The 115,343-nt window shown below is 49.2% G+C and carries 102 protein-coding genes and 1 tRNA gene (1 of these 103 running past the window's edge); 60 read left to right on the top strand and 43 right to left on the bottom strand.

Translation table 11 applies throughout. The annotated features are described in order from the left end of the window. Positions 1-849, top strand: partial view of a beta-ketoacyl-ACP synthase gene (locus ACN0T0_RS07410; RefSeq protein ID WP_417224674.1) — the 3' portion only. The gene continues 378 nt to the left of window position 1, outside the view; the window shows 849 of its 1,227 coding nt (coding positions 379-1,227); its start codon lies beyond the left edge, outside the window; it ends in the stop codon at positions 847-849. Between the two features lie 150 nt (positions 850-999). On the opposite strand, the gene ACN0T0_RS07405 is transcribed toward ACN0T0_RS07410, so the two are convergent. The 3 genes from ACN0T0_RS07405 to ACN0T0_RS07395 form a co-directional block, all read right to left on the bottom strand. Continuing rightward, the gene (locus tag ACN0T0_RS07405) at positions 1,000-1,635 is read right to left on the bottom strand and encodes a hypothetical protein (RefSeq protein ID WP_417224672.1); all 636 of its coding nucleotides are present in this window, start codon (positions 1,633-1,635) and stop codon (positions 1,000-1,002) included. After that, positions 1,632-2,081 (bottom strand): hypothetical protein, encoded by a 450-nt coding sequence (locus ACN0T0_RS07400; RefSeq protein WP_417224670.1) that lies wholly within the window; start codon positions 2,079-2,081, stop codon positions 1,632-1,634. Before ACN0T0_RS07400 ends, ACN0T0_RS07405 begins: the two co-directional genes overlap by 4 nt. Positions 2,082-2,363: 282 nt before the next feature. Then, on the bottom strand, positions 2,364-3,125 hold the full coding sequence (locus tag ACN0T0_RS07395; RefSeq protein ID WP_417224668.1) for an SDR family oxidoreductase: 762 nt from the start codon (positions 3,123-3,125) through the stop codon (positions 2,364-2,366). 486 nt (positions 3,126-3,611) lie between these two features. Between ACN0T0_RS07395 and ACN0T0_RS07390 the strand changes: the two genes are divergently transcribed. From ACN0T0_RS07390 to ACN0T0_RS07345, 10 genes are all read left to right on the top strand, one after another. Next, positions 3,612-4,094, top strand: coding sequence for an FxsA family protein (locus ACN0T0_RS07390; RefSeq protein WP_417224666.1), 483 nt, complete (start codon positions 3,612-3,614; stop codon positions 4,092-4,094). Between the two features lie 142 nt (positions 4,095-4,236). Continuing rightward, positions 4,237-4,530 (top strand): co-chaperone GroES, encoded by a 294-nt coding sequence (locus ACN0T0_RS07385; protein WP_126158479.1) that lies wholly within the window; start codon positions 4,237-4,239, stop codon positions 4,528-4,530. Between the two features lie 58 nt (positions 4,531-4,588). Beyond that, positions 4,589-6,235, top strand: coding sequence for a chaperonin GroEL (gene groL / locus ACN0T0_RS07380; RefSeq protein WP_417224664.1), 1,647 nt, complete (start codon positions 4,589-4,591; stop codon positions 6,233-6,235). 134 nt (positions 6,236-6,369) lie between these two features. After that, entirely contained in the window at positions 6,370-7,245 is an 876-nt protein-coding gene (locus tag ACN0T0_RS07375) for a hypothetical protein (RefSeq protein ID WP_417224662.1), read from the top strand. Between the two features lie 30 nt (positions 7,246-7,275). Next, the gene (locus tag ACN0T0_RS07370) at positions 7,276-7,884 is read left to right on the top strand and encodes a glutathione S-transferase family protein (RefSeq protein WP_417224660.1); all 609 of its coding nucleotides are present in this window, start codon (positions 7,276-7,278) and stop codon (positions 7,882-7,884) included. Positions 7,885-7,984: 100 nt separating this feature from the next. Continuing rightward, entirely contained in the window at positions 7,985-8,545 is a 561-nt protein-coding gene (gene thpR / locus ACN0T0_RS07365) for an RNA 2',3'-cyclic phosphodiesterase (RefSeq protein WP_417224658.1), read from the top strand. A gap of 37 nt (positions 8,546-8,582) precedes the next feature. Then, positions 8,583-9,947: a tRNA 5-hydroxyuridine modification protein YegQ gene (gene yegQ, locus ACN0T0_RS07360; protein WP_417224656.1), complete on the top strand. Its 1,365-nt coding sequence runs from the start codon at positions 8,583-8,585 to the stop codon at positions 9,945-9,947. Between the two features lie 99 nt (positions 9,948-10,046). Beyond that, the gene (locus ACN0T0_RS07355) at positions 10,047-10,874 is read left to right on the top strand and encodes a prenyltransferase (protein WP_417224655.1); all 828 of its coding nucleotides are present in this window, start codon (positions 10,047-10,049) and stop codon (positions 10,872-10,874) included. Between the two features lie 233 nt (positions 10,875-11,107). Then, a complete protein-coding gene (locus tag ACN0T0_RS07350) occupies positions 11,108-12,613 on the top strand; it encodes a fumarate hydratase (protein WP_417224653.1) in 1,506 nt (501 codons plus the stop codon). A 165-nt stretch (positions 12,614-12,778) separates the two neighbouring features. Continuing rightward, the gene (locus ACN0T0_RS07345; RefSeq protein ID WP_417224651.1) at positions 12,779-13,162 is read left to right on the top strand and encodes a c-type cytochrome; all 384 of its coding nucleotides are present in this window, start codon (positions 12,779-12,781) and stop codon (positions 13,160-13,162) included. A gap of 66 nt (positions 13,163-13,228) precedes the next feature. Here ACN0T0_RS07345 and ACN0T0_RS07340 read toward each other — a convergent pair whose 3' ends face one another. Continuing rightward, positions 13,229-13,558, bottom strand: a complete 330-nt coding sequence (locus ACN0T0_RS07340) for a hypothetical protein (protein WP_417224649.1) — start codon at positions 13,556-13,558, stop codon at positions 13,229-13,231. A 645-nt stretch (positions 13,559-14,203) separates the two neighbouring features. Between ACN0T0_RS07340 and ACN0T0_RS07335 the strand changes: the two genes are divergently transcribed. The 5 genes from ACN0T0_RS07335 to ACN0T0_RS07315 all read left to right on the top strand — a co-directional run bounded on the left by ACN0T0_RS07335 (position 14,204) and on the right by ACN0T0_RS07315 (position 22,628). After that, complete coding sequence (locus ACN0T0_RS07335) at positions 14,204-15,079, top strand: PhnD/SsuA/transferrin family substrate-binding protein (RefSeq protein ID WP_417224647.1); 876 nt, start codon at positions 14,204-14,206, stop codon at positions 15,077-15,079. A gap of 20 nt (positions 15,080-15,099) precedes the next feature. Next, on the top strand, positions 15,100-17,553 hold the full coding sequence (locus ACN0T0_RS07330) for an EAL domain-containing protein (protein WP_417224645.1): 2,454 nt from the start codon (positions 15,100-15,102) through the stop codon (positions 17,551-17,553). A 222-nt stretch (positions 17,554-17,775) separates the two neighbouring features. After that, positions 17,776-18,435, top strand: coding sequence for a TetR/AcrR family transcriptional regulator (locus ACN0T0_RS07325; RefSeq protein ID WP_417224644.1), 660 nt, complete (start codon positions 17,776-17,778; stop codon positions 18,433-18,435). Beyond that, positions 18,432-19,538, top strand: a complete 1,107-nt coding sequence (locus tag ACN0T0_RS07320) for an efflux RND transporter periplasmic adaptor subunit (protein WP_417224642.1) — start codon at positions 18,432-18,434, stop codon at positions 19,536-19,538. The genes ACN0T0_RS07325 and ACN0T0_RS07320 overlap by 4 nt, the downstream gene beginning before the upstream one ends. A 3-nt stretch (positions 19,539-19,541) precedes the next feature. Then, on the top strand, positions 19,542-22,628 hold the full coding sequence (locus ACN0T0_RS07315; RefSeq protein WP_417224641.1) for an efflux RND transporter permease subunit: 3,087 nt from the start codon (positions 19,542-19,544) through the stop codon (positions 22,626-22,628). Positions 22,629-22,704: 76 nt separating this feature from the next. Here the strand turns inward: ACN0T0_RS07315 and nfsA are convergent, their stop codons facing one another. From nfsA to ACN0T0_RS07295, 4 genes are read right to left on the bottom strand one after another with little or no spacing between them, the layout of a single operon-like run. Continuing rightward, on the bottom strand, positions 22,705-23,442 hold the full coding sequence (nfsA, locus tag ACN0T0_RS07310; protein ID WP_417224639.1) for an oxygen-insensitive NADPH nitroreductase: 738 nt from the start codon (positions 23,440-23,442) through the stop codon (positions 22,705-22,707). A 3-nt stretch (positions 23,443-23,445) separates the two neighbouring features. Then, positions 23,446-24,048 carry an alpha-ketoglutarate-dependent dioxygenase AlkB family protein gene (locus tag ACN0T0_RS07305; protein WP_417224637.1) on the bottom strand — a complete coding sequence of 201 codons (603 nt, stop codon included), beginning with the start codon at positions 24,046-24,048 and terminating at the stop codon, positions 23,446-23,448. After that, the gene (locus tag ACN0T0_RS07300) at positions 24,045-24,929 is read right to left on the bottom strand and encodes a ribose-phosphate pyrophosphokinase (protein WP_417224636.1); all 885 of its coding nucleotides are present in this window, start codon (positions 24,927-24,929) and stop codon (positions 24,045-24,047) included. Before ACN0T0_RS07300 ends, ACN0T0_RS07305 begins: the two co-directional genes overlap by 4 nt. Next, a complete protein-coding gene (locus ACN0T0_RS07295; RefSeq protein WP_417224634.1) occupies positions 24,910-26,454 on the bottom strand; it encodes a thymidine phosphorylase family protein in 1,545 nt (514 codons plus the stop codon). Before ACN0T0_RS07295 ends, ACN0T0_RS07300 begins: the two co-directional genes overlap by 20 nt. Positions 26,455-26,670: 216 nt before the next feature. Between ACN0T0_RS07295 and purU the strand changes: the two genes are divergently transcribed. The 5 genes from purU (at position 26,671) to ACN0T0_RS07270 (ending at position 30,497) form a co-directional block, all read left to right on the top strand. Continuing rightward, on the top strand, positions 26,671-27,525 hold the full coding sequence (gene purU / locus ACN0T0_RS07290; protein ID WP_417224632.1) for a formyltetrahydrofolate deformylase: 855 nt from the start codon (positions 26,671-26,673) through the stop codon (positions 27,523-27,525). 172 nt (positions 27,526-27,697) lie between these two features. After that, the gene (locus ACN0T0_RS07285) at positions 27,698-28,105 is read left to right on the top strand and encodes a CBS domain-containing protein (protein ID WP_417224631.1); all 408 of its coding nucleotides are present in this window, start codon (positions 27,698-27,700) and stop codon (positions 28,103-28,105) included. A 143-nt stretch (positions 28,106-28,248) separates the two neighbouring features. Further along, the gene (locus tag ACN0T0_RS07280) at positions 28,249-29,157 is read left to right on the top strand and encodes a DnaT-like ssDNA-binding domain-containing protein (RefSeq protein WP_417224629.1); all 909 of its coding nucleotides are present in this window, start codon (positions 28,249-28,251) and stop codon (positions 29,155-29,157) included. Next, positions 29,075-29,878, top strand: a complete 804-nt coding sequence (locus tag ACN0T0_RS07275) for a replication protein P (RefSeq protein ID WP_417224628.1) — start codon at positions 29,075-29,077, stop codon at positions 29,876-29,878. The genes ACN0T0_RS07280 and ACN0T0_RS07275 overlap by 83 nt, the downstream gene beginning before the upstream one ends. 232 nt (positions 29,879-30,110) lie before the next feature. Further along, entirely contained in the window at positions 30,111-30,497 is a 387-nt protein-coding gene (locus ACN0T0_RS07270; RefSeq protein WP_417224627.1) for a VOC family protein, read from the top strand. Between the two features lie 117 nt (positions 30,498-30,614). Here the strand turns inward: ACN0T0_RS07270 and ACN0T0_RS07265 are convergent, their stop codons facing one another. Then, positions 30,615-31,685: a DUF3549 family protein gene (locus ACN0T0_RS07265; protein ID WP_417224626.1), complete on the bottom strand. Its 1,071-nt coding sequence runs from the start codon at positions 31,683-31,685 to the stop codon at positions 30,615-30,617. A 235-nt stretch (positions 31,686-31,920) separates the two neighbouring features. Continuing rightward, on the bottom strand, positions 31,921-33,276 hold the full coding sequence (locus tag ACN0T0_RS07260) for a class II 3-deoxy-7-phosphoheptulonate synthase (RefSeq protein WP_417224624.1): 1,356 nt from the start codon (positions 33,274-33,276) through the stop codon (positions 31,921-31,923). Between the two features lie 388 nt (positions 33,277-33,664). Here ACN0T0_RS07260 and ACN0T0_RS07255 point away from each other — a divergent pair, with 388 nt between their 5' ends. Continuing rightward, positions 33,665-34,045, top strand: coding sequence for a carboxymuconolactone decarboxylase family protein (locus ACN0T0_RS07255; RefSeq protein WP_417224622.1), 381 nt, complete (start codon positions 33,665-33,667; stop codon positions 34,043-34,045). Here ACN0T0_RS07255 and ACN0T0_RS07250 read toward each other — a convergent pair. The 4 genes from ACN0T0_RS07250 to ACN0T0_RS07235 all read right to left on the bottom strand — a co-directional run bounded on the left by ACN0T0_RS07250 (position 34,042) and on the right by ACN0T0_RS07235 (position 37,765). Then, positions 34,042-34,560, bottom strand: coding sequence for a DUF6942 family protein (locus ACN0T0_RS07250; RefSeq protein WP_417224621.1), 519 nt, complete (start codon positions 34,558-34,560; stop codon positions 34,042-34,044). The two genes, ACN0T0_RS07255 and ACN0T0_RS07250, sit on opposite strands and share 4 nt — an antisense overlap. After that, positions 34,560-35,474 (bottom strand): LysR family transcriptional regulator, encoded by a 915-nt coding sequence (locus ACN0T0_RS07245; protein WP_417224619.1) that lies wholly within the window; start codon positions 35,472-35,474, stop codon positions 34,560-34,562. The genes ACN0T0_RS07250 and ACN0T0_RS07245 overlap by 1 nt, the downstream gene beginning before the upstream one ends. Positions 35,475-35,623: 149 nt before the next feature. Continuing rightward, positions 35,624-36,538, bottom strand: coding sequence for an ornithine carbamoyltransferase (argF, locus tag ACN0T0_RS07240; RefSeq protein ID WP_417224617.1), 915 nt, complete (start codon positions 36,536-36,538; stop codon positions 35,624-35,626). A 42-nt stretch (positions 36,539-36,580) separates the two neighbouring features. Then, positions 36,581-37,765 carry an aspartate aminotransferase family protein gene (locus tag ACN0T0_RS07235; protein ID WP_417224616.1) on the bottom strand — a complete coding sequence of 395 codons (1,185 nt, stop codon included), beginning with the start codon at positions 37,763-37,765 and terminating at the stop codon, positions 36,581-36,583. Positions 37,766-38,093: 328 nt separating this feature from the next. Here ACN0T0_RS07235 and grxD point away from each other — a divergent pair, with 328 nt between their 5' ends. Together grxD and ACN0T0_RS07225 are read left to right on the top strand one after the other, a co-directional pair. Next, positions 38,094-38,429, top strand: coding sequence for a Grx4 family monothiol glutaredoxin (gene grxD, locus ACN0T0_RS07230; protein ID WP_417224614.1), 336 nt, complete (start codon positions 38,094-38,096; stop codon positions 38,427-38,429). Between the two features lie 206 nt (positions 38,430-38,635). Further along, the gene (locus ACN0T0_RS07225) at positions 38,636-39,238 is read left to right on the top strand and encodes a peroxiredoxin (RefSeq protein WP_417224612.1); all 603 of its coding nucleotides are present in this window, start codon (positions 38,636-38,638) and stop codon (positions 39,236-39,238) included. 107 nt (positions 39,239-39,345) lie between these two features. Here the strand turns inward: ACN0T0_RS07225 and rnt are convergent, their stop codons facing one another. Further along, positions 39,346-39,966, bottom strand: coding sequence for a ribonuclease T (rnt, locus tag ACN0T0_RS07220; protein ID WP_417224984.1), 621 nt, complete (start codon positions 39,964-39,966; stop codon positions 39,346-39,348). A gap of 232 nt (positions 39,967-40,198) precedes the next feature. Here rnt and ACN0T0_RS07215 point away from each other — a divergent pair, with 232 nt between their 5' ends. The 3 genes from ACN0T0_RS07215 (at position 40,199) to ACN0T0_RS07205 (ending at position 44,132) form a co-directional block, all read left to right on the top strand. Next, positions 40,199-41,047, top strand: coding sequence for a flagellar protein MotY (locus ACN0T0_RS07215; protein WP_417224610.1), 849 nt, complete (start codon positions 40,199-40,201; stop codon positions 41,045-41,047). 146 nt (positions 41,048-41,193) lie between these two features. Continuing rightward, a complete protein-coding gene (locus ACN0T0_RS07210) occupies positions 41,194-42,420 on the top strand; it encodes an argininosuccinate synthase (RefSeq protein WP_417224609.1) in 1,227 nt (408 codons plus the stop codon). A 122-nt stretch (positions 42,421-42,542) separates the two neighbouring features. Beyond that, a complete protein-coding gene (locus ACN0T0_RS07205; RefSeq protein ID WP_417224607.1) occupies positions 42,543-44,132 on the top strand; it encodes a tetratricopeptide repeat protein in 1,590 nt (529 codons plus the stop codon). 154 nt (positions 44,133-44,286) lie between these two features. Here ACN0T0_RS07205 and ACN0T0_RS07200 read toward each other — a convergent pair whose 3' ends face one another. Further along, complete coding sequence (locus tag ACN0T0_RS07200; protein WP_417224605.1) at positions 44,287-44,649, bottom strand: hypothetical protein; 363 nt, start codon at positions 44,647-44,649, stop codon at positions 44,287-44,289. 259 nt (positions 44,650-44,908) lie between these two features. Between ACN0T0_RS07200 and ACN0T0_RS07195 the strand changes: the two genes are divergently transcribed. Genes ACN0T0_RS07195 through ACN0T0_RS07165 form a run of 7 tightly spaced genes read left to right on the top strand, consistent with a single transcriptional unit; the run spans position 44,909 to position 53,541 of the window. Further along, positions 44,909-45,946, top strand: coding sequence for a hydroxymethylglutaryl-CoA reductase (locus ACN0T0_RS07195; RefSeq protein ID WP_417224603.1), 1,038 nt, complete (start codon positions 44,909-44,911; stop codon positions 45,944-45,946). Next, entirely contained in the window at positions 45,946-46,977 is a 1,032-nt protein-coding gene (gene fni / locus ACN0T0_RS07190) for a type 2 isopentenyl-diphosphate Delta-isomerase (protein WP_417224602.1), read from the top strand. The genes ACN0T0_RS07195 and fni overlap by 1 nt, the downstream gene beginning before the upstream one ends. A 15-nt stretch (positions 46,978-46,992) precedes the next feature. Next, positions 46,993-48,159, top strand: coding sequence for a hydroxymethylglutaryl-CoA synthase (locus tag ACN0T0_RS07185; RefSeq protein ID WP_417224600.1), 1,167 nt, complete (start codon positions 46,993-46,995; stop codon positions 48,157-48,159). 12 nt (positions 48,160-48,171) lie between these two features. Further along, positions 48,172-49,173, top strand: a complete 1,002-nt coding sequence (locus tag ACN0T0_RS07180) for a mevalonate kinase (protein ID WP_417224598.1) — start codon at positions 48,172-48,174, stop codon at positions 49,171-49,173. After that, complete coding sequence (locus tag ACN0T0_RS07175; protein ID WP_417224596.1) at positions 49,163-50,146, top strand: mevalonate kinase; 984 nt, start codon at positions 49,163-49,165, stop codon at positions 50,144-50,146. Before ACN0T0_RS07180 ends, ACN0T0_RS07175 begins: the two co-directional genes overlap by 11 nt. Then, positions 50,139-51,140, top strand: coding sequence for a diphosphomevalonate decarboxylase (gene mvaD / locus ACN0T0_RS07170; protein WP_417224594.1), 1,002 nt, complete (start codon positions 50,139-50,141; stop codon positions 51,138-51,140). Before ACN0T0_RS07175 ends, mvaD begins: the two co-directional genes overlap by 8 nt. Continuing rightward, a complete protein-coding gene (locus ACN0T0_RS07165; RefSeq protein ID WP_417224592.1) occupies positions 51,133-53,541 on the top strand; it encodes a DNA polymerase II in 2,409 nt (802 codons plus the stop codon). Before mvaD ends, ACN0T0_RS07165 begins: the two co-directional genes overlap by 8 nt. A 26-nt stretch (positions 53,542-53,567) precedes the next feature. On the opposite strand, the gene ACN0T0_RS07160 is transcribed toward ACN0T0_RS07165, so the two are convergent. The 8 genes from ACN0T0_RS07160 to ACN0T0_RS07125 form a co-directional block, all read right to left on the bottom strand. Next, complete coding sequence (locus ACN0T0_RS07160; RefSeq protein WP_417224591.1) at positions 53,568-54,569, bottom strand: extracellular solute-binding protein; 1,002 nt, start codon at positions 54,567-54,569, stop codon at positions 53,568-53,570. Positions 54,570-54,597: 28 nt separating this feature from the next. Further along, entirely contained in the window at positions 54,598-55,284 is a 687-nt protein-coding gene (locus ACN0T0_RS07155) for a Fe2+-dependent dioxygenase (RefSeq protein WP_417224589.1), read from the bottom strand. A gap of 1 nt (position 55,285) precedes the next feature. Further along, the gene (locus tag ACN0T0_RS07150; protein ID WP_417224587.1) at positions 55,286-56,413 is read right to left on the bottom strand and encodes an alpha-hydroxy acid oxidase; all 1,128 of its coding nucleotides are present in this window, start codon (positions 56,411-56,413) and stop codon (positions 55,286-55,288) included. A gap of 74 nt (positions 56,414-56,487) precedes the next feature. Next, positions 56,488-58,866: a TonB-dependent receptor gene (locus ACN0T0_RS07145; RefSeq protein WP_417224585.1), complete on the bottom strand. Its 2,379-nt coding sequence runs from the start codon at positions 58,864-58,866 to the stop codon at positions 56,488-56,490. 9 nt (positions 58,867-58,875) lie between these two features. Next, positions 58,876-59,718 (bottom strand): TonB family protein, encoded by an 843-nt coding sequence (locus ACN0T0_RS07140; RefSeq protein ID WP_417224583.1) that lies wholly within the window; start codon positions 59,716-59,718, stop codon positions 58,876-58,878. Further along, the gene (locus ACN0T0_RS07135; RefSeq protein WP_417224581.1) at positions 59,718-60,122 is read right to left on the bottom strand and encodes an ExbD/TolR family protein; all 405 of its coding nucleotides are present in this window, start codon (positions 60,120-60,122) and stop codon (positions 59,718-59,720) included. Before ACN0T0_RS07135 ends, ACN0T0_RS07140 begins: the two co-directional genes overlap by 1 nt. After that, positions 60,119-60,517 carry an ExbD/TolR family protein gene (locus ACN0T0_RS07130; RefSeq protein ID WP_417224580.1) on the bottom strand — a complete coding sequence of 133 codons (399 nt, stop codon included), beginning with the start codon at positions 60,515-60,517 and terminating at the stop codon, positions 60,119-60,121. The genes ACN0T0_RS07135 and ACN0T0_RS07130 overlap by 4 nt, the downstream gene beginning before the upstream one ends. After that, positions 60,507-61,412 carry a MotA/TolQ/ExbB proton channel family protein gene (locus tag ACN0T0_RS07125; protein WP_417224578.1) on the bottom strand — a complete coding sequence of 302 codons (906 nt, stop codon included), beginning with the start codon at positions 61,410-61,412 and terminating at the stop codon, positions 60,507-60,509. The genes ACN0T0_RS07130 and ACN0T0_RS07125 overlap by 11 nt, the downstream gene beginning before the upstream one ends. Before the next feature lie 352 nt (positions 61,413-61,764). Here ACN0T0_RS07125 and ACN0T0_RS07120 point away from each other — a divergent pair, with 352 nt between their 5' ends. The 3 genes from ACN0T0_RS07120 to phnX all read left to right on the top strand — a co-directional run bounded on the left by ACN0T0_RS07120 (position 61,765) and on the right by phnX (position 64,577). After that, on the top strand, positions 61,765-62,466 hold the full coding sequence (locus ACN0T0_RS07120; protein WP_417224576.1) for a UTRA domain-containing protein: 702 nt from the start codon (positions 61,765-61,767) through the stop codon (positions 62,464-62,466). A 118-nt stretch (positions 62,467-62,584) separates the two neighbouring features. Next, complete coding sequence (locus ACN0T0_RS07115) at positions 62,585-63,706, top strand: 2-aminoethylphosphonate--pyruvate transaminase (protein WP_417224574.1); 1,122 nt, start codon at positions 62,585-62,587, stop codon at positions 63,704-63,706. A gap of 43 nt (positions 63,707-63,749) precedes the next feature. Next, on the top strand, positions 63,750-64,577 hold the full coding sequence (gene phnX / locus ACN0T0_RS07110; RefSeq protein ID WP_417224572.1) for a phosphonoacetaldehyde hydrolase: 828 nt from the start codon (positions 63,750-63,752) through the stop codon (positions 64,575-64,577). A 79-nt stretch (positions 64,578-64,656) separates the two neighbouring features. On the opposite strand, the gene ACN0T0_RS07105 is transcribed toward phnX, so the two are convergent. After that, positions 64,657-64,827, bottom strand: coding sequence for a hypothetical protein (locus tag ACN0T0_RS07105; RefSeq protein WP_417224570.1), 171 nt, complete (start codon positions 64,825-64,827; stop codon positions 64,657-64,659). Between the two features lie 328 nt (positions 64,828-65,155). Beyond that, positions 65,156-67,312 (bottom strand): catalase/peroxidase HPI, encoded by a 2,157-nt coding sequence (gene katG, locus ACN0T0_RS07100; RefSeq protein WP_417224569.1) that lies wholly within the window; start codon positions 67,310-67,312, stop codon positions 65,156-65,158. A 636-nt stretch (positions 67,313-67,948) separates the two neighbouring features. On the opposite strand from katG, the gene ACN0T0_RS07095 reads away from it, so the two are divergent. Then, positions 67,949-68,320, top strand: a complete 372-nt coding sequence (locus ACN0T0_RS07095; protein WP_417224567.1) for a hypothetical protein — start codon at positions 67,949-67,951, stop codon at positions 68,318-68,320. A 185-nt stretch (positions 68,321-68,505) separates the two neighbouring features. Here ACN0T0_RS07095 and ACN0T0_RS07090 read toward each other — a convergent pair whose 3' ends face one another. The 7 genes from ACN0T0_RS07090 to chrA form a co-directional block, all read right to left on the bottom strand. Further along, entirely contained in the window at positions 68,506-69,252 is a 747-nt protein-coding gene (locus tag ACN0T0_RS07090; RefSeq protein ID WP_417224566.1) for a M15 family metallopeptidase, read from the bottom strand. Between the two features lie 4 nt (positions 69,253-69,256). After that, positions 69,257-70,534, bottom strand: a complete 1,278-nt coding sequence (locus tag ACN0T0_RS07085; RefSeq protein WP_417224564.1) for a TRAP transporter large permease — start codon at positions 70,532-70,534, stop codon at positions 69,257-69,259. Then, a complete protein-coding gene (locus ACN0T0_RS07080; RefSeq protein WP_417224563.1) occupies positions 70,525-71,019 on the bottom strand; it encodes a TRAP transporter small permease in 495 nt (164 codons plus the stop codon). Before ACN0T0_RS07080 ends, ACN0T0_RS07085 begins: the two co-directional genes overlap by 10 nt. Before the next feature lie 46 nt (positions 71,020-71,065). Beyond that, entirely contained in the window at positions 71,066-72,100 is a 1,035-nt protein-coding gene (gene dctP / locus ACN0T0_RS07075) for a TRAP transporter substrate-binding protein DctP (RefSeq protein ID WP_417224561.1), read from the bottom strand. Positions 72,101-72,188: 88 nt separating this feature from the next. Continuing rightward, the gene (locus ACN0T0_RS07070; protein WP_417224559.1) at positions 72,189-73,121 is read right to left on the bottom strand and encodes a LysR family transcriptional regulator; all 933 of its coding nucleotides are present in this window, start codon (positions 73,119-73,121) and stop codon (positions 72,189-72,191) included. Between the two features lie 317 nt (positions 73,122-73,438). Then, positions 73,439-74,656, bottom strand: a complete 1,218-nt coding sequence (locus ACN0T0_RS07065; protein ID WP_417224558.1) for an MFS transporter — start codon at positions 74,654-74,656, stop codon at positions 73,439-73,441. Between the two features lie 260 nt (positions 74,657-74,916). Beyond that, the gene (gene chrA, locus ACN0T0_RS07060) at positions 74,917-76,071 is read right to left on the bottom strand and encodes a chromate efflux transporter (protein ID WP_417224982.1); all 1,155 of its coding nucleotides are present in this window, start codon (positions 76,069-76,071) and stop codon (positions 74,917-74,919) included. A gap of 256 nt (positions 76,072-76,327) precedes the next feature. Here chrA and ACN0T0_RS07055 point away from each other — a divergent pair, with 256 nt between their 5' ends. From ACN0T0_RS07055 to ACN0T0_RS07025, 7 genes are all read left to right on the top strand, one after another. After that, a complete protein-coding gene (locus ACN0T0_RS07055; RefSeq protein WP_417224980.1) occupies positions 76,328-77,197 on the top strand; it encodes an alkaline phosphatase family protein in 870 nt (289 codons plus the stop codon). After that, positions 77,194-77,907, top strand: coding sequence for an HAD family hydrolase (locus ACN0T0_RS07050; RefSeq protein ID WP_417224556.1), 714 nt, complete (start codon positions 77,194-77,196; stop codon positions 77,905-77,907). The genes ACN0T0_RS07055 and ACN0T0_RS07050 overlap by 4 nt, the downstream gene beginning before the upstream one ends. After that, positions 77,900-79,942, top strand: coding sequence for an ABC transporter substrate-binding protein (locus ACN0T0_RS07045; protein ID WP_417224555.1), 2,043 nt, complete (start codon positions 77,900-77,902; stop codon positions 79,940-79,942). The genes ACN0T0_RS07050 and ACN0T0_RS07045 overlap by 8 nt, the downstream gene beginning before the upstream one ends. Before the next feature lie 139 nt (positions 79,943-80,081). Next, positions 80,082-81,263 (top strand): ABC transporter permease, encoded by a 1,182-nt coding sequence (locus ACN0T0_RS07040; protein WP_417224554.1) that lies wholly within the window; start codon positions 80,082-80,084, stop codon positions 81,261-81,263. Between the two features lie 2 nt (positions 81,264-81,265). After that, entirely contained in the window at positions 81,266-82,507 is a 1,242-nt protein-coding gene (locus ACN0T0_RS07035) for an ABC transporter permease (protein ID WP_417224552.1), read from the top strand. A gap of 1 nt (position 82,508) precedes the next feature. Continuing rightward, positions 82,509-84,239, top strand: a complete 1,731-nt coding sequence (locus ACN0T0_RS07030) for a dipeptide ABC transporter ATP-binding protein (protein ID WP_417224550.1) — start codon at positions 82,509-82,511, stop codon at positions 84,237-84,239. 1 nt (position 84,240) lies between these two features. Further along, positions 84,241-85,140: a LysR family transcriptional regulator gene (locus ACN0T0_RS07025; protein ID WP_417224548.1), complete on the top strand. Its 900-nt coding sequence runs from the start codon at positions 84,241-84,243 to the stop codon at positions 85,138-85,140. Between the two features lie 43 nt (positions 85,141-85,183). Here ACN0T0_RS07025 and ACN0T0_RS07020 read toward each other — a convergent pair whose 3' ends face one another. Next, on the bottom strand, positions 85,184-86,203 hold the full coding sequence (locus tag ACN0T0_RS07020) for a sodium:calcium antiporter (protein WP_417224547.1): 1,020 nt from the start codon (positions 86,201-86,203) through the stop codon (positions 85,184-85,186). Between the two features lie 351 nt (positions 86,204-86,554). On the opposite strand from ACN0T0_RS07020, the gene ACN0T0_RS07015 reads away from it, so the two are divergent. Beyond that, the gene (locus tag ACN0T0_RS07015) at positions 86,555-86,752 is read left to right on the top strand and encodes a putative motility protein (protein WP_417224545.1); all 198 of its coding nucleotides are present in this window, start codon (positions 86,555-86,557) and stop codon (positions 86,750-86,752) included. 52 nt (positions 86,753-86,804) lie between these two features. On the opposite strand, the gene ACN0T0_RS07010 is transcribed toward ACN0T0_RS07015, so the two are convergent. The 5 genes from ACN0T0_RS07010 to ACN0T0_RS06990 form a co-directional block, all read right to left on the bottom strand. Continuing rightward, the gene (locus ACN0T0_RS07010) at positions 86,805-90,011 is read right to left on the bottom strand and encodes an EAL domain-containing protein (RefSeq protein ID WP_417224543.1); all 3,207 of its coding nucleotides are present in this window, start codon (positions 90,009-90,011) and stop codon (positions 86,805-86,807) included. Continuing rightward, a complete protein-coding gene (locus tag ACN0T0_RS07005) occupies positions 90,008-91,015 on the bottom strand; it encodes a cytochrome-c peroxidase (protein ID WP_417224541.1) in 1,008 nt (335 codons plus the stop codon). Before ACN0T0_RS07005 ends, ACN0T0_RS07010 begins: the two co-directional genes overlap by 4 nt. 298 nt (positions 91,016-91,313) lie before the next feature. Next, positions 91,314-92,063: a LutC/YkgG family protein gene (locus tag ACN0T0_RS07000; protein WP_417224539.1), complete on the bottom strand. Its 750-nt coding sequence runs from the start codon at positions 92,061-92,063 to the stop codon at positions 91,314-91,316. Then, entirely contained in the window at positions 92,060-93,478 is a 1,419-nt protein-coding gene (locus ACN0T0_RS06995; protein WP_417224538.1) for a LutB/LldF family L-lactate oxidation iron-sulfur protein, read from the bottom strand. Before ACN0T0_RS06995 ends, ACN0T0_RS07000 begins: the two co-directional genes overlap by 4 nt. 11 nt (positions 93,479-93,489) lie before the next feature. After that, positions 93,490-94,293, bottom strand: coding sequence for a (Fe-S)-binding protein (locus ACN0T0_RS06990; protein WP_417224537.1), 804 nt, complete (start codon positions 94,291-94,293; stop codon positions 93,490-93,492). A gap of 164 nt (positions 94,294-94,457) precedes the next feature. Between ACN0T0_RS06990 and ACN0T0_RS06985 the strand changes: the two genes are divergently transcribed. The 10 genes from ACN0T0_RS06985 to ACN0T0_RS06940 all read left to right on the top strand — a co-directional run bounded on the left by ACN0T0_RS06985 (position 94,458) and on the right by ACN0T0_RS06940 (position 103,063). Further along, entirely contained in the window at positions 94,458-95,156 is a 699-nt protein-coding gene (locus ACN0T0_RS06985) for a FadR/GntR family transcriptional regulator (RefSeq protein WP_417224535.1), read from the top strand. Positions 95,157-95,523: 367 nt separating this feature from the next. Beyond that, on the top strand, positions 95,524-97,440 hold the full coding sequence (gene thrS / locus ACN0T0_RS06980; RefSeq protein ID WP_417224534.1) for a threonine--tRNA ligase: 1,917 nt from the start codon (positions 95,524-95,526) through the stop codon (positions 97,438-97,440). A gap of 22 nt (positions 97,441-97,462) precedes the next feature. Further along, positions 97,463-98,005, top strand: a complete 543-nt coding sequence (infC, locus tag ACN0T0_RS06975) for a translation initiation factor IF-3 (protein ID WP_126160090.1) — start codon at positions 97,463-97,465, stop codon at positions 98,003-98,005. 103 nt (positions 98,006-98,108) lie between these two features. Further along, positions 98,109-98,303 (top strand): 50S ribosomal protein L35, encoded by a 195-nt coding sequence (gene rpmI, locus ACN0T0_RS06970; RefSeq protein WP_091357366.1) that lies wholly within the window; start codon positions 98,109-98,111, stop codon positions 98,301-98,303. Between the two features lie 40 nt (positions 98,304-98,343). After that, complete coding sequence (gene rplT, locus ACN0T0_RS06965) at positions 98,344-98,697, top strand: 50S ribosomal protein L20 (protein ID WP_126160091.1); 354 nt, start codon at positions 98,344-98,346, stop codon at positions 98,695-98,697. An 84-nt stretch (positions 98,698-98,781) separates the two neighbouring features. Then, entirely contained in the window at positions 98,782-99,765 is a 984-nt protein-coding gene (gene pheS, locus ACN0T0_RS06960; RefSeq protein WP_417224531.1) for a phenylalanine--tRNA ligase subunit alpha, read from the top strand. 72 nt (positions 99,766-99,837) lie between these two features. Next, positions 99,838-102,228, top strand: coding sequence for a phenylalanine--tRNA ligase subunit beta (gene pheT, locus ACN0T0_RS06955; RefSeq protein ID WP_417224529.1), 2,391 nt, complete (start codon positions 99,838-99,840; stop codon positions 102,226-102,228). A gap of 17 nt (positions 102,229-102,245) precedes the next feature. Continuing rightward, positions 102,246-102,542: an integration host factor subunit alpha gene (gene ihfA / locus ACN0T0_RS06950; RefSeq protein ID WP_091357359.1), complete on the top strand. Its 297-nt coding sequence runs from the start codon at positions 102,246-102,248 to the stop codon at positions 102,540-102,542. Continuing rightward, positions 102,529-102,891, top strand: coding sequence for a MerR family transcriptional regulator (locus ACN0T0_RS06945; protein ID WP_417224527.1), 363 nt, complete (start codon positions 102,529-102,531; stop codon positions 102,889-102,891). Before ihfA ends, ACN0T0_RS06945 begins: the two co-directional genes overlap by 14 nt. 95 nt (positions 102,892-102,986) lie before the next feature. Further along, positions 102,987-103,063: transfer RNA gene (locus tag ACN0T0_RS06940), tRNA-Pro, on the top strand. 390 nt (positions 103,064-103,453) lie between these two features. On the opposite strand, the gene ACN0T0_RS06935 is transcribed toward ACN0T0_RS06940, so the two are convergent. Genes ACN0T0_RS06935 through ACN0T0_RS06920 form a run of 4 tightly spaced genes read right to left on the bottom strand, consistent with a single transcriptional unit; the run spans position 103,454 to position 110,222 of the window. Next, positions 103,454-104,452 (bottom strand): zinc-binding dehydrogenase, encoded by a 999-nt coding sequence (locus ACN0T0_RS06935; RefSeq protein ID WP_417224525.1) that lies wholly within the window; start codon positions 104,450-104,452, stop codon positions 103,454-103,456. Positions 104,453-104,491: 39 nt separating this feature from the next. Next, positions 104,492-105,910 carry a TolC family protein gene (locus ACN0T0_RS06930; protein ID WP_417224524.1) on the bottom strand — a complete coding sequence of 473 codons (1,419 nt, stop codon included), beginning with the start codon at positions 105,908-105,910 and terminating at the stop codon, positions 104,492-104,494. Continuing rightward, positions 105,897-109,040 (bottom strand): efflux RND transporter permease subunit, encoded by a 3,144-nt coding sequence (locus ACN0T0_RS06925; RefSeq protein WP_417224522.1) that lies wholly within the window; start codon positions 109,038-109,040, stop codon positions 105,897-105,899. The genes ACN0T0_RS06930 and ACN0T0_RS06925 overlap by 14 nt, the downstream gene beginning before the upstream one ends. Before the next feature lie 9 nt (positions 109,041-109,049). After that, a complete protein-coding gene (locus ACN0T0_RS06920) occupies positions 109,050-110,222 on the bottom strand; it encodes an efflux RND transporter periplasmic adaptor subunit (protein ID WP_417224520.1) in 1,173 nt (390 codons plus the stop codon). A gap of 128 nt (positions 110,223-110,350) precedes the next feature. Here ACN0T0_RS06920 and ACN0T0_RS06915 point away from each other — a divergent pair, with 128 nt between their 5' ends. The 4 genes from ACN0T0_RS06915 to ACN0T0_RS06900 all read left to right on the top strand — a co-directional run. Beyond that, entirely contained in the window at positions 110,351-111,298 is a 948-nt protein-coding gene (locus ACN0T0_RS06915; protein WP_417224518.1) for a LysR family transcriptional regulator, read from the top strand. A gap of 86 nt (positions 111,299-111,384) precedes the next feature. Further along, positions 111,385-112,011, top strand: a complete 627-nt coding sequence (locus ACN0T0_RS06910; RefSeq protein ID WP_417224517.1) for an SLATT domain-containing protein — start codon at positions 111,385-111,387, stop codon at positions 112,009-112,011. 203 nt (positions 112,012-112,214) lie between these two features. Continuing rightward, positions 112,215-113,558, top strand: coding sequence for a TolC family protein (locus ACN0T0_RS06905; RefSeq protein ID WP_417224515.1), 1,344 nt, complete (start codon positions 112,215-112,217; stop codon positions 113,556-113,558). Positions 113,559-113,633: 75 nt separating this feature from the next. After that, positions 113,634-115,343 (top strand): Calx-beta domain-containing protein (locus tag ACN0T0_RS06900; protein WP_417224514.1); only part of this gene is annotated, 1,710 nt, incomplete at its 3' end.

Raw genomic sequence — 115,343 nt, 5'->3', positions numbered from 1 at the left:
TCAGATGGTTTAAATGCAAACTCCTATGTCAAGATGATGGCGCATACCGCCCCGGTTAATATAGGCGTCTATTTTGGTATTCGTGGCCGTGTTATTACCACGTCAAGCGCCTGCACATCAGGGAGTCAGGGAATTGGGTACGCGTATGAGGCGATTAAACACGGGCTGCAGCAGGTCATGGTGGCGGGCGGAAGTGAAGGGTTGTGTGCAACCGAGGCGGCTGTTTTTGATACGCTCTTTGCGACCAGCATTGCGAATGATACGCCGGAAAAATCTCCTCGTCCGTTTGATAAAGACCGTGATGGTCTCGTGATCGGTGAGGGGGGTGGCGCTCTTATTCTTGAAGAATTGGAACATGCCTTGAATCGGGGGGCCAATATTCATGCTGAGGTGGTGGGTTTTGGTACAAACTCGGATGGTCAGCATGTAACCCAGCCGAATGCTGAAACAATGGAAACCTCCATTCGGTTGGCGCTCAGCGATGCTAAGCTATCTGCCAGCGATATCGGTTATATCAGTGCTCACGGTACCGCAACCAATCGTGGCGATGTTGCCGAAAGCCATGCAACCGCCGCTGTCTTTAGTGATACGGCACCGATTAGTTCATTGAAGAGTTATACCGGGCATACCCTGGGCGCCTGTGGTGCATTGGAAGCTTGGACTGCCATTGAAATGATGAACGATGATTGGTTTTGTCCAACGGCAAACCTCACCCATGTAGACCCCGAGTGTGCCACTCTAGATTACATTATGGCTGAAGGCCGAAGCATCCATACCGACTATGTCATGAGCAATAACTTTGCGTTTGGCGGAATTAATACCTCTCTCATTTTTAAACGCTGGGAATAGTGAGCAAGTGGGGCAATAGCACTTGCAAGGAAAGCCTTTTCGCGAAAGATTATAAGTATGGTGTCAAGTCCACGGATGAAATAGAAATATTCAGGCATAAAAAAGGGACAGCATACATGCTGTCCCTTTTTAAAAACTACTTTTAGAGTATCAGTCTTGCAATGCCTTGATGATGTCAGGGTGGTTAAACAAACGAGATATCTTAGTTTCGAAGGCCGACACGGCAACGCGAGAGTTTTGCCCAGCGAAGCCTGCCCCTGAAATCTTTTCCTTTCCTGCTGATCGTGACGATGCTGATGCTATTTCCCGGCCTTCACTATCTTTTACCTGCAAGACAAGATCATAAATCAGAGCAATGCTCATCATGACATCTGTCTTCCATTCCGAGACCGTCAAAATTATATTTTTCTGTTGCCCATTATTTTTGATAACACTGGCGACCATCGATGTATCTGGAGAGGAAAAGTAGAGCTTGTTAACTTGGAAACCTGATTTTTCGAGAGAGCGGGTCAACGCATCTGACATATCGTTAGTTAGAGGTTTGCCACTAAGGGTTGTTACCTCGAATGGATTACCAAAACCTCCCCGTTGAAGGCCAATGAAATTAGCGGTTTTATCGCCGTTGATAACATAGCTTCGGTTATCGATAACGCCAAGGCCGACTTTCGCGGTTCCCTTTATTGGTAGAGACATATCGGCTTGTTGATAGTCATATTTATTACCTACGGCACAGCCCGTTAAAATAGATAAACATATAATGGCAATAGAATACTTACACAGTCTCACTGGGACACTCCTTTGTTTTTGCTGAAAATATCAGTCAATACTTCATCGACCATGGCTTCCGGGTTTTTTCTAACCAATGAGGTTCGATATGATCTTCCTGTAGCGAACTGATAGTTAGTCTCAGGATCTCTGAAATTGATATTCAGTTCGAGCATATACATCGTTATATCCCACATCCACTTATCTCGATATTCAACAATGACCTGTGTCGGTTGGGGTGGCGTTGCATTTGTTCCAGAAGTCGCTTGCAAACCCATGCTATTGAGACGATTGGCGATCAGCTTTTCTATGCCTCGATTATCTTTTTCAAACTTGACCACATGAAATGATTTCATTTGCGAGATATCGACTTGGGGATCTACATCAGAGATTAATTGTGAGTTTGAACAGCCGGTAACTAACACCGCAAAGATAGCGGCAATGAACGGTTTGATGAATTGTCGCATAAAAAATATCCTTATTTTATAGAACGTTGATGCTGTAAAGGTTGCTCGTCAGGCAAGAGTGCCTAGATTGACAGCTCCTCCATTCGAGGGGGGGATATTAGCCTGATCGGATTATTACGAACAAGAGGAGGGCAGCATTGTTGTTGATATTTTTACTCATTTTGGAGAGTTGATTATGAGATATCTATACTTTGCCGGTTGATTGTTGTTAGTGTAATTAAATGAAACCATAAAAAAGCCAGCATCGCTGCTGGCTTTTGTTAACGTGGTATACGGCGTCTATTAGAGACGTAGTGCGCCGTCGACCTCGATGCAACGACCGTTTACATAGTCGTTCTGCAGGATGAAGGCAACGGTATTAGCGATCTCTTGTGGCTTACCTAGACGTTTAGCTGGGATAGTCGATTCGACTTTTGCCAGTGCTTCAGGTTTCATGCTCAATACCATTTCGGTACCGATAAAGCCTGGTGCAATAGAAGCCGCACGGATGCCGTAGCGGGCCAGTTCTTTTGCCCAAGTAACAGCCATCGCTTGTACACCGGCTTTAGTGGCCGTGTAGTTCGTCTGGCCCATGTTGCCGTGGCGTGAGATAGATGAGATGTTGATGATGCAGCCTTCGTTGCCCAGTTCAATCATCTTGATTGCGGCTTCACGACCACACAGGAATGTACCGGTCAGGTTAACATCCATTACGAGGTTCCAGTTGTCCAAGCTCATTTTGCTGACAACTTTACCTTCTTTAACCTTGATAAACAGGCCATCACGGGTGATACCCGCATTGTTTACCAGTCCATTGATAGCACCAAAGTCGGCGGCAACATCATTGAACAGTTTAACAACAGAATCTTCGTCAGATACGTTGGCAATATAGCCTCGAGCTTCTACACCGAACTCCATGCACAGACCAATAGTTTCATCTAGACCTTCCTGATCGAGATCGGCGAGGGCAAGTTTTGCGCCTTTTTCTGCGAGTTCCAGTGCCATTGCACGACCCAGACCGCGGCCGCCGCCGGTAATAACAATTACTTTATCTTTCAGTTCCATCAGTTTTACTACCTTATCTTCTATATTTTATTTTCTTTTTTATTATGGCTATTTTGTGCGATGCAAAATGCTTTGGTAAGAACTTATAACGCTTCTGCAAAAAAGTCTACTGATTAAACGGTCAATTGCTTAAAGTGTATAATAAACAATGACTTGTGATGTTAATTTATTGTCCTTTTTTGCCGATTTGTCAGCTTGACAAGTTGTAAAGTATGCAGGTTTAGGTGCGTTTTGATATAGTTTTTTAGTCGTAATGCTGCGAATGCGATTGGTTTTTATGGGGTTGAAAAAACCACAAGAGTCCCTAACTATATTGAATGTTCAGTGTTTTTTCTGATTGCCCTATATGTTGTGCAAAATTTCTATCGGGGCTATTTATTTATCTGTGATGGGCTGTTGAGGGATCGTGGAAAGTAAGTTCAAGATGTCCTCAAGGGGATAAGGCTTACTTTTCTTTTCTCTTAGCGGACACAGGATTGGAGCATTATGCGCTTTCTTCTACTGCTTTTTATTATTATCCCGGTGATTGAAATCACGGTGCTGATTAATGTCGGTCAGGCGATCGGAGCCTGGTATACGGTTGGCTTGGTGTTGTTGTCTGCGTTTATCGGGGTAAACATGCTGCGCTATCAGGGATTGTCTACGCTCGCTCGGGCGCAGGAACGGATGAATACTGGGCAGGTACCCGGTAATGAAATGGTTGAAGGGATTGTGCTGGCGGTGGGCGGTGCTTTATTGCTGACACCGGGGTTTGTTACCGACGTGATTGGCTTTTTGTGTTTGATTCCCTTCACCCGTCAGTGGCTTGTGCGTCAGGCCATGAGTCGTTTTACCATTGTGGCGATGTCGCACCGGCAGGAAAATCCTGACATGGGCGATTCACTGCACCATCGTCAGTATCCGCCACATCATTCGGATGCGGGTAAGCCCGGCGATATTATTGATGGTGATTTTCGTCGCGAAGACTAAAAATATTTTTACTCTGGGTGTTGAAATGTCTTTTGGCGCCCCCACTTAGTGTGTCATCCAAGGATTTGTAGCAACGCTTTGTTGCTGCACTTTATAAAACAAAACTGACTTTTTTTGATCAACGGATCAGGAGAGAGATTCAATGAAAATTCGTCCGCTTCACGACCGTGTGGTTGTTCGCCGTAAAGAAGAAGAAGCAACTACTGCCAGTGGTATTGTGCTGCCAGGTTCTGCTGCTGAAAAGCCTAACCAGGGTGAAGTTCTTGCTGTAGGGACTGGTCGTATTACCAGTACCGGTGAGATCCAAGCTCTGGATGTTAAGGTTGGCGACACTGTGCTGTTTGGTCAGTACGCAGGTTCTAACACCGTTAAAGTTGATGGTGAAGAACTGCTGATCATGAACGAAAGCGATATTTACGGTGTACTGGAAAGCTGAGTTAAAGCTTCTGGTAAGAATTTCTAATTGAATTTTTTTAGACACAGGATTTTTAAAAATGGCTAAAGAAGTACTGTTTGGTAACGATGCTCGCGTACGTATGCTAGCGGGTGTAAACATTCTGGCTGATGCAGTTAAAACCACATTAGGACCTAAAGGTCGTAACGTTGTTTTGGACAAAGCATTCGGCGCTCCTACTGTCACTAAAGACGGCGTATCTGTTGCGAAAGAGATCGAGCTGAAAGATAAGTTCGAAAACATGGGCGCACAGATGGTTAAGGAAGTTGCTTCCCAGGCCAACGATGTTGCCGGTGACGGCACCACTACTGCAACCGTACTGGCTCAGGCTATTGTTAACGAAGGCCTGAAGTCTGTTGCTGCTGGCATGAACCCAATGGATCTGAAGCGCGGCATCGATAAAGCGTCCGCTGCGGTAGTTGAGCAGCTGCGACTGATGTCTGTTCCTTGTGCTGATGGTAAAGCGATCGCTCAGGTCGGTACTATCTCTGCTAACTCTGACGCCCACGTGGGTGACATCATCGCTGAAGCGATGGAAAAAGTTGGTAAAGAAGGTGTTATTACCGTTGAAGAAGGTTCCGGTCTGGAAAACGAACTGGACGTCGTTGAAGGTATGCAGTTCGATCGTGGCTACCTGTCTCCTTACTTCATCAACAACCAAGAAAGCATGAGTGTTGAGCTGGAAAGCCCATACATGCTGATTGTTGATAAAAAAGTATCTAACATCCGTGACCTGCTGCCGATTCTGGAGCAAGTGGCTAAAACTTCTCGTCCGCTGCTGATTATTGCTGAAGATGTTGAAGGCGAAGCGTTGGCAACATTGGTTGTTAACAACATGCGCGGTATCGTTAAAGTCGCTGCGGTTAAAGCGCCTGGCTTCGGCGATCGTCGTAAAGCGATGCTGGAAGATATTGCTATCTTGACCGGCGGTACTGTGATCTCTGAAGAGGTTGGTCTGAGTCTGGATACTGCAACGCTTGAGCAACTGGGTCAGGCTAAGCGCGTCACAATCACGAAAGAAAGCACCACTGTTGTTGACGGTGTTGGCGATCATACTGGCATTGAAGCGCGTGTTTCTCAAATTCGTGCGCAGATGGAAGAAACATCTTCTGACTACGACCGTGAAAAACTGCAAGAGCGTGTGGCCAAATTGGCTGGCGGTGTTGCTGTCATCAAAGTCGGTGCTGCTACCGAAGTTGAGATGAAAGAGAAGAAAGCTCGCGTTGAAGATGCGCTGCATGCAACTCGTGCTGCCGTTGAAGAAGGCGTAGTACCTGGGGGCGGTGTTGCACTGATCCGCGCAATGGACAATGTTGGCGCGCTGCAAGGCGACAACCATGATCAGACTGTTGGTATCGAGCTAGCTTTCCGTGCTCTCGAAGCGCCACTGCGTCAGATCGTTGGTAACGCGGGTGAAGAAGGTTCAGTGATCGTTGCTAACATTCGTGAAAAAGGTACAGGTAACTTCGGTTACAATGCTGCTACCGGTGAATACGGCGATATGATCGAGATGGGTATTCTTGATCCAGCTAAAGTAACTCGTTCTGCACTGCAAGCTGCAGCATCCGTTGCTGGTCTGATGATTACCACTGAAGCGATGATTGCTGATGAGCCATCTGAAGGCGGCGCTGGTATGCCTGATATGGGCGGTATGGGCGGCATGGGTGGTATGGGCGGAATGATGTAATTTTCCCCCACTTAAGCCTCGCTTAGAAGAAAGCCCCGTGTTCTGCACGGGGCTTTTCTTTTGGCAAAAAAACGGCTGAATAGTGTAATATCGACAGATCTGAACTGAAAAATTGGTCTTATAGAGAGTTTTACATGCGTGATCAGGATAAAGATCTGGAGTTACCGAGTTTTGGTCCGGCGGAGCGAGAACTGAATATCAACCCGGGCGTTCATCCGGCGGCATCGCCGCAGCATCGTGAGACAAAAGGGTCGGGGGCTCTGGGCTATTTTATTATGTTGCTGCTCGTGATCGCGGTAGGTGGGCTAGGATACTGGAGCTTTCTGCAGCATCAACAGTTGTTGGCACTTGAGGCTGAACGGGTCAGCGTTGATCAAAAAATAGTCGAACTACAGAAGTTATTTTTGGTGGCGGGTAATAGCGCGGCGCAAACCGGTGAAACCTTACAGAGTCAGGTGGAGAAACAAGCCACGACGACACAGCAGAAATTTACTCAACTGACGGGTGATGTTGCGAAGACACAGGATGAGATCGCCAAGTTGTGGGTGATTGCTCATCAACGTAATACCCCCAAAATTGCCGAATTAGAGACCCAGCTTAAGGCCGCGTTGACTCAGGTTGAGACGCAAACTAAAGCGGTCAGCGATACGGCTGCGCATCTGGCTAAGTTAGATAAACAGTTGAAGGCGGTTGAGGCGAAAGAGAGTGATAATCAGAAGCAGGTTGCGGCTATCAAGCAGAGCGTCGCTTCATTGAGTACCGAGTTTCAGATACTGTCAGAGTCGCTCGAGCGTCAGCAGGCCGAGCAGGGCAAGAGTTTATCCGCTTTGGCTCAACAGGTTAGTGGGTTGAAGAGCAATCAAGGCAGTGCGGCTGGGCTTGAACGGCGGGTCCGGATAAATGAGCAAGCGGTTAAAGCGATCGATGGTTCGCGTTTACAGTTGAATAATGAGTTACTGCAGATCCGCCAGAAACTGAATAACTTACAGTTGAAGGTTGAGAAACTGTAAGTCTTGCACCGCTAAGCATAGGAAAAAGTGATGATTAAAGTTTACGGGGGTGTTTATTCCCGCGCCTGCATGGTGATGTGCACACTCGAGACGTTAGGGCTGGAGTATGAACATATCGCCATGATGCCGCGCAGCGAGCCAACCCAGAGTGCCGATTACCTTGCATTAAACCCCACTGGAAAGCTGCCAACCTTAGTCGATGGCGATTTGGTTCTGTGGGAAAGCCAGGCGATTTTGTTTTATTTAGCGCGTAAATATGGCGCGGGTTTGTTGTGGGTTGATACCCTAGAACAGGAAGCCGACCTTTATCGCTGGAGTCTTTATATTAGCAACCAGCTTGAAGTGCCGGCATTAGCGTTATTGTTGGCGGTGAAGTATGCCCAAGGCGAACCCGATCAGCAGGTGATTGATGCTCAGGCACTGTTACTTAAACGATTTTTACCCACCTTAGAAAGCCATCTGCAGGGCAAAGATTACCTTGTTGGCGATAAACTGACGGTGGCCGACTTTCATGGTGCGGCGGTATTGGCGTGGCCAAAGATGGCAGGATTTGATTATTCGGCGTATCCTGCGGTGGTTCGTTGGATTGAACACATACAGGGATTACCCGTACAACAAAAAGTGATGCAACGCGCCTAAGTTAAAAAATGCCGTTTTTTTATACAGGTTAGTGATTGCGATCCCGATGTTGTAAGGGCAAAATAGTCAGTCATTTTTTGACGAGGAAGACAGCGCTTTAATGGAAATTCGTGCATTTTTTGCGCTGGCCCTGCCGGGTTCTGTGGCTCGATGGTTGGCAGATTACGCTGATACCCTGTGTCAGTATGACAAGCAGATTGAAGTAAATTGGGTCGATGCGGAGTTTTATCATCTGACGCTTTGTTTCCTCGGTGAGATCTCATTAGTGCAGATCGATCAGTTGGAAGGCATCGCCCGGAGTAAATTAGCCGAGGTGCGTTCATTTCAGGTGCATATCGATACTGCCGGCTATTACGCGGTGAGCCAGCAGCTCTCGGTGATTGCTGCGATGGGCGAGGAAGATGAAGAACTGAATAGTCTGAACCGAGCGATGATGGAGATCGCTTTGGAAGCGGGTATTGAGTTTAAAGAGGAAGATTTTAAGCCACATATCACTCTTGGACGCTTACCCGCTAAAAATAAGTTTGTACCGCCACCAGAGTGGCCGTCATTGGATCTTTTTAGTCTGGCTGATTCGGTGATCCTGTTTCAGAGTAGACCGGGCGAACGGGGCTCTATTTATACGCCGCTGTTTGAAATTCCCCTGCAGGACATGGCCTAAGCCAGCTGCAAAATCTAAATTATCAACGTAGTGAATCATGTTTAAACCAGAACTCCTCTCGCCAGCAGGAACGCTGCGCAATATGAAGTATGCCTTTGCTTACGGCGCCGACGCGGTTTATGCCGGTCAGCCTCGTTATAGTCTGCGGGTGCGTAATAACGATTTTAATCTGGATAACCTGCGTGAGGGGATTGAAATCGCTCACGGGCAGGGTAAAAAACTGTATGTGGCCAGTAACATTATGCCCCATAACAGTAAGTTGAAAACCTACATTGATGATCTGCGCCCGGTGATAGAGATGGGACCGGATGCATTGATTATGTCTGATCCCGGTTTGATTTTGATGGTCAAAGAGCAATGGCCGGATGTGCCTATCCATCTGTCTGTGCAGAGTAATACCATGAACTGGGCCAGTGTTAAGTTTTGGCATCAGGCGGGTATTGAACGGATTATTATGTCCCGTGAACTATCCCTCGATGAGATTGCTGAGATTCGCGAGAAGTGTCCTGAGATCGAACTGGAAGTATTTGTTCACGGTTCACTCTGTATTGCCTATTCTGGCCGCTGTTTGTTATCCGGTTATATCAATCATCGTGATCCAAACCAAGGTACCTGCACGAACTCCTGTCGCTGGAAATACGATGCACATGAAGCCACCCAAGGCGACAATGGCGATTTGATCCCGGTGCAGAATTTTGATCCGAACGAAGCGCTAGTACAGCCGGCGCTGGGTGAAGGTGAACCGACCAACAAAATGTACCTGCTGCAGGAAGAAACTCGTCCCGGTGAGTTTATGCCTGCGTTTGAAGATGAACACGGCACCTATATCATGAACTCGAAAGACCTGCGGGCAATTCAGCATGTCCACAGACTGACGGAGATGGGGATACACTCGCTTAAAATCGAAGGACGGACTAAGTCCCATTATTATGTGGCGCGTACCGCGCAGGCCTACCGTAAGGCGATTGATGATGCCGTTGCGGGCCGTCCGTTTGATATGCGCTTGATGGATACCTTAGAGAACCTAGCGAACCGGGGTTATACCGAAGGCTTTTATCGTCGCCATGTGCACGATGAATATCAGAACTATGAAACCGGCAACTCCGTGGGGGTGCACCAGCAGTTTGTTGGTGAGGTGATTGGTCAAGATAAGCAAAAGGGTACGCTGGATATCGAAGTGAAGAACCGCTTTATGGTGGGTGACACACTGGAATTGATGACCCCCTCGGGTAATCGCAAATTCAAATTGGAACACCTCGAAAACCTTAAGGGTGAAGTGCGGGATTGCGCGCCGGGTTCTGGCCATAAAGTGCGTTTGCCCTTGGATATCGATGTCGATCTGGAGTATGCATTGTTAATGCGGGATCTACCGAATGCACCTAAGTTTGAAAGTGGTCAGTAAATAACGGCACCGCGATATGAAAAGGTATCTAGAGATACCTTTTTTTTACATTATTTTTTATAGCATTGATGATCGTTTATTCGAGTACGGTTGGGGTTGATGAAATACGATAAGTACTCACTGGGTCGAGCATTGCGCCCTTTTTCTTTTTCGGTGGCACTGATTACTTGTTTAGTCGGTATTGTGAGTGCGGCGGATACCGCTGGATTTAGTTATCCGGTGGCCTCTCTTATTCTTTTAGGGGCATTGTTGCTGCAAGCCTCCGTTAACCTGATTAATGATCATGCTGATCTGCAGTACCTGACGGATAGGGTTGTGCGCGCAAAGATCGTGCGCAATTTTAGGCTAGGATTAGGCTGTCTACTAGTGGCGGCTGCGGTGGGTATCTATCTGATCAGTTATGCGGGGCTGGGCTTATTAGCGTTGCTCTTGGTTGGTTTAGCGGGAGCGCTGGGCTATACCGTCGAGCCGATTAACTTTAAGCGCCGCGGACTGGCGGTGGTGTTAGTGTTTTGGCTGATGGGTGTGCTGATGGTGTGCGGCAGTTACTATATTCTCGCCGGTGAGATCAATTGGCTGATCTTTTGGCGTTCGGTGCCGGTCAGCTTGATCAGTTCGCTGTTGTTGCTGGCCAATGAGATCCGGGATGTCATCAGTGATGAGCAAGAGGGTATTCGTACTTTAACGGTTCGATTGGGCCTGCACCGTGCGCGAGTGTTATATCTGACGTTGCTGGCGAGTGTGATGGTTATCGCGACTGTGCTCTGGAGCTTGGGGGCAATATCGGGTTTCTGGTGGTTGGCGAGTTTACCGATGATCTGGCTATTATATAAACAGCAACAAGATGATGCCGGTCGAGCTTCCCTACCTCCGGCCAGCGGACGGTTTTTTATGCTATTTGGATTGTTGTATTGCCTGAGTCTGTAAACCGCACGATTTTGTCAATTCGGTAGGTTTGCTGTGCGCTGTTTTATACTAAGGCCGGGCACCGCCTGTGGATTAAATTAGTGTATAATTCCGCAGCAACTTTATAGAACGATGTACAGAACAACGAATAAAAAGCTGGTGTTTAGTGTTATCCACCGACTTTACTCAACACTGTTAAGGGTTACGCAGAGAGCCCTCAACCTCGACAAGAGCCTGAAATTGCGGAGTCAATAATGAGCGTAATTCGCCAAGACGATTTCATCAGTAGCATTGCAGATTCGCTGCAGTTTATCTCCTACTACCACCCGATTGATTTTATTCAAGGCGTGCATGAAGCCTATCTGAAGGAACAGAACCCAGCGGCGAAAGACGCGATGGCTCAAATCCTGATTAACTCCCGTATGTGTGCCGAAGGCAAACGTCCTATCTGTCAGGATACCGGTATTGTGACGGTGTTCCTGAAAGTCGGCATGAACGTGACCTGGGACGCGCAGATGAACGTTACCGATATGGTTAACGAAGGTGTTCGTCGTGCTTACACGCATCCAGATAACGTACTGCGTGCCTCTATTTTGGCCGATCCTGCCGGTAAGCGTCAGAATACTAAAGACAACACGCCAGCGGTGATTCATTACGAAATCGTTGAAGGTGATGAAGTTGAAGTGCATGTGGCAGCGAAAGGCGGCGGTTCGGAAAACAAATCTAAGATGGTGATGCTGAACCCATCGGACAGTATTGTTGATTGGATCGTGAAAACTGTACCTACCATGGGCGCTGGCTGGTGTCCGCCGGGCATGCTGGGTATTGGTATTGGCGGCACCGCTGAAAAAGCGGCGGTGATGGCGAAAGAATCTCTGATGGATCCTATCGATATCCATGAGCTGCGTGAACGTGGCCCGCAAAACCGTGTCGAAGAGCTACGTTTGGAAATCATGGATGCCGTTAACGGTCTCGGTATTGGTGCTCAAGGACTCGGTGGTCTGACAACCGTATTGGATGTGAAGATCATGGATTATCCAACTCATGCGGCATCATTGCCGGTGTGTATGATCCCGAACTGTGCGGCGACCCGTCATACGCACTTTAAACTCAACGGCAATGGCCCAGCGGTACTCACGCCACCAAGCCTTGATCAATGGCCTGAAGTGACCTTCGAAGTGGGTTCTAACACCCGTCGCGTCGATCTTGATACCGTGACGCCTGAAGATGTCTTGAGTTGGGAGCCCGGTGAAACGGTGCTGTTGAACGGTAAAATGCTGACCGGACGTGATGCTGCGCATAAGCGTATGGTCGAGATGCTTAACAACGGTGAAACTCTGCCGGTTGATCTGAAAGGCCGCTTTATCTATTACGTGGGTCCTGTTGACCCCGTACGTGACGAAATTGTAGGGCCTGCAGGTCCGACAACGGCGACGCGGATGGATAAATTCACTCGTCAGATTATCGAAAGCACTGGGCTGCTGGGTATGATTGGTAAATCCGAGCGTGGTCCGGTGGCTATTGATGCTATTCGTGATAACAAAGCGGTTTATCTGATGGCCGTTGGCGGTGCTGCTTATTTGGTGTCTAAAGCGATCACCAGTGCTAAGGTGCTGGCATTCCCTGAGATGGGTATGGAAGCGATCTATGAGTTCGAAGTGAAAGATATGCCGGTTACTGTCGCTGTAGACTCGAACGGTATTTCGGTTCACAACACAGGCCCTGCTAAGTGGAAGAAGATCATCGCCGAACAGGTCTGATCTTTAATCTGCATGATGAAACGCGGCTTCGGCCGCGTTTTTTGTATCTGTCAGGTGGCAAAGTAGGCCGTTAGTCGCTAAAAAAGGGCACACAAGTAGTAGGTTATTACGGACTCTCCAATCGTATAATTTTCAGACCCGTATAAATTACGATGAGAGTACCTGATGATGAAGAAAGTAATACTTAAGTTGCTATCTGCCGCCGCTATGGCCGGTGTGATGGTCTCTTCTGTGCAGGCAGATGAAGCGGCAATGGCTGCTGCCGGTGCAGAGGTTTTTAAACGCTGTCAGGCTTGTCACTCTGCTGACAGTAGCAAGAATGCTTTTGGCCCGAGCTTGACCGGCGTGGTAGGTAGACAGGCAGCATCGTTGCCCCGTTTTGCTTACTCAGAAGCGTTGCAAAAGTCTGGTATCACCTGGACCGAAAGCAATCTGCGACAGTGGGTGGCTGACAATACAAAATTGGTACCGGGCACACGCATGCGGCATGTGTCTATTACCGATCTGGCCGAGCAGGATTATCTGATCGCCTATCTGAAGACGTTATAGTCATCAGTACAGCGGGAGCGATTCCCGCTGTTTTTTATCATTTAAATCGATCCGTTTCGGTAGGTGTTAGGCGCACTTGGTCGATTGGCTCAGGCGGTTTTTTATCGCCATATAACGTGGCATCGGGCCGACATCTTCGTACACGGGATCACCTTCCTCCATTCGTATAATTTTAGTACCCGCCCGGTATGGCATCTTTTCTTCGGCATCGAGTAACACGGTGTGTAGTAGCTCGGCAACCAGTTCTTCTTCAGATAGGTGAAACAGCTCAGCTAAGGCCTGTACTTTAAGTTTGTCCTCTTCGTTGATTGCAAAATTACAATCAACTCGTTTACGCTTTTCAGTCGATTGTTCTTCCAATGTATTGAGAAGATTGGCCACATGGTTATTGGGCATAGTCTGGTTCCCCTGTTAATACTGTCCTATATACCATAGTTGACAGAAATAGTTGGGTAAATGCTGAATTCAAAAATCAACGTATTACCGGTATTGGTTGTCATTACTATATAGCGGCATTATGACTTTAAACTGAATATGCGATGGGTCGAAAACGGCAAGCGGCTGAAGTTCGAGTGCTAGATTCGACTGATAATCTGACTTAGGTGTTGTCGTTGATCGTTAATACACCATTTTAAGTAGTAAGTTTTGTCGCGCGCTAGCTGACGATAGAATATCTCGATAAGTTCGCTTAACCATTTTATTTTGATCTATTAACGCTTTGTTTTTTATCTGTTTTTAAATAAAAAGACGGTCTGGTATCGCTTACTCGGTTGAGTTTTTGGCGTGTTGCACTTGGCTATTAGGCAACAGATTTCTCTTAATAAGAAGGTCTTAGGCCTCTGCTGGCTCATGACTGGCGTGGCGGGTGTAGAAATAAAAACATATGGTATAGGCAGAAGGGGAATATCAGTGCTGCTGATAAGGGACGCAAATTGCATTTGCACTGTATTGACCTAAGTTTAAGTTGTTCTCTCATTTTCATCGTTTATTCAGTGTCATTGTGGTGCAGGTATAGGGAGCTTTAATCCGAACAGGTGCGAGATGAATATATCCCAACGGACTATTTTTAAGTGTTTGAGTTTCGCCCTGTTGCTTGGGCCATTCTGCTGGGCCACACCGGCCTCTGCTGAGATCAAATTGAGTTTCGGTGTTTATACTGCAGATAAACCCACGGTTGTAGTAAAGACATTCAAGCCATTGCTTAAGTTGTTGGAACGCTCTGTGGCGAAGACGCTCGGTGAGCCGGTGAAAATTAAACTGCAAGTCGCCAGCACCTATGCCGGTGGTATTGATGATATCAGTACGGGAAAAGTTGATTTTTCGCGTCTAGGTCCTGCCTCCTATATCAAGGCCAAGAGTTTACAACCCGATATTCACATTCTTGCGCTCGAAGCTAAAAACGGGCAAAAGCTTTTTCGTGGAGTGATCGCGGTGGCGGAAAATAGCTCGATCAAAGATGTCGCCGATCTAAAAGGCAAGCGTTTTGCTTTTGGTGATGAACGCTCCACCATTGGTCGCTATCTGGTGCAGTTGTATCTCTTTGAAAAACAGTTACAGGCGGCTGATCTTGCGTACTATGAGTATCTCGGGCGGCACGATAAAGTCGGTGCGGCGGTCGCCTCCGGGCAATTCGATGCGGGAGCGTTGAAACAAAGTACCTATAAGCGTCTAGTCGATAACGGTGCGGCATTGCGGGTTTTAGCCACCTTTCATAATGTGACTAAACCCTGGATAGCACGCGCGGGCCTTGATGAGCGAATAGTGTCTGCGCTTAAAGCGAGCTTACTTGAGATCTCAGATCCTATGGCGCTCGAAGCGCTACAAAAAGATGGTTTTGTTGATGGAAATGATACCGATTATGCGATTATAAGGAGAGCTATTGACCAAAATCCACGTTTTTTTAATCAGTCTTACTGACCTGCGAATGGGCTGTTAGCATGGGCTTTTTAGAGGCTAAGTCTCAGCAGGAAGCTGTTGCCACTCAGCAAAGGTTGCTGCCTCAAGGGATGTCGGAGAAAGTTGCTATCTTTCTTAAACGGCCGCCGTTATGGATCAAAATTATGTTGTCGCTGTTGCTGACATTGATCTTGGTGGTATTGGCGGTTGGTGAGCTTATGCGTCTACAGCTTCAAGCAGACTATTCGGCAAGCTTGCGCAGCACCAGCGAGGACACCTTTCTATTGCTGACTGCCGCGGCGCTCGAACCAGTGATTAGCGAAGATATTCCACAGCTGCGTAGTATCGTCAATGAAACCGCTCGATTACAGCCGGACATCCATGCTATCCGAGTCGTGAATGAAGAGGGGGTTTTGCTGGCTTCATCCTCTCGTGATGCAGACAAAGTGAGGCATCACCTCGTGAGCTTCTCCAAAGAGCTAATCTTTGAGTCTGAGTTGTTTGGAGTGTTGTCAATTGACTGGAGCACCGAACGCCTCGATAACGAGGTGATACATCATATTAATATGATGCGTTACTGGGTGATTGCGTCATTACTCACATTAACCCTGATTATTCTGGTGTTGATCCATTTCTTTGCTGTTCGCCCGATCGGTAAAATTCATCAACACCTGCTAGCCCTCAATCGAGGTAATTTAAAAAGCCGTATCGATATCCATTGTTCACGCGAACTGTCGCTGCTGAGTAATGCGGTCAATAACCTTGCGGATGCGTTGGCGATGCAGAAACTGCGGGAAGCGGAGCTTGAGTCAGCTCGGCGAGAGTTATTCGAAGCCAAAGAGATTGCCGAAATTACCCTACACTCCATCGGCGATGGTGTCATTTCGACCGATGTTGATGGCAATGTGCAGTACCTCAACCCGATCAGTGAACGATTAACCGGCTGGCGTACCGACGAAGCCCGTGGCCAGCCGATTGAAAAGGTGTTTAACCTTATTGATGAGATCACTCGTAACGCCTTGCCCTGTATTATCCGTCGCTGTTTAGAAGGCACTGAGACCGTCGCGTCTGAGAGCCATCCGTTGCTCATTGGCAGGAACGGGCTGGAGTCCGCAATTGATAATGCCGGTTCTCCTATTCGCAGCCGCAGTGGTGAGGTTATCGGTGCGGTGATGGTCTTCCATGATGTGACCGCATCCCGAAATATGACCCGTGAACTGCAATATCAAGCCGCTCACGATAGTCTGACCGATCTGATCAACCGCAAAGAGTTTGATCGACAACTGTTTCAGTATCGGGAAGACCTGCGTCACAAGGATCAGCGGCATACGCTGTTATATATCGATCTTGATCAATTTAAAATTGTGAATGACACCTGTGGTCATGCGGCTGGGGATGCGCTGTTACAGCAGTTGTCGCAGCTTATCGGCAACGAGCTTCGTCGAGGAGATATTTTTGCTCGGCTTGGCGGCGATGAATTCGGAATCTTGCTCAACGAGTGTCCGCTGTCGTTCGGTATCGAGATTGCGGAATCGATCCGTCGATCGGTCGAGCGCTTCAGGTTTGTTTGGAATGATATTGGTTTTTCTATCGGATCGAGTATTGGCATAGTGGCGATCACTTCGACATCTGCCGATGCTGCGCGCCTGCTTGAGCAAGCAGATGAAGCCTGTTATTCGGCGAAGGAGCTCGGTCGAAACCGATATCATGTGTACACCGCTAAAGATGACCAGGTGATCGGTCGCCAAGGTGAGATGAACTGGCTCGGTAAAGTAAATGCGGCGCTCGCAGAAGACCGCTTGGTGCTATATCAGCAAACTATTTTACCGTTGCAACAGGGAGGTTGTAGTGAAAACCATATTGAAATCTTGGTTCGTTTGGTTGAACCCGATGGTAGCTTGGTGCTCCCCTGCGCCTTTATTCCCGCTGCCGAGCGCTATGGGCTGATGCCTAAGGTTGATCACTGGGTTGTGAGCCACACGATGGATTGGTTTAGGCGGAATCCAGAAAAAATGAAGGCGTTGGTGCTGTGCAATATCAATCTATCGGGTAAATCGTTGTCGGATGATGCGTTGCTTAGCTACATCGAAGCGCAGCTTGATTCGCCCGAAATTGATGCCAGTAAGTTCTGTTTTGAACTAACAGAAACCGCGGCCGTATCGAACTTAGCCTTGGCGCTCAACTTTATCCAGCGACTCAAACAGAAGGGATGTCTGTTCGCGTTGGATGATTTTGGTAGTGGCATGTCTTCTTTTGGCTATTTAAAAATTCTACCGGTCGATTATCTAAAAATTGATGGCATGTTTGTCAAAGATATCGTCCACGACAAGACCAGCCGCACCATGGTGGCATCGATCAACGAAGTTGGCCATGTTATGGGCAAGCGTACTATTGCCGAGTTTGTTGAAAACGACGAAATACTCGAACATCTAAGAGAGATGGGCGTCGATTTCGCACAGGGCTACTGCATCTCACGGCCGGCCGCGCTGGAATAAGAGTATTGTGGTCGAGAATTTCTCGGTGATCGCTTTGAGTGTCAGCGCGTTGTTTGGTTTTAATATTCCCTTTTCGTTCCTATCTTTAATTTCGATTCCCTCGTTGTTTAGGGCTGTTTTTAGCCGTAAAACATAAACAATAAAAGCCTAATGTCATGCCTATTATATTTTGTGACTATCGGTCATAATCTGACTATTAGTTCTTATGGGTGTGTAAATCGTATGAATGATCGTAAAGCGAGAGAGTTTGCGCGCCGTGAACAGGATATTCTCGATGCGACGCTGGCGTTATTATTGGGTGAACAATGGGAAACCCTCAGCGTCGATAAAATTGCGCGGCATACGGGGATTGGTAAAGGCACCGTTTACAAGCATTTTGGCTGTAAAGATGATATTTACGCCCGGTTATTATTGGATAATTACCAGCGCATATTGATGCACTTTCAACAGATAGCGGCGGATAAAAGCTTAACCGGAGTGCAACAGGTGCGTCGTATGCTGATATACGCATTTGAGCATCATCGGGATAATATTGCTGAGCAACGCATGCATGTGCACTTTATTCAGAATGCGTTTCGTGAACGTCTTAGTGGTACTTATCAACAGCAACTCATAGAGAATGAGCAACACTTTACCGCAGCCTTTGGCCAAGCGATCCAGCAAGGCATTGCCGAGGGCGATGTTAATCCGGATATGCCACTCGATGTGATGATGGCGGGTATGAAAGCGACGTTTGAAGGCGCCATGATTATGCTACAAGAAGATAGCGGTTGTTATCAGTCGTTGATACAGACCAGAGAACAACAAAACACCTATATGAACCATGTGGTTGATTACATGATCGCCGCCCTTATCCGTCAGCCAATCGGTGAGCAGAAATGAAGATGAATAAATCAGTCTTAATGGCCGTTATTGTTGCTATCGTGATTGCTGTGTGGATGGCATCGGGTATGCAAAAAGAGGCAGAGCCTGCGCCACAAGCGCCATCAGACCAAGATAAGTCGCTAATGAAAGTTAAAGTTGAACATTCGAGCGCGAATCGAGTGCAACAGTTCGTTTTGGTGCAAGGGCATGTCGAGGCGAATCGATCTATCGATATCAAAGTAGAGGTTGATGGCCGTGTTGCGGCACTGATGGTCGATGAGGGGCAACGTGTGAAGGCCGGGGATCAGCTGATGCAATTATCGGCTGATTATCGTACCGCGCAGTTGGCCGAAGCTAAGGCTGTGTTAGCCCAGCGCAAAAGTGATTTGGCCGCCAGCCGTCAGTTGAAAACCCGCGGCTTACAATCCGAGAGTAAACTGTTTGCCGATGAAGCGGCGGTGCAGGCAGCCGAAGCGCAGCTGGCAAAAGCACGTTATGAGTCACAGGGTACACGCATTGAAGCGCCTTTTGCTGGGGTGCTAAATAAGCGTATGGTTGAACTCGGTGACTATATGAAAGTCGGTGATGTACTGGGCGAGTTGGTTGACGATGGCACGGTTAAAGTGACCGCTCAAGTGCCGCAGCACAGCGTCGGGCGCTTGGTCGAAAACCAGACGGTTCAGGTTGTTCTGAGTAATGGCCAGGAGATGACCGGCAGATTAAGTTTTATTGCCCCGGTTGCCGATGCGGTTACCCGCAGTTACCGGGTTGAAGTACAGATTCCGAATCCGTCGCACCAGCGTATTATTGGTTTGTCGGCAAGCCTGCAACTGCCTGCTGGTGAAGCGCTCGGCCACCTTTTACCCGGTTCGGTTCTAGGATTAGATGCTGCAGGTAATCTGCAAGTAAAGTTGGTTGATGACAATAATCGGGTCGTTACCGTGCCGGTCGAGATTATCCGCACCGATACGGAGGGATTCTGGCTGAGCGGCTTAGATAATGAGGTGCGCATTATCACCATCGGGCAAGATTTTGTTGCCGTTGGGGAAGAGGTTGAACCGGTAAGCGATACTGAATTGGCGCCGGCATCCGCCAATGACGCGCCGCTGCAGGAGGGTTGATCGATGATTGCAGCCTTGATTGCCGCGGCGATAGACCGTAGCCGCACCACGATTCTTATTCTGCTGTTTTTTCTTATTGGCGGGATGGCCGCGTTCCAGAGCATCCCTAAAGAAGCCGAGCCCGATGTGGCGATTCCCATTATTTATGTCTCTATTGGTTATGAAGGTATTTCGCCGGATGATGCGGTGCGCTTGTTGGTGCGGCCGATGGAGAAAGAGCTGAAATCGATCGAGGGCATTAAAGAGATGCGTTCGATCGGCTCCGAAGGGCATGCATCCGTTACCCTTGAGTTTGATGCCGGGTTCGATAGTGACACCGCACTGCAGGATGTGCGTGAAAAAGTCGATATTGCCAAGGGTAAGTTACCTTCCGGTGCCGACGAACCGCAAATTCATGAGGTTAACGTCGCGCTGTTTCCGGTGTTGAATATTGCTATTTCGGGTCCCGTTTCCGAGCGCCTAAAACTTAAAGTCGCTAAAGATCTGAAAGATGAAATTGAAGGGGTTGCGGGGGTGCTTGAAGTCGATATCGGCGGCGAGCGTGAAGAGTTAATGGAGATCCTGATTGAGCCGCAATTACTCGAAAGCTATCAACTGAACTTTGAAACGGTGCTGAACGTTGTGGCTCAGAATAACCAGTTGGTCGCGGCGGGTGCGGTTGATACGGGCAGTGGGCGGCAAGTATTGAAGGTGCCTGGGGTGGTCTCCGATTTGGACGATATGCTCAATATGCCGATAAAGTCTGACGCTGGCACCGTTGTGACGGTTGGCGATGTGGCCACTATCCGTAAAACCTATAAAGACCCTGAAGGCTTTGCTCGCGTGGGTGGCGGTGATGCTATGGTGCTGGAAGTTAAGAAAAAAGTTGGCGCCAATATTATCGAAACAATCGAATCAGTGCAGGCGATTGTGGCAGAGCGGAGCCAGTTTTGGCCGCAGGGTTTACAGTATTCCTATATTTTGGATCAATCCACTCAGACACGCACCATGCTGAGAGATCTGATGAATAATGTCTTAAGTGGCATTGTGTTGGTTATGATCGTGGTCTTAGCGGTGATGGGATTGCGCACCTCATTGCTGGTGGGCTTGGCGATTCCAGGCTCTTTTCTGGCCAGTATGATGGTGCTGAATCTAATCGGTTTCACGCTTAATATCGTGGTGTTATTCAGCCTGATTTTAGTGGTTGGTATGTTGGTCGATGGCGCTATTGTCGTTGCTGAACTGGCCGAACGCCGCATGAGTCAGGGGCTGAGTGCTCGAGAGTCTTTTCGTTATGCGGCATCTCGGATGGCGTGGCCGGTAATTGCCGGGACGGCGACCACCTTGGTGGTATTTATGCCGTTGATGTTTTGGCCGGGGGTGATCGGTGAGTTTATGAAATACTTACCGGCAACGGTGGTGGTGTGTCTCACGGCATCTCTGTTTATGGCATTGATTTTTCTTCCGGTGCTCGGCGCCATCAGTGTGCGTAAACAAGCGGGCACCATTGGTAGTGATGAATACGAACTGCCGCAAACCCCCGTGAACCGCGCTTATACACGATTGATGGCTAAGCTGCTGCACTATCCAATTACGGTGCTGCTGGTGGTCTTGATGGCGCTCGGCAGCAGCTATGCCGCCTATGGTGTGTTTGGCAAAGGGGTGGAGTTTTTCCCCGATGTTGAGCCTGAAATGGTGTTGATTAACTTACATGCGCGGGGCGATTTATCCATCTATGAAAAAGATGCACTGTTAAAGCAGGTCGAAGCCCGAGTGATGGATGTTCCCGGTCTTAAGTCGATTTATGCCCGCAGCTTCAATCAAGCCTCTAATGATACCGCTGAAGATGTTATTGGGGTGATTCAGTTTCAGTTAGATGATTGGGACACGCGGCCAAAAGCCGCCGAGATTCTGGCCCTGCTACATAAGCGAACAGCGGACCTACCGGGTATTAAAGTCGAAACCCGCAAAGCAGAAAGTGGCCCGAATTCAGGTAAGCCGATTAAGCTGTTGGTCAGTGGTTATGACAGCGAAGTACTCTATCAAACGGTCGCGGATATTCGTCAGATGATGATAGAGATGGGCGGCTTTTCCGGGGCAGAAGATGACCGACCATTGCCGGGGATTGAGTGGCGGATTCTCGTTGATCGGGAGGAAGCCGGTCGTTATGGTGCCAGCATTGCCCTCGTTGGGCAGGCGGTTCGTTTGATCACCAACGGTATTAAAGTCACGGATTATCGTCCCGACACCTCTGACGATGAGGTGGATATTATGATCCGTTTCCCCGAGGATAAACGCAATATTGATCAGTTGAGGCAGATGCAGCTGAGCACCAGCTTTGGCATGGTGCCAATGTCTAACTTTATTGAACTTGAGCCCGCGCCGAAAACGGGGATGTTGAAACGGGTCGATAGTCGCCGAGTGATTACTATTCAGGCGGATGCGCAAGATGGCTATCTGGTTAATGATTTGGTGGTCGCGATGCAAAAGCGTTTCGCGCAGCATACCTTTGACCCTCAGGTGCGTTTAACCTTTAAAGGTGAAGATGAACAGCAGAAAGAGACCGGTGACTTTTTGGTCAGCGCGTTTGGCACCGCACTGTTTTTGATGGCTTTGATACTGGTTACTCAGTTCAACAGTTTATACCAAGCGGGATTAGTGTTGTCGGCTATCGTTTTTTCTACCGCCGGGGTGTTGATCGGTTTGATGGTGGCGGGGCAAACATTTGGGATTGTTATGGTGGGTGTAGGTATCATCGCTTTAGCCGGTATTGTTGTGAATAATAATATCGTGCTGATCGACTGTTATAACGATCTGCGTAAGCAGGGGCGGTCTCCCTATGATGCGGCGTTACAAACCGGTAGTTTGCGTTTACGCCCGGTAATGCTGACAGCGATCACCACGGTGCTCGGTTTGCTACCGATGGTGTTGTCGATGAATATCGACCTGCTGAATCGGGATATCAGTTTTGGTGCGCCATCAACCCAGTGGTGGACCCAGCTCGCCAGTGCGATTGCCGGTGGGCTGTCGTTTGCTACCATACTGACGTTGTTCTTAACACCTTGTTTGCTGGTGTTAGGTGAGCGAAGGCTGTTTAAAAAGCGAGAATAGACACGTGCTGTGAGCTAATGAGCGGCACAGTCGTACTTACCGACTGGCCGCTTTAGCGAAGTTTTTTACGCCGTGATTATTTCAGCAAAAAGCCTTTTTCTTTCAGGAATGCGAGCATGTGTGGCCGTGCTTCTTTAACGAGCATGCCGGACATCTGTTCGCTCCACGTCATCTCTTTATTGCCACCGGTGCGGGTTTGGTAATATTCGCGCACTGATTTGTCGTAATCGGCGATGGTTTCCTGATTACCGTTGTCGTTATAGCTATCTTGTTTGAGCACAACTTCAACCGGCAGGCGTGGTTTAACCTCTGGATCCTGATCAGGATAACCGAGGCAGAGGCCAAACACAGGATAAACCAGTTCAGGCAGGTCGAGCAGCTCTGCAACGCGGGCGATCTGGTTGCGGATACCGCCAATATAGACGATGCCGAGACCAAGAGATTCCGCTGCAACGGTCACGTTTTGCGCGAATAGGCCAACATCAACGGTGGCGGTAATAAACTGCTCGGTGAAGCCTGAGTTGATTTCGGCATCATTCATCTCGCAAGCCAGTTTCAGTCGCTGCATATCGGCACAAAAAACCAGAAAAACCGGAGCTTGACCGACATAGGCCTGACCGCCAGAGCATTCCACTAGTTGGTTGCGCTTGTCCTGATCATTGACCTGAATAACCGTGCAGGCCTGAATGAAGCTGGACGTGGCAGCCGCTTGTCCGGCCTGTATCAGCGTATTCAAAGTGTCCTGTGGAATAGGCTGATCGGTAAATTTACGGATTGATCGGTGACTGTTTAAGAGTTCGATAACGGCGTTCATCGGTTATTCCATTTGGGTATCGGTGGTGAAGGTCTGCCGGAAGGTTAAGTTGATACGCCCCTCCAGCTGCCGACTGGTTTTTGGCACACTGTGATGCCAGTAATGTTGTAACTGACCTGACATTATCAGCAGAGAGCCGCTATTGAGCAAGTGTTCTTGTCGGGCAATATTTTTATCATAACGGTGGCGCAGCAGAAAACGGCGGGGCTGCCCTAAGCTCAAGGAGGCGATTACCGGATTTCTGCCAAGTTCGGGTTCGTCGTCGCTATGCCAGCCCATACTGTCTTGGCCGTTACGATAATAATTAATCAGCACGGTATTAAAGGGCTGCTGGCTAAGTGTTTCGATGCGCCCTTTGATAGCTGCTATCAGCGGGTGCCAGGGTTCTGCTTGTAGTGACAGGCCCGAGTAACGGTAATGTATGCCCGGCTCGCCTTGAAAACACTGCAGCCGCGGAATACTAACAGCGCGGCCAAACATACGGATTTCGGGTTGCTGCCAATGTAGTTCTTTCAGTAGCGATTGATAGAGCCGTTGAGCCGCATCAGGGGCGATAAATGCTGACTCGAAGTGTAGCTCTCCCTGTGGCAGGCGCGTTTTACTCATGCCTGCAGCAGTTCCTGGGTTGCCCGCGCAATGGCTGATGCGATTTCAATCTGGTTGCTGGGATGGGGGATCGTGCGGCTGGTGATAACCTCAGCAACTGCTTGCAGTTCGGCATAGGCATCGGCGGCAAAGATTCCATGCACGGCAATACAGGTGGTGCGAGGCATTCCCGCGTGCTCGAGATGGTTGATGGTTTCCAGCATGGTACGGCCGCTGGAGATGATGTCATCGACTAACACCGGCGTATGCAGACGCCAACGCTCAACCTCCGGGAGGGTTACTTCCACGTCATAGTCGCCGCGGCGAATTTTATGGAGAACCTGAAAGGGGGCGTTAGCCAGCTCGGCCACCTGAGAAACCCACTGTTCGCTTTCGCTATCGGGACCGATGAGTAGGGGCTTAGGGATATGGGTTTTAATCCAATCGGCGATGAGCGGCGCAGCATGCACCACTCGAGAGGGGGTGCTGTAGATCTCATCTAACGAGTCGTAACGGTGTAGATGAGGGTCGACGGTAACCATAAAGTCGAGGGAGTCCGAGATCAATTTGGCAAATGGCCGTGAACTGACACATTCACCGGCATGAAACTGCTTATCTTGCCGCATATAGGCCAGATACGGGGTAATCAAGCCAACTTTTAGCGCGCCCATTTGCCGCAGTGTATAACTCAGCAGTAGTAGCCTGAGTATCTTACTGTCCGGCTGATAGAGGTTGCAGAAGATTACGATGTTATGGTCTTGGCAATCGGTGAGCACCCGTAGGTAACTTTCATCATCGGGAAAGCGACGTAGCTCTATCTTACCGAGCTGTGCATCGAGGGCTTGGCACAGTTGGGCTGCGAGTGCCGGATCGGATTCTAAGTTAATCAGAATGGTTTTCAATGATGCTCTCCTCGGTGTTTAGTCTGATGATGTCAGGGTGGCTTTCCAGATATTCGACGGCATAGTTAAGTTCGCCGGAGCTTTCCGCATGGATGGTTAACAAGGGGTCATGGATATGCACCTGCTGACCGACTTTGACATGGATCTCTAAGCCTGCGGTTAAGTCGACAGGTGCCCCAGCTAATTTGGCGACCTGTGCCAGACGGCGATTGTCCACTTGAGAGACGATACCCTGTTTATCCGCCATGAGTTTAAATAGGTAGGGCGCTTCACCGGGTTGCTTCATACCGCCCTGAGCCATACAGATGGCGGTAAATTTTTTCCATGCAGCACCACTTTCTAGCACCGTACTAGCTTTGGCAACGCCACAGCCGGGTTTTTCTACCCCGGCCATTTCTAACATAGTGCCGGCCATCGTGAGGGCTCTTTGCTTTAGGTCTTGGGGAGCATCAGCCGCGTTTTGTAACACCGCAATCACATCTTTTGCTTCGAGGGCCGGGCCAATACCGTTGCCTACCGGTTGGCTGCCATCGGTGTATAAAATTTTAATATAAATCCCCAGTTGCTCACCTACTTTCATAAAAGAGGCGGCCAGTTTATCGGCAGCTTTTTGTGAGCGCACTTTGGCGGTAGGGCCGACCGGAATATCGATTAAAACATGGGTGGCGCCGGCGGCGATTTTCTTCGACAGCACCGAAGCGATCAGTTGCCCTTCGCTATCGATATCGAGGGCGCGTTCGACCTGAATTAAAATGTCATCCGATGGGCTTAGGCGGACTGATCCACCCCAGGCGAGACAGGCACCTTCTTGTTTCACCACCTGTTTCATCTGTTCGAGTGACAGACTCACTTCGGTCATGGTTTCCATAGTGTCAGCGGTACCCGCAGGAGAGGTAATAGCCCGGGATGAGGTTTTCGGCATGGTCAGGCCGCTGGCTGCTAGAATCGAGACTACGATTGGCGTGGTGCGATTGCCCGGTAAGCCGCCAACACAATGTTTATCGATCACCATGGGTTGGCCCCAGTCGATGCGGCTACCGGAATCGATCATCGCCCGGGTTAGCGCGGTAATCTCGAGATCATTGAGTTTGTCATCGCCGCAGGCGGTGATAAATGAGGCAATATGTACATCGGCATAACGGCCATCAACAATATCGTTAATGATCTCTTGAAACTGTTGCTTGTTGAGTGTGTGGCCATACACTTTGGCCCGCACATGGGACAACGACTGCACCGGTCTCGGGTGAGAGAGCCAGACATTATCGTCGGCATTGAGTTGCAACCGAAGCCAAGCGGATTCGGAAAAACCGATTTGGCCCCGACGCAGCATTTCGCCGGTAATAATGTTGAGGGTCGCTATGATCTTGCAATGTTCGGTGTGTACTAGTACCCGGGAGAGGGCAGAAAAGCCCTCCGAGCGGCATACCGGGCTGTCGGCTCTTAGATAGATGATGGGTTCTTGACGGGTATCGATACCTAACCTGCGGGCCTGTAGGGTTGTGGCTCGTTCGGGGGTGGAAATCATCGTTGCTTTGCTCCCAATCCAGACGGTAGACGGCTGTCTGGCTGCCAATTTAGCGTGGTCTTTTGTCTTGTTTATAGCAGAGATTCTTCATCTGTGTACATGTCATTGCCACTTTTATTGATCCATCGAAGTGATCTGAGCTAAGACAGGTGGCGCGATATTCGATTGCTGATAGAATGTCGCCTACTTCAAAACTGATAGACAAAGTGGAACATCATGGAACGCAGATTCAGACTGGTATTGGCTTGCCCGGATCGACTGGGTATCGTAGCAATGGTAAGTAATTTTATCTCTAGTCATGGCGGCTCGATTGCCGACGCCAATCAGCATTCCGATAGTTCTACTGGCTGTTTTTTTATGCGGGTGGAAATTGTTACCTCCCGAGGAAGTTTCGACCGTGAACAATTGATCGAACAGTTTACGCCGATTGCTCAGTCCTTTCAGATGCAGTGGGAAATAACTGACGCGTCAATACCTAAAAAAGTGGTATTGATGGCCAGCCGCGACTCCCATTGTCTTGCCGATTTGCTGTATCGCTATCATGAAGGCGAACTGGATTGTGAGATTCCCTGTGTAATTTCAAATCACGATGATCTGCGTAGCATGGTCGAGTGGCATGGCATTCCTTACCACCACGTACCGGTGGATAAAGAGAATAAACAGCCCCATTTTGATCGCGTGCATCAGCTGATTGTGGAGCATGAAGCCGATACCGTTGTGCTGGCCCGTTATATGCAAATTTTGCCAAGCAGCGTATGTGATATTTATCGCCACCGGATTATCAATATACATCACAGTTTCTTGCCTTCTTTTGCCGGAGCGAAACCTTATCATCAAGCCCATGAGCGTGGTGTAAAACTGATCGGTGCTACCTGCCATTATGTGACCGAAGAACTCGATGCCGGGCCTATCATTGATCAGGATGTGGTGCGGGTAAGCCATCGTGACCTGCCAGAAGAGATGGTGCGCTTAGGTAAAGATGTTGAAAAAACCGTGCTATCACGAGGATTGCGCTGGCACTTAGACGATAGAGTCTTGGTGCACGGTAATAAAACCGTTGTCTTCAATTAATACCGAATGGGTCGTTTGCGGCCCATCTTTTTGTCTAAAGAATCAATAATCGTCTAATTGATAGACATCGGACAGTGTTTTGTTGTGTTCTCCTGAGCTACTATGAATTTAGTATAAGCGCCGGAGTCACCGGCCTGTTTGACTATTTTGATATCCGGTTGGAGGATTCTTGATGCTGCGATCTGTTAAAGCCAGCGATTACATGGCTGAACAACTCATTACTTTTACTCCCGAAACTGATCTGTTTGAGGCGATAAATCAGTTGTTAGAACACCGGATTACCGGCGCCCCAGTGCTCAATAAAGAGGGCCAGTTGGTGGGGCTGTTGTCCGAGGCTGATTGTCTGAAAGCGATTCTGACACTGACCTACCATGAAGAAGAGATGGGTGGCCGGGTTGGTGATTATATGTCGCCCGAAGTGTTCACCATCGCTCATGATGCCGATATTATTTCGGTGGCAGAAGAGTTTATTACCAACAAAAGACGTCGCTTGCCGGTGCTAAAAAATGGTAAACTGATCGGCCAGATCAGTCGCCGTGATGTCTTACGTGCCGTTGAGCAATTCGCTCAAGATGGCTGATCCGGTTGGTATCAGAGCCGTTGTTTTAGATGTCTATCGCTGTTAGGTGAGAGACTGAGCAACGTTGACGGCAGTGGGCTTTCGCATCGCTGCCGAATAGATCGCTCTGTGGTGTCTCTCTGCGTTAGATTATTGGAATCATTATGAGTTTCCGCTTTCCGGAAAAACCCGTACTGTTTTACCCCTCGCTGGCACGTACGGCAGGCTCTGATGAAGCGATCCTTTTAGCGATTTATCACGATTATATTCAACTGCATGGCTTACCTGATAAAGACGGTGTGCCATCGGCGGTATTAAGCCGTTCTGAATGGCTGTCATTGGCGGCTTTTTGGGATGAAGCAAAGCTGGCGATGGTCACCAGTAGCTTGGTGTCGCAAGGTTATGTGCAAGCCTCCTTTGGCCATGGACGGGCGATTAAGTTGGCGTTGGTGACCGATAGTGACCAGCCGACTGAACCGATGGCGACAGGCCATTTTTCCGCACCGTCTGAGGCCCCCGAGCCGGTGATTGTGCAGGAGCTTCCGGTGGTTGAGCAGCCGCCTGAGCGTAATGAGATTAGTCGTCGAGTACAGCAGGCTCAGCCGCGCCGACTCGGCCCAGCGCCAACCTTTGGTGGCAGCATTGGTTGGTCGAAAAGCCGCCAGGTAACCCCGAGCCGTCAGACCACGCCAGAAAATGATTTTGCTAGTCGATTAAATGAGATTGAAGAGAAAAACCAAAAACTACACGCCATGTTTTTGGGCTGGAAACCGTCGCGGACGCTGCTTGATATGTTGCCGCGCCACAGTATCCCCGAGCCTTTTGCTGAGCAGTTGCTAGATGAGTTTATTCTCTATTGGCTGGATAAAGACCGTAAAGAATCTAATTGGGATCAGAAATTCCTTGCTTGGGTTAAGCGGGAATGGATTAATAAACAGACACGAGATGCACGCAAACAGCGGGCAGACGAAGCAAATAAAGGTGTAAACCATGAAAACACCCGCCCAGATAATCGGGAAAAGCGCAAGCGGGTTACCGCAGCCATCATGGACATCAAGGACACCGATTGGTGAGCCCGGTGCGGCAGCTGAATCAACGGTAATCAATAACGACACTAAAACCCTAATCAATATGCTGTTTGCTCGCTTTATGGCGATTTACGGGCATAAGTTTAAAAGTTGTTTTGAGACTCAGGATGAGATCCGCATCGCCAAGCGTGAGTGGGCGCTGAGCATGCAAGGTTATAGCGAGGCGGAACTGGTATCGGCGATCAATCGCTGCAAAGAGACATTGGCGTGGATGCCGACTATTTCAGAATTTATTACTATTCTGAACGAGCAGAGCGGTGATTTTGGTTTGCCGCCAGCGAAAATAGCCTACGAAGAGGTCTGCCGTTATGCGGATCATCCTACCCAGCATGACTGGACCCATATAGCGCTCTATCATGCGGGTAAAGCCACCGGTTGGTTCCGCTTACGCTGCGAAACAGAAGATCGAGTCTATCCTGATTTCCGTTATAACTATCAGGTGATCTGCCGTCGGGTACGTGCCGGTGAAGACCTGAGTGTTGAGGTGCCGGTGGCGCTGGAAGATAAAAGCGATAACACCTTGGTGGCCTTTATTCAGCGCTGGGGTGAAGAGCAAAATCTCAGCCCTGAAAAAGCCAGCACCTTGTTGTTCTACCTTACTAAGCCTGCCGGAACGGATGTGCGTGAACGCTTCCGTGAGGCTAGTCAGCAACGGGCGGAAAGCTGGGGGCTGACGGTCAAGCTACCGGATGACTATCAGTCGTAGTCGCTTTTAGCGTTTTTTATAGCTCAATCTTTAGCCCTCGACTCAGAGGGCTTTTGTTATCCACTGTGCTCGTTTGTCTTATCCATCTATTTTATTTATTAGCCGTACTGAGATAATTGGGCTTGGGGTTAACTGTTTGGGCTATGCTGCTTTATCCAGATGATTTCAAGCTAGACAAACTCAATAGAATGAAGCACATTCTACTCTTCCTCTAATAAAAAAGGTTTTAGTTATGTTTAGCCATGTAATGCTGGGTGCCAATGATATTGAAAAGTCTAAAACTTTTTATGATGCGGTTCTGGGTGAACTAGGGTATGAAGCGGGTGTGTTAGATCCCCACGGACGTTATTTTTATTTCAGTGATACGGGTATTTTTGCACTGACTAAACCGATCAATGGTGAACCTGCCTTTCATGGTAATGGCACGACGACGGGCTTCGCTGCTAGTTCACCAGCAGTGATCGATGCTTGGCATGCTGCAGGAGTAGCCGCCGGTGGTGAGACCTGTGAAGAGCCTCCCGGTGTTCGTGTGAGCGGTACTCGAAAATTGTATCTAGCCTACTTGCGTGATCCCTCCGGTAATAAGATCTGCGCTGCTCATTTTATGTCTGAAGGTTAAATAACCGCATAGTGATAGCCGGTATCAAAGGGCGAGCGATGTGCTCCCCATTGATGCCGGTTTTTTTATGCCTGGTTTTTGACGGAGTTTTTTTAACACAACGCCTTAGTTCGGCTGTTAGAGAAAACCGTCGCCAAACATCCCGCCAATTGCTCGGCTCAGGGCATCGCTGCGTTCCGGTGAACGGAACTGCTGCAGTGAGAGCGCTCGCAGCGTCGGTATAAACATCAGATCTGCCATGACGCGATTAAAACAGGCTTGTCCGGCGTTATTCTCGGCGAGGGTTGCTAAAAACAGTTGCAGCAGCTGTGGATATTGTAGGCTGGCCCAGCAGCGACTCGCCAATGCCGCGATTACTTCGGCTTCACGGCCGTAATGACTGGTCAATACCTGGCTGAGTACGGCTACTTTTTGTTCGCACTCGGGGGTCTGTGAAATAGCCCGTATCAACGCCCCAATTTGATTGGCTGAGGCTTTCGCTTCAGCGACGTTGTCTGCTAGACGTTGACGGATAGCGGTGCTTAATGCCTCACCGGGCTGGATATGCTCGATAAAGGTACAGGCCGCTTCCAGAGGAACGTCGGGCAGTTGTGAGAATATTTCGGCTAATTTCTGTTCATTGTTATCCTCTTGGTGACGGATAACATAGTCGGCAATACCTTGATAGCCTAGGGTGTCCCAGCTGTTCAGATCGGCTTGGCCATGAAAATATTGCTTAGCCGCGGTATAAAAGGATGATGCTGGCTGTCGTGTTATCTGTTTAGCGGTGGCATGAAAGGCCGCCATTTTCTCTTGGTCTGGGGTGAAGCTAAAAGGGTTATCTTTTAGTGCATCACGATATTCAGTGGCATCGGTGGGTTGGTCTAATGGCCCCTTGCCCATGCTATTGCTGAGGTTCTGTAGCAAGCGATGAAGAAAGTCATCCCGTGCTGCTTGCACTAAGAAGCCCTGCTCGTCTAAAGGTAGTTTGAGAAACCAAACAACATTTTCCTCGGCGCGTTTAGGGTTCCACATTAATATGGCGATCCAGGCTTGATGCAGAAAAGGGCTGGGGTAGGGAATCTGTCCCATCTCAACTTTGCGAAAGCTATCGGGGGATAGTTTGCTAATGCAACGGCCCATATCGAGAATGCGGAACTGTGCTTCAGTTTGCCGGATAAAGTCGGTCAGTGTTTCAAAGTGTGCCATTCTGCTGCCTGTGCCTGATAAGGTGAAAACGCCGGCTATTTTAACAGCGTGGACAGGACAGATACAGCGACGGTTGTTATCAATAGGGATTATCAATCGTTAGCTATTGGGCTTATAAAAGCAGTCGTTCACAGAACTGTTCTGGCGTAGGAGGCTTATTAGTGCAAACAAAGAGTTTAACGGAGGAAGGCGTCGGCGCAATGGGGGGCCATTGCGCCGTAATAGGCAAAGCGGATTAACGCTTGCGTGCTTGCTTCAGGGTATCAGCAATCAAGAAGGCGAGTTCTAGTGCCTGATCTGCATTCAAACGTGGATCGCAGTGGGTGTGGTAGCGATCGGCCAAGCCCTCTTCAGTGATCTGGTAAGCACCGCCAACACACTCGGTAACATTTTGACCGGTCATTTCAAAGTGAACTCCGCCGGCATAGGTGCCTTCGGCGCGGTGTACTTCGAAGAAACCTTTCACTTCTTTCAGAATACTACCCACGCTGCGAGTCTTGTAACCGCTGCTGGCTTTAACGGTATTGCCATGCATAGGGTCAGAACTCCAAACTACATTGCGGCCTTCTTCTTTAACTTTACGTGCCAGTGGCGGCAGTATCTCGGTGATGTTGTCGGCACCCATGCGGCTAATCAGGGTCAATCGGCCCGGCAAGTTGTTCGGGTTGAGGGCGTCAATCAACTGGATCAGTTCATCGGGTTTCATGCTTGGGCCGACCTTAACACCGATCGGGTTTTCTACGCCGCGCAGAAATTCAATATGTGCGCCGTCGAGTTGCCGGGTACGGTCGCCGATCCAGAGCATATGGGCCGAACAGTCATACCAACGGTTAGTCAGGCTGTCTTGGCGGGTGAGTGCCTGTTCATAATTGAGCAACAGCGCCTCATGAGAGGTATAAACGGAGGTTTCTTTCAGCTGTGGAACATTATTGCTACTGATGCCGCAGGCCTGCATAAATGCCAGAGTATCGTCGATCTGATTGGACAGATGTTGATATTTTTCTCGCAGCGGGCTTTTTTGTACAAAGCCGAGGTTCCATTGATGCACTTTGTGCAGGTCGGCAAAGCCACCCTGAGCGAAGGCGCGCATCAGGTTAAGGGTCGAAGTCGACTGATGATAGGCACGGATGAGTCGCTGTGGATCGGGTTGTCGTGCAGCGGCATCAAAGGCAATATCATTGATAATATCGCCGCGGTAGCTTGGCAGTTCAATCCCGCCAACGGTTTCGGTGCCAGCAGAGCGAGGCTTAGCATATTGTCCGGCAATTCGGGCTACTTTGACGACAGGGCAGCTACCGGCGAAGGTCATTACCACCGCCATCTGTAGTAGCACCTGAAAGGTATTACGGATGTTGGTCGCACTGAATTCAGCAAAGCTCTCAGCACAGTCGCCGCCCTGCAGGAGAAAGGCTTTACCTTCGGCAACGTCGCCCAGTTGTTGATGCAGTGAACGTACTTCACCGGCGAATACCAGCGGTGGCATCTGTGCCAGTTCTGCTTCTACCTGTTTGACCGCATCACTGTCCTGATATTCAGGCTGTTGCAGAATGGGTTTGCTTTTCCAGCTTTCTGGAGACCAGTTATCCATCAAAAAAATACCGAGTTGAAAGGAGACTATTTAAGGGGCTTTTATAGGGCCTTAGTTTAGCGCTGTTCGCCTTTTCAGGTAAGGGCTGAACGGATAAATTACAGGCTTTTAGCCTGTCGATACCGCTGTTAGGCAGAAAAAACGGGCATCAGCCGCAGCGTACTTAATACTCTTCTCTGTTTTGTGTTGTCTATCGCTGTCATTTTGCTGACAAGCTGAGCTCAGATGGCCTCTTGGTGAGCAGTTGTGGTGCGGTTATGGAGGTGTCTAGGCGGGGGTAAAGGTAGATTGGCAGAATTGATATTGATGGGGCCGCGGGTTATTTTTACGGCCTGTCGCCGGTGAATTTAATCGGCTAAATGCGCTACAACACTAAATTAAGTGAGAAATTATGTCTGAACAGGATAAGCAGAATGGCTTGAAAGTACGCACCGAAGTGATGGGGGAACCCTCTGTTGCCCGGGCGCAGGCCAATACCACCCCCTTGACTGAGCCATTGCAGGAGTGGATTAACGAGCATGCTTGGGGGTCTACTTGGCAGCGGCAAGGCTTGCCTCGTTCGACCCGGAGTCTGGTGACCATTGCGATGTTAGCGGCCTTGAAAGCGCCCGCTGAAATGAAGGGACATGTGCGAGGTGCACTCAATAATGGCTGTACGCCTGAAGAGATTCAGGAGGTGTTGCTTCATTCAATAGTCTATTGTGGCGCACCGGCGGCACAGGAAGCCTTTCGAGCAGCGCAAGAGGTATTGGATGAGTGGCAGAATAGCTAGCGGTTAAATGCTTTTATGAGTGGTTTTAGTTGATCAATGAGTTGATTCGGAAACTGCCGGTAATCAGGGTAGGGGGTAAGAATAATATTGTCCCGCTGGAATAGCCGGCTGTTGTCGTCGAGAGCGATAAACTGTTGTGGATCAAACCCAAGCCGCTGCCAGTTGGCTTTGCCGGCGACAATATGTAGGCGCTGCGGGTTTTGGCTGTGTTCGAGTAGCTGCTCAGAGAAGCAGATCGCTTCGTGTTGTTGTAATAGCTGTTGATCTCGGTATTCGCGCCAGTGTGTATCGGATGATTGCAGCTTGGCCAGAATGATTAGGATTTTCCGCCAATGGTTGCCGTTTAAGGAGCATAGCCGATCGTAATCGAGCGGCTGTTGTGGGTCGATTAACGGTGGTGTTGGCAGATAGAGAAGGGTGGTTGCACTATCTGTGTTGCCGAGCGCTTGGCCCGTGAGAGGAGCGCTGGACAGTATCTTGTCTGGCTTGGTAAGGGGGGCGAAGGCGGCACTCATCAGGCTGACTTAATACCGCTTAGGTTACGGAAGGTGATCTCTTTGGCGGTGTTTAGAAAGTCGACCATAAAGTCGGCATCTTTCTGATCATCGCGAATCGCCGCATAGAGAGTACACCAGACCCCTTTTTCGCCGAGCGGGCGAGAGGTGATGTATTCCTGTTCAATGTACTGATGAATGGCCCAGTTAGGCAGTGCAGAGACACCCCGACCACTGGCCACCAGTTGCATAATCATCACGGTGAGCTCTGAGGTGCGCACCTCTAGGGGTTCGACGCCAGCGGGGTCGAGGAAATGTTTAAACACATCCAAACGGTGTTGTTCGACCGGGTAGGTGATGAGCGTTTGCTGCTCTAAATCCTGCGGTTGAATAACTTTGCGGGCCACCAGTTGGTGCTGTTTGCTCATCGCCAGCACCGATTCATAAGTGAACAGTGGGATATAGGCGATACCATTGCGTTCTTCTGGGGCGGCGGTGATTACTAGATCAATATCCCCCCGCGCCAGTGCCGGTAACGGCTGAAAGCTAAAGCCTGTGGTTAGGTCCATTTCAACTTCGGGCCAGTTTTGGCGGAAATGATCGATGGTGGGCATCAGCCAATCAAAGCAGCTGTGGCATTCAATGCAGATATTAAGCCGCCCGGCTTCACCGCCAGCTAAGCGGGCGATATCCCGTTCGGCGTTGCGAATCATCGGCAGCACTTCTTCTGCTAGAGTGAGGATACGCTGGCCGGCGCTGGTAAAACAGATCGGTTTAGTTTTGCGAATAAACAGCGAGCAATCTAAACGGTCTTCAAGGTCTTTAATTTGATGTGAAAGTGCGGACTGTGTCAGATGGATACGTTCGGCAGCTTCAACCAGACTGCCCGCATCCCTCAGTGCAGAAAGGGTTTTCAGGTGTCGAAGTTCGATCATGCTGGCAGGCCTCAGAGTTTATGGTGTGAGTCAGAGTATAGTATGAATTCCACTCATGCGGGATCTTTGAATACGATAAGGCTCGCCCAAAGGCGAGCCTAGTAATACTAGAGGCTTGATGAAGCGGCCGGTATGACCGGCTTTGATGGTTATTTGGCTGGCTTAATCAGCAAAAATTCCAGCAGCGCTTTCTGCGCATGTAGACGGTTTTCTGCTTCGTCAAAGACCACGGAACGTGGATCATCCATCATCTCACCGCTAACCTCTTCACCCCGGTGGGCGGGTAGGCAGTGCATGAAAATGGCATCGGGTTCGGCCAGGTCCATCAGCTCAGTGGTGACCTGAAAGCCTTTGAATTCGCGTTCCCGTTGTTTCTGTTCTTCTTCTTGACCCATTGAGGCCCAAACGTCAGTCACCACCAGATGGCTACCATTAACGGCTTCTTCTGGGGTGCGGAAGATACTTACTCGGTCGTTGTTAGCGGCAACCAGTTCAGGATTTGGATCAAACCCTTCAGGGCAGGCGATCTGCAGTTTAAAGTCGAACTGGCGGGCGGCATTGATATATGAATGACACATATTGTTGCCATCGCCGATCCAACTGACGGTCTTGCCTTTAATTTCGCCTCGGTGTTCAAGGAATGTCTGCATATCGGCTAGCAACTGACATGGATGGTAATCATCGGTCAGTGCATTGATCACAGGCACGCGAGAGTTGGCGGCAAAATTGGTCACAATTTCGTGCTCAAAAGTACGAATCATCACCACATCACACATGCTGGAGATGACGCGTGCGCTGTCCTCAATCGGTTCACCGCGACCTAGTTGGGTATCTCGTGATGAAAGGAATAGGGCGTGGCCTCCTAACTGAGCCATCCCTGCTTCAAATGAAACCCGGGTGCGGGTGGATGATTTTTCAAAAATCATCGCCATCACTTGGTTGGACAGCGGCTCGTAAATTTCGCCGTTGTTACGAATCTGTTTTAGTTCAGTGGCGCGACGAATCAGCTTATTCAGTTCTTCGGGCGTCAGATCCAATAGGGTGAGAAAGTGTCTTGTCGTCATAATTTAGAAAGCCCGCCCAAGCAGGCTTTTGCTCAATGTCAGTTATTCGTCAGCCATATAGACTTTGATAATACGGGATACGGTGTTAACCAGTAGTTCCGCTTCGGTGTCGCTCATGATGAGTGGTGGCAGCATGCGTACGACTTTACCACCGCCGGTTACGTTGAGCAGCACCCCTTTTACTTTACAGAGTACGGCAAGTTCCGTACCGGCTTCGGTCAACTCAATCGCTAATAGTAAGCCTTGATGGCGGATTTCTTTGACATAGGAAGCATCACCGAGTTGCTCACGAAAGCCAGCGGCGATTTTGTCGCCTAGTTCAGCGGCGCGTTGATCCAGTTTTTCGCTGGTAATCGTGTTTACAACGGCCAGTGCGGCTGCGCAGCAGAGTGGGTTACCACCATAGGTTGAACCATGGTTGCCCGGAACAAAGACTTCCGCTGCTTTACCGCGAGCCAGACAGGCGCCAATAGGAACGCCATTGCCTAGTCCTTTAGCGGTGGTGACAACATCAGGCAGGATGCCTTTTTGCTGGTAAGCAAAGTAGGTCCCGGAGCGACCATTACCGGTTTGTACTTCATCCAGCATTAGTAATAGATCGTTAGCGTCGCAGATATCACGTAGCTGTTTGAGGTAATCATCGGCCGGAATGATGATGCCGCCTTCGCCTTGAATCGGTTCAACCAGAATGGCAACCACATTGCTATTGTTGGTGATAATGTTTTTAACTGCTTCAACATCGTTATATGGAGCACGTACAAAACCACTCACTAGGGGTTCGAAGCCCGCTTGAGCAGAGCGATTACCGGTGGCACTGAGAGTGGCCATGGTACGGCCGTGGAATGAACCTTCAAAGACGATCGTTGTTGGCGTGTCGATGCCTTTCGAGTGACCGTATTTGCGGGCAATCTTAATCGCTGCTTCATTCGCTTCGGCACCAGAGTTGCCGAAAAAGACGTTGTCCATTCCGGAAATTTGGGTCAACCGTTCAGCAAGACGTTCCTGATGAGTGATGGTGTACAGGTTGGATGTATGAATCAGCTGGCTGGCCTGCTCACAAATGGCGGTTGTTACCGCTGGGTGGGCATGGCCAAGGCCGCAGACAGCAATACCGCTGAGGGCGTCCAGATATTTATTGCCATCTGTATCAAACAGCCAGCAGCCCTGTCCGTGATCAAATGCAACGGAAAGGCGCGTGTAAGTATTCATAACGGGCTGTGTAGACATTTAAGTCCCTCTATTAGTCCCTCTATACAATGCAAACCTATGTTCGCTTGTATCGGGCCGCCGAACGGAAAAACCAGCCATTCTATTTACTTGCCTTAGAATAAGCAAGATAGGCGGCTGAAGTTGCTGTTACTTGAGATTGAATGTAGTCGACCCCATATAGTTTTGCATGCAGTTTTTCTAATCAGCGTTTATGATATCGGCGAGCACTGTGTTGATTATTTTTGCGCTATACCTGAGTAAATTGATCGGGTTTATGCTAGGATTTCTTCATCCAATATTGATTAATGCCAGACATCTGGCGACCAGTTAAAGCATAGGTAAGTTTATGAGCGTTGTAGATACGATTAAAGAGCAACTTGAATCCAACGATATCCTTTTATACATGAAGGGTACTCCACGTTTTCCACAGTGTGGATTTTCCTCCCGCGCGTCTGAAGCGATCATGTCTTGTGGTGCTCGTTTTGCATTTGTAAATATTCTGGAAAGTCCTGAAATCCGTGCCGAGCTGCCTAAATATGCCAACTGGCCAACCTTTCCACAACTGTGGATTAAAGGTGAGCTGATCGGCGGTTGTGACATCATTGCTGAAATGGCGGCTAATGGTGAGCTGAAAGAGTTGATCGATTCTGTTGCTTCTGAAGATGATGCAGCAGCAAGTTAAGCCCGTTTGATGATGGAAAGCGGCGTCGTTGATGCCGTTCCTGATTTTACGAGGGTTTGATAGATACAGTTTATCGTTAGCATAGTTGTCTTTTATTAGTGTTCTTATGCGACAGGCACTAAGCTGTTCTACTTAAAATTTTCACGTTATGTAAATCTTTAGTTTGCATAATTGTTTTGCACATTATTTAACAATGGAGATATAAAATGGGCGTATTAGTAGGTAAGCAAGCTCCGGATTTCACCGCTGCAGCGGTACTGGGTAACGGTGACATTGTTGATGCATTCACGCTGTCTGAAGCCATTAAAGGTAAGAAAGCGGTAGTTTTCTTTTACCCACTGGATTTCACATTTGTTTGCCCGTCTGAGCTGCTGGCTTTTGATCACCGCATCGAAGAGTTTACTAAGCGTAATGTTGAAGTAATTGGTGTTTCTATCGATTCTCACTTCTCTCATAACGCATGGCGTAATACCCCTGTTGATCAGGGTGGTATCGGTCCTGTTAAGTACACACTGGTTGCTGATATGACTCACAGCATCTGTCAGTCTTACGATGTTGAATCTGAAGGCGGTATGGCTTTCCGTGGTTCTTTCCTGATCGACGAAGATGGTCTGGTACGTCACCAGGTTGTTAACGATCTGCCACTGGGTCGTAACGTTGATGAGATGCTGCGTATGGTTGATGCTTTGGCATTCCACCAGAAAAACGGCGAAGTTTGCCCAGCAGGCTGGACTGAAGGCGACAAAGGTATGGATGCATCACCAGCAGGTGTTGCTGCATATCTGAGCGAAAATGCTGACGCTCTATAATCGTTAGCACTCAGTACTAAAATAAAAAAACGCGCCTTCGGGCGCGTTTTTTTATGAGGCGGTTTTATTTGTCGGTATAAGACAGGTAAAACCGTTTTATACAGTAGTTATTCGAAGCGGGATTCGGCCATCTGCCAGCCGCCAAGGTCTTTCCAGCGATTGACGATTGTGCAGAATAACTCGGCTGTTTTCATTGTGTCGTACAGCGCAGAATGAGCTTGCTTACCATCAAAATCGATATCCGCCAGCTCACAGGATTTAGCGAGTACGGTGTGACCAAATGCCAGACCCGCAAGGGTCGCGGTGTCAAAGGTTGAAAACGGGTGGAACGGGTTGCGTTTGATATCACAGCGTTCGGCGGCGGCGGTGACAAAGCCGTGATCGAAAGAGGCGTTGTGGCCGACCAGAATAGCTCGCTTGCAGTTATGGGATTTGACCGATTTGCGAATCGGCTTGAAAATTTTCTCCATCGCTTCGGCTTCGGTGATGGCGCCACGTAACGGGTTGAACGGGTCTATACCAGTAAAGTCCAGTGCAGACTGTTCTAAGTTGGCACCTTCAAATGGCTCAACATTATATTCGTAGCTCTGGTCGATCATGATATTGCCATCATCATCCATCGTGAGGGTGACGGCTGCAATCTCTAATAAAGCATCGGTTTGTGAATTAAATCCGGCAGTTTCCACATCGATAACAACAGGCAGGTAGCCGCGGAAACGATTCGACATTGGGTGCTGGTACTGAGCGCTTCTGTTCAATGCATATCCTTAGTGGCTGATTTCAACAGCCTATATTGGTAATTCGCTAGGCTTAGTGTAAAGACTTGCTCTGGTTTTCACAAATAACTCTGTAGTGCTTCGTTGGAACTGGGTTGGAGTGATAGACTCTAAAGCTCTTTTAGTTATTGCCGATACAAAAGGGGCAAGCTAACTTGTTAATTTTTCTGGGTTCCGGTTGTTTATGCGCGTAGCTGTTTTGTCTCTTCTGTTGATGTTTTCTCTGCCGGGGTTTGCGGTGGGCTATTCTGCGTCTATTGAACAGTCTAAATGGGAGCTCGAAGCATCTAAGTTTAGCTGCCGTTTATCGCAAAAAATCCCACTGTTTGGTGATGGTGAGTTTAATCAAGAAGCGGGCGAAACCGTGCGTTTTACCCTTAAGCCGCTACAGGGCCATGGTCTGAAAGGGCAGGTGCAGATTATTGAGGGTGCTTCGCCTTGGCAGCCGGGGATTGCCCCCCGTGAAATTGGTGAGGTGACATTTGCGAGCAATGGCACGATATCGGTGCCGACCGGCTATTCGCAGCAGATGCTAGGTAGTTTATTTCGTGGCCGGATGCCAACTTTTTTAGCCCAAAACTGGGCGGATACCGGTGAGTCAGTACGTATTGGTTTGTCGGCGGCTAATTTCCCGCCTGCCTATGAAGCCTATACTGATTGTATTTCGGGTCTACTGCCGGTTAATTATCGACAGATAGCCCGTACTGCCGTGCTATTCCCCTCGGCACAGTGGCAGTTGTCTGATTCAACCAAAGCGCGTCTCGATCTGATTGCGATCTATGTGAATAATGATGATTCGGTGAAAGCCGTCTTTGTTGATGGGCATTCTGATGCTCAGGGGCGGCGATTGGCAAACCGAGATCTCTCAAAAAAACGGGCCGAAGCGGTGACCACCTATCTTGAGAAAAAGGGGGTTAGTCCTGATCGCATTACGACCCGTTATCATGGTGAGCGTTACCCGGTAGCACAGAAGAATGATCGTCTAACTCGGGATCGTAGCCGTCGCGTGACCATCCGTTTAGACCGTAATTAATGATTACCTGCGGCGTGAAGGCAGATGATTTTCTGCCCCTGTTACTCTGTCGTAATCGTGGTACAATTGCGCCCTTTCCTTTTTTAGGTACCCGTTAAAGACAACGATGCTCTTGGCGGGCTGATTTGCGTTGGAGCCTCTCTATTATGTCCGATATCAAAAAGGTTGTGCTGGCCTATTCCGGCGGCCTTGATACTTCTGTAATCGTTCGTTGGTTACAAGATACTTATAACTGTGAAGTCGTTACCTTTACCGCTGACCTAGGTCAGGGGGAAGAAGTCGAGCCTGCTCGTGCCAAAGCCGAAGCGCTGGGTGTGAAAGAGATCTATATCGAAGATCTGCGTGAAGAGTTTGTGCGCGATTTTGTTTTCCCGATGTTCCGTGCCAACACTATCTACGAAGGTGAATACCTGCTGGGTACCTCCATCGCCCGTCCGTTGATCGCTAAGCGATTGATCGAGATCGCCAATGAAACTGGTGCCGACGCCATCTCTCATGGTGCGACCGGTAAAGGTAACGATCAGGTACGTTTCGAGCTAGGTGCTTATGCACTGAAACCTGGTGTTCAGGTTATCGCGCCATGGCGTGAGTGGGATCTGACGTCCCGCGAAACCCTGATGAACTACTGTAAAGAACATAATATCCCTGTTGATTTCTCCACTAATAAGAAGAAATCACCTTACTCTATGGATGCCAACCTACTGCACATCTCTTATGAGGGTGACATTCTGGAAGACCCATGGGCTGAAGCTGAAGCGGATATGTGGCGTTGGTCTGTCTCTCCTGAGGAAGCACCGGATGAGGCGACTTATCTTGAGCTGACTTATGATAAGGGTGATATTGTTGCGATCGACGGCAAAGAGATGAGCCCAGCAACCGTACTGGAATACCTGAACAAGGTGGGTGGCGAAAACGGCATTGGTCGTTTGGATATCGTTGAGAACCGCTTTGTTGGTATGAAGTCTCGCGGTTGTTATGAGACTCCGGGGGGCACCATTATGTTGCGTGCACACCGGGCGATTGAATCCATCACCTTAGATCGTGAAGTCACGCACCTGAAAGATGAGTTGATGCCTCGTTATGCTAAGACTATCTACAATGGTTTCTGGTGGTCTGAAGAACGTAAGATGATGCAGCAGATGATTGACTTCTCTCAGCGTAACGTGAATGGTGATGTACGCCTGAAGCTTTATAAGGGTAATGTTATCGTTGTGGGTCGTCGTTCTGAGAATAGCCTTTTCGACGAGAGTATCGCTACGTTTGAAGATGATGCGGGTTCTTACGATCAGAAAGATGCGGCTGGCTTTATCAAGCTGAATGCATTGCGGATGCGCATTGCCGCTAGTAAAGGTCGCGATCTGCTGAACGACTAAACGCGATTAAGTTAACAAAGCCCTGATATGTACCCATATCGGGGCTTTTTTATGGCTGTCATACTTTGATAGTTGCCTGATTTATATGATACTTTGATAAATTCTATTCTGATGTAAAGCCTATGGAAATCAGTTACTCGGATAAAAAAGTACTGATTGTTGATAACCGTCTTGAAGACCTTGCTGAACTCAAAATGATTTTGGCCAATATGGGTGTGTCTGATATTCAGGTGGCCTCATCGGTCAATATGGCGTTAGTGTTGTTACGCGAGACGCCATACGACCTGTGTTTTGTTGTCTTTGATTTAGGCAAAGAGCATAAGAATGGACTGCAGTTAATTCAAGAAGCGACTGCTGAGCGGGTGCGCCAGTTCTCGACTATTTTTTCCCTCGTGGTTGATCCTGATCGTTCTAAATTATTGTTCGGTTCACTCGATAGCTCCCCTGATACCTATATCTCCAAGCCCTATTCCGAGCCCAAGGTGCGTTTTCGGCTGGAAAAAATCATGCGGGTAAAGCAGGTTATTCGGCCGTTGGATGAATTGCTTGATCAGGGGCGTTTGCCGGAAGCGTTAAAAATGTGCGCTCAGTTGATTAGAAGTTATCCTGCATTGCGTCTTTATGTGAGTCGCTTTCGCGGCATTATCCTGCTGCAGGAGAGACTGTTTAGTAAAGCTGGGCAGTTGTTCTCATCGATTGTATCGCAGCGGGATCAGCCTTGGGCGCGGGTTGGCCTTGGCGCTGCGCTGTGTCAGCAGGGCGACTATCTGAATGCTCGTCAGGTATTACAGCAAGTGATCGATGAATCACACTTCTGTGTAGAGGCTTATACCTGGTTGGCGCGGACTTACCGTTCGCTGGGTGAGCGAGGTGAGGCGATCAGTCTATTGCGAAAGGCGGTTATGTTACAGCCAACGGTGCCAGAGTTACTGGGCTCCTTAGGTGGCTTGGCGGCGCAGAATCAGGAATGGAATGTGGCGGTGGACGCCTACACTCAAGCGATAAAGCATGCTCGGCAGAGCTGCTTTCAATCCGAGGATTATTATTTCAGTTTAGTGGCGGCCTTATTAGCGCGGGATAATTTTGATCGAGAGATCGAAGAAAACGCTATTCGAACCCTAGAAGATGTTATCCAGGCGTTTCCTGATGCCGCTATTGTGCAGTTTAAATCGCGCCTCATGGTGGCGCAGGTGTATGGACGGGCTGGTGCCTCAGAGCGAGCCGATCGGGCTGCACGGAATGCCTTCGATCTGTTTTGTGAACTCGATCTAACGGAGCAAGCTGAGTGGATTGAAGTGTTTCTTGAAGGGATGGAGGGGACCTCTGTCGAGAGTGATGCGCAGATGTTCAAGCAGCGCGTTAACCGTGACAGTGCGGCGTTGGAGTGGGGGAAGTTGAATATTCAGGGGATGCTGGCATATCGCAGTAAAAATTACCGTAAAGCGCTGGGCTTTTTTGTCCGTGCCGATAGTATTTTACCGGGCAACCCTAGCCTAACCTTAAATCTAGTACAGACCGCCCTTGAACAGGCTAAGGTGCCGGGAGGTGAGCGTAATGAACTACTGCTGCAATGTGATAATGCACTCTACAGTATTAACTATGGTGCTTTGAGTGTGCGACAGCAGAAGCGCTATCTTACTTTGTCCGAACGGTGCGCGGATATGGTCAAAATAATGGCAGAAGGGAAGCGCGACGCCGAAGAGAATATTTGATCCTCTTCGTTAGTCTGCCTTCTTTTTAATTCCTTTACGCGGCTTCGCGTTTAATCACCATTGATGAGGCGAGCCTTGATTGACGGGCTTCTTATTCAAGCATTCTTATTTGAATATCCAGTGTGGTCTGCACACTTTTTGCTATAGCTATGACTCAAAGTAAGATGGAATCGTCATCGGTCAAAATTGAACCGCCGATCTCTGATGCCGAATCGTCGTCGCTTTGATACGCCGAACGGGCCAGTTTTCGGGTGAGAAGCTTCTGCTGCGCCGCTTCGGGTAGATCAGTAAACAGGATCGTTTGTTTCGAGATGAGTAGATCGATGAGATCTTCAATGATCCGGCTGACTTCGGTATCCGACTTCTCGAGAATTTCCTGTGGACTATCAATGTTGTTATTGCTGGAGAGAAAGCGAATAACATCAGGATCTGAAATATCGGCGACCGTGGCGTGTTCAGTCGGATGTGCGGACAATGAAGTGACCTGTCCCTGTTCATTTCTGATTGCATACAACATAAGCCAAACTTCCGCAGATTTTAATTTGAATGAAGCTAAGTATGGCGGCGATTCTTTGGATGGGTCAAGTGTGGGTGGGCAGTTTGGGTACAAATGCCGCTAATTGATTTTCTTTGCTAACGGTTTGATGATGGCCCTTGGATTGCATAATGAGGAGTGGCTATATAAAATCCACTCCTTAAACGAGCTTCCTAAAGGGTTGCAATGCAGATCATGTTTTTATGATCGCGGCAGCCCTTTTTTATTGTGCCGAGAGATTATGAAATCCCATAAAATTCATCAAGCACCGATTCCAATGCGCACCGTTGGGCCCATTAAAATCAGTGGGCATATACTGAATGAAAAAGTTTCAGTGCCACTGGCGACCTATGAAACGCCTTTGTGGCCATCGGTAGGGCGCGGCGCTCGGGTTTCCGTATTGACTGAAGAGGGTATTAAAACCACGGTAGTCGATGAGCGGATGAGCCGTTCCATTCTCTTGGAGGCCGACGATGCGTTTGAAGCCTTTAAAGCGCTGGAGTCGATCAAAGCCCGCAAAGATGATTTGAATCAGATAGTGGCGACCTCAAGTCGGTTTGCCAAGCTGATCGACATGAATAGTCAGATTGTAGCCAACTTGATCTATCTGCGGCTTGAATTTACCACCGGCGATGCTTCGGGCCACAACATGGTGACCAATGCCGCGGATAAACTGATCCCGTGGATTTTGACTGAGTATCCTCAGCTGCGCTATTCCTCTATCTCGGCCAATTATTGTTCAGATAAAAAAGCTACCGCGGTTAACGGTATTCTGGGGCGAGGCAAGTATGTGATCAGTGAAATTCTGATCCCCCGAGACCTGTGTGAACGCCGCCTGAAAACCACCCCGGAAAAGATAGTCGATCTCAATATTAAGAAAAACCTGATCGGCACCATGTTGGCCGGTGGCCTGCGCAGCGCTAATGCTCACTATGCCAATATGTTGTTGGCTTTCTATCTTGCCACAGGGCAGGATGCCGCCAATATTATTGAAGGCTCTCAGGGGATTGTCCATGCGGAAGTCCGCAACGGCGATCTGTATTTCTCCTGCACCCTACCTAACCTGATTGTTGGCAGCGTCGGTAATGGTAAAGGGATCGATTTTGTTGAACAGAATTTAGCGGCCCTAGGGTGTAAAGAAGATCGAGAGCCGGCAGCGAATGCACGCCGTTTGGCAGCGATCTGTGCGGCGACGGTGTTGTGTGGCGAGTTATCCTTGATGGCGGCGCAGACCAATCCGGGCGAGTTGATGGAATCTCATCTTAAATTGGAACGCTGATGTCTGATCAGACCAACGATCGAAAAATTGAACATATCCGTGCTATTGAAAAAGATCCGTTAACCGATCGTGATGGTCGTTTCTTTGATCAGATTCAACTCTGTCATCGGGCGTTGCCCGACAGAGCGTTGGAGCAGATTGATACCTCGGTCGAGTTTCTCGGTAAAAAACTCAGCTTCCCGCTGCTGATTTCGTCGATGACCGGTGGTGATCACGCGTTAATCAAAACTATTAACCGTAATCTGGCGGAAGCGGCAGAGCGGACCGGCGTGGCATTGGCAGTGGGTTCTCAGCGGGTGATGTTTACGCAGCCTTCGGCGCGAGACAGTTTTGATCTACGGGCCTATGCACCAAACACAGTGTTATTGGGCAATATTGGTGCGGTGCAGTTGAACTACGGTTTCTCGCTGGAACAATGTCAGCAAGCGGCAGATGTGCTTGGTGCCGATGGCCTGTATCTTCATCTGAACCCACTGCAGGAAGCGGTCCAGCCGGAAGGCGATACCAATTTTGTCGGTTTACAGGCGAAGATCGCCTCCTTAGCGGCGCAGTTGAAGCAACCGGTGCTGCTGAAAGAGGTCGGCGCAGGCTTGTCACCGCCGGATATTGAAGCGGGTATTGCGGCGGGAATTAAGTGGTTTGATATTGCCGGTTGCGGCGGCACCTCGTGGAGTCGCATCGAACATCACCGCAGTGAAAGGAGCGGCGATGATCTGGGCATCTGCTTCCAGGATTGGGGCATTCCGACGCCTCAAGCACTAAAATTAGCTCAACCGTATCAAAATAGTGCGGCTTTCATTGCCAGCGGCGGTCTCAGGGATGGGATTGATATGGTTAAATCTGTTATACTCGGCGCCTCGCTCTGCGGCATGGCCGCACCGTTCCTGAAACCGGCAATGGAATCCGCCGATTCAGTGGTCAGGGTAATAGAGCAACGCCGGCGTGAATTTACTACAGCGATGTTTTTGCTGGGCATGCCGGATGTAAATAGTTTATTTATGAATCGGGCTCTCATTCTGGGCGAGCGTTGAGGATTTTAAGTACGTATGTCCGTCGGTATTGATGAAATCAGCTTTTACACTTCCAACTATTTTCTGGATCTGAAAAACTTGGCCATGGTCCAAGAGATCGAGGTTGGAAAATATTATCAGGGTATCGGGCAGGAAAAGATGGGAATGCCTGCCCCAGACGAAGATATCGTGACGATGGCGGCAAATGCGGCCCTGCCTCTGATTGAGCGGGTTGGCACTGATGCTATCAGTACGGTGATGTTCGCCACTGAAACGGGGATAGACCAATCTAAGTCTGCCGGTGTTTATGTGCACCGCTTGCTCGGCTTGACGTCTAAGTGCCGTGTGGTCGAATTGAAACAGGCTTGTTATAGCGCTACGGCGGCTATTCAAATGGCCTGTGCGCTGGTGGCCCGTCAACCGCAACAGAAAGTTTTGGTAATCGCTTCAGATGTGGCCCGTTACGATCTCGGTACGCCCGGTGAAGCGACTCAGGGCTGTGGTGCGGTAGCGATGCTGATTGCGGCGAATCCTCGCTTGGTCGAATTAGATCCTGAAGTGGGAAATCACACCGAAGATGTGATGGACTTCTGGCGCCCCAATTACCGTTCTACCGCCTTGGTGGATGGTAAGTACTCGACCAAAATCTATCTGCAATCCTTGAAGCATGCGTGGGAGCACTTCCGCGAAGTTAGCTCCCTAGCGTTCACGGATTTTCAACATTTCTGTTATCACCTGCCTTTTACCCGAATGGCGCAAAAAGCCCATAAGCATCTGGCGCGGGTGAATCAGAGCGTGTTAACCCCCGAAATGCTGGACCTTCAAGTAGAGGATACGTTGCGCTACAACCGTATTATCGGCAACAGCTATACAGCGTCGATGTATATTGGTTTGGCTTCACTGTTAGAAAACTGTAAGGATAACTTGTCCGGTAAGCGGATCGGTTTTTTCAGTTATGGTTCCGGTTCAGTCGCTGAATTTTTCTCTGGAAAAGTCGTGGCGGGCTATGAAAAGTGCCTGCATGTGGATAAACATCGGGCGATGTTGGATGCCCGGAGCGAAGTTTCCTACGACGAATATCTAGCACTCTATAATGACACCGACCCGGTTGATGGCGGCGTTCATTCTAAGGCGGAAGGCACCACCGGGCGTTTTCGTTTGGTTGGCATTTCCCACCACAAGCGTGAATATATCGCCTGCTAAGGAACGTCTTTGATGAAGGCTTGTGCCCCCGGTAAGCTGATTCTCAGTGGAGAACATTCAGCCGTATATGGGGCACCGGCTATCGCCCTCGCGGTGAATCGTTATATCCGCTGTCACAGCACCTTTACCTCAACTAACGACTTAACACTCCATCTACCCGAAGCCGGTTGGCAGGCGCAGATGAGCTGGTCTGAGTTACGTTTTTTAAATGATAATCTAAACCAGCGTTTCGCTCAGTTTGAACAGGGCGAGTTAGGCGCAGGTAATATCCTTGAAGCACCACAGCAACTGGCCTTATATGCCCTGTGTCAGTGCTTACCTGATAACGACCCCGATACCGGTTTAACCCTCGAAATTCGTTCTGAACTACCTTTAGGCTCGGGCATGGGGTCCTCAGCGGCATTGAGTGCGGCGGTCACCTGTTTGGCACAAGAACTGTTTTCTACTTCCCTTGATACTGCCGCACTGTTTCAGCGAGTTCGTTATTGTGAGCGCCTGTGTCATGGACGCGGTGGTTTGATTGATGCGGCCACCGTCAGCTATGGTGGGATGGTCAAGGTTGCTGAGGGCGCAGTGACACAGTTACCGGTGCAGTTAGCTAGCGGTTGGTATTATATTCATACCGGCGTGCCGGCGGTGGGCACCGGTGAGTGTGTTGATTATGTGCGCGGGCGATTTGCTGATGCACCTATTTGGCAGCGCTTTGCCACACTCACTGAGCAGCTTCGCGAGGCTATAGTCGCAGGCGATGATCCTCGTCCCTTGATTCAACAAAACCATCGGTTGCTGTGCCAGATTGGAGTGGTGCCGGCACCAGTACAGCACTTTATTAGCCATCTGGAACGTTTAGGTGGTGCGGCGAAAGTGAGCGGGGCAGGGGCGGTGGCCGGTGATTTCGGCGGCGCTTTGATTGCTTATTTACCGGGTATCGATGTGGACGCCGCCTGTCAGTCAGCAGGGTTTCGTTATATGGCGATTGAAGAAGATAGAGAGGGAGCCCGACTTGAAAATTAAGGTGACAGCCCCCGGCAGCCTGATGTTGATGGGTGAGCATGCGGTATTGTTTGGCCATCGAGCATTGGCCTGTGCGGTCGATAAACGGATAAGTGTTACGCTAACGACGCGAACCGATCGCTTGGTGAATATTGATTCGGCATTGGCGCAATACCGTGGCAGCCTCGACGCTTTAACTGCAGAGCCCGCATTAAGCTTTGTTTTGACCGCTATCGAACGTCAGTTACCACGGTTAACTCAGGGGTTTGACCTGCGGATTCGTTCTGAGTTTTCCCATACCGTTGGTTTAGGTTCGTCTGCGGCAGTGACGGCGGCGGCGGTGGCTGCATTGCAGGCGTTGATCAGCGGAGCAGATCGCGATTATGATCCTCAAAGCTTGTTTGAGGAAGCTTTGGCGGTGGTGCATCAGGTACAGGATGGTCGTGGTTCGGGCACCGATTTAGTGGCGGCGGTATATGGCGGCGTGGTGGGATACACCGTGGCACGAGCCGGCGCTGTACCACAGGTACATCGCTTGCAGGGCATTCCGGCGATCAGCTTGTTCTATGTGGGCTATAAAATGAAAACTCCGGATGTCCTCAAACGGGTAGAAGGCTTTGCCGCGCAATCGCCAGAACTGTATGCCAGTTTGTACCAGTTAATGGGCCAGACCACCGAGCAGGCTGAGCAGGCGGTGGATAGCGCTGATTGGCCGCAACTCGGTCGGCTGATGAATATTTATCAGGGGCTGATGGATGCCTTGGGTGTAAATGATGCCTATTTGGCCGAGATTATCTATTCGCTGCGCAGCTCTCCCGATGTGCTAGGAGCTAAAATTTCCGGCTCTGGGTTGGGGGATTGTGTCTTGGCGTTGGGGCATCCGGCGCAGCTGCCGCTCTCTTATAAGCGCTCGTATGAAGGGGCGGATGAACAGTATTATGAACAGATACCAGTGGCCGTGTCGGCGAAGGGGGTAACCGTTGAGTATGTCTGAGCCGATAACAAAACAAAGTGTCATTGCGAACTATCTGCCCACCGTGGTGGCTCCGGTCGCTGACCATATCGATGCCGTTTTTGCGCCGAGCAATATTGCCCTGTGTAAATATTGGGGCAAGCGTGATGTCGAGCTGAATCTGCCGATTAACAGTAGTCTGTCGATCTCATTGGCACATTTAGGCAGTAATACCGCTATCTCGGTTAGCGATGAAGATCAGGTTTGGCTCAATGGTCAACGAGTGGCTGCGGATGATAAGTTTGCCCGTAAGGTAATCGCCTTTATCGAGCTGTTTCGAGGCCCTAATGGCTTACCGGTTAAGGTCGATACGCAAAATAATATTCCCACTGCCGCCGGATTGGCGTCTTCTGCATCCGGCTTTGCGGCCTTGATGCTGGCGATTGATGGTTTTTATGGGTTGCAGCTCGAACCGGCATTATTGTCGGCCTTTGCTCGTATGGGCAGTGGTAGCGCGAGTCGTTCGCTCTATCAGGGTTTCGTTGAGTGGCAGATGGGGGTTCAAGAAGATGGTATGGACAGTATTGCCTTGCCATTAGCTAACCGTTGGGATAGTTTGCGAATCGGTTTGGTGAAGGTCAATATTGCGGAGAAAGCCGTGGATTCTCGCTCGGGAATGAACCGCACCGTAGCCACCGCGCACCTGTATCAAAGCTGGCCATTGCAGGCGGCTGCTGACCTTGAGCGTTTGCATCAGGCGATTGCTGATAACAACTTTACCCTGTTAGGTGAAACCGCCGAACAGAACGCCCTGTCTATGCATGCCACAATGATTGCAGCTTGGCCGCCGTTATTGTATTGGCAGCCGGACTCTGTCGCGGCGATGCAAACTATCTGGCAGGCCCGAGCTGCAGGGGTTGAGGTTTATTTCACCATGGATGCGGGGCCAAATATTAAACTGTTGTTTACGGCGGATAGTGAAGCGGCGGTAAAACAGTATTTTCCCGACCTGGATGTCATCGCTCCCTTTGGCTGATTCCCGCCATACTCACCCATCGGTGATCCCGTCAACTGAAGGCAGCGGCTTTCTGCTGACGCGACAGCAGTTTGACCGCGCCGATGGTATCTGTTTTCAATTTTGGCTGAAAGCCGCTGGCGGCGCTTTTCCGGTGACGGTAACGGCGCAAGAGGCGGTGTTTTTTGTGCTGGAAGAGGATATCCCTCGGATAGAATCCCTGCTGGCAACGCCGCTAAAGACATCATCGGCAAGCCTCGCGGGTTGGCGCTTGCAGTCACTGCCGCTGAAGGATCTCCAACAACGTCCCGTCTATGGTCTGTACAGCCAATCATTAGCTACGTATCGCCAGCTTATCGACCTGCTGCAAACCTACGCGATTCCGATGATTGAAGAGGATATTCGTCCGGTGGATCGGTTTTTGATGGAGCGATTTATTCAGGACAGCGCTCGGGTGCGTTTCAGTGAGCATTCGGCACAGTTACAGCCGACAACCTGTGAGCCTCAGTTAACCATGTTGTCGGTGGACATTGAGACCACGATGCGGGCGGATCGCATCTTTTCGATTGGCCTGTACAGCGCCCAGATGGCTAAAGTGCTGATTGTCGGTGATGGACCGAATGAACCTTGGCTAGAGTATGTAAACGATGAGCGGGCACTGTTGCAGGCGTTCGTACGTGAAGTCGAATGTTGTGATCCGGATATTTTTATTGGCTGGAATGTGGTCGGTTTTGATTTTCGGGTACTGCAAGAGCGTGCTCGCCGCCTGCAGGTGCCACTCAATTTAGGCCGTGATAGCAGCCGGATACAGGTGATTCAATCGGCTAACGGTAAATGGTTTTGCCGTATGGCGGGCCGGGTAGTGTTGGACGGTATCGATACCCTTAAAGGAGCCACTTATCAGTTTGAAAGCTTCTCGCTGGAATATGTCTCTAATCAGATGCTCGACCGGGGCAAGCTGTTAGGACAGCAGATGGATGAAGGCATGAACCGTGGTGAGGAGATTCAGCAGGTTTATCGTGAAGACCCTCGCAAGCTGGCGGAATATAACCTCGAAGACTGTAAGCTGGTGTGGGATATCTTCGAACATGCACAGCTACTGCATTATTTAGTTGAACGGAGTCGTTTGACGGGTTTGCCGTTGGATAAGGTCGGAGGCTCGGCCGCTTCGTTTGATAACCAATATCTGCCGCGGTTGCACCGTCAGGGGTATGTTGCTCCGGTGTATGCCTCCGGTGAGTCACAGATGGGTGCGCCAGGTGGCTATGTGATGGAGTCCCGCCCTGGGCTATATCATCAGGTGCTGGTGCTCGATTTTAAAAGTCTATATCCCAGTATTATCCGTACCTTTATGGTCGACCCTTATGCGCTAGCGGAAGGCACCGGCAGTGAATGTCCTGAGGATGATCTAGTGCCGGGCTTTAACCATGCTATTTTCACCCGCCAAGGCGCTATTCTACCGGATATTATCGAGCGACTGTGGCAAGCAAGGGACAGCGCTAAAGCGGAGCAGAATGCACCGTTATCCCAAGCCATTAAAATTATTATGAATAGTTTTTATGGTGTGCTGGGCTCGGATGTGTGTCGCTTTTTCGATCAGCGCTTGGCGGGTTCAATTACCTTGCGGGGACACGAAATTCTTACCCGTACCAAAGCAAAGATTGAAGCAGAGTTTGGCTATCAGGTGATCTATGGGGATACCGATTCGGTGTTTGTTTGGCTCGGCGACGAGTTCCCCCAAGCGGATGCGCCAGCAGAGGGGCGCAAGTTAGAGCAGTTTCTTAATCAATGGTGGCAGGAAGAGATACAACAGCGTTTCGGTTTGCCTTGTCACCTCGAACTGGAATATGAAACTCACTACCGCCGTTTTTTGATGCCGACTATGCGTCACTCAGAAAAAGGTACTAAAAAACGTTACGCGGGTATTCGTCATTTTGCCGATGGGCATGAAGAGCTGATATTCAAAGGGCTGGAATCGGTACGTTCCGATTGGACACCACTGGCTCGTCGGGTGCAGCGGGAACTCTATCGGTTGGTTTTCAGTGATGCGTCCTACGTGGATTATCTAAAACAGATCGTGGCGCAGATGAAGGCCGGGCAGTTAGATGCTGAACTGGTCTATCGGAAACGCTTACGTCGACCGTTAGATGAATACAGTAAAAACCGCCCACCCCATGTGCAGGCGGCGTTGAAAGCGCGACAGCAATTTGTTCGTGAGGGCAAAACCCGGACATTCTCTGCCGGGATGTTTATCGAATATTTAATAACCGTTAACGGTCCAGAACCGTTGCTGTTTGCCCGCTCCCCAATTGACTATCAGCACTATCTTGACCGGCAGCTAGCACCGGTGGCCGATAGTATTTTGATGTTCTTAGATGATAGCTTCGAAGCACTCCACGCTCCGCAGATCGATCTGTTTTAATCGAGGCATAGTTAAAGCATTAGGTTTTAGCGATAGCCGGCTTGCTTTAACAGCACCACCGCTTGCTCCCTAAACTGACCGCTGGCGGCGACATTGTGTTGGTCTTCAATAAATTGTCCCCGTCGTCCGATCTGTCGGGCAGGATAGACCTTCTTGTTAACCGGGTATTCGAGGCTCAGTTTTGCATACTGTGCTTGGGTCTCTTTTAGTGTTAGCCACTCCAATAGGTCTGTGGCACCGGCTTTATTCGGAGCATGGGCCGTAACCGCCGCTCCGGTGATATCAACATGTACCCCACTGCTGTCCTGATCGGCCCAGAAGAGTTTCAATGGGGTGTCGGGGTGGTCATGTTTATAACGGGCAAAGTAATAACTGTTGACGATGCTGACCTCACAGAGGTTTTGTTCCAGCGCTGGGAACATTTGCGCATCCTCGGCGAATGGACGAACCGCTAGATTATTAACCCAGCCTTGCAGGGTTGCGAGGGTTTTCTGTTCGCCATCGCGATTGATCATCATGGCGACCAACGCTTGAGTGTAAGGTTGTTGTGAGGTACGCAGGCAGAGGCTGCCATCCCATTTAGGGTCGGCGAGATCAGTGAAACCTTTGAGTTCGCTTTTATCCAGCGTGGTGCTGTTATATATCAGTGTCTGAGTGCGTTTTGAAAAACCGAACCAGTAATTGTCCGGGGCACGAAGATGCTCGGGCACATTGTTGGTTAAGGTGGATGAATCGACGGCAGCAGTGAGTCCTTTTTGTGTTGCCAACCACAAGGAGGCAGCTCCGGTGGTTAATAATAGATCGGCTTTACTCTGCTCGCCTTCCGCTTCTAAGCGGGCGATTAGCGCGCTGGCAGGTTCCACTAGGTAGCCCACTGGAGTGCCGGTTTCGGCGGAATAACGATCAAGTAGCGGAGTGAGATAACTGGCATTTTTAGTCGAATACACCAGTAATTCTGGCGCGGCCTGCAATGGTCCACACAGGCTGGTCGCCAATAATAGGGTTAAGGTACGCGATAAATATTTCATAATATGTCTTACCTATAAACGAAGAAGATTAAGAAGGCGTGGCCCACTGGCGTATCAAATTGTGGTAGATGCCGCTTAGATTGACGACCTCAGGGTGCGCGGCGCCCAGTTCAGTAGTGAGTTTTTGCACTGAATTATCCAGCTCAAACAGCATCTCTCGCTGCTGGATATCTTTGACCATGCTTTGTATCCAGAAAAAAGATGCCACCCGGGCGCCGCGTGTCACTGGTGAGACCGAGTGCAGGCTGGTGGAGGGATAGAGCACCATATCACCGGCGGCTAACTTGACGGTTTGAGTGCCATATTGGGTTTCGATACTGAGTTCGCCACCATCATATTCATCGGGATCGGCGAGAAATAGCGTGGCCGAGAGATCTGTTCTGAGGGTCAGGTTTGTACCGGGTATTTGCATCAGTGCGCCGTCAACATGTGCGCCATAGGTTTCGCGTTCACTGTAACGGTTAAACTTAGGCGGGTAGATGCGATCCGGCAGGGCCGCGGAAATAAAGGCCGGATGACGGGACAGGCTTCTGAGAATATGGTTACCGAGGCTGATCGCTGGTTCTTGGGTGTCATCCAGTTGCTGATTGCGTTTTACATGGCGGGCAATCGAACCTGCAGTGTTCAGACCATCTTGCCAAGGGGCATTGTCTAGGTGCTGGCGAAACTGTTGGACTTCATCGCGGGTTAATATTTTTTCAAGCGTAATGAGCATATTAATGTCCTGATAACGTAGTCTGCAGTTGTGTTGCTCTGATTGCCGCGAGTGATGCGCAGCCGGTCATGGCCATACAGAGTTCCAGTTCTTCACGTAGCAGTTTGATCATATGGGCAACGCCTAATGCACCGGCGACGCTGAGGCTATACATTTGTAGCCGCCCGATCAGTACTGCGTCGGCACCGAGAGCGATCGCTTTGAAGATATCGCTACCCGAGCGGATGCCGCTGTCGAAGAGTAGCGGGAAGCCATCACCAACAGCGCATCGAATGGCAGCTAAGACGGATAGACTGGCGGGAGCGCCATCGAGAGTGCGTCCGCCATGATTGGACACAATAATACCTGCGGCGCCAAGGGCTTTTAGTTGTAGAGCATCGTCGGGATGCATAACGCCCTTAATGATTACGGGGACTGGGCTGGCTTTGATCAATTCTGCGAGATGCTGTAGCGCGGGTGCCTGTTGCCGGTAACGGGCAAAGATAGGGCTATCACCGGGGCGCTGTTGCAGTGGCTCGTCTGGGCGTTGATGGGCAAGGTTCGCTGCTGAGATGTTGCCAGGCAGTTTAAAACCAGCGCGAATTGCGCGGATACTGGGGGCTTGAATGGCGGCATCGAGGGTGACCACAATGGCTTCATAGCCAGCGGCGAGGGCGCGGTTAATCAGGGCGTGAGTATCCTCTGGGCGAGATTGAAAGTAGAGTTGAAACCAGCGGGGTGGTTTAGCGCGGGCCACAATTTGCTCGAGTGTTACAGACGCTAGGGTACTGGTGATCATACAGCTGTCAGTCGCCTCTGCGGCAGAGGCGGTTTCCCGTTCGCCCTGAGGATGCACCAGTGATTGGTAAGCAACCGGAGCTAGAAACACCGGGTGCTTGAAATGTTGGCCAAACAGTTGCGCCTCAGTGTTGGCGTTAGTTAAATCGGCGAGTAGCCTTGGGACTATGGCCCAGTCTTGAAAGGCCGTTTGGTTATTGCGTTGGGTTATATCATGACCACTGCCACCGGCAATATAAGCCAGAATATCGGCTGGAATAAAGGCTTGGGCCAGCTGTTCATAGTCGTAGGCGCAGGCAATATCGGCCGGAATATAATCCAAGGGAGGAAGAGGCTTTTTGATATCATTCATGGTGGGTTGATAGGTTTTTAAAGTAAGTCAGGGCAGCCGTGGCTGCCCTGTAACGGATGACCGTCGAGGCTACTTTAGAAACTGTACTCCATGGTCAGTTGAGCATTACGCTTGTCGCCGATGTAGACAAATGAGCCTGAGCGATAGGCGGCGAGGTAGTAATCTTTGTTGAACACATTACCGACATTAAGACGGAACTTCAGATCACGATTGGCTTGATAAGTCGCAAAGGCATCGAAGACGGTGTATTCAGGCACACCCAAGTCTTCATTGGCAGCAGTATCAGGCTGTCCGACATAGCGAGCGCTTTCATAGGTGGCGGTACCGCCGAAGGCGAAGGCAGACGTGGCTTGATATCGCAGTTGCAATGACGCCGATTTGTCGGCGAAGTTAGCCAAGGTTTTACCTTCGTTAGACGCTGTGATTGAATCCAATACCTCAGCATTCATGATGGCAAGACCTGCTTGCACACTTAAGCGGTCAGTTAAGTTACCCGCCAGCCCTAATTCAATACCTTCAACGCGGTTTTTACCGGTATTCAAGCTTCCTTCGGTGCTATACGAATCGCCGGTTGGTTGTTCCATCACATCATGTTTAGTGATGCGGAACACTGCCGCGGTTGCTAATAACTTGTCATCCTGCAGACGCCACTTGGTACCGAGTTCCCAGCTTTCTGTACGTTCTGGATCACCCAAACGCGGATCACTAGAATCGACACAGATACCGCCATAACCACAGCTAGTGCCAACATCAGACTCACCGCCGTTCAGGTTGGTCGCAGTGGAGAAGCTGGCGTAGATATTAGCGCGAGGGTTAATATCATAGCTGGCACCGACGTGACCATTCCAATAGCCGCCATCGTATTTGAACTCGTAAGGGACTCGGCCGTTACCATCGCCTGCATCAAAGTTAGCGATGTTGCTGTAGTCATAGTAATCATGACGAATACCACCGAACACGGTCCATTTATCGGTTAGGTCGACGGTGTCCATCAATGACAGGGAGATAGTTTCAACATTCCAATCGGAATCTTGATTACCCTTACTGATATCCCGTTGCATCAGATTATTAATGTCACCTACACTGCCACCGCTAGCATCAGTCAGGCAGTAGGCACCGCCGACACCGCCACGGCCACTGGTGGAACAGTTGGTCGCACCGGTTGAGCTAGTGTTATACACCCCGTTGAGAACACTTTGGTTACTGTATTCTGCACCGATGACCAATTCATGATCGAGGCCGCCGATCTCTTGAGTGGTGATCAGGTTTAATTGGTTAGCGAAGTATTCTACTTCTTGCCAACCTTGGTGATTGTTTAAGCTCACGGAGGAGTAACCGTTGGTGCCGTTGGTGGCATCGGCATCGGTTGGGTATGCGGTGGTGGCGCTGGCGCCGGTGGTTACATAACCGTTATCTGTGGTGCCATAACGGGTCAAGTTAACCAAGCGTGTTTTTGGATTGATCTCATAACCCATACGCACGGTAAAGGTGTCAACGGTTGATTCAAGAAAGTCTTCATCCTGTACATAGGATGGAACATCTTTGACAACCTTGCCGGTAGAACGGTCGATATAGGTGCCCAGATCCGGGCTATCGGTGCCTTCAAAGTGATAGTAATCGGCAGTTATTTCCAGCTTATCAGTTGCTTGATGAGACAGTGACAACGCTGCACCGATACGTTCACGGTCGGCAGGGTCGCGATCGGGCACATCTTCTTCTGCATGCAGGATATTAGCCCGGAAAGCCGTGTCGTAGTTGATCACTTGGTTGGTATCGAGGGTTACCCGGTGATAGTTATCGGTACCGATACCCGCAGAGACCTTGGTAAAATCGTACTCGGTGCTAGCGCGTTTAGTGGCGGAGTTCACGGCGCCACCGGTGGTGCCTCTGCCGGCAAAAGAGGAACTTGGACCTTTACTGATTTCGACCTGTTCAACGGCAAAGCTTTCCCGCACGGTCATGCCTGGGTCACGTAAACCATCGATGAAAATATCGCTGCGTGCTTCGTGCCCACGGATGATATAACGGTCACCAAAGGCGTTGCCGTTTTCGCCGGTGCCTAGGGTAATACCCGGTTGTCCATCAAGGATGTCACGTAGATCGCTGCGTCCAGAATCAGCGATTTCAGCGGCGGTCAGCACCGTAATTGTTTGTGGTGTCTCAGCTAGCGAACGGGTTCTACGTGGATCTGAGACTCGCTCTGCCAGATAAGGTGCGCCAGGAACTGCATAAGGGTTAGTATCGGGAGTGACGGATTCTTCAATCTTGAGTTTATCCAACGCAATACTGTTGTCATCTGCGGTTGCTACGTTTGCCATGAGGGCGCCCGAAATAGCCAGTGCCAGTGTACTCGGCGCAAAACCAGAGGTTCTATGCTTGCGTATCGACTGCGTGGGCGTGTTAACAATAGCGTCGTTCGCTATCGCCATGTTCTTCATAGTGACGTTGTTCATCTGTGTTCCTTAAAACAATTTGCGGGTTGGATTGAGTGAAAATTCCACAGGAAGCGTTAGCTCAAGATGACTGCTGGTTAGCTCATCAGGAATCGAAGCGAAGGGGCTTGCGCGAACAAGCATCTCAACGGCTTCCTGATCGAGACGCGGATCACCTGAACTGTTGATGACTTCGGACGATTCTACTTTTCCGTTCTTCCTGATAACGAATTTCACGACAACTACTCCGGTGACACCGTCTTTTCGGGCGCTGCGGGGGTAGCGTTTAAAACGTGCGATTCTGGCCATAACCCGGGCAAGATAACTCTGCCGGGCGGCAGGGTTGCCACCAGTTTCTACACGTTCACCCACACCTGTTGCTCTTGTCTGTGCGTGCGAGGGGACTGGTTTCTGTTCTGACTCAGGGGTTGTTTCAGAACGGGGCGCAGCCGTCTCAGGTTTCGTTTTTTGTTGTTTATCAGGCGTCGGCTCTGCTTTTGGCACAGGCTTCGGCTCGGTTGTGGGCTGCACTGGTTTTGGTTTCGGCAGCGGCACGGGTTGCACTTCGCTTTTTGGTTGTTGTTGCTCCTTTTCGGGTTGCTTTTCAGGTTGAGGCTCCGGTTCTGTTTCAGACTCGGGTTTAACCTCAGGTTCTGCTTGGGGTTCTTCTAGCGGTGTTTCTTCGCTATCTTTTTTCGGTTGATTCGGGGTTTCCATAAAGCTACCGGCTAAGCCAACACTGACTTGCAAACCATCTTGGCCTTCAGCGATTGCTCCTTCGGTATTAATCGGTTTCATCCAGATCATCAAGGCTGCTAGGTGTACGGTGATCGCGGCGACAATACTGAGGGTCACTTTTCGAGTGGTGATCATCAGCTCTGCTCCGTCGCGATTAACAGCGACTTAATGCCAAACTGTTGTACAACCTGAAGCACCGGGTCTAACGCGGATGATGGTAGATCTCGGTGAATATGGCAGATCACCACGGTCTCCGGTGTCAGCGTCAGGCTGCGCAGCGCGGCTTTTAGGTCTTGATGGCTAGGTTGGCCATTCAGAGTGAAGCTGCCAGAGGCCGAGATTTTGATCTCCAGTTCTGACATCTTTAGTTCACTCTCACTGTTTGATGCTGGAATCTTCAACTGTGCATCCTGGGCTTCAATATGCCCTGCTAGCATGAAAAAGATCAGTAGCAGGAAAACGATATTGATAGCAGGGATCATGCTGTTATCGAGATTATTCCGCTGTGATGAACGGTTGTGTATGGTAACAATCTTCATTGGCTTACCGACGGGCTTAGATCCAGCTGTAAAATTCCCATTGAACGAAGCATATCGATCAGGTGGATGGTGTCCTGTACTTTAACGCTCGATACCGCCGCCAGCGTCACAGACGCTTGGTTGTCGGCCATAGTGCGCAGTTGCTCGGTAAACGATGCAGCATCAATAGCGTAAACCGTCCCGTCTAGCTCGGCCTTTTGTTCGGGCAGTAGACGTAGGTTATGACTGCGGTTTTCGCTGCTTTGGGTACCGGGTGCCGATGCTTCAAGTTCTAACTGCCGGGTTTTGCTGAAGGTTGAGGACAGCATAAAAAATAGCAGTAGAATAAAGACCACATCGATCAGCGGTGTCAGGCTGATTGACTGTGATGTACGGGGAGTGACCTCAAGCAGCACGCTGATGCTCCTGCAACGATAATGGGGCCGCTTTAGCCTGATATAGCGGGCAAGTGAACACCTGGGTAACTGAGTCATTGATTAGCATGGCAACGCGTTCAACTTTGCGTTCTAAAATACTATGGGCTGTGGCGACAGGAATGGCGACGGCTAGACCGACGGCGGTCGTCAATAATGCCTGCCAGATACCGCCAGACAGCACGGAAGGGTTAACACTGTTACCGGCCGCTTCCATCTGTTGAAAAGCAACGATCATGCCCAGCACAGTACCCATTAAGCCGAGCAGCGGACTTAGACTGGCGATGACTTCCAACGGGCGAAGCAGGGCTCTAAGCTGGTTAACTAAGCGGTTTGCTTGTCGGGATAACTCTTCTTGCAGCAGTGCTTGATCTTGTTGCTCTGCGACACCTTGCATGGCATAACGAATAATATTGGCGACAGGGCGGGTGGGGTGCAGCGCTTTGACCGCACCAGCGGGGTCATGGCTACGCCATTTTTTCAGGCTTTCGGCAATGTCATGGGTGCTTTCCGGTTTGGTAACCGCAAACTGCCAGAGTTTGAGAAAAATAATACTGAGCGAGAACACGGATAGGGCGATTAAAATCCATACGACCGGACCGCCGATTTCGATCATATTGATAATCGGGTCAAAATTCTCACCGAGCAGGTCGTGGCCTATATTCTCGCCATTGATGCTCGTTGTTGCGTTTAGGTCGATACCGTTTTCAGCCCCTGAGACGCTGTTAAGCGGCAGGCTTAAGTCGTTATTTACATCGGCGATGAGACCCTCTTCTGAAGCTGTGGTTGGGCTAGGGACTGTCTCAGTCGAAGACGCTGGGAGAGAGTGACTGAGCGTAGTTGGCTCTATAGAACGGTTGTCAGAAGGTGTGCTCAAAACGGAACCTAAATATTAATGGTAGTGAGAATGATTCGCATTATAAGGTTGTGGGGTTTTGATTTTCAAGGTGTTTCTGTAAAAAAATTTGAATTTATTACAAAGCTTGCTGTCACGGTGGCGGCAATGTGTGGTTTAGATAACCGCTGCTATTGGTACAATTACAGTCGTTTTAAGGGTACTTTAGATGAGCTATGTAGCCCGTCATAATAGCGTTTCAGATGAATGGCTATGAGCGATTTAAAGATCTAATAAGCGCCGTATTACGCGGTACTTTTTCAATTAATTTTACGAGTAATAAGCTTTGCAAAAACCTTCGATAAATTCTCAGCAGGGCAGTGGGCAACCACAGATGCAACCGGTTTATTTACGAGTGAAGGATCAGCTTTGGCAATGGATCCTGCTTGAGCGGCTAGGCAGTCAAGCGCGTTTACCAGCCGAACGGGAGCTGGCGCAACGTTTTAGAACGACCCGGGTTACTCTGAGACAGTCGTTGGGTCAGTTGGAGGCCGAAGGTAAAATTTATCGTTCCAATCGGCGAGGTTGGTATGTTACGCCACAACGGCTCGACTATGATCCAGCCAAGGATGTTGGCTTTTATCAGATGGTCGCAGGACAGGGTTATACCCCAGCCACGGAAACGTTGAGTAAAACCATGCAGGAGGTGCCCGAATGGCTGGCTCAACGTGCAGGTTTAGCTATGCAAAGCGATATCTGTTATCTGCTGCGCCGCCGCTCTATCGATGGCCGTTCGGTGCTGCTGGAACACAACTATATTAACCCGCAATACTGTCCTGATTTACTCTTACAGGACACCGATCGATCGCTCTGGCAGCAACTAAGAGAACGCTACGACCTGCAACCCTCTAAGCGTCAAATTGAATTTTATCCACAGGCGCTAGACGGAATAGCTGCTGAGGCGTTGGGTGTCAATCCAGGCACCGCAGGGCTTTGTCTACAGCGCTTAACCTATGATCAGCAGGGTCGTTTTCTCGAGTTTGATCAGGAGTACTGGATTCATGATGCGCTCAAAGTGACGGTTAACGTCGCTTAGCGCATAACAGCTGCTAATACCTCAAACATTTTGTATTGATACGTCACTAAAAATTCATAGTAAAAATCTGGTCTATACCAGATAATGCTTCTATCGTTTTTTAAGTGGTAGACATCAGATGGCTGAGCTAGCAATACCCCCTTTTCTACTGACCCCAGGGCCAATCACGACCAGTATGACCGTCAAGCAGGCGATGCTGTGTGATTGGGGCTCTTGGGACAGTGATTTTCGCGCGATGACCCGTTCATTATGTGAACAATTGGTCGCCTGTATTAGTGATACGGGGGAGTTTGTCTGTGTCCCCTTGCAAGGCAGTGGCACTTTTGCGGTTGAAGCTACGCTAGCAACGTTAATACCACAGCAGGGTAAAGCATTAGTGCTGATCAACGGCGCTTATGGTCGGCGAATGACGCAGATACTGGATTATTTAGGCCGTGCTTATGTTGTGCTCGATAAAGGGGATTACGCACCGCCGCGGGCAGACGAAGTTTCGGCCATATTGCAGCAGGATAGCGGTATTAGTCATGTATTGATGGTGCACTGCGAAACCAGTTCTGGGATTTTAAATCCAGTGGCTGAGATTGCGGCTATCGTCGAGCAACATGATCGACGTTTGATTATCGATTCGATGAGCGCTTTTGGTGCTATCGATATTCACGCTACAGACTTACGCTTTGATGCGCTTATCTCTTCTGCTAATAAATGTTTTGAAGGAGTGCCAGGATTTAGTTTTGCTCTGCTTCGGCGCACGGCACTAGAAGCATCAGCGGGCAATGCGCACTCTCTGAGTTTAGATCTCTTGGATCAATGGCGTTATATGAACGCCACAGAGCAGTGGCGTTTTACTCCACCTACCCATGTGGTGGCCGCATTTATACAGGCTCTACGTGAACATGCAGCCGAGGGCGGTGTCGCAGGGCGTTTTACCCGCTATCGCCGTAATCAACAACGGCTGGTGGAAGGGATGAGGCAACTTGGCTTTACAACATTGCTAAGCGATGAATGGCAGTCGCCGATCATCGTGACCTTTTTATCACCTACCGATCATTACTTTAGTTTTCAAGGTTTTTACGATCGCCTTAAAGCCCGCAATTATATTATTTATCCGGGCAAACTGACGGTCGTGGAGAGTTTTCGGCTGGGCTGTATTGGGCAGTTGTATGACGCTGAAATTGACGGCCTTTTAGAGGCGGTTAGAGACGTGATGGATGAATTAAAAAGTGTGCAAGTGCAACCTTAGTAATAACCTAACAAGTAGCCGGTTAACGGCTCAGGAGTATCGTATGTACCGTTATGAACGTCAGTATACAGGCCCTTTACAGGCGCTAATTATGGATTGGGCGGGCACCACCGTCGACTTTGGTTCGTTAGCCCCTATTCGGGCTTTTCAAAGTCTATTTGCCGCTCAAGGGGTGCCTATTTCCGAGGCTGAGGCACGTGGCCCGATGGGCGTTGAAAAACGAGAACATATTCGACAACTCTGCGCTTATCCACGTATTCACGCGGCTTGGATTGAACAAACTGGAGCGGCTCCGGTCGATGCTGATATCGACCGGATGTATAACGATTTTATTCCTATACAGGTAGCGGCGATTGCTGAAACCGCAGTATTGATTCCTGGCTTGCTAACGCTGCTTGAATGGGCCGAGGCGCGTGAGATTAGGATCGGAGCTAATACCGGTTATGCAGACGTTATGATTCAAGGGTTACTGAGCGAAGCGGCGGGACAAGGCTATCGACCGGCTTCCACCGTTTGCGCGACACAGGTGCCGAAGGGGCGTCCTTATCCTTATATGGCGATGATGAATGCGATTGAGTTGGGGGTCGAAAACCTCGCTGCTTGTGTCAAAATCGACGACACCCTCAGTGGTATTGATGAGGGCCTGAATGCGGGAATGTGGACAGTTGGTGTGGCGATCAGCGGTAACGAAGTCGGTATGAGTTTAGCGGCTTGGAATGCCTTAGATGATGCCGAGCAACAGACGTTGCGGTATAAAGCTTACGACCGCTTTAATCGCGCAGGAGCGCACTATGTTGTTGATAGTGTTGCCGATATCATTCCGGTGTTAGAAGAGATTGAACTGCGCCTTGCTGCCGGAGAGAAGCCCTAATTAGCTGATTTTCATCAGTGGATTCTTGCCCGTCAACACGGTTTTCGAGGGGTGGTATCCACTGATGTTACATTGCATATTAGTCTTTTTTGTCGATGGTTATTTCAATCGATTTACTGTTGCCGGCAAACCACTTCTGAAGATACAAAGAACCGATAATCGGGGCCGTGCCCTCATCGGGAACTTCTTTATAACGGACACTGTTTTTGGTTTCTTTTTCGTACTCAAAGGTCACAACTTTTTTAGTCATCAATTTTTCCACTCAGCTATTGTTTCGGTGAACCGGTGATTATCGGCTTGGCATGTTCGGCGCTAGGTTTCGCGACGGGCCTACGCCATCGGGTAAATGTCAAAGGGTGTCGAATAAAGCATTACTGGCTCAATCTGCCTAACAGGCATCAGTGTAATCATTGAGTCGCGCAAAAACATCTTTTAACTGGGTATTAAACCGCTTTCATTGAGCATAGTGGGGGGGCGGTAACTGTTTTCGGTTTGATAGGTGCTTAGGCGTTGTTGCGCTACCCTGTGCTGCGACAGGATGGCCACACCGCCAGAACAGCGGTGTGGGATTTTACCGGTTAGATGAGATCGAAGCGATCTGCGTTCATGACTTTTGTCCAAGCGGCGACAAAATCCTCAACAAACTTTTCTTTATTATCATCCTGAGCGTAAACCTCGGCATATGCCCGTAGGATCGAGTTAGAACCAAAGAGGAGGTCGACCCGACTGGCCGTCCATTTGACCTGATTCGAATCCCGCTCAATGATTTCATAGAGGTTACTTGCGACAGGCTTCCAACGATAATTCATATCCGTTAAATTAACGAAAAAATCGTTGGTGAGTGCGCCGGGCTGGTCGGTGAAAACACCCTGCTGAGTTCCGCCGACATTGGTGCCGATAACGCGCATTCCGCCGATCAGGACGGTCATCTCATGGGCGCTAAGTCCCATCAATTGGGTACGATCGAGCAGTAGCTCTTCCGCTGTGACCACATAATCTTGCTTCAACCAGTTACGGAAACCATCGTGCAATGGTTCTAGTACATCAAAAGAATCGGCATCGGTGAGCGCCTCGGTGGCATCACCTCGGCCCGGCGAGAATGGCACATTGATATCTACCCCTGCTGCTTTGGCCGCGAGTTCGATGCCGACATTGCCCGCTAATACGATCACATCGGCGACACTTGCACCGGTATCGGCGGCGATAGCCTCAAGCACTGGCAACACTTTAGTGAGACGTTCAGGCTCGTTGCCCAGCCAGTCTTTTTGTGGACTCAGGCGGATACGGGCGCCGTTGGCACCGCCCCGTTTATCTGAACCACGGAAGGTTCGAGCGCTGTCCCAAGCGGTACACACCATCTCACTGACGCTTAAGCCACAGTCGGTGAGGCGCCGTTTAACGGCTTGAATATCATGACCGCTGCTGCCGGCTGGAACAGGGTCTTGCCAGAGGAGGGTTTCTTGCGGCACGTCTGGGCCAATATAACGCGCTTTAGGCCCCATATCTCGGTGTGTTAGTTTGAACCAAGCCCGTGCAAAGACATCCGAGAAGTATGCTGGATCACGGTAGAAACGCTCGGAGATCTGACGGTAGTCAGGGTCCATTTTCATGGCCATATCCGCATCTGTCATGATGGGGTTGTGGCTCAGTGAAGGGTCTTCAACATCGGCGGGTTTATCTTCCGCTTTGATATTGATGGGTTCCCACTGCCATGCACCTGCCGGGCTTTTCTTGAGTTCCCAGTCATAATTGAGCAGCAAGTCGAAGTAGCCGTTATCCCATTGGGTTGGGTGGGTGGTCCAGGCGCCTTCGATACCGCTGGATACGGTATCACGCCCGATGCCCCGTTGGGTTTTGTTGAGCCAACCAAAACCTTGATCTTCTAATTCGGCACCTTCCGGATCAGGACCGAGTAGGTTGGCATCGCCGTTACCGTGACATTTACCTACCGTATGACCACCGGCGGTCAGGGCGACGGTTTCTTCATCATCCATTGCCATACGTTCAAAGGTGACGCGGATATCGTGGGCGGTCTTGAGCGGGTCGGGCTTGCCATCCACGCCTTCCGGGTTGACATAAATAAGGCCCATCATCACCGCCGCCAATGGATTTTCTAAATCACGCTCGCCGGAATAGCGACTGCCTTTACTGCCGCTTGGGGCTAGCCACTCTTTTTCAGAGCCCCAATAGGTATCTTTTTCGGGATGCCAAATATCTTCTCGGCCAAAGGCGAAGCCGAAGGTTTTTAGTCCCATCGACTCATAAGCCATGGTGCCTGCATAGGCAATTAAATCAGCCCAGCTCAGTTGATTGCCGTATTTCTTTTTGATTGGCCAGAGTAGGCGGCGAGCTTTGTCTAAATTAACGTTGTCCGGCCAGGAGTTTAGTGGCGCAAAGCGTTGGTTGCCGGTACCTGCACCGCCGCGCCCATCAGCGATACGATAGGTGCCGGCGGCGTGCCAGGACATGCGGATCATCAAACCGCCATAGTGCCCCCAGTCTGCCGGCCACCAAGATTGGCTGTCGGTCATCAGTGCTAGCATATCCTTTTTTAGCGCCGCTACATCGAGCTTTTTGACTTCATCCCGATAGTTGAAGTTTGCGCCCATCGGGTTGGTCTTATGATCGTGTTGATGCAGAATGTCGAGGTTTAGCGACTTAGGCCACCACTCCATATTCGACATGCTGCTTTCTGTCGCACCCCCATGCATTACTGGGCATTTATTATTCGACATCAGTTGCTCTCCTGTTATGGGTGTCTCGTACGTCAAAAAGGTTATTAACTGCGCACATTGATATTGCACCTTCAACCCAGTATCGGCCGTTTAAATGGGCTTGTGAAACTGTAAATTTTGATCTCGACGATAGCTTTTTCCTATGTCTTAGACATGCAGCCTAGTGCATAGCAACGGGCTTTGCTGCGTAATGACATCGCGACTGATGATGTTTAGGCTTATTGAGAAGGGGATAAGGTTATCCGCAGGCAACCGTAGTTAACGGTAATCGTGAGGGTAAATCGTTTCTTGGTTGCTTCTTAACCTATTGAGGTTCGATAACAGGCTTTAGTATGCACTGCGGTATTTTTTATCTTCAGAGGTCGTCGCTGTTTTTTTTGGGTTCAGTTGTACTAAGCCCTAGAGTGCGGGTGAGGGGAGTTATTTGTCACTCAAAAAATCTGTTATATACCTGAGCTAAGAACCTGTTATTGCAGGGTATTTAGCGTGTGCACAATGGTTTTTTATAGAGATATCTTCTTTAAATTTAGACATTTAAAAGAATATTTATAATTAATTCATAGATAATTGTTGCACCGCAACATAGAAGGGTTGTAGTATCACTACATCAACCACATTTCTTTATGGGTACACATCATGTTCAAGACTCTTCCTACTGCTGACTTCTCTGCTTTTGGCGCTCCAATTCAAAAATTGATCGAGCTAAACACCGCTACTTTTACTAAAGCATTCGAGCTTCAGAAAGCAGCTATCGAAAAGCAGATCGCTCAAGCGCAAGCGGACTTTAAAGCGTTCTCTTCAATCAAAGACGTTGAAGCTTTCACCGCTTTCGTTACTGTTAAATCTGAAGAAGCTAAAAGCAAAATCGAAGCGCTGCAGACTGAAGCTCAAGAAGCTGCAGAAACGTCTAAAGCTTACTTTGCTGAAGTTCAGGCTATCCTGACAGCTGGTAAAGAATCAGTAGCTGCTGCACCTGCACCTAAAGCGCCTGCTAAAGACGCTGCATAAGTTACGCTATTCTAGAAAAGCCTCCATCAGCAATGATGGGGGCTTTTTTGTATCTAGAAATCATAGAACTGGTAAAACAGAGGTATCAGGCACGCCGGGAAGGGCATGGTTGTGGAGCCAATATCATCATAAAAAAGCCGCAATTAGACAGCGTCTTGCTGCTACATTGCGGCGCATAAATCGGCTTAACCTGCTTGTGCATATCGGTTAAGTTGTTGGAGCCAGAGTTTTTCTATGCTGAGCGGTCGTGTAGCACCATAAATAGCGCCGGATGCATGGGTGTTGTAGGCCCATAATTGGTTACCGAAATCATAATGCCACCACTCACTGGGTAGGTTTGAGAACCCCGCTTGTGTCATCGCATTAAAAAGCAGTCTGCGATTATCTCTGGCTGAGATATCATCTTGTTTGAGGGACTTTTCTAACGCATAGGTCCAAGATCTGGGGCTGGCTTCATCAAAAAGCGAGCCCATATCTAATAATCGTCCATCGATGTCAGCCAAGGTTACATCAACCGAACCGCCAGTTAGGTGGGGGCTCGGTGCTTTCGGGTCCGTGCTCGGTGGAGAGACTAAATTCCTCGCTTCTAGGTTAACTTCATCAGGGCTTAGTGCTTTGTTCGCATGGCTGATTAGATTGACCAGCGTATCGAACAGATACTGTTGTACCGCGAAAGGCCGCCAACCATCTAATACAACTAGTTGTAAGTTATCAGGAAGAAGACTGGCAGCACGCAGTAAACGCTCAAGCACCTGAGATCGAACATGGCACTCAGGAATGGCGTTAGCCACGCCCATCTTGAAATAGGCCGGATAGATACCCATTTTCTTGGAGATACTCACCGGCACTAGGGGGTCGTAGTTCTCGATAATCGATGTTGACTGATAGATATCCCAGTCAGGCATTTTTTGCTCAGGAATCGGAATATTCATATATTTATTTAAACAGGCTTGGAATAAAGAGAGTAAGAGATGGAAACAGGATGACAGTGATTAATACGGCCAATGCCACCATTACGAACGGCCAGATAGCTTTAAACATCACAGTTAGATCTAACTTACTCACCGCTGCCGCAACAAAGACACAGGCGCCCATCGGCGGGGTGATCAAGGCGATGGTAATGTTCATCGTAATGATGATGCCTAGGTGTACCGGGTCTACGCCAGCGTGTAGCGCGATGGGTAGAAATACCGGCGTTAGCAGCATCAAGGCTGACACTTCTTCCATCAGCATACCAACCCCAAAGGTGATTAGGCTAAGCATCAGCAAGATCGTGATAGGGCTGTCTACGTAAGGGGTTAGCAATACGGCAAACTGCTCAGGCACTTGCGCATAGGCAAGCAGCCAACTCACCACGGCGGAAGCGCCAATAATTAAAAAGATAGCGCTGGTTAATAATGCTGTTTCGACCAGCGCTGTCCAAGCGGCTTTTAGTGACAGGTTGCGGCTGATGATACCGATCGCAAATGCGTATCCGACGATGAGTGCCCCGGACTCTGTTGGCGTGACAAAACCAAATACGATACTTGAAACGATAATAAAAGGTGCAGCGAGTGCCGGTGACGCCTTAACTAAGGACGTTAAAATATTTTTTAGCGTTGGCTTATCGTGCTGAGCCGTTAAATTCGCTTTTCTCGCGTAATACCAATTCATGGCCATAAATGCCAAGCCTAAAGCCAAGCCTGGAATGACGCCGCCTAAAAATAGATCGCCGACCGAAGTATTGGTTAATGAGGCATAAAGAATCATGAAGATGCTTGGCGGAATAATAGGCCCGATTAATGAGCTTCCTGCAGTTAGGCCCGCAGCATAGCTAGTTGAGTAGCCCTCTTTTTTCATTGCTGGCACCAGCAGTGAGCCTAAAGCTGAAGTATCTGCTACGGCAGAGCCATTCACCCCTGCAAAAAAAACGCTTGATACAACATTTACATAGCCGAGCCCACCGCGTAGGTGACCGACCATTGAATTTGCCAGTTTAATCAACTGAGGCGTCAGTCCAGCACCATTCATAAGGTTACCGGCTAAGATAAACAGCGGTATAGCCATCAGGGCAAAGACATCGATGCCACCAAACAGCTGCTGTGGCAACATTCTGGCGGCTAAATCGATATCGATAAACAGGAATCCGGCGAGAGCGGCCACAAGCAAGCAAACAAACAGTGGCAGGCCTAAAATTACATTAACAACGAATGTGCCTAATAGTGCTAGTAACATACGGGCTTCTCCGAAGTATATTTCTCGTGATAAAACGGTCCCATCAAGAGGGAAACCAAAGCGAGTAATCCAAATCCGATGGGCATAGCCATTAAGGGGATCGTTTTGCTAACGCCTAATCCCATGGTGGTAAATTTGGCTACAGAGAGAGCGTAGTTTGCACTGGCATAGCAGACAAAGATGCTTAAGCCCGTGATTATCAACCAATGATAAACCTGCAGTGCGCGACTTAGTTTGCCTGTTAACATTTGCTGCAAAATAGTGACTCGCATGTGGTCATCTCGCATATATACAACGGCGGCGATTAACATCACGCTAGTAATGATGAGATAGCGAGATAATTCATCCATCCAGATCGGTGAATGGTTAACTAAATACCGGGCAATAACGCCATACAGTAGGATAATTACATTCGCACATAATAGTGCTGTTGATAGATTGAGAAGGGCGGTTGTTAGCTTGGAACGGATTCTTTTTATATTCATTATTGGCCTCACAAGGGGCTCTAGCGAGCCCCCCTTTATCTCGATGTTACTTTACGTTTTTTGCATCTTTGAGTGCCATATCAATCCATGAGCTGTCGATAGACTGCTCAGCTAACCATGCAAGGAACGAAGGCTGGCCAACCTCTTTGAATTTTTGCAGTTCTTCAGCGGTAGGACGGTACACCTCCATGCCATTTTCAGCCAAATACTGAATGCGAGCTTCAACCTGGCTTTCAACGGCCGTGCGGTTGATGTTATTCGCTTCGACAATCGCTTCTTCAAGTAGTTTACGGTTTTCATCACTGAGCTCTTTCAGCAACTCATCATTGGCGACCAGGAATTGATCCGAGTACTGAATATTTGCCAGCGTTAGGTGCTTCTGAACTTCATTAAGGCTGCCCAGAATAATATACATTGGCGGGTTCATCTGGCCATCGGCTACACCGGTACGCAGCGCGAGATAAACTTCTGTCCATGGGATTGGCGTGCCTGATGCCCCAAATGCTTCATAGAGGGCGACCTGGCTTTTATCCATGGCGCGAAAGCGTAAGCCTTCAAAATCTTCAGGGGTATGAATAGGACGGGTGTTGTTGGTGAATGCTAGGAAGCCACCTTCTTCGACAACGGCCATCATATGAGCGCCGGTCTTTTCATGGAAGGCTTTACGGGCAGCTTTCCAGTACTCGCCTTCATCGAAGAAAGTACGCGCACTATCAAAACCATCAAACATAAATGGAATGGCACTGACAAAAATTTCAGGGAACAGCGGAGAGATACCGCCAAAAGACGCAACGTTCAGGCTCGGCGTGTTGATAACCTGCTCCATACGTTCTTCCTCTTCACCTAACATACTGTTGGGGTAGAGGCGAAGAGTGAGGTCTCCTTGGGTTTTTTCTTCAACTATTTTTTTAAGGTTTGTGGCAAAAAGGTGTACGGCATTTTCTTCAGCATTAGGTGCGCCGTTGTAGCTCAGGTTGATTGTTTGAGCATGCACGTTCGCAGCTAATGCCGCGATACCGACGCCCAATGTTAGCTTCTTTATACAGCGTAACGCTGTGGAACTATTGAGACTGACTTTCATTTTTACCATCCTATTTTTATAAGTGAAGAGACCTCGATCATACTAGTTGCGTTGTTGACATCGCAATATGTCTTGTGTTGCATAAAAGTCAACACTGTATTTCGTCGGCATTGAACATTAAAAATGACATCGAATGCTTTAAATGATCTAAAAATGCTTGCGCCGCTAATGTTAGTTCTCTGCCTTCTGCGCTCAATACACGTGCATGGGCTTGGGATAAGGTTGGATGTTCCATCGATATTACGGATATCTTTCCGGCTCTAATCTCTTCAATTACGGTAAATTTGGGCATGAATGTAATCCCCATGCCGGATGTGACAAAGTTTGTTAAAACGGCCACTGAGTTCGTTTTAAGTTGAGGTTCAAGCCTTACATGGCTTACCTCTTCAACAAAGCTAACCAACCGCCCCATACCCGTTGAACGATCGATAAGGGCTAACGGATAGTTAAGAATATCTTCAATCGCTAGAGGTGCGGTAGTGTTTGAAAGAGGGTGGTCACTGGGCATAATCAGATCGAGTGGATGCCGCTTTTCGATTAAACAGTTCAGCTTGGGGTGACGAGCCGGGGCGTAGGTGATGGCAAAATCAATTTCATTATCTTCAAGCATCTGTACTGCATCCAGAGCGCCAGCCATCTCAACGCTGATTTGGATACCGGGATAGGCGGAAAGAAAGCTTTGTAACGAGGAGGAGATTAAATCACTAATGAACCCCTCGCCGACGGCAATACGCACTTCCCCGACCCTTAGTCCGACAAGATCATGCAGGCGTGACATCGTGGCGGCTTCACTCGCCTGCATCTTCTTGAAATATCTTAAAAGCTCTTCGCCAGCAGCGGTAATCGGTTGTTTTGGATTACTGCGATCCCAGATGGTCATTTCGACAACATCTTCAAGCTGGGAAAGCATTCTGCTCACCGCAGAGGGATCAACGTTTAACCGCGCGGCTGCTTTTCGAATGGTGCCGAAGCGAGCGACGGCATTTAGGTATTCAAGCGCGCGGGGGTTCAAATGCTGCATGGTTACTATCCAACTAAAACCGATATGAAGAGAGAATATAGCGCTTAAGCTGATTCAATAGTAGTGAGGTAGAGGGCTCTAGCGGCAGTTGTGAAAGCAAATTGGTTATTGATGAAATAGCATCTAAACAACGATTGCTGCGGATAAAACAGCTTGTAGTTCGGTGGCGCGGGAGTGCTAGAAAGGCCAGTGGTGTAGCCTAAAATAGTGGGCTTTAAACAACCGAAGTCGCCGGATTGAATGAGTTTCTAGTGCAAGGCGCTAGCGAACTTGCATCTACTTATTCGCAAGGGCTAGTCATCATTGAGGCTTGCGTCTCAGTTAACCGCGCTTTGAGGGAGATCATTGAGTTTAGTTGAGTTGTCTTTTGGCTGCTCTGTCAGATAAATATAGATTGCAAGCAGCAGTAACAATATCGCGTTAACGGTGATGACCCCATAGATACCGGCTAGGCTGCCGGTGGATTGTTGAATAAAGCCTGCCAAGAGGTTGCCCAGTGCACCACCGAGGCCAAAGGTGACCATGCCGATACCGTTGATCTGCATCGTGGCAGTTGATGAATAGTGCTGATTGACCCAACCGGCAATAATGCCCCACATCGGGAAATACATCAGACCATAACCAAACCCGGCCAATACGGCATAGGTGGCGGGATCATAGATGAAGGCGAGTTGGCCTAAGGCAAACCCTCCAAAGATAACGATTAAAGCCATACCGTGGCCCTTTTTATCGGCCAGCTTTCCCGAGAAAAAGCCTGCGGCCATGCCGGTAATTCCCGACATAGTCCAAGTATAACCGCCTAGCGCGGCGGGCAAGCTGAGTTCTGCGAGATAGGTATTTAGCCAAGTAGAGAATGGCATCGTGGCAAAGCCAACCATAAAGCAGATGAGACAGGCGAAAAAGGCGGCTCGCTCTTGCACAATAATGCGAAACAGTTGTCGTGGTGCTAGGGCGGTCTTCGCTTGGCGAGGTGTCAAAACCTTGCGCTGTTTAAGCTGTTTTAACAGGAACAGGGTCAATATCAAGGTGATGCAGCCGAACATCCCGGCCAGTATCCAGCCGCTGCGCCAGCCGAGTAAGGGAACGATCAAGAGAATAAGGAGGCCGTTTAGTCCATAACCCCATGCCGTGCCGCTTGATGCACTGGATAAACAGGTGGAACAAAATGAGGCCGGTGCATAACGGGTGATCAGTTCGATAATAGCTCCCCAGCTAATGGCAGCACTGGCGGCTAGGCAGGTTAGCACCAGCAAAATGAGCCTTGTATCATTTAGGGTGGACATGATGAGCAGTAAGGTGCTGGTGGTCGCACCGGTGATCAGAACCAACCGGCCAGAATCGATACGGTGACCAATAAGTCCCAGCAGCATGGCCCCGCCCAGATAGGATAGTTGGGTTAAGGCGCCAATGGTTGCCAGATACCAGTGGCTAATGGCAATTGATTCTTGCATCAATGGTACCAGTGCTGAAAATAAGAACACGCCGAAGCCATGACTGATGATCTGGTTCATGCCAAAGGTAGCGGTCATTCGCATTGCGCATACTCCATACCCGTTGAGACACCGCTCAACTGGCTATCAATATTGATTCAATATCCGCTGGAATAGTCCCGTTAGTTGCACCTTGCTGGCGTCGTTGCGAGGCATATTTCATCTCACGCACTGTGACAGAAATGCAATTTTTCAATTGCCTAATTGCGAACGTTTTAGGTCGTTATGGGTGCGTTTAGTGATAAAACGTCCAACATCCGGCTGTGAGCTGCTCTGTTTACTGCTATGAGGAGCGGTGAGGCATCTTAAAGGTAGACACCACCGAGTCCGCACAGGGTAAAGATCACCACTAATACGACGATGGGGAGTTTTAACCGCTGTAGCAGAAATAAGCCGACCAGTATAAGGGCAATATCGGTTGCGCTACCGACAGCTGAGATAAAGACCGGCTGGTAGAGTGCTGCGAGTAGTAAGCCGACCACACTGGCATTCACCCCCTGGATCGCGGCACTCACGCTGGGGCGAGCGGCGAGAATCTGCCAGTTTTTTAGCACGGCCAATAGCAGAAGAAAGCCGGGTAGAAAGATTCCAACGGTGGCGAGTAGGGCACCACTAATAGGGGCTGATGGTAGCAGTTGATAACCGAGATAGGTGGCTAGGGTGAACATTGGGCCGGGAACCGCTTGGGCAATGGCGTAGCCGGTTAGAAAACTATCATCGCTGAGTTGATCGGCAAGGCTGGTCTGCAACAGGGGTAACACCACATGACCGCCGCCAAACACAAGGCTACCGGCATGGAAGAAATCTGCGAAGAGTTGTAGCGGTGCGCCTAAATATCGGATCAATGGCAGCCCAACTAGCAACAGCATAAAGAAAGTGAGCGGTATCCAGTTGAGGGTTGCTTGAGTGTTTTTTATCGTATCGGTGGTGCTCGTTTGCAGTTTAAACCATAGGTATCCGCTGATTGCGGCGATGATAAGCATAATCATCTGATTTTCTAGTCCCGGCATTAATAACAGTACAACTGCGGTTGCAATGGCAAGCCCGGCGGTTAGATTGCATTGGCAAGCGTTAGCGGCCATACCTCGAATGGCATCGGCGATCACCACGACCGCTAACAACTTCAACCCGTGAACGGCCCCTTGAAAGAGAGGGTTTTGTGTCCCTGTTTCACTCAACAGTCCTAGCCCTAGCATCAGTATGACTGATGGGAGTGTGAAGCCAGCAAAGGCGGCGATAGCCCCCGGTAATCCTGCACGATGATAGCCTAGGGCAAAGCCGACTTGGCTCGAGCCTGGACCGGGCAAAAACTGACTCAACGCGACCAGTTGAGCGTATTCCTTATCACTCAACCAATGCAGCTTTTCAACAAAGGTTTTGTGGAAGTAGCCAAGATGGGCTGCCGGGCCGCCAAAGCTGATCCAGCCTAAGATAAAAAATTGTTGAAACACTGCGAATATGGGCTGCATTGGTGAAGGCTCAAAAAATGGATCGACGATTATCGATCAATACTGTTACAGCCTGAGTACTGTGTGAGACTAATGCCGATGAAACTTATCCTGTTGATTTGAATGGATGAAAACCCATAACTAAAACTTTGGCTTACAGCTGTTTCTATGGAGTTGTAATAAAAATACCTTTTGTCTGTCCCCTGAAATTCACATTAGGGCCATAAGCTACTGCCCTAAGATGTGAAATATGGATCGGGTAGACAATATGTTGAACAAAGTGATTTTGGTGGTGCTGGATGGTCTTGCCTATGAAACCGCACAGCAGTGCATGGGGTTTCTGCAAAGCTTGACCGATAGACCTCAGACGTCGCAGAGCAAAGCGACGCTTTATAAAGTGCAATGCGAGTTGCCATCGATGTCGCGGCCTCTGTATGAAGCGATTTTAACCGGGGTTGCGCCGGTTGATAGCGGTATTGTCCATAATCATATTATCCGTAACTCCAATCAGCAGAGTGTTTTCAGTTTGGCGCGTCAGGGAGGTTTAACCACTGCGGCGGCTGCCTACCATTGGGTGAGTGAGCTCTATAACCGTAGTCCTTATGATGCGGTGCGGGACCGTTTTACCCACGATCCAGAACAGCTGATTCAGCACGGCATTTTTTATCATCAGGATCATTATCCCGATAGCCACCTTTACCTCGATGCTGAATGGTTACGGGTACAGCATGACCCTGATTTCTTATTGGTTCATCCGATGAATATCGATGATGCTGGTCATCGTGCAGGCCTCGATAGCGCACATTACCGAAATACGGCGCGGCATTCTGACACCCATCTGTCGACTCATCTGCAGCAGTGGATAAAGCAGGGTTATCAGATTTTGGTGACTGCTGATCATGGTATGAATAGGGATCAGAGCCATGGGGGCACATTGGCTGAAGAGCGAGACGTCCCCCTGTTTGTGATCGGCGAAGGTTTTTCACATGACCCCTCGGCGCAACCAACGCAACTAGAACTGTGCGGTACGGTTTGCCAATTGCTGGGATTACATGATCACGGGAAATCGGTGGCTGCTGCGTTATTAAAGGATGAGGCACCGCTAAAGCGCCAGAATCTCGGGAGCGCGTGCGCATGAGTCTGGCTATTTTTGATTTGGATGAAACCCTAATTGCCGGTGATAGCTGCACCCTGTTTTGCCAGTTCCTGGTGGATGAAGGGATTGCTGCGCCAGACTTTTTGCAACAAGACGCGCAGATGATGACGCGTTATCACGCCCAAACACTGGTGCTGTCTGAATATATCCGCTTTCTGACGGGGCCGGTGATGCATCTATCGATCACCGAGATTGATGCGCTAATGCCCCGTTTTGTGCAGCGTTATATCAGCCCGCGTATTTATCCACAGGCGCAGCAAATATTGGCGAACTATCAGCAGCAAGGAGTGCGCCCGCTGATTATTTCTGCCACCTCTGAATTTATTGTTAAGGCGGTTGCCGAGGCGCTGGGGGTGGATGATCTGCTGGCCATTCAATTGGCCACGGAAGGGCAGTTTTATAACGGCGATATCCACGGGATACCAACCTTTCGTGAAGGCAAGGTGAGCCGCTTAAAGCATTGGTTGGCCGAAGAGCAAGAGAGCCTCAAGGGGGCTTTTTTCTACAGTGATTCAATTAATGATCTGCCGCTGTTAGAGCAGGTTGAATACCCAGTGGCGGCTAACCCCGATCCTCGGTTAATGACAATTGCCATCGAGCGACGCTGGCCGGTACTGCAATGGCGTATGCCGACGAACAACACCCTAACCCAAGACCAACCTTTAACACGACAGGAGCTAAACCATGTCTAAACTTTTCATCGCCGGTGCTGTGGCATTGATGGCGGGTAATGTAATGGCGGTATCATGCCTGCCCGTTACCGGACCTGAAGCGGGTGGTGTTTATCCACACCTGTTTGAAAAAACTGAATTTGAATCGAAGCAGGGTTGTACTCTGAACTTCAGTGAAAACCCGTCGATCAGTCAGTTGAATAGCCGTATTGCTGGTAATCCTAAATTGCTACCTTTGGTACAGCGTTTGCCGCAGGAGCCATTGGTGATTGCGCCTTACCAGAGTATTGGTCAGTACGGTGGTGTGTTGGATGGCATCTCTAAAGCAACCGAGTCGGGTACCTCGGACTTCTTGTCTATACGCCATGTCAATTTAGTCCGTTTCAGCGATGATCTGGCGACAGTGGTACCTAACGTCGCTAAATCTTGGGAGTGGAGTGCGGATTATACCCTGTTGAAAGTGAACCTGCGTCAAGGTCATAAGTGGTCTGATGGTGCGCCGTTTACCGCCGCTGATATCGCCTTCTGGTATAACAATATCTTGATGGATAGCCAGGTAATTGAGAAGCCTAAGGACCGATTCCTCTCTGGCGGCAAGCCGATTAAAGTAGAAGTGCTGGATGACACTACCGTGCAGTTCACCATGAATGAGCCAGCCCCAGGCTTTCTGGATAACTTTGCTCAGGATTATGCTCAGCCATTTCTACCTAAACACCTGTTAGAAACGTTTCACCCAGCCTTTAATAAAGATGCCGATAAGCTAGCTAAATCACTGGGCTTCGATAACGGTTATGCATTGGTTAACTTCTATTATGGTCAGTCCGATTGGAAAGATATCCCCACGCCATTGTTAAAAGATAAAGCCGCCGCCGAGCGTCTAGTAAAAGCCGGCTATACCGCAATTATGCCAACCCTTGAATCGCACATAGTCGTTGAAGAGTCTTTGGAAAAACGTCATCTGGTGGCGAACCCATATTTCTTTCAAGTAGATACGGCGGGAAATCAACTGCCCTATATCAATGAGATCAATGAGGTGTATATCGGTGATGAGGATATCCAAACCGCTAAGTTGATCTCCGGTGACGTGGACTACAAAGCGCAGGCCGTTAATCTGCCTCAAGCGCCGGTATTGCTGGAAAATAAAGATAAAGGTAACTATGACGTTGCGTTGCGCCCAACCATCGCCCAAACCACTTTTGCCTTCAATCTGACGGATGAAGATGTCGAAAAACGGGCAGTCTTCAATGATGTCAATTTCCGCCGGGCGATGTCGGTTGCGATGGATCGTGAGCAGATAAATGAGATCGCTTATTTTGGTCTAGGTACGCCGACGCAATACACCGCCTTTGATGCTGATACCACGCCGTTTATTACCGATAAGCTGAAAAATAGCTGGATTCAGTTTGATCAAACGCTGGCGGGCAGGTTGTTGGATAAAGCGGGGGTTGTGGATAAAAACGGTGATGGCCTGCGTGATCTGCCATCCGGTAAGAAATTCGAGCTAAATATCCAATATGCGACCCAAGGTACACCCTCTGAAGTGGTCGAGATTGTTGCTAAGAGTTGGAACGATGTTGGGGTTAAAACCACGATTAAAGAGGTCACCTCCGATGAATACCGTAACTCCCAGACCGCAAATGATCTGAGTGTACTGAGCTGGGTCATGGGCCGTCCATTAGCGAATATCGCCAGTAATACCGAAACGTTGGTGCCACCCTATGGTAGCTTCTTTGATCTGCGTACGGGGATGCTATGGGGACAATATCTTGAGACCAATGGCGCTGAGGGTGTGGCGCCACCCGCCACGGTTGCTGAGATGAAGAAGCTCACCGATAAGTTTGTCACGCTGAAAGCCGGCACTGCCGAGTCTAATAAGGTGGGCCTGCAAATCGCTGAAAAAGTCGTCGATGACTTATTTATTATCGGCACGGTAAAAGCGGTATCTCCGGTTTATCGCAGTAACTTACTGGCTAACTTTGAAGTACCTAAAACCTCTTCTTATGAGTTCTATCGCATGTACCCCTATCTGCCAACGCAGTGGTATTTGAGTAAGTAATTTACAGAGTGTAACAAGGGAGAGATCAGCTCTCCCTTTTAGTGTTTTCTACTGCTGATTAACCCAATGCTCACTGTTGGGCATTGGGTTAATCAGCTTAAAGATATGTTGATTCGTTAAGTTTAGTCGGAGTTCGCCTGTGATCTCATTCTTATCCGATACCTGGTTGCTGTGGATACTCCTCAGTATCGGCGCGTTACTGTGGTGGAGCGGTCGTAAAAGTCAGTATTTTCATTATGTGTTTAATCGCTATTGGTTGGCATTAGTCACGCTGCTGTTAGTCAGCGGCATAGTCTTTTCACTGATGGAAGTACTGCCGGGTGATTGTGCCGAAAAGTATATTGCCTATAAAAACACTCAAGGTGAAACCATTACCCAGGCGGATATTCAGGCTGAGCGGGTGCGGATGGGATTGGATAAATCGTTACCCGAACGCTGGGGGCATTGGGTGACTAACTTAACCTTGCGAGGCGATTTAGGGTTTAGCTGTGCTAAGCGACAATCGGTCAATTTGGCCCTCGGGGATCGGTTCTGGATGAGTTTTATGTTCTGTATCGCGGGGTTGCTATTTGCCTACCTGATTGCCGTACCCTTTGGTATTTTGTCGGCCTTTACGATTAATAAAGCGTGGGTGGATAACAATCCCCAGCATAGCAAGTGGGAACAACTGTTTGGCACCTTCATGCTGAGTTTACAAAAAGTGCTAGACCTGCTGTTACGTATCATTAGCTATCTGGGACTCGCGCTGCCTAACTTCTTGTTGGCGCTGACCATTATTTTACTCTACGTGTTCGCCGGAGAGCCGATGCCGACAGGGCTGTTCTCTGATCAGTGGGCGAACGTACCTTGGTTTGGTGATAACGGTTTTTCCACCGGCAAACTGTATGATTTTCTGGGGCATATCTGGCTGCCTATTTTTGTTATCGGTTGGTCGGCTACTGCATTGCAGTTGCAAACTGTACGGGCCTTAGTGGTGGATGAATCAAACAAGTTATATGTCGATGCTGCCCGTGCTCGTGGCGTTGATGGAGTCGCCCTCTGGGCCGGTTATCCGGTACGCCATTCGATTAGTCCACTGTTTAATTCCATCGGTTTTGATTTTCAGCGAGTGTTTAATGATCTACCGATTGTTGCAGTGGTGATCGGCCTTACCGATGCTGCCGCGCTACTGATCGAAGCATTATCGATGACTAATGATCAGGAGCTAGCTGCCGGTATTTTATTTTTGGTGGCATTGGTGGTTATTAGCATGAACTTTATCACCGATGTTGTATTAGCCGCGATTGATCCTCGTGTGCGTAAAAGTGTGCTGGGGAGTTAATAATGAATGCACTGTTAGTCCGTTTTGGACGTAAGGCCAAGCCGCAAACTGAAGAATCGTATTACACCGCCGGGCAATTGGCGTTAATTAAGGCGCGCTTTAAACGCAAGACCTCTGGCGTGGTTGCCGCCTGGGTGCTTGGCACATTGGTGATGATGGGTTTCTTGGCGCCGTTTTTCTCGCCGGTAGACCCGACGATTCGCGGCGCTGATGCTGATTATCGTCGCGGTGTACCGCAGGCGGTGTATTTTTGGGATGACAACGGCTTCTCGTTACGACCGTTCAGTTATAGCTATCAGAAAGCAAAAAGCAAAATTGATTTGCGAGTGTTGGCCGGTGGCGGCCTGGATGCCTTGGATGCGTTCACTTCCAGTGGTGCGCTTAGCTCTTCGAGCCAAAATAAGTTTGAAGTGGATAAAAATCAACGCCGTTATCTACAGTTTTTTGTTAAAGGTTGGGAATACAGTCTGATCGATTTGAGTGTTGCCGGTTTGGATCTGGATATCCGCTGGGACCGTCATCTGTTTGGTGTCGAACAGGGACAGATCCATGTGATGGGTACTGATGAAGATGGCAAAGATATCTTTAGCCGTACTCTGCATGCAATCTGGGTGACGATTAGCATTGCTATTGTGGCGTTGGTCGTGAAGTTGATCGTTTCCTTGTTTGTTGGTGGGGTGAGTGGCTATTTCGGTGGCCGGGTGGATACCCTGATGATGAGCATCACTGAAGCGGTGCGGGTGATCCCTCCTATTCCTATCTACCTCGCTTGTGCGGTGGCATTAGCACAGATTGATCTAACGCCCGTGCAGCGTTATTTTGCCATTGCGGTCGTGATTGGCGCGTTAGATTTTGCCACCCTTGGACGACGCTTACGTACCCATATTCTTACCGAGCGAAATCAGGATTATGTGTTGGCTGCTCAGCTATGTGGCGCCAGCACTGGTCGGATTATCTGGCGGCACCTGATTCCCAGTTTTACCAGCTATATCATAGTTGATACGTTGATCAACTTTCCCTATGTGATTTTGGCAGAAACCAGCCTGAGCTTTTTGGGCTTAGGGTTGACCGAGCCGGTGAACAGTCTAGGGGTTTTACTACAAAAAGCGCAGGACCCCGATATCCAACAAAATATGATTTGGCAGTTTTTCCCGGTGTTGGTGTTTGTGGTGTTGATTATGGCATTTGTGTTTGTCGGTGATGCGTTGCGGGATGCTGCGGACCCCTATTCGGAGAAAAAATAACATGATGATCAATCAGAAAATCAGCGAAAACCTGCTAGAGATCCGAGATCTGAGTATCGATTTTAATACCGATGAGGGGATGGTTCGGGCGGTCGATAGCCTCAACTTGAGTATCCGCCCCGGTGAAGTGATGGGGCTAGTGGGGGAGAGTGGCTCAGGTAAGTCGATCACAGCGAAGAGTATTATGGGTTTAACACCCCGTAATGCGATTATTCAGCACCCTAGTCAGATGACGCTGAATTACCAAGAGAAGGCGGTCAATATTCTTAAGCTGCGCGGGCGAGATCTTCGGCTAGTGCGTGGTGATGCGGTGTCGATGATATTCCAAGAGCCGATGGCCAGCTTTGCGCCGGCGATTCGTATCAGTGATCAGATTATTCAAACGATGCAAATCCATCTTGGTTACGACAAAGATCAAGCCCGTCGGGCGGGGATCGAACTATTTGATCGGGTTGGGATTGTTGAGCCCGCGAAGCGTTTTGATCAATATGTATTCGAGCTTTCTGGTGGTATGCGTCAACGGGCGATGATCGCCATGGCATTGTCGACTCAGCCTAAACTATTGATAGCCGATGAGCCAACTACCGCACTGGATGTCACCATACAGGCGCAAGTGCTAGAGCTGATGATGGAGTTACGCGAGCAGCTGGGCATGGCGATGCTGTTTATCACCCATGATCTTGGGGTGGTCTCTAAAATTGCCGATAACGTCACCGTCATGCAACAGGGTAAGGTGGTCGAGGCGGGCAGTGCCGATCAGGTGCTGTTTCAGCCAGAACATCAATATACTCGGCGTTTACTGGACGCATTGCCAAATTTAGATAACTTACCGGAAGCCCCTGCACATACTCCCGAGCCATTGCTATCGGTGCGTGATCTAACAATCAGTTATCCGGTGATGAGCAGTGGTCGGCAACGTGAATCGTTTACAGCGGTGAAGAATATCAGCTTGAAGCTACCCCGAGGGCAGATCATCGGGCTAGTGGGTGAGAGTGGTTCCGGTAAAACCTCACTGGGTAAGGCGATGCTAGGGGCTGCGCCGATTACGTCTGGCACCGTTGAATATCACCACACTAAAAAGAAAGTGAAATTTGGTGCTGGTAAAGCCATTAAACGTAAACGATTGGCGCGTACAGCACAGCTGGTGTTTCAGGATCCGTATAGCTCACTGAACCCTCGTATGACGGTGCGAGACATTATTGCTGAACCGTTAGAGGCAATGAACTTGACTAAAAGCCGCGAAGAGACCGATCAACGAGTCATTGAAGTGGCCCAGCGTTGCCATATTGCAGTGGAACATCTGCGTCGCTTCCCCCATGCTTTTTCTGGTGGGCAACGGCAGCGTATTAGTATTGCACGGGCGTTAGTTTGTAAGCCTAAGTTTATCGTGGCTGATGAGTCGGTCGCAGCGCTGGATGTGTCGATTCAAGCCGAGATCCTAAATCTGTTGAAAGAGCTGAAAGAAGAGCTGGGTCTGACCATTTTGTTTATCTCTCACGATCTCAGTGTGATTGCCAACCTGTGCGATTGGGTCTGCGTGATGAAACAGGGAGAGCTGGTGGAACAGGGCTCTGTGAGACAGATATTCCTCACACCTCAACAGGCTTATACCCAAAAGCTGATCGCCTCAATTCCGTTGCTGGATTCGCCCGCAGGGCGCCAGCAACGTCTACCAGATCTGCTACAAATCGCAGAGCGCTCGATGCAGGCGGACTCGACGCAAGGAGTGTGAGATGGATTTTTCCATGGCAGAGATTCGCGCTTTTAATGCTACCTTGAAGGCGGGTAACTTTACGCGAGCCGCGGTGCTGCTTTCGGTGAGTCAGCCGGCCATAACAGCGCAGATTCGTAAGTTAGAATCCCGTTTTAGTGCCCCCTTGTTAGAGCGTTTTAGCAAAGGGGTACAAGCGACCGACTTAGGCCGGCAGCTATATCAGATCACTCGACAGTATCATGATCTTGAAGCAGCCATTGAAGTCTTATCGAACCCGGCCTTATCACCGGGCAAAATGACGTTGAAGGTAGCGAACGCCTCGTCAATTATCTTTATGCCATTAATCGCTGAGTTTAGTCGCCGTTTTCCCCAAACAACGTTAAAAATCAGATCGGTAACGACCTCAGAGTGTCGAGCGTTGGTGCTCAATAGGGATGTTGATATTGGACTGTTTCCACTACAGGATGACAATAGCGAGCTTTCGCGTTTGGCATTTTCGGCCCATCGCTTGATGGCGGTTTTACGGACTGATCACCCACTGGCAGAGAAACCCTGTGTTTCGGTAAGCGAATTGGCCGATGAGTCGTTGATTATCTATAAGTCGGAGGCCTGTACCCAACAGTTATTAGAAGCGCTGTTTGGTCGCCAGCAACTGACCGTCTCAGGGAATGTTGTGGTGGATGGCCGTTTGGATATGTCTGAAGCGGTGAGTCATGGTTTGGGTATTGGTTTTGCATTGGCTCAGGATATTCGTCCTGATCCGCGTTTGACCGTGGTACCTATTGTTGAGGCTACCGATGAAGTGGTTGAACATGTGGTGTGGATGAAAAACCGTCGTAGCTTGCCGGGGATTCGGGATTTTATTCAATTGGCGTTGGAGCAACGCTGTGGTGCTCTGTCAGAAGTGAGTGAGTTCTAGTTTGTTATCAGTTCATTGACTGCGTTATGGTTATGTCTTCATTTTAATCATTCAGTATGATCACACTCAGCGCAATACCATAGATAGCTAAAATAAGAGCGCTCTCAAAACCAATTTTGCCAATGCCATAAGTCTCGCGTCTTACCATGCCTAACAGTAAAGTCGCTGTCATTAAAATACTCACTAAAGCCCATGTGACTTGAACTGGCGCCATATCATGATAGATAGAACCTTGGGTATAACCCACATCTGCAGCGGCAACCACCAACATATTAAAGCAGTTAGTGCCAAAAATATTGCTGACGGCGAGGGTTAAAGCACCAATACGTATGGCAACAATGGTAGTGACTAACTCCGGTGTCGACGTTGCCAGCGCAGTGAAAAAACCACCCATCAGCGTTTCAGAAATACCGGTCTGATCTGCAATCTGTTTTGCTGATTCCATTAAAACCCAACCAGAAACCCCCGTTAGAGCCGCCATGCAAATAAACGTTATCCACATCGAGGATAAATTACCGTGATGATGCTCATCGGGTTGGTCTGCAACCGTTTGACATGTTTGTCGAGGAAACCACATAGGCTTTGCTTTAGTATGAAGAACCAAGTGTAAACCGGATATATAAGCGACAATAATCACCGGTGTGACGGGGTGAATATTGAAAAAAGTAATTGCGGGGCTAAAGACCGCCAGCAGGGGTAACGTCAACAATACAATGAGCAGACCTGCGAGCATAAGGTTGACGGAAGAGGCTGCCGCATGTTCCAAGTTAGCTTTGCGATAAACAATATCAGCCACCGCAAGAAACACCAGATTAACCGCCATACTTCCCATAACATTACTCATCGCCAAATTAGGGCGATTGTCTATTGCCGCCGTCAGTGTCGCTGCAAAATCAGGCAGCGAGGTCACGCCAGCCAAGAGAAAAATGCCAAATAAAGCCTCACCTAAACCTGTTTGATCGGCCAATGAATCTGAGAGTTTCGCTAACTTGCTACCTGCAATGATAATCACCAATGCAGCAACAACAAAAGCAGTCATGCTGAACGTTAAAGAAGTAAACATACAACCCCTACAAACAATGAGAGTGGGTTAAGTGGTGTTATTACAGCGCCTGAAACATACATAACCATAGTTGTATTTTATCATGCTAACGCTACTGTAATGGTTTCAAAGACAGTTAAGGCTAAAGGCAGATGCTTTTTCGCAGTGACTTTTAAATCGTAGTCATTATCGTTAATTTCAAAACAGCACCTTTATTAGATTTTTGACGTTCAGAGATTCATATAATAAGTGTGATTTTTTACTAAAGGGATAAAAGTACCTACTACTGACCGTGATAAAGGTAAACATTGAGCGGCAATGGCCGATATATAATCTAGGCCTGTTTGAATAAACGCATTGGAGATGAGTTTTATGGAATTAACAGCTGCATCAGCGTCGGCATATCAGCAAGCTTCGCTACAACAGGATGTTGCAGTGGCTGTGGCCGGCAAAGCAAAAGACAATATTGAGCTGCAAGGCGCAATGGCATTACAGCTGCTGGAAAGTACCGCCGTGCCTGCGGTCGATCTGAGTTCTTCGTTGGGACAGAATATCGATATCCGCGCTTAATGGTTGGCGGGTTCTCTTTAAACCGCCTTAGGGCGGTTTTTTATTGCCTCCATTAAATCTCATAATCGGTCGGCAGTAGCCGGGGAAAGTCGGCTTTTATCTGTTCAATAACCGCCGGTAGCTGCTCGGCCTGCACCGGTTTGCTGAACAGGAAACCCTGAATATTGGGACAGTCGAGCTGATGCAGATACTGCAACTGCTCAATGGTTTCGACCCCTTCAGCGATCAGTTCTAACCCTAAACTTTTTGACATCGCAATAATGGCATTTACGAGGGTGGCATCTTCTTTATTATCCGGCAGGTCACGAATAAAGGCCCGGTCAATTTTTAGTTTGTCGATCGGGAACTGTTTAAGGTAGCTCAGGGATGAATAACCGGTGCCGAAATCATCGATGGCCAGTTTTGAACCTAGGGCTTTAAACTCCTGCAACCAGGCGATCGCTTCGGTTGAATTTTCCAGAAACATGTTTTCGGTGATTTCAAAAATGATCTTGCTTGGATCGACACCGACGCTGTGCATGATATCGGCGGCGACCTCGGCATCGAAGCCTAATAAACGCTGATTGCTGGCGACATTGACGGTGATGCAAAGGTTGTTGATGCCCTGTAGCTCCCATTTAACAATCTGTTCACAACTTTGTCTGAGTACCCACAGGCCAATGGGTTGGATTAAACCGGTTTCTTCCGCTAGGGGAATAAACTCGGTGGGGCTGATGAGGCCGCGCTCTGGATGGTGCCAACGAATCAGAGCTTCAGCAGCCACTACTCTATGTTGCAGGCAGTTACTGATGGGTTGGTAGTAGAGTTCAAACTCGTGATTATTGATCGCCTGACGTAGCGCCTGTTCGAGTTCGGTGCGATTTTTTACCTGCTCACGCATCTGTGCATTGAAGAATTGATACTGGTTGCGACCATTGTCTTTAGCCAGATACATCGCCATATCCGCATGGCGCAACATTACTTCTCCGCTGTCGCTGTCGTTGGGATAACAAGAGATGCCGACACTCGCGCCAATATAGAGGGTTCGGCCCGCCAGTTGGAACGGTGGTTGTAATATCTCGATCACCTGCTTAGCGATTATGGCGGCTTCCTCTTGATCGGTGAGGTTTTGCAATACAATGACAAATTCATCACCGCCAAAGCGGCTCAGTAGATCGTTTTCACCGATCACCGATGTTAACCGTAAACTAACCTGTTGTAGCATCTGATCGCCCACAGAATGCCCGAGGGTGTCGTTAACCGCTTTGAACCGGTCAAGATCAATAAACAGTAGGGCGCAGAGGCAGCCTGCTTGATCGCAGCGGTGGTGTATCTGGGTCAGCTCCCGTTTAAGCATAATGCGGTTGGGTAGTGAGGTGAGGGCATCAAAGTTTGCCTGCTGACGAATTTGTTCTTCATCATTCTTGCGTTGGGTCATATCAGAAAATACCGCGACATACTGTTCTAGCAGGCCATCACGATTTTGCACTGCGGCGATCGATAACCATTGTGGATAAACGCTGCCGTCTTTGCGTTTATTCCATATTTCACCTGACCAACTGCCGGCTTTTTCCAGCGATAACCACATGTTTTGATAAAAGGTATCTTTTTGTTTGCCCGATTGGAACATGTTAGGCTTTTTACCCACCACCTCGGCAGAGCTATATCCGGTGATTTCACTAAAGGCGGGGTTAACCGAGATAATAGTGGCATCCGGTGCCGTGATCATGATCCCTTCATTGGTGGTTTCAAACACGGCGGCATTCATTCGGAGCTGCTCTTCGGTGGCGCGTCGTTCGGTAATATCTTCTTTCACCGCTACAAAGTGGGTGATCTGGCCCAGCGAGTCTCGCACTGCCGAGATAGTAGCGGCTTCCCAATATAATGAGCCATTTTTACGGCGGTTGAGAAAGGTGCCTTGCCAAGGTTGACCGGATAGCATCTGTTGCCACATCGCTTGATAGTTGACCGGCGATAGATCACCTGAGCTGAATAGACTTGGACGTTTGCCGACAACCTCATCAAGTGAGTAACCGCTAACTTCTTCGGCTTTTGGATTAATATATTCAATGATGCCGTTAATATCGGTAATGACCACTGCGGCAGGGCTTTGCTTGAGGGCTCTTGAGAACTTACGCAGCTCTTGTTCTTTGCGTCGTGTTTCGGTGATATCCACTCTGATCCAGACTTCGCCAGTTTCGTTAGTGGTGCTATTGCTGCATAGGTAGTAGTTGCCATTATCGGTTTGTTGAATCAGCCGATGATCTGAGTGGCGGTCTTTTTGATAGTGGCATTTAGCATCGATTGCGGTTTGGATGATCTCCTTCGGTGTTCCTGGCTGCAGTAGTTCACTGATCCAGGGGTAGTAATGGGCGAAGTTACGATTGCTGAGTACCAATTTATCGTCAGTATCAAAGAGCGCAAAGGCTTCTCTGATGTTATCCACACCGTCTTTGAGACGTATTTGTGCCTGTTCTGTCTGATTGTGTGAGCGAATCAGGCGCAGATAAAGAAAGCTCAGTAGTAATATCAATACGGTGGTTAGGCCAATTAGTACGGAGTTAAAATAGTCTGTTTGCTGGGTGGCTTTCTGCCGGTAGCTAAGAAACGCGCTATAGAGTTGGTTAAAGGCGGATTTATTGGGGACCTGTTTATACTCCGTTAGTAGCTGGTTCAGCTGAGTTTGGGCTGTCAGGTTTGAGCTGATATGAAACTTAAGCGCCTGCAGGCTAGCGGATGAATTGGTCAGTTGCTGCAGCTTATTTCTTAATGCGGAGGCATCTAACTCACTTTTGAAAATATGGAAATGGTATAGCTGATTTAAGATGTCTCTGGCCGGGAGTACGTTGTCAGGGTCACTTTCTTCGATGGCTGCAATTAGCATGGGAATATAGTTCATACCGTTGCGAGCTTTCGCTGCATGGGTTTTGATCTGTTCGGCTAATGTAATGCGTTGATGCAAGGTGTGACGGTATTGTTGCAGTTTTTCGCTTAGATCAACGGGAAGGCCATTAAACAACGCGGCAATATCGGGATTGTTTTCCTGCTGCTGTAGCTGTCGAGTGAGTTTGACGATCTGGTCGTAATTTTGCTGCTTCATTGAGCTGATGGTTAACACTTCCAAATCCAGTGCATTATCAAACGCTTGAAGTTGTAATAAGACTTCAGCCCGTTGCTGGCTGGGTTGGGCGTGTCCGTTGTGGCCTAAATAAAACAAACACCCCAATAAGACGATTGCCAGTAGGGATGTCAGATAGAGGCGGGCTTTGAACCAGATCATTCAGCGAGCTCCGGATGATCTCCGGCTAGGGAGCGAATAAAGGCGCTGATGGATGCGATATGTTGTTCAGGGATCTCCCGACCTAACTGAAAGCGGCCCATGATTTTGATCGCTGCGGCCAAATCGTTAACGGACCCGTCGTGGAAGTAGGGGGCTGTTCGCGAGGCTAATCGTAAGCTAGGTACTTTGAAAAGGTAGCGATCGTCAGGATTATTGGTTTCGCTGAAGCGTCCTAAATCGGCTTCACTGAGTGGGGTTCCCCGGGCTTTAAAATACTCTGAGATGTCGTTGACCGCACCGAAAAAAGCGAACATATTGCCGCCGACATTTTGACCTTGGTGACAACTGATACAACCGTAGGATTTGAATAGCCGATAACCCTGTTTTTGCTCCACACTCAGTGCGGACTCATCGCCTTTAAGCCAGCGATCGAAGGGGGCGTTCAAAGTCATCAGCGAACGTTCAAACTCGGCGATAGCATCGCGGATGTTGTTGGCTGTTAGCCCATCGGAATAAAGCGCGGCAAAGTTCTGTTTGAGTCTATTATCCTGCTGTAGCCGGTCGATGACCTCGGGCCAGGTGGAGTTCATTTCAACCGGGTTGCGTACTGGGCCGTTAATCTGCTCGTGTAAATTGGCGGCGCGACCATTCCAAAATTGGACGAAATTCAAGCGAGTGTTATACACCGTGGGAGTATTAGTCGTCCCCGGTGTGCCGTTAACGCCAAAAGACAGTGGGCCTTTATCGGCACCGCCGGCGCTTAAATCATGACAACTGGCGCAACTGATACTGTTATCGTGAGACAGCCTTGGATCGTTGAACAGCGTTTTGCCTAAGCGGATTTTAGCCTGGCTAAGATCGTTGGCGGGCAGAATAGGTGTGATCGGTTCTGAACTGAGATCTCTAGCGGACGTGGCTGTGGCTAACAGTAACAGCGTTATTGCTATTAATATCAGATTCAGACGGGTAATCATGGCCCGATTGTACTGCTGCAATGCCTGCATCTAGGCATCCTCATGTCAGGTCGTAGCTTGAATAGGAATGCCTATTTTTATCGTATTTTTGGATCTCTGACCATGATCTGTGTTATCAGATCGGTATTTTGTTGATTTTTCGGCCACTTTTATCCCTGTTTTGGGGCATATTAGTGTTAATCGACGTGGTTTCGTTTTAAACCGTGGTTGAGAGGATAACAGGTAGTGCGAGTGGTTTGTCACGCTAAGAGAGTGCTGCCGAGATGGTTGAAGGCCTTTAGTTGTTGAAAAAGGAGTTGACCGAACGGATGTCCGGTCAGGCAGCAAGTTAATCGTTAATCAGCAAGATAACCAGCGTTTTAGGGCCGTGGGCACCCATCTGCAATGTTTGTTCGATATCGGCGCTGCGGGACGGGCCGGTAATCATATTAACGGTACGGGGTAATTGGTTCGCGGTGTTGTCTCCGAAACATTGCTGACGGAGGTTTTTCCATGCCTCTTCATAGCAGCCGACAATCGCTGAACGGCGCAGTACAACCAGATGATTATCTGGCAGAAAGTTGAGAGTGGTGGGGCTTTGAGCGCTGGAGTGCAACATCAGGGTGCCGGTTTCAGCGATGCCGGCAAAACTGGTGGTGAGGCTGGCAATATCACCGGCTTGCGCCACCCGTTCTGTTCGTGTGATCTGCTGCTGCACCAGAGGGCTCCAGTCGAGCGCGCTAAGTTCCGGATTGCTGGCACTGTTGAGTTCGTTAAACTGATGCTCTGCTAACCAGTCGGCACAGGCTTGCGGCACTTGTTCAATCGAATCCAATTCAATGAGTTCGGCAACCGCTTCGAGGGCCATAGTTTTAAACAACTCGACCTGTTCGGTAACAGGGAGTTGTGAACGTGCGGGTATTAGGTTATTAGCTTTGGCTGATAGTCGGTTAGTGACCCGTTGCTGCCGCTGAGTATCGGCAGGGTCGAGCTTCAGCCCGCGACGAATATTGGCAAAAATATCGGCCCGGCTGGTGTGGGATGCTGACTCAGCACGACTATGTTGATTAGCATTCACGGTTTTTGTTGTCGTGCTCATGGCTGTTTTCCCGCTTTTTGTTGTTCTTTCCACGTTTGCATAAAGGTTTTCCCTTGTGGCGCAGGCATATCACGCCAATCGGTCCAGCCACTGGCTAGGGGCAGTTTTTTAAGTCGTCCATTTTTACCGGCCCAGGTTTTCATTAGCCAACTGGCCATGCGGGTGTAAGGCTTATATAGGGCTGGCCGTTTAGCAAAAAATGCCCAGCTTGCTAAGCCATAACGGGCGGCTTTAGGTTGCAGGTGTTTTTCAAATTCGTCTTCACGCCAATGACGCATCAATTTGGGGAGTGGGATTTTAACCGGACAGACGGATTCGCACTTACCGCAAAACGTAGAGGCGTTAGGCAGCATGCCGCCTTTCTCAATACCGATCATCTGTGGGGTGAGCACCGATCCCATCGGGCCGGGATAGACCCAACCATAGCTGTGTCCGCCCACTGCACCATAGACCGGGCAGTGATTCATACAGGCAGAGCAGCGAATGCAGCGCAGCATATCCTGAAATTCGGTGCCGACCATTTCGCTACGACCATTATCCACCAGGACAACGTGAAAGTTGTCCGGTCCATCTTGATCACCTTCGCGACGGGGGCCGGTTGATAGGGTGTTGTAGACTGAGAATTCCTGTCCGGTGGCCGAACGGGCTAAAAGCCGTAGAAACAGTGTCATATCTTCCAGTGTCGGAACGACTTTTTCGATCGAGGTGACCACAATATGGGTTTTTGGCAGGGTTTGCGTTAAATCACCGTTGCCTTCGTTGGTGACAATAATGGTCGAACCGGTTTCGGCGACACAGAAATTAGCGCCGGTAATACCCACGTCGGCGGCAACAAACTTTTCCCGTAAGACCTCTCGGGCTTCCTGCATGAGCACCGCTGGATCACTGGATTTCGGGCGGTTATGATTTGCATGAAAAGCTTCGGAGACATCTTCTAAATTAAGATGGATCGCCGGGGCGATGATATGGCTGGGGTGATCGTGGCGCAGTTGCAGGATATATTCACCCAGATCGGTTTCAATCGGCTGCACACCGTTTTGTTCGAGGAAATCATTCAGACCGATCTCTTCGGTGACCATTGACTTACCTTTGGTCACGGTTTTGGCATCAACCTGCTTGCAGATATCGAGAATGATCTGATTGGCGTCGTCTGCGGTTCTGGCCCAATGAACATGACCGCCATTTTCGATCACTTTACTCTCGAACTGCTCTAGGTAAAGGTCGAGATGCTCCATGATATGGTTTTTGAGATCACGTCCCTCATCACGTAATTGTTCAAATTCAGGCATCCGGTCAACGGCAATGGTGCGTTTTTCTGGAAAGCCTGTTTTTAGCTTAGCTAACGCTTTTTGCAGGTTTTCATCGGCTAACGCATCATGGGCGCGCTGCTTAAAGAACGGAGTATTGATTTGCATTGTCTCGCTCCTTAAAGCTGTTGTGCCAGATTGTAATCGGCTTCGCCAATCGCAGGGGTATCCGTCATGCCGGCTAATACTTCGACAATATGCCGAGCTTCAACCGGTTTGCCTTCCCGTTTGAGTTTGCCGGCCATGTTTAGCAGGCAGCCTAAATCACCACCGAGCACGGTGTGGGCACCGGTATTGCTGATGTTGTCGGTTTTATTCGATACCATGCGGTTGGATACTTCGGGATATTTCACACAGAAGGTGCCACCAAAGCCACAGCAGGTTTCTGCTTCATCCATCTCTTCGAGTTCGACGCCCTGCACATGGCTCAGTAGTTGCCGCGGTTGCTGTTTAATACCCAGTTCTCTTAGGCCAGCGCAGGAGTCGTGATAGGTGACCTTATGATCAAATTGCAGTTGTTTTAGCTGGGCTTCGAGTGCTTCGGAATACAATACATCAAATAGGAATGAAGTGATTTCGTGGGATCGTGCAGCAAGTGACTTTGCTTGCAAAAAATAGGGATCGGCAGGATCAAATAGATCCGGGTGTTGATGTAGCATGCCGATACAGGAACCCGACGGGCCGACCACGTACTCATAACCATCAAAGGCATCGATCGTTTGCCGGGCAATTTCTGCGGTGGTTTTGCGATCACCGGAGTTGAAGGCGGGTTGGCCGCAGCAGGTCTGCTGTTCAGGTACCTCGACGGTGCAGCCCGCCTGTTCTAATAGTTTTACCGTGGCGAAAGCGACGGATGGGCGAAACATATCCGCTAGACAGGTGACGAACAGGCCGACACGCGGACCCGAAGATGTATTTGGCATTTGTAGTTACCGTTTTTTATCGTTATTGGCTTAAGGGCTGGATGAATGTGGTCAGCGCCTAAGTCTTATTATTGCGTTGCTGCTACTCAAGATAGTTAATGACGCGCAGGAAAGAAATGTTACACTCGAAACTGGTCTGACCAAAAGCCTAGGGTTATCTCTGTATGAAGCCGAATTTGAGTGACGATCTGTTACAGCAATTGAAAGAGTGTTTATTTACGGGTGCGTTACTACCGGGGGCCGAGCTGATGTCTCAGCGGCGAATGTCGGCATCGTTAAAAGTATCCCGTGCAACGGTGCGAGAAGCCGTGGGTCAGTTAGAGGCCGAAGGTTATGTTGATGTTCGTCACGGAGGGAAGACTCGAGTAAAAAACCTGCTCGAACCCCATTTCAATATGCCCCTAGGTGAAGGTAAAGCGCTGGGGGATAATCCTGAATTTCAGCGTCAGGTGTTGGATGTTCGGGCGATGTTGGAGGGTGAGGCGGCCTTCTATACAGCACAGCGAGCCACCGATGATCAACTAAAGGCATTGGATGCGGAATACCGCAAGATGCAGCAGCGTGGGCAGCAGGAAACAACATTGGAAAAAGCGAAAGAGGATCTGCGCTTTCATATGATGATTGCCGAGTCGTCACACCACCTGCTGATTATTTCTTTTAGTCAGCTATTTTATACCCGCTTTTTTAATGCCATCTATGGCGTGCTCTCGCGGACACTGAAAACCTCGGGGCGTTATCCCGAGGGCATTCGCGCCCAGCATAGCGCTATCCATCAGGCCATTATGAATCGAGATGCAAAGGCCGCCCGCAGCGCGGCGAGTGAGCATATCCTCTATACCCGCCGGCATCTGGAAAATGAATAGTGGGTTGTGGCATTGAATTTTAAACAATGATCAATATTGAGCTTTGATTGGGCTCAATCGCCCCTAGAAAGGGCTCCCACAGAGCCGTATTTTTATAGCAGGCGATGCCTTCGTCGTGACTAACCGTCATTAAGCATATCTCATCGGTGTGAGGGCATGCTTCCTACAAAAAAGCCATCACTATAGTTGTTAGATGGTTCTTTTTGCAGTAAGGCTGTTGTAGGTTATTAACCCTTTCAAAATAGCTTTATTACGTCATTTCCGGTAGAATACGCCGCCTTTAATGCTGCTACTTGGTTTGTAACAGCGATGTAAATTTCAGCGTGGCCTGTGGTACTGGCCATGCCTGAGCAGATAGGAATAAACAATGCCTGTAATTACTCTTCCGGATGGCAGCAAACGCGAGTTTGCTAACGCCGTTACTGTTTTTGATGTTGCCGCTGATATTGGTGCAGGACTGGCCAAAGTTGCTTTGGCGGGTAAAGTGAATGGTGAGCTGGTGGATACCTCTCACATCATTACTGACGATGCCGAACTGGCGATTATTACCCCGCGTGATGAAGAGGGTCTAGAAGTGATTCGTCACTCCTGTGCCCATTTGATGGCGATGGCGGTACAGCAATTGTTTCCGACTGCTCAGGTAACCATCGGACCTGTGATTGACGATGGTTTTTACTATGACTTCGCTTATGAGCGTCCGTTCACCCCGGATGATCTGCAGAAGATCGAAGCGAAGATGAAAGAGTTGGTTAAAGCGAATTATCCGATTTCCCGTTCAGTGATGAGCCGGGAAGATGCGGTTCGTTTGTTTGAAGAGAAAGGTGAGAAGTATAAGGTCGAATTGCTGCAAGCGATTCCAAGTGATCAAGACCTGTCATTCTACTCTCAGGGTGACTTTATTGATCTGTGCCGTGGACCTCATGTGCCGTCTACCGGCCATATTAAAGTATTCAAACTGATGAAACTGGCCGGTGCATACTGGCGTGGTGATTCAAACAATGAGATGTTGCAGCGTGTTTACGGTACGGCTTGGGGCGATAAGAAAGACCTTAAAGAGTATCTGCACCGTCTAGAAGAAGCGGAAAAACGCGATCACCGTAAGCTGGGTAAACAGTTAAACCTGTTCCACTTGCAGGAAGAAGCGCCGGGTATGGTGTTCTGGCATCCAGATGGTTGGAAGCTATATCAAACAATTGAACAATATATGCGGACAAAACAGCGTCAGCATAGTTATGATGAAATCAAAACCCCGCAGGTCGTTGAACGTACCCTGTGGGAGAAATCGGGTCACTGGGATAAATTCTCAGAAGAGATGTTTACTACGCACTCTGAAAACCGCGATTTTGCGATTAAGCCGATGAACTGCCCATGTCATGTGCAGGTGTTTAATCAAGGGTTGCGCTCATACCGTGATCTGCCGTTGCGTCTGGCTGAGTTTGGCTGTTGTCATCGTAATGAGCCTTCTGGCGCATTGCACGGTATTATGCGGGTGCGTGGCTTTGTTCAGGATGATGCACATATTTTTTGTGCTGAAGATGATATTCAAAACGAAGTGGCGCGCTTTATAGACTTCCTGCATGAAGTCTATGCGGACTTTGGTTTCAGCGAAGTGATCTATAAGCTGTCGACCCGTCCTGAAAAACGTGTCGGCTCGGATGAGGTTTGGGATAAAGCCGAAAAAGCCTTGGGCGATGCTCTTGATGCGGCTGGACTGGACTGGGCAGAGTTGCCGGGTGAAGGTGCCTTCTATGGCCCTAAAGTAGAGTTCTCACTGAAAGATTGTCTCGGACGTGTTTGGCAGTGCGGTACGATTCAGGTCGATTTCTCAATGCCGGGTCGTTTGGGTGCACAGTTTGTTAACGAATCCGGTGATCGTGAAACACCGGTTATGCTTCACCGAGCCATTTTAGGTTCATTTGAACGCTTTATCGGTATTTTGATCGAAAACTTTGCCGGCGCATTGCCGACTTGGTTGGCACCAAAACAGGTGTCGATTTTGAATATTACCGACAAACAAGCCGATTATTGCCGTGAACTTGAAGAAAAACTCACAGAACTTGGATTCTTTGCATCTGCGGACTTGAGAAATGAGAAGATCGGCTTTAAAATCCGCGAGCACACAATTCAGAAAGTACCTTATTTGCTGGTTGTCGGCGATAAGGAAGTAGAATCTGGTGCCGTGGCAGTTCGTACCCGCACCGGAGAAGATCTCGGCACATTGTCGATTGAAGAGTTTTGCGAGCATCTGAAGCAGGACGTTGCTCAGAAAGGCCGCAAAGAATAATTAATAGATTGGAGATACAGCTATCAAGCGAGATAACAGAAGAGGGCGTAATGAGCGGAATAAGCCGCCTATAAATGAGAATATCAGCGCCCGCGAGTGTCGGTTGATTGGTCCAGATGGAACGCAGATAGGTGTTGTACCTATCAAAGACGCCCTCGAGGCGGCACAAGAAGTTGGCCTTGACCTGGTACAAATTTCTGATTCTGATCCTATCGTCTGTAAGGTGATGGATTACGGTAAGTTTTTGTACGAAAAGAAAAAAGAAGCGAATGCTGCTAAGAAGAAGCAGACGCAGATGCAGGTTAAGGAAGTAAAATTCCGTCCTAATACGGAAGTAGGGGATTATCAGGTAAAACTACGCAACCTGATACGTTTCCTTGAAGGTGGCGATAAGGTCAAGGTAACACTACGTTACCGCGGCCGTGAAATGGCACACCAGGAGTTAGGCATGCAGCTATTAAACCGGATCGAAAAGGATCTGGAAGAGCTGGGTGTCGTTGAGCAGCGTCCAAAAATGGAAGGCCGCCAATTGATCATGGTCATAGCTCCGAAAAAGAAAAAGTAGTCTGACATAAGCGTAAAACCCGTGCTGACTCCTTGTGGGCCAGATACGGGTTTTGTTGTTTGTTCAGGTGAAAGATAATTAACGAATGCGTGGGGATTTAGTAATGCCTAAAATGAAATCTTGCAGCGGTGCTGCGAAACGTTTTAAAAAGACTGCTAAGGGCTTTAAGCACAAACAGTCTTACACAAGCCACATCCTGACTAAGAAAACGACTAAGCGTAAGCGTCAGCTTCGCCCAATGCTGCAAGTTGCAGCGGCTGATCAGAAATTGATCCGTCGTATGCTGCCTTACATCTAAGTCGTAGTAACCACAAATTCTAAGTTAGGAAGAAAGTAATATGGCACGTGTAAAACGTGGTGTCATCGCACACCGTCGTCACAAAAAGATCCTGAAAAAAGCTAAAGGTTACTACGGCGCTCGTAGCCGTGTGTTCCGTGTAGCTAAACAGGCAGTAATTAAAGCAGGTCAGTATGCGTACCGCGACCGTCGTCAGCGTAAGCGTCAGTTCCGCGCGCTGTGGATTGCTCGTATCAACGCTGCAGCCCGCATTAATGGTTTGTCCTACAGCCGCTTTATTGCTGGCCTGAAGAAAGCGTCTATCGAAATCGATCGTAAGGTGCTGGCTGATCTGGCTGTTCACGAAGCGCATGTATTTGCCGCTATCGTTGAAAAAGCAAAAGCAGCACTGTAAGACACCCTTACCTTCTGGTAAGTATTGATCGTTGTGATAGGGGAAGGGTGCAAACTCTTCCCCTATTTTTATCTGGAGCGGTAAATGGAAAACATTCAAATCCTGTTGGCCGAAGGCAAGCAGGCTGCAGAACAGGCAACAAGCGCACAGGATCTTGATCAGGTGCGGGTTCAGTATCTGGGTAAGAAAGGTCATCTTACCCAGCTATTGAAGGGTCTGGGCGCACTGAGTGCTGAAGAGCGACCTCAGGCAGGCGCGAAGATTAATGAAGCCAAGCAAGCGCTACAGGATGTGCTTAACACCTGTAAAGCTAACTTGGAATCGGCGGCACTGGAAGCGAAGCTGGCGGAAGAGACTATCGATGTCACTTTACCTGGTCGCGGTCAGTCACTGGGTGGTTTGCACCCGGTCACTAAAACGCTACAGCGGATTGAAGAGTTCTTTGCTCGGATCGGTTATTCTGTAGCGGAAGGACCTGAAATCGAAGATGATTATCACAACTTCGAAGCGTTGAATATTCCGTCCCACCACCCGGCGCGGGCGATGCACGATACGTTCTATTTCAATGCCAACACATTGCTGCGCACCCACACTTCGGGTGTCCAAGTTCGCACGATGGAAACGCAACAACCGCCGATTCGGATTATCTGTCCAGGCCGTGTGTATCGTTGTGACTATGATCAGACTCACTCCCCGATGTTTCATCAGGTTGAAGGGTTGATCGTTGATAAAGATATTAGCTTTGCTGATCTCAAGGGTACGCTGGAACAGTTCCTACGCGAATTCTTTGAAGAAGATGTCAAAGTGCGTTTCCGTCCCTCTTACTTCCCATTTACAGAGCCATCTATCGAAGTCGATATCGATCGGGGTGATGGTAAGTGGATGGAAGTGCTTGGTTGCGGCATCGTACATCCGAAAGTATTTGAGTCTTCCAATATCGATCCGGAGCAGTACACCGGTTTTGCCTTCGGTATGGGGGTAGAGCGTCTGGCGATGCTGCGGTATGGCGTTAATGACCTGCGCCTGTTCTTTGAAAACGATCTGCGTTTCCTTGGCCAGTTTAACTGAAGCATTGGTTAGCTGTACCTCGGAGCGACAAGGTCGTTTAAAAGTAGATAAAGAATTTTCGGAAACAGAATTATGAAATTCAGTGAAAAGTGGTTACGTGAACTGGTAGATCCGGCGACGGATACACAGGGAATTGCCGATCAGATCACGATGGCCGGTCTCGAAGTCGATGAGATTATTCCGGTTGCGGGTCAATTTAGTGGTGTGGTTGTGGGTGAAATCCTCTCCGCTGAGCCGCATCCTAACGCCGATAAGTTACAGGTATGTCAGGTAGCCGACGGCAATGAAACATTCCAAATCGTCTGTGGCGCGCCGAATGCCCGTGGTGGACTAAAAACTGCCTTTGCCAAGGTCGGTGCAGTGCTGAGCTCCCCCGACGGTAGCGACTTTAAGATCAAAAAAGCCAAGCTACGTCAGGTTGAATCGTTCGGTATGCTCTGTGCGGATGACGAGCTGGGGATCTCCGACAATCATGCCGGTATTATGGAATTGGCCGCTGATGCGCCGGTCGGTACCGATCTGCGTGATTATTTAGGTCTGGATGATTCTATTATTGATGTTGACCTGACGCCAAACCGTGGTGACTGTCTCTCTATTGCGGGTCTGGCCCGTGAAGTGGGCGTATTGAATAAAGCGCCCGTTAGCTATGTCGATATTGAGTTTACCGTACCGACTATCGATGATACGTTACCGATCACACTGGAAGATCCAGAAGGCTGTCCTCGTTATCAGGGCCGGATTATCCGTGGTGTCGATATGACCGCTGAAACGCCGCTGTGGATGGTTGAGAAGCTACGTCGCTGTGGTATTCGCTCAATTGATCCCGTAGTCGATGTGACCAACTATGTCTTGCTGGAGTTAGGTCAGCCGATGCATGCCTTCGACCTGAATACGCTCAATGGTGGCATCGTGGTGCGTAAGGCGCAGCCGGGTGAAAAACTGACCTTGTTGGACGGTAACGAAGTCGAGCTAACAGAGGGTACACTGGTAATTGCCGATCAAGAAAAAGCTATCGCGATGGCAGGTATTTTTGGTGGAGAAGCAACCGGTGTAACGGCGCAGTCGAAAGATATTTTCCTTGAGTGTGCCTACTTCAATCCGATTAATATTGCCGGTCGAGCACGTTCTTATGGTTTGCATACCGATGCTTCCCATCGCTATGAGCGTGGTGTTGATTGGCAGTTGCAACGTAAAGCCACTGAACGCGCTACCCAGCTATTGCTGGATATTGTTGGTGGCCAAGTCGGTCCTGTGGTCGAGGCGGTGTCAGAAGAGCACCTGCCGACCGCAACCTCAGTCACCTTGCGTCAAAGCAAAGTGAATCAGGTGTTGGCATTTGAGATGCCTGCGCTTGAGATCGAAGAGATTCTGACTCGCTTAGGCATGACGGTTGAACTCAGTGCGGAAGGCGAATGGACGGTTGCAGTACCGTCTTACCGTTTTGATATCAGCATTGAAATTGATCTGATTGAAGAGCTGGCGCGTGTTTACGGTTATAACAATCTGCCGGTTAAAGTGCCCACTGCTGAACTGAATATGATCGCTAATGATGAGTCTAAAGTGACCCTGAATCGCGTTCGGGCTCAGTTAGTCGGACGGGGTTATCAAGAAGCGATCACCTACAGCTTCATCGAAAAGGGTTTAGCGGCTCAGTTCGATGATAAGCATGAGGCGAAAGCACTGGCTAATCCGATCTCTGCTGAGATGGCTGTGATGCGTACCTCTATTTGGCCTGGTCTGGCTAAGGCGTTGCAATATAACCAAAACCGCCAGCAAGCGCGGGTGCGCTTGTTTGAAACCGGCCAGCGTTTCTTGCCTGAAGGCGATCAGCTGATTCAGGAGAATGTTGTTGCGGGTCTGATTTGCGGTCCACGTCAGTCGGAAGGCTGGAGTGCTGATAACACTCCGGTAGATTTTTATGATCTGAAAGGTGATGTGGAATCTTTGTTGGCGTTGGGTGGTTGTGCCGATCAGTTCAGCTTTGTGGCTGAACGTCATGTGGCCCTGCATCCGGGTCAATCGGCTGCGATCCAACGTAATGGCAAGACCGTTGGCTTTATGGGCGCGTTGCACCCTGAGTTGGTGAAGAGTCTTGGCCTGACCGGTCCTGTCTTCCTGTTTGAAATTGTTCAGGAAGTGCTGCTTGAAGGTGCTTTGCCTCGCTTTAATAGCCTGTCTAAATTCCCTGAGAGTCGTCGTGACCTAGCATTGCTAGTAAATGACACCGTTGCCTTCGAGCAGATTCGCGCTGTTGCACTGCAGCACGGTGGTGAATACCTCCAAGCAGTGACCCTGTTCGATGTTTATCAGGGTAAAGGTGTTGAACCTGGTCAAAAAAGCATCGCTTTGGGCTTGACCTGGCAGCATCCTTCGCGCACTCTTAACGATGAAGAGATCAACGAAGTTATTGATTTTGTTGTGTCTGCACTGAAAAATGAGTTCGGTGCAACATTAAGAGTGTAATCGACAGGGGTATTCTGATGGGCTCTTTGACTAAAGCAGATATGGCTGAGCGCCTGTATGAAGATCTGGGGCTTAACAAGCGCGAAGCAAAAGAGATGGTGGAAGCCTTCTTTGATGAAATTCGCATGAGCCTTGCTGAAAATGAACAGGTAAAACTATCGGGTTTTGGTAATTTCGACCTGCGTGATAAACGTGAACGTCCGGGTCGAAATCCTAAAACCGGTGAAGAGGTGCCTATTTCAGCACGTCGGGTGGTAACTTTCCGCCCGGGCCAAAAGCTTAAGGAACGTGTAGAAGCCTATGAAGGAGACTGATTCAGTCTCGGATGATCTACCCAGTATCCCGACAAAACGCTACTTCACCATTGGTGAGGTAGCCAAGTTGTGCGATCTTAAAGCACATGTTTTGCGCTATTGGGAGCAAGAATTTCCACAGATCCGTCCGGTTAAACGCAGTGGTCGGCGTTATTATCAGCGCCAAGATGTGCTGATTATTCGTCAGATTCAAGGTTTATTGCATGATCAAGGGTATACCATCAATGGTGCCCGTCAGTGGCTTAATGGCGATCAGGCAGTTGATGATACGGCCCGTTATAAGCAGCTTATCCGCCAGACGATTACCGAACTGGAAGATATTCGTAAGCTACTGAAATCGGTAAAGTAAATCGATTAAAAAGTTCTTTTCAGACGTGAATTGTTGGCGTAGTATAGCCACCTCTGTTGCAGCGCTGAATGCTCTAGGTGTTTAGTGCTCATCGTCGGGACATAGCGCAGCCTGGTAGCGCACTACTCTGGGGGAGTAGGGGTCGTGGGTTCGAATCCCGCTGTCCCGACCAACTTATTTGCTTCAAACACTATCTTATAAAAAGACCCTTATCGGGTCTTTTTTTGTTTTAGGTACACAATAAAACCACTCTGAGAGCGTATCGGCTAAGTTGTTGTTAGCGGTCTCGATCACCTTATACTCCATCGTTTGAAAATATCGATGCATTACCTATGAGTATTTGCTGATAACGGGTAGTCAGTTTTCGCTTCGATCTGAACATTCTGTGACTGATTTCAGGGCTGCGAAAGTTGTGTATGACGTTTTAGTACAGCGTTAATGTCAGCCTTAAATCTTCTGCCTTTTCTTGAAACGCTTCCTGGATGATATGAATGCGTCTTAATGATGAACTGCATGTCTGTGTCGAGAATCACAACCACAGACCGTCTAAAAAATATGCCGGTTAGGGCCGTATTTTCACCACTGGTCGTTTGGGGCAGGTGTGTTGGGTCATAAGGGTTAACACATCCCGCACGGCATCCACTGTAAAGGGGATTTGTACTACTTCAGGGGGGATAATGTCGCCACTGGCGACGTCCTGTAATAGTTGCGAACCCATAAAGCTTAAGTGCTGCTGCGCACATAAGCTGTTGGCCAACCATGCGCCACCGAGTGAGACCACCCCGATCTGAGGTGCTTTTTCAAATAATAACGCTTCGCTGATATCGCTAAAGCCATTGAGGCAGGCAATGTGGCCACAAAAGCGTAAACGATGGAGGTCGTCGATAAAGCTATCTCCGCCCTGAGTATTGAGTATGCAATCAAAGCCACCTGGCCCAAGTTCGCGTTTAATCTGGTGACAGATGTTGTCGGCATGACAGTCGAAGGTAAAGTCAGCGCCTAATTTAGTTAGACGCTTATGATGCGATTTTTCGGCAAAGGCAAAAACCTGTGCGCCTTGGCGTTTAGCGTACTGCACAGCGAAGTGCGCAACGGCTCCCTGAGCGCTGTTAATTGCAAATGATTGGCCTTCTTGTAATTGCAGTTTACCAAGCGCTAATAATGCGGTCATACCGGCATTAGGTAGAGCTACCGCGACCTCGCTGGCAATGCTGTCGGGCACTTCAGAGACGGCGAAGTTGGGTACCACCGCATACTCTTTAAGCATCCCTTGTTTTGCCAAGCTGCTGTTAAATAGCACCCGAGAGCCCTTGCTTGGAAACACACCTTTAGGGGCATCCACTACCGTGCCGATAGCATCTGAGCCTAATATATGAGGGTATTGCCATTGGCAAAAACCATCTCTAGCAAGCCGTGCATCGAGATGATTGATTGCTACATATTCGATGGCGATCAACAGCTCATTGTCACCGAATGTGGGGATCGGGTGTTGTGACATGTGCAGGTCAAACTCTGCACCGCACTGGCGCAGCTGAATGGCGTTCATTTTTGCTGTCGACATTTTACCTCCATTGTCTCCCTTGGGCGTTAAGGCTAAGTATTAACGGCTCGCCAATAACGCCTGCGTCCACTGTCCGTTGAGTTCGCTGTAAACGTTGACGCCAGCGCTCAGCCATTGGTCGCGGATAGTCATTTGCGCTTGCTCTGCAGCGAGGACATCTTGCCGGGCATCGAGTAAATCGAGATAGGCTAGCTGTCCCTCTTGATATTCATGGTTCGCTTGTTGATAGGCCTGCTGTGCGGCATTGACCCGGGCCTGAGCATAACCTAACTGCTGTTTAACTTGAACCAAGGTGCGCAGCGATAGCACTGTTTTTGATAAAACTTGGGTCAAGGTCTGTTTATACGCATGGTAGCTTGCCTCGCTGAGTGCTGTTTGCGCATCCAGTTGGGCTAACAGTTGTGGATAACTAAACAGTGACCAGCTCAGAGTTGGGGTTATCTGCCAGTTCGACTGACTGTGGTCGAAATTCAAGCCGGGTGCACTGAGTACGCCGGTAAATGCTGCTAGGCTGATATCCGGATATAGCGATCGTGCTGCGCTGTTCGCCAGTTGGCTTTGTTGCGTGAGCTGTGCCACGGCTGATTGTACATCGCCACGGCTCATTAGTGCATCCTCGGGGGATTGTACTGCGACGTTAATACGTTGCTGATCGTATTGAGCCGCGCTCATCGGTGTCAGAGCTAGTTCACCGGCTTGTGTATCGAGTAGCATTGCCAGGGTTTGTTCTACTTGCGCTTGCTCAGTGGCAATCTGTGGTAACTGCTGTTTCAGTTGGTAATATTGAGATTCGGTGCGGTTGAGTTCAAGTTCGGTGGCAATACCCTCTTGAAGTTGCACCTGTAAGATCGCCATGCTGTCTTCTAGTGCTGCCAGTTGTCGCTGGGTCAGTTCAAGGCGCAAACTTTGATTCTGCCACTGTAGATAGCTGCGTACCGTGCTGCTAACGAGTTCAGCCACGAGGGTTTGATACTGCCCCTGCTGGTCCTGTGCGACGGCTTCTGCCGCTAAGCTTAGCGCCTGAAGGCGGCCAGATAGATCCAGTTGCCAAGTGAAATTCCCATTGCCGGTGGTGTAGCTACTGGTTTCACCGTTTGGATTTTGCGTGCTGATGGTATTCCCACGAACGCCAGTAATATCCACACTGCCTTGCAGCCATTGTGCCCGTTGTTGCTCCGTTAACTGCGCCAGGGCAGCACGCAAGCGTGCTGCCGAGACTTGGAGGTTTTGGTTACGGGTTAAGGTTTGTTGCACTAAACGATTCAGTTGCTCATCGCCTAGTTGTTGCCACCAGTCTAATTCGCTTTGTTGTGCAATCGATTGGACTCTCTGATGTTGCTGCACCTGAGCGATGAACTGTTGCGTGGCTTGTGCCTTTTCCTGTTCTAGCGGGGTGCTGGCGCACCCTGTTAGAACGGCCAGTGTTAACGAAGAGAGTGTCAGTTTAACGGTTTTCATGTGACACCTCCTTAGGCGTGACCATGCGATAAAATACCGGGGTGAACAGCAAGCCGAATAGGGTGACACCGATCATACCGAAGAACACGGCGTTACCCATTGCTTGACGCATTTCGGCTCCCGCGCCCGTGGCGAGCACGAGCGGTATGACACCAGCAGTAAAGGCGATTGAGGTCATTAAGATGGGACGTAGGCGTAAGCGGCAGGCCTCAATAATAGCGTCCATATGGCTGGCTCCGTTAAGCTGTTTGTCGCGGGCAAACTCAATCATCAGAATGGCATTTTTCGAGGCCAGCGCCACCAACACTATCAGGGCTACTTGGGTGAAGATGTTGTTATCCCCTCCGAGCATATAGACCCCCGCCAAGGCGGAGAAAATAGTCATCGGCACGATCAGTATGATCGCCAGCGGTAAGCGTAGGCTTTCATATTGGGCAGCCAGCACCATAAACACAAGTAGCACAACCAGAGGGAACACATACACCATCGTGTTACCGGCTAGGATCTGTTGATAGGTGACTTCGGTCCACTCATAGGTGATACCGTCGGGCAACGCTTGAGCTAGCACCTGTTCAATCGCCTGTTTTGCTTGATCTGAACTGTAGCCTGGCGCCGGGCTGCCGTTTAGTTCTGCGGTGACATAGCCGTTGTAATGTTGAACACGATCCGGGCCGGTAGTTGGTTCGACGGTGACCACCGAGCCTAGCGGTACCATTTCGCCAGCTGCGTTACGCAGTTTAAGGTTTAAGATTTGCGCACGTTTGCTACGATATTGAGCATCGGCTTGAGCGTTCACCTGATAGGTGCGGCCAAAGAGGTTGATGTCATTAATATACGCGGAGCCGAGATACACCTGCAACGTCGTGAATACATCATTCAGGGCGATACCTTGAATCAGTGCTTGTTCACGGTCGATGTTGATGTCCATTTGTGGCACTTGGATGCGGTAGCTCGAGAATAAACCGGTTAAGGCCGGATTTTGCTGTGCCGCCGCGATGGTCCCTTGTAAGGCGCTAAACAGGGCTTCAAAGCCTTTGTTGCCTCGGTCTTCTAGCTGTAGCTTAAACCCACCGGTAGTGCCAAGGCCTAAAATAGGCGGTGGTGGAAATACCGCGACAAAGGCTTCATCAATGACGCTGAAGCGCTGGTTGAGCTGCATAGCAATAGCGTTCGCTGACATCGATGGATCGGTGCGTTGCGAGAAATCCTCCAACGGTGTAAACATCACCGCGCTGTTGGTGCTGTTGGCGAATCCATTAACTGATAAGCCGGGGAACGCCACGGTATGTGCTACACCCGGTACATCTAGGGCGATCTCTTGGATCTGTTCGACAACCGATTGCGTTCTATCAAGGCTGGCGGCATCGGGTAGCTGTACCACGGCGACCAGATATTGCTTATCCTGTTGTGGAATAAAGCCACCGGGCACCGCGTTGAATAAACCGACGGTTGATCCCACTAAACCAAGGTAGACCACGCCGACCACAACACTTAGGCGGATCAGCTTTTTGACCAACGCTTCATAGCCTTTCGCGCTGTTATCAAACAGGCGGTTAAAGGGTTTGAATAACCAGTTACCGAAGAGCTTATTAAGCACCTTGGTGAGTCGGTCGTCGGGGGCATCATGGGACTTCAGCAAAATAGCCGAGAGTGCAGGTGATAGGGTCAATGAGTTAAACGCTGAGATCAGTGTTGAAATCGTGATGGTTAAGGCAAATTGCTTATAAAACTGGCCAGAAAGTCCGGTGATAAATGCTGTTGGAATAAAGACTGCGCACAGCACGAAGGCGATGGCAATAATAGGCCCGGTTACTTCACTCATGGCGATCTTGGTCGCCTCGACAGGGCTATGGCCTTCACTAATATTACGTTCAACGTTTTCCACCACCACGATGGCATCATCAACGACGATACCGATCGCGAGTATCAAACCGAATAGCGATAGGGTGTTAATCGATACCCCGAGCAGTTGCATCACGGCGAAGGTACCAATCAATGACACCGGCACGGCAATCAAGGGGATGATGGAGGCGCGCCATGTTTGCAAGAACAGCACAACCACTACGACCACTAATAGAATGGCTTCAATCAGCGTTTTGATCACCGCATCGATCGACCCCTGTACGAATACAGTGGGGTCATAAGCGATCTCATATTCCATACCTGCTGGGAATTTTTCCGACAGCCGTTGCATGGTGTCACGCACGCTATTAGAAAGCTCAATGGCGTTAGAGCCGGGGCGTTGGAAAACCGGTATAGCCAGTGCGGCTTTGTTATCCAGCATGGCCCGCAATGCATAATTTTCTTGGCCTAGTTCAATGCGAGCAACATCGTTGAGGCGGGTAATTTGTCGATCGTCACCAACCCGCAGTACTACATTTTCAAACTCTTCGATGCTTGATAGACGGCCTTTAACGTTCAGAAGTATCTGAAACTGGTTTTCTTCTGGTGATGGCTGGGCGCCTAGTGAGCCTGCGGCGACCTGTTGGTTTTGTTCGCTCAAGGCGGCCATGACATCGCTTGCGGTAAGGTTGCGCTCTGCGAGGGCATCCGGGTTAAGCCAGACACGCATAGAGTATTTCGAGCCACCAAACAGACGAATATCACCTACGCCGGGTAAGCGTTTTAACTCATCTTGGATATACAAGTCGGCATAGTTCGCCATATAAGATGTATCTTGGCTGTCATCCGGCGAGAATAGATGTACCACCAACGCCAAATTCGGCGATGATTTTTCCGCCGTGACGCCGAGCCGTTGCACTTCTTCGGGCAAACGGGGAAGGGCATTACTCACTCGGTTTTGCACCTGCACCTGGGCTTGATCTAAATCGGTACCTAAGGCAAAAGTGACGGTGAGTGTTAGACGCCCGTCGCTGGTGGCCTGGGATGAGTGATACAGCATGTTCTCTAGACCGTTCATCTCCTGCTCAAGCGGGGTGGCGACGGTTTCGGCGATAACCTTGGGGTTGGCGCCGGGGTAAGTGGCGCTGACGACCACGGTCGGTGGCACCACTTCAGGGTATTCGCTGACAGGCAATTGAAACAGCGAGATAGCACCGGTGATCACAAACACCAGTGAAAGCATCGCTGCAAATATGGGCCGGCTAATGAAGAAATGTGAAAAGTTCATAGGGGTCTCTTATGGTGCAACGCTCAATAGGGTGTCAGTTTGTTGATCTTGGTTGAGCACAAACTGAGTGCTGTCAAAATCAAAGCTCACATCGTTAGGCGTAATGGGCATGCCGGGGCCGACGCGAGCGGGTCCATTAGCCGCAATACGATCGTGTTGCTCCAGGCCTGAGGTGATTGCACGGTAAGCACCGTAACGTTCTCCGAGTGTGACCAAGCGGTATTGCAGGGTGTTGTTGCTATCGACTACTAATACAAAACGGTTTTTGAGATCGGTGCCGATCGCGCGCTCTGGGACAATGGCCATGGCTTTAGCATCGTTCGCCGCCAGTGATATACGGGCAAATGCCCCCGGCTTAAGGTGGTATCGCTGTGCATCAAACACACCACGGACACGCAGGGTGCCTGTTGTGGGGTTGATTTCGTTATCAATGAAGTCCACATAACCGGGCACCGGCTGGTTGTCACTGATGCGGGTTAAGGTGAGAGGGGGGCTATCTTTTGCTTCGACAGAGGCAAATGCTTGGTTCCACGTGCGTTCATCGACATCGAAATACGCATACACTTTATCGTTGGAAACAAGCGTGGTGAGTGTGGTTTGTCCCGCGGTAACAAAGTTGCCCTGGGTGGCGATAGCGCGGGAGATTACCCCAGAAATGGGTGCTTCAACTTGGCTAAACTCTAAGTCGAGTTTGGCTGATTGCAGCTGCGCCGCAATGGCGTTACGGCCGGCAATGGCTTGACGTAAGGCCGCAGCCCGTTGATCGGCTTGTTCTGTCGACATGGCTTTTTTCGCCAGCAAGCGTTTGGCCCGCTGAGCTTCACCACGCGCTTGTTCAAGCGCAGCTTCGGCGCTTACTCGCTGAGCTTCAAGGTTGGCAACTTGAGTATTAAAGGGGCGTGGGTCGATGCTAAAAAGTACCTGACCTTTCTGGACGTATTCGCCCTCTTTAAACAGCACATTATCAATTTGACCAGACACTCTAGGCTTTAATACCACGCGATGCGGTGCTTCGAGACGTGTGGTAAAGGTGTGCCAAGATTGTACCTGTTTCAGCTGAACGTCGGTTACATCGATAGTCAATGGTGGTGGTTTTTGCCCTTGTTGTGCGCTTGACTGGTCACAGCCGCTCAAGAGCACGGTCAGTGCAATAGCGCCGAGAGTATAACTAATTTTCTTCATGACGTTTTCCAATCAAATTGAGTTGCAGGCATCCTACGCACTGTCATTGAAGATAAAAATAGTATGTTTTGGATTATATTAATGCCAAAATTGCACCAATAAAGTGGTTTATCAATCTGGGGTAGTGTGTGGATACAACGAGTCGGTTAATTCTGTTGCTGGATGTGGTCGAGCAGGGGTCATTTGCGAAGGCCGCGGAGTTAAGACATATCGATCGCTCAGTGGTATCGAAACAGGTGAGTAAGCTGGAAGATGATTTAGGAGTGCGGCTGTTAAACAGAACAACTCGATCGTTTTCGCTGACTGCCGCCGGGGCCGAAATGGTCAAAAAAGCCGCAGAACTGCGCCTGTTGTTGCAAGATACGGTGCAGTTGGCCGAGAACTACCATCAAGAGCCGCGGGGTTTATTGCGTATCACTGCCGCTAGCTTTATTGGTAAGCATTATTTATTGCCAGTGATTAATGATTTTCAAAAACGCTTTCCGCAAGTGAGTGTGGAGCTGCGCCTTGATGATCGCTTGGTGGATATGATCGCAGAGGGGTTCGATTTGGCGTTCCGGGTGGGTGAGCCGCGAGATTCATCGCTGATTGCACGTAAAGTGGGACGCAATCGGATGTTGATACTGGCCACTCAGCCATTTATTGACACCTTTGGTGAACCCAAAACGATGGCTGACTTGGCCGACCTACCCGCCGCGGCCTACAGTAGCGCACACTTTCGTCATGAATCTATCCATTATATTGATGAAGATGGCGAGCCTCAGGAGCAGACGATCAAACCGGTGTTTCGCGCCAATGATGCTGAAATATTGATTGATAAGGTGCTGTCTCATACCGCCTTTTTCTCAGCGCCGACTTTTCTTTTTGCGGATGATATTAAGATTGATCAGCTTGTGCCTTTACTTACCCATGTGCAGTTGCCGGAATATAAATCGGTGTATGCGGTCTATCCGCATCGTGATTTACCGGTGCGTACGCGGCTGTTTTTGGATGCCGCCCGCCACTATATCGGCGACCCTATTCCCCGTTGGGAGCGCAACATCCCCAACTTAGAGAGCCTGTATCAAGCACAATAGTGGTTCTCGCTTTGGTTTTCATGAGTCAGGCTCGGCGGTGAACTATAATAAGAGGCAAAGAAAATAAACGAAAAGAGGTTACCGCTATGGGCTGGGCATGGATAAGACGGTTGCGGCCTGAAGACCCTCAGCGGTTGGGTAATTTTAGACAGACGACGCAAGATTTAAAATGGGATGAAGAGGATGTCGCCGAATCGCTGGCTATACTTTTTAATGCCGTTGATCTCTTGGCTGAGGCGGAGGTGGCTTACTACTATCGCCGTCGAGGTACGCGCGCTTGGATATCGGGGGTAACACGCTTTGGTGGCTGGCTATTTGGTTCTATCGGACTGCTTCTACCGTTGTTGGCCACCACCACGGATAGCACGTTTCAGCAATGGGCGGCATTTGGCTATGTTGCACTGGCAATAGCGGCCAGTTGTTTTGCTGCTAATTCATTGTTTGGTGGTACTGCAGGTCATATCCGTTTTGTCGCGACCCAGCTCGAATTAGAAAAATTAATGACGGCCACACGTATTTCGTGGTGTCGTTATCTTTCTCAAGACCATGCCGACGATATTTCTAATGTGGGCTTCTCATTGATACTTAATTACGCAGAAGAGTTGTATGCCATAACGCTGTCAGAGACAGGATTATGGGGAGAACTTTTATTGAAAGAACTTTCAGCATATCAACAAGATATGACAACTCATAAAGCTGACTCACCTCAATAATCATGCTTCTGATAAGGTGAATAACCTTGTTTGAGGTGTTGTTTTTATAGGTTATGCCATTTTGGGTAAATTCCTCTATCAGTAGTAGGGCTTTTAGGGCATAGTCATTTGGTTTAGGTGGCTTTTTTGTAATCATCTTTGATGGCTGCTTTGCCTCTTTACTCCTTTATAACTATAACGATTAAGCTGTCTGGAGTTTGTACATGAGAATAGTTTCTTTCGCTGCATATGCAAAAGCGACGTTTGCGAGTTTAGTATTGGTATCCGGGTCTTATGTGCATGCTGAAGGCGTAGATGGCAGTTTTAAATCGAGAGTTAATTTAGTTCTAAATGAGCATTACCTAGCGAAGATGGTTGATGCCGATCTTGTGGCCGCAAAGGCTCAAGTAAATGCAGAACGTTCGGCTTACTTTCCTAAAATTGATCTAAAAGCATCAACCGGTTATCAAGATATTGACCGGGATGTGGGGGCGAGTGGTACCTACGAACCTAAAGAAGCGAGCTTGAGTGTTAACCAGCTGGTTTATGATTTTGGTACTACCTCCGCTAAAGTGGATGTGGCGCGTCATGTGACCGAAAAAGAATCGCTTGAGAATGCATTGCAGCGGCAGAATTTGATTTTTGCAGCCGTTGAAGCACACCTTGAGTTAGTTAAAGCTCACCGGCTTAAACAATACGCAGAAAAGTCTGAAGAAAATGTCAGAGTATTGACGCAGCAAGAAAATGCGCGTGTTGATGCAGGAAAAGGGTATGCGACAGATGTTTTGCAGGCAAAAGCTCAGTTAGCTTCAGCAGAAGCCCGTAGAGTTGTCTCGAATAGTGATTTGAATATTGCTGAAAACCGCTATCGAGCGGTCTATGGGAATTTGCCCCCTTTGGCTGTTGAGTTAGAGGCGTTGAATGTCCCTGCGGCCTTGTTACCGGCCTCCTTGTCTGAAGTTGAGCAGCGAGTTCAGGAAGCAAGCCCAGATGTGTTAGCGGCACAAGCTAGGCATCAGGTTGCCCGAGCGAGCTTGCACGCAACAAGTAAATCCGAATATATGCCACGGGTTGATCTTTCCCTTAGTCATGCTCGTTATGATGACCGAGATGGTACTGAAGGGTATCGCGATGATTCTCTCGCCACGCTTAATTTTCGCTGGAGCTTTGATTCAGGATCAAAAGCGAGCCATCTGGTCACGGCGGCTAATGCGCAAGCACTTAGTGAGTCTGAGAAAGCAAACTACGTTCTTGTACAATCGGTAGAAGAGGCGCGCAACGCTTGGAATAGCTGGGGCATGTCGAGAGACCGCACTCGTTACCTACTGAATCAGGTTGAGATTTCAAAGTTATTTCTAAAGTTAGCACTTAAAGAACGAGGCTATGGTCGTCGTTCTTTACTCGATATTCTTAATGCCGCAACGGCTTTAATTAACGCTGAAAGCGCCGCTGCTGAGGCTGAGTTGGATGAGACTCTGGCAGCTTTTCGGCTTTTACGAGCATCAGGTCGTCTTCAAATTGGGTTGTTTGATCAACCTGGCGTCGTCATGGCGAGAGGAGCTCACTAGCGTCATTAGTGAGTTTGTCTAAGAAGTATTACCAAGAAAAACGATCCGATTGCTACTTTAGGAAAGATATCTGATATGAATGCCATTACTCTAGATGCCATTGTTGAAATTGTGCAGAACACTAAAGCACTTAGTGCTGCCGGTCTACCACAGGAACTATTGTTTCAGCAGGCGGCACAGCAGGTTGCTGAAATACTGCGAGATAGTGGTGTAAATGAAACGGATATCCTTGCTACGTTAAAACTGCTTGAACAGGTGTTTCAGAACCCTGAAGATCCAGGCCTGTTCGATGAGTTTCAAGTGCTTTTGAATGAGAAGGTTTTAGATAACGCAGTTACAGAAACGACAGGTTTGTCGGCATCTCAAAAAACGCCGACGAGTGATGATCCCGGCGGCGATGGTGATGTTGGTTCGCAAGGAGCCCCCCCTGAAACCTCTAGCCCTCCATTAGGTTCCTCGACTCCTCCTTTAGATTCTTCTCGCTCCCCGCTTGATAACTCAGACCCAACCCCTTTTAAGCCACCGATTGACTTAGGCACGCCTGAATTAACAGGGCTGACTTCCAACCTGTTAACGGGAAGACCGGCCCCACTTACTCCTGCAGAAGTTTCTTTTCTTACGCAAGATGGGAGTGATCCATCCTTAGGTGGCGCAGCTCAACAGGGGCCGGAAAGTACACCTCTGACAACAGAGCGTTTTGTTTATAACTCTGGGGCCGAAAATCAAGAAGAAGCGCCGCCAGCAACTAATCTATCCAGTGATTATTCTATTGTTGCGCCAACAGCCTCATATGACGAGGGGACGTCTGGTGTTGTGACCTTGATCTTTGAGGTTGCTAGAACAAACCCTGTAACCGATGCTCAGTTAACATGGCGATTGGCTGAAGCTCTTGATGCGGCGGTTAGCTCCGGTACTGTCGACTTCGTTATTGGGCAATCTCAAGCATTAATCGAAGTACTTGTACGAGCGGATAAGTTAATAGAGTTAGATGCCGATTATATGGTGGTCCTTGAAAGCTCTGATCCTAATGTGAGCTTGGTTGGACCTCAGGCTTCTATTCGGTTAATTGATGATGATGGGCTTGTTTCGGTTACGGTAGATACCTCGAATATTAATGAGGGAAGTTCTGATACTAGCCAGCTATTAACCTATACGGTAACCCGCACGAATACCGTCAGTGAGACCACTGTCGACTGGGCGCTCACCGGTTTGGATGCAGATGATCTCGTCTCCGGCCAAGCGCAAAATGGTAGTCTCGCTTTTGCAGCGGGTGTTGTCAGCCAGACGTTCACCATCGAAGTGCTAGGCGATAAAACCATCGAAGCGGATGAGCTGCTGAGTGTGAGTTTGTCCAATGCTGGTGATAACTTAACCCTCGGTGCCGTCTCACAGGTTGAGACCACGGTCGTTAATGATGATGGCACTGTTAGCATCGCTGCCAGCCAAACGTCTATCGAAGAAGGTTCAACGGGCACCAGCCAACTGTTGACCTACACCGTTACTCGGACTAACACCGTTAATGCCTCCAGCGTCGACTGGGCGCTCACCGGCTTGGATGCAGATGACCTCGTCTCCGGCCAAGCCCAGAACGGCAGCCTGACCTTTGCGGCGGGTGTTGCTAGCCAGACCTTTACCATCGAAGTACTAGGCGATAAAACCATCGAAGCCGATGAGCTGCTGAGTGTGAGTTTGTCCAATGCTGGGGATAACTTAACCCTCGGTACCGTCTCTCAGGTCGATACCACGGTCGTTAATGATGACGGCACCGTCAGTATTGCTGTCTCT

This window comes from Amphritea sp. (genome assembly GCF_048266285.1).
Taxonomy (GTDB): Bacteria; Pseudomonadota; Gammaproteobacteria; order Pseudomonadales; family Balneatricaceae; genus Amphritea.
This window is presented reverse-complemented; position numbering and strand designations above follow the sequence as displayed.

What these genes read in the sequence shown, in the direction of transcription:
- ACN0T0_RS07330 (WP_417224645.1), top strand. Translation starts at nt 15,100, where the DNA reads ATGGGCTTTTTAGAGGCTAAGTCTCAGCAGGAAGCTGTTGCCACTCAG.
- ACN0T0_RS07055 (WP_417224980.1), top strand. Translation starts at nt 76,328, where the DNA reads ATGTTGAACAAAGTGATTTTGGTGGTGCTGGATGGTCTTGCCTATGAA.
- ACN0T0_RS07065 (WP_417224558.1), bottom strand. Translation starts at nt 74,656, where the DNA reads ATGCGAATGACCGCTACCTTTGGCATGAACCAGATCATCAGTCATGGC.
- rnt (WP_417224984.1), bottom strand. Translation starts at nt 39,966, where the DNA reads ATGTCGAATCGTTTCCGCGGCTACCTGCCTGTTGTTATCGATGTGGAA.
- ACN0T0_RS07215 (WP_417224610.1), top strand. Translation starts at nt 40,199, where the DNA reads ATGCGCGTAGCTGTTTTGTCTCTTCTGTTGATGTTTTCTCTGCCGGGG.
- ACN0T0_RS07285 (WP_417224631.1), top strand. Translation starts at nt 27,698, where the DNA reads ATGCTGCGATCTGTTAAAGCCAGCGATTACATGGCTGAACAACTCATT.
- thpR (WP_417224658.1), top strand. Translation starts at nt 7,985, where the DNA reads ATGGAAATTCGTGCATTTTTTGCGCTGGCCCTGCCGGGTTCTGTGGCT.
- phnX (WP_417224572.1), top strand. Translation starts at nt 63,750, where the DNA reads ATGTACCGTTATGAACGTCAGTATACAGGCCCTTTACAGGCGCTAATT.
- mvaD (WP_417224594.1), top strand. Translation starts at nt 50,139, where the DNA reads ATGTCTGAGCCGATAACAAAACAAAGTGTCATTGCGAACTATCTGCCC.
- nfsA (WP_417224639.1), bottom strand. Translation starts at nt 23,442, where the DNA reads ATGAACGCCGTTATCGAACTCTTAAACAGTCACCGATCAATCCGTAAA.
- ACN0T0_RS07210 (WP_417224609.1), top strand. Translation starts at nt 41,194, where the DNA reads ATGTCCGATATCAAAAAGGTTGTGCTGGCCTATTCCGGCGGCCTTGAT.
- ACN0T0_RS07095 (WP_417224567.1), top strand. Translation starts at nt 67,949, where the DNA reads ATGTTCAAGACTCTTCCTACTGCTGACTTCTCTGCTTTTGGCGCTCCA.
- ACN0T0_RS07045 (WP_417224555.1), top strand. Translation starts at nt 77,900, where the DNA reads ATGTCTAAACTTTTCATCGCCGGTGCTGTGGCATTGATGGCGGGTAAT.
- ACN0T0_RS06995 (WP_417224538.1), bottom strand. Translation starts at nt 93,478, where the DNA reads ATGCAAATCAATACTCCGTTCTTTAAGCAGCGCGCCCATGATGCGTTA.
- ACN0T0_RS07265 (WP_417224626.1), bottom strand. Translation starts at nt 31,685, where the DNA reads ATGGCACACTTTGAAACACTGACCGACTTTATCCGGCAAACTGAAGCA.
- ACN0T0_RS07030 (WP_417224550.1), top strand. Translation starts at nt 82,509, where the DNA reads ATGATGATCAATCAGAAAATCAGCGAAAACCTGCTAGAGATCCGAGAT.
- ACN0T0_RS07305 (WP_417224637.1), bottom strand. Translation starts at nt 24,048, where the DNA reads ATGAGTAAAACGCGCCTGCCACAGGGAGAGCTACACTTCGAGTCAGCA.
- ACN0T0_RS07375 (WP_417224662.1), top strand. Translation starts at nt 6,370, where the DNA reads ATGCGTGATCAGGATAAAGATCTGGAGTTACCGAGTTTTGGTCCGGCG.
- ACN0T0_RS07200 (WP_417224605.1), bottom strand. Translation starts at nt 44,649, where the DNA reads ATGTTGTATGCAATCAGAAATGAACAGGGACAGGTCACTTCATTGTCC.
- ACN0T0_RS06910 (WP_417224517.1), top strand. Translation starts at nt 111,385, where the DNA reads ATGGGCTGGGCATGGATAAGACGGTTGCGGCCTGAAGACCCTCAGCGG.
- ACN0T0_RS07235 (WP_417224616.1), bottom strand. Translation starts at nt 37,765, where the DNA reads ATGTCTACACAGCCCGTTATGAATACTTACACGCGCCTTTCCGTTGCA.
- groL (WP_417224664.1), top strand. Translation starts at nt 4,589, where the DNA reads ATGGCTAAAGAAGTACTGTTTGGTAACGATGCTCGCGTACGTATGCTA.
- ACN0T0_RS06985 (WP_417224535.1), top strand. Translation starts at nt 94,458, where the DNA reads ATGAAGCCGAATTTGAGTGACGATCTGTTACAGCAATTGAAAGAGTGT.
- ACN0T0_RS07400 (WP_417224670.1), bottom strand. Translation starts at nt 2,081, where the DNA reads ATGCGACAATTCATCAAACCGTTCATTGCCGCTATCTTTGCGGTGTTA.
- ACN0T0_RS07090 (WP_417224566.1), bottom strand. Translation starts at nt 69,252, where the DNA reads ATGAATATTCCGATTCCTGAGCAAAAAATGCCTGACTGGGATATCTAT.
- ACN0T0_RS07255 (WP_417224622.1), top strand. Translation starts at nt 33,665, where the DNA reads ATGTCTGAACAGGATAAGCAGAATGGCTTGAAAGTACGCACCGAAGTG.
- ACN0T0_RS07150 (WP_417224587.1), bottom strand. Translation starts at nt 56,413, where the DNA reads ATGAATGATATCAAAAAGCCTCTTCCTCCCTTGGATTATATTCCGGCC.
- ACN0T0_RS07370 (WP_417224660.1), top strand. Translation starts at nt 7,276, where the DNA reads ATGATTAAAGTTTACGGGGGTGTTTATTCCCGCGCCTGCATGGTGATG.
- ACN0T0_RS07160 (WP_417224591.1), bottom strand. Translation starts at nt 54,569, where the DNA reads ATGAAATATTTATCGCGTACCTTAACCCTATTATTGGCGACCAGCCTG.
- ACN0T0_RS07155 (WP_417224589.1), bottom strand. Translation starts at nt 55,284, where the DNA reads ATGCTCATTACGCTTGAAAAAATATTAACCCGCGATGAAGTCCAACAG.
- ihfA (WP_091357359.1), top strand. Translation starts at nt 102,246, where the DNA reads ATGGGCTCTTTGACTAAAGCAGATATGGCTGAGCGCCTGTATGAAGAT.
- ACN0T0_RS07335 (WP_417224647.1), top strand. Translation starts at nt 14,204, where the DNA reads ATGAATATATCCCAACGGACTATTTTTAAGTGTTTGAGTTTCGCCCTG.
- ACN0T0_RS06905 (WP_417224515.1), top strand. Translation starts at nt 112,215, where the DNA reads ATGAGAATAGTTTCTTTCGCTGCATATGCAAAAGCGACGTTTGCGAGT.
- ACN0T0_RS07325 (WP_417224644.1), top strand. Translation starts at nt 17,776, where the DNA reads ATGAATGATCGTAAAGCGAGAGAGTTTGCGCGCCGTGAACAGGATATT.
- rpmI (WP_091357366.1), top strand. Translation starts at nt 98,109, where the DNA reads ATGCCTAAAATGAAATCTTGCAGCGGTGCTGCGAAACGTTTTAAAAAG.
- ACN0T0_RS07395 (WP_417224668.1), bottom strand. Translation starts at nt 3,125, where the DNA reads ATGGAACTGAAAGATAAAGTAATTGTTATTACCGGCGGCGGCCGCGGT.
- ACN0T0_RS07015 (WP_417224545.1), top strand. Translation starts at nt 86,555, where the DNA reads ATGGAATTAACAGCTGCATCAGCGTCGGCATATCAGCAAGCTTCGCTA.
- grxD (WP_417224614.1), top strand. Translation starts at nt 38,094, where the DNA reads ATGAGCGTTGTAGATACGATTAAAGAGCAACTTGAATCCAACGATATC.
- ACN0T0_RS07345 (WP_417224651.1), top strand. Translation starts at nt 12,779, where the DNA reads ATGATGAAGAAAGTAATACTTAAGTTGCTATCTGCCGCCGCTATGGCC.
- ACN0T0_RS06930 (WP_417224524.1), bottom strand. Translation starts at nt 105,910, where the DNA reads ATGAAAACCGTTAAACTGACACTCTCTTCGTTAACACTGGCCGTTCTA.
- ACN0T0_RS06925 (WP_417224522.1), bottom strand. Translation starts at nt 109,040, where the DNA reads ATGAACTTTTCACATTTCTTCATTAGCCGGCCCATATTTGCAGCGATG.
- ACN0T0_RS07320 (WP_417224642.1), top strand. Translation starts at nt 18,432, where the DNA reads ATGAAGATGAATAAATCAGTCTTAATGGCCGTTATTGTTGCTATCGTG.
- ACN0T0_RS07035 (WP_417224552.1), top strand. Translation starts at nt 81,266, where the DNA reads ATGAATGCACTGTTAGTCCGTTTTGGACGTAAGGCCAAGCCGCAAACT.
- ACN0T0_RS07085 (WP_417224564.1), bottom strand. Translation starts at nt 70,534, where the DNA reads ATGTTACTAGCACTATTAGGCACATTCGTTGTTAATGTAATTTTAGGC.
- ACN0T0_RS07050 (WP_417224556.1), top strand. Translation starts at nt 77,194, where the DNA reads ATGAGTCTGGCTATTTTTGATTTGGATGAAACCCTAATTGCCGGTGAT.
- ACN0T0_RS07000 (WP_417224539.1), bottom strand. Translation starts at nt 92,063, where the DNA reads ATGAGCACGACAACAAAAACCGTGAATGCTAATCAACATAGTCGTGCT.
- ACN0T0_RS07020 (WP_417224547.1), bottom strand. Translation starts at nt 86,203, where the DNA reads ATGTTTACTTCTTTAACGTTCAGCATGACTGCTTTTGTTGTTGCTGCA.
- ACN0T0_RS07145 (WP_417224585.1), bottom strand. Translation starts at nt 58,866, where the DNA reads ATGAACAACGTCACTATGAAGAACATGGCGATAGCGAACGACGCTATT.
- ACN0T0_RS07225 (WP_417224612.1), top strand. Translation starts at nt 38,636, where the DNA reads ATGGGCGTATTAGTAGGTAAGCAAGCTCCGGATTTCACCGCTGCAGCG.
- ACN0T0_RS07340 (WP_417224649.1), bottom strand. Translation starts at nt 13,558, where the DNA reads ATGCCCAATAACCATGTGGCCAATCTTCTCAATACATTGGAAGAACAA.
- rplT (WP_126160091.1), top strand. Translation starts at nt 98,344, where the DNA reads ATGGCACGTGTAAAACGTGGTGTCATCGCACACCGTCGTCACAAAAAG.
- yegQ (WP_417224656.1), top strand. Translation starts at nt 8,583, where the DNA reads ATGTTTAAACCAGAACTCCTCTCGCCAGCAGGAACGCTGCGCAATATG.
- purU (WP_417224632.1), top strand. Translation starts at nt 26,671, where the DNA reads ATGGAACGCAGATTCAGACTGGTATTGGCTTGCCCGGATCGACTGGGT.
- ACN0T0_RS07315 (WP_417224641.1), top strand. Translation starts at nt 19,542, where the DNA reads ATGATTGCAGCCTTGATTGCCGCGGCGATAGACCGTAGCCGCACCACG.
- ACN0T0_RS06920 (WP_417224520.1), bottom strand. Translation starts at nt 110,222, where the DNA reads ATGAAGAAAATTAGTTATACTCTCGGCGCTATTGCACTGACCGTGCTC.
- ACN0T0_RS07010 (WP_417224543.1), bottom strand. Translation starts at nt 90,011, where the DNA reads ATGATCTGGTTCAAAGCCCGCCTCTATCTGACATCCCTACTGGCAATC.
- ACN0T0_RS07280 (WP_417224629.1), top strand. Translation starts at nt 28,249, where the DNA reads ATGAGTTTCCGCTTTCCGGAAAAACCCGTACTGTTTTACCCCTCGCTG.
- ACN0T0_RS07250 (WP_417224621.1), bottom strand. Translation starts at nt 34,560, where the DNA reads ATGAGTGCCGCCTTCGCCCCCCTTACCAAGCCAGACAAGATACTGTCC.
- thrS (WP_417224534.1), top strand. Translation starts at nt 95,524, where the DNA reads ATGCCTGTAATTACTCTTCCGGATGGCAGCAAACGCGAGTTTGCTAAC.
- ACN0T0_RS07195 (WP_417224603.1), top strand. Translation starts at nt 44,909, where the DNA reads ATGAAATCCCATAAAATTCATCAAGCACCGATTCCAATGCGCACCGTT.
- ACN0T0_RS07070 (WP_417224559.1), bottom strand. Translation starts at nt 73,121, where the DNA reads ATGCAGCATTTGAACCCCCGCGCGCTTGAATACCTAAATGCCGTCGCT.
- ACN0T0_RS07140 (WP_417224583.1), bottom strand. Translation starts at nt 59,718, where the DNA reads ATGATCACCACTCGAAAAGTGACCCTCAGTATTGTCGCCGCGATCACC.
- ACN0T0_RS06990 (WP_417224537.1), bottom strand. Translation starts at nt 94,293, where the DNA reads ATGCCAAATACATCTTCGGGTCCGCGTGTCGGCCTGTTCGTCACCTGT.
- ACN0T0_RS07275 (WP_417224628.1), top strand. Translation starts at nt 29,075, where the DNA reads ATGAAAACACCCGCCCAGATAATCGGGAAAAGCGCAAGCGGGTTACCG.
- ACN0T0_RS07185 (WP_417224600.1), top strand. Translation starts at nt 46,993, where the DNA reads ATGTCCGTCGGTATTGATGAAATCAGCTTTTACACTTCCAACTATTTT.
- ACN0T0_RS06935 (WP_417224525.1), bottom strand. Translation starts at nt 104,452, where the DNA reads ATGTCGACAGCAAAAATGAACGCCATTCAGCTGCGCCAGTGCGGTGCA.
- ACN0T0_RS07245 (WP_417224619.1), bottom strand. Translation starts at nt 35,474, where the DNA reads ATGATCGAACTTCGACACCTGAAAACCCTTTCTGCACTGAGGGATGCG.
- ACN0T0_RS07180 (WP_417224598.1), top strand. Translation starts at nt 48,172, where the DNA reads ATGAAGGCTTGTGCCCCCGGTAAGCTGATTCTCAGTGGAGAACATTCA.
- ACN0T0_RS07005 (WP_417224541.1), bottom strand. Translation starts at nt 91,015, where the DNA reads ATGCAGGCATTGCAGCAGTACAATCGGGCCATGATTACCCGTCTGAAT.
- ACN0T0_RS07120 (WP_417224576.1), top strand. Translation starts at nt 61,765, where the DNA reads ATGCAACCGGTTTATTTACGAGTGAAGGATCAGCTTTGGCAATGGATC.
- ACN0T0_RS07105 (WP_417224570.1), bottom strand. Translation starts at nt 64,827, where the DNA reads ATGACTAAAAAAGTTGTGACCTTTGAGTACGAAAAAGAAACCAAAAAC.
- ACN0T0_RS07355 (WP_417224655.1), top strand. Translation starts at nt 10,047, where the DNA reads ATGAAATACGATAAGTACTCACTGGGTCGAGCATTGCGCCCTTTTTCT.
- ACN0T0_RS07390 (WP_417224666.1), top strand. Translation starts at nt 3,612, where the DNA reads ATGCGCTTTCTTCTACTGCTTTTTATTATTATCCCGGTGATTGAAATC.
- dctP (WP_417224561.1), bottom strand. Translation starts at nt 72,100, where the DNA reads ATGAAAGTCAGTCTCAATAGTTCCACAGCGTTACGCTGTATAAAGAAG.
- ACN0T0_RS07135 (WP_417224581.1), bottom strand. Translation starts at nt 60,122, where the DNA reads ATGAAGATTGTTACCATACACAACCGTTCATCACAGCGGAATAATCTC.
- ACN0T0_RS07080 (WP_417224563.1), bottom strand. Translation starts at nt 71,019, where the DNA reads ATGAATATAAAAAGAATCCGTTCCAAGCTAACAACCGCCCTTCTCAAT.
- argF (WP_417224617.1), bottom strand. Translation starts at nt 36,538, where the DNA reads ATGACGACAAGACACTTTCTCACCCTATTGGATCTGACGCCCGAAGAA.
- ACN0T0_RS07205 (WP_417224607.1), top strand. Translation starts at nt 42,543, where the DNA reads ATGGAAATCAGTTACTCGGATAAAAAAGTACTGATTGTTGATAACCGT.
- ACN0T0_RS07385 (WP_126158479.1), top strand. Translation starts at nt 4,237, where the DNA reads ATGAAAATTCGTCCGCTTCACGACCGTGTGGTTGTTCGCCGTAAAGAA.
- ACN0T0_RS07270 (WP_417224627.1), top strand. Translation starts at nt 30,111, where the DNA reads ATGTTTAGCCATGTAATGCTGGGTGCCAATGATATTGAAAAGTCTAAA.
- ACN0T0_RS07115 (WP_417224574.1), top strand. Translation starts at nt 62,585, where the DNA reads ATGGCTGAGCTAGCAATACCCCCTTTTCTACTGACCCCAGGGCCAATC.
- pheS (WP_417224531.1), top strand. Translation starts at nt 98,782, where the DNA reads ATGGAAAACATTCAAATCCTGTTGGCCGAAGGCAAGCAGGCTGCAGAA.
- fni (WP_417224602.1), top strand. Translation starts at nt 45,946, where the DNA reads ATGTCTGATCAGACCAACGATCGAAAAATTGAACATATCCGTGCTATT.
- ACN0T0_RS07350 (WP_417224653.1), top strand. Translation starts at nt 11,108, where the DNA reads ATGAGCGTAATTCGCCAAGACGATTTCATCAGTAGCATTGCAGATTCG.
- ACN0T0_RS07295 (WP_417224634.1), bottom strand. Translation starts at nt 26,454, where the DNA reads ATGATTTCCACCCCCGAACGAGCCACAACCCTACAGGCCCGCAGGTTA.
- pheT (WP_417224529.1), top strand. Translation starts at nt 99,838, where the DNA reads ATGAAATTCAGTGAAAAGTGGTTACGTGAACTGGTAGATCCGGCGACG.
- katG (WP_417224569.1), bottom strand. Translation starts at nt 67,312, where the DNA reads ATGTCGAATAATAAATGCCCAGTAATGCATGGGGGTGCGACAGAAAGC.
- ACN0T0_RS06945 (WP_417224527.1), top strand. Translation starts at nt 102,529, where the DNA reads ATGAAGGAGACTGATTCAGTCTCGGATGATCTACCCAGTATCCCGACA.
- ACN0T0_RS07025 (WP_417224548.1), top strand. Translation starts at nt 84,241, where the DNA reads ATGGATTTTTCCATGGCAGAGATTCGCGCTTTTAATGCTACCTTGAAG.